The sequence below is a fragment of the Halobacteriovorax sp. genome, assembly GCF_048381875.1.
In the GTDB taxonomy this organism is placed as follows: domain Bacteria; phylum Bdellovibrionota; class Bacteriovoracia; order Bacteriovoracales; family Bacteriovoracaceae; genus Halobacteriovorax_A; species Halobacteriovorax_A vibrionivorans.
In genome coordinates this window covers 401,732-517,074 of record NZ_JBLXBP010000003.1, presented here as the reverse complement: position 1 = coordinate 517,074, position 115,343 = coordinate 401,732, and the positions used below count along the sequence as shown (strand labels likewise).

The 115,343-nt window shown below is 36.2% G+C and carries 110 protein-coding genes (2 of these 110 running past the window's edge); 39 read left to right on the top strand and 71 right to left on the bottom strand.

Annotated features, from left to right (window positions below; genetic code table 11):
* Positions 1-266, bottom strand: the beginning of a protein-coding gene (locus ACN5L8_RS10920; RefSeq protein WP_419173034.1) for a UvrD-helicase domain-containing protein. Its footprint begins 1,894 nt before the window's first position; 266 of the gene's 2,160 nt are visible here — the first part of the coding sequence; the start codon lies at positions 264-266; its stop codon lies beyond the left edge, outside the window.
* Positions 267-354: 88 nt separating this feature from the next.
* On the opposite strand from ACN5L8_RS10920, the gene ACN5L8_RS10915 reads away from it, so the two are divergent.
* Both ACN5L8_RS10915 and ACN5L8_RS10910 read left to right on the top strand, forming a co-directional pair.
* Positions 355-825 carry an FKBP-type peptidyl-prolyl cis-trans isomerase gene (locus ACN5L8_RS10915; RefSeq protein WP_419173033.1) on the top strand — a complete coding sequence of 157 codons (471 nt, stop codon included), beginning with the start codon at positions 355-357 and terminating at the stop codon, positions 823-825.
* Between the two features lie 77 nt (positions 826-902).
* Complete coding sequence (locus ACN5L8_RS10910; protein WP_419173032.1) at positions 903-1,985, top strand: porin; 1,083 nt, start codon at positions 903-905, stop codon at positions 1,983-1,985.
* Here the strand turns inward: ACN5L8_RS10910 and ACN5L8_RS10905 are convergent.
* On the bottom strand, positions 1,982-3,124 hold the full coding sequence (locus ACN5L8_RS10905) for a cation:proton antiporter (protein WP_334678095.1): 1,143 nt from the start codon (positions 3,122-3,124) through the stop codon (positions 1,982-1,984). The genes ACN5L8_RS10910 and ACN5L8_RS10905 overlap by 4 nt on opposite strands.
* A gap of 2 nt (positions 3,125-3,126) precedes the next feature.
* A complete protein-coding gene (locus ACN5L8_RS10900) occupies positions 3,127-4,743 on the bottom strand; it encodes an ABC-F family ATP-binding cassette domain-containing protein (RefSeq protein ID WP_412473712.1) in 1,617 nt (538 codons plus the stop codon).
* Positions 4,744-4,892: 149 nt separating this feature from the next.
* Here ACN5L8_RS10900 and ACN5L8_RS10895 point away from each other — a divergent pair, with 149 nt between their 5' ends.
* Positions 4,893-5,720 carry a mechanosensitive ion channel family protein gene (locus ACN5L8_RS10895; RefSeq protein WP_114705437.1) on the top strand — a complete coding sequence of 276 codons (828 nt, stop codon included), beginning with the start codon at positions 4,893-4,895 and terminating at the stop codon, positions 5,718-5,720.
* A 79-nt stretch (positions 5,721-5,799) separates the two neighbouring features.
* A complete protein-coding gene (locus ACN5L8_RS10890; protein ID WP_419173031.1) occupies positions 5,800-6,357 on the top strand; it encodes a hypothetical protein in 558 nt (185 codons plus the stop codon).
* 27 nt (positions 6,358-6,384) lie between these two features.
* Here the strand turns inward: ACN5L8_RS10890 and ACN5L8_RS10885 are convergent, their stop codons facing one another.
* The 5 genes from ACN5L8_RS10885 to ACN5L8_RS10865 form a co-directional block, all read right to left on the bottom strand.
* Entirely contained in the window at positions 6,385-7,173 is a 789-nt protein-coding gene (locus ACN5L8_RS10885) for a DUF2608 domain-containing protein (protein WP_419173030.1), read from the bottom strand.
* Between the two features lie 112 nt (positions 7,174-7,285).
* Positions 7,286-7,663 carry a ribosome hibernation-promoting factor, HPF/YfiA family gene (gene hpf / locus ACN5L8_RS10880; RefSeq protein ID WP_334678091.1) on the bottom strand — a complete coding sequence of 126 codons (378 nt, stop codon included), beginning with the start codon at positions 7,661-7,663 and terminating at the stop codon, positions 7,286-7,288.
* A gap of 71 nt (positions 7,664-7,734) precedes the next feature.
* Entirely contained in the window at positions 7,735-9,186 is a 1,452-nt protein-coding gene (gene rpoN, locus ACN5L8_RS10875; RefSeq protein ID WP_114705441.1) for an RNA polymerase factor sigma-54, read from the bottom strand.
* A 54-nt stretch (positions 9,187-9,240) separates the two neighbouring features.
* Positions 9,241-9,975, bottom strand: a complete 735-nt coding sequence (lptB, locus tag ACN5L8_RS10870) for an LPS export ABC transporter ATP-binding protein (RefSeq protein ID WP_114705442.1) — start codon at positions 9,973-9,975, stop codon at positions 9,241-9,243.
* A gap of 4 nt (positions 9,976-9,979) precedes the next feature.
* Complete coding sequence (locus ACN5L8_RS10865; protein WP_114705443.1) at positions 9,980-10,945, bottom strand: LptA/OstA family protein; 966 nt, start codon at positions 10,943-10,945, stop codon at positions 9,980-9,982.
* A gap of 124 nt (positions 10,946-11,069) precedes the next feature.
* Between ACN5L8_RS10865 and mutS the strand changes: the two genes are divergently transcribed.
* Positions 11,070-13,784, top strand: a complete 2,715-nt coding sequence (gene mutS, locus ACN5L8_RS10860) for a DNA mismatch repair protein MutS (RefSeq protein WP_419173029.1) — start codon at positions 11,070-11,072, stop codon at positions 13,782-13,784.
* An 87-nt stretch (positions 13,785-13,871) separates the two neighbouring features.
* Positions 13,872-14,468 (top strand): RDD family protein, encoded by a 597-nt coding sequence (locus ACN5L8_RS10855; protein WP_114705445.1) that lies wholly within the window; start codon positions 13,872-13,874, stop codon positions 14,466-14,468.
* A gap of 189 nt (positions 14,469-14,657) precedes the next feature.
* Here ACN5L8_RS10855 and ACN5L8_RS10850 read toward each other — a convergent pair whose 3' ends face one another.
* The 4 genes from ACN5L8_RS10850 to aspS form a co-directional block, all read right to left on the bottom strand.
* Positions 14,658-15,011, bottom strand: coding sequence for a hypothetical protein (locus tag ACN5L8_RS10850; RefSeq protein WP_419173028.1), 354 nt, complete (start codon positions 15,009-15,011; stop codon positions 14,658-14,660).
* Between the two features lie 48 nt (positions 15,012-15,059).
* The gene (locus tag ACN5L8_RS10845; protein ID WP_419173027.1) at positions 15,060-16,595 is read right to left on the bottom strand and encodes a hypothetical protein; all 1,536 of its coding nucleotides are present in this window, start codon (positions 16,593-16,595) and stop codon (positions 15,060-15,062) included.
* A gap of 74 nt (positions 16,596-16,669) precedes the next feature.
* A complete protein-coding gene (locus ACN5L8_RS10840; protein WP_114705447.1) occupies positions 16,670-18,130 on the bottom strand; it encodes an SLC13 family permease in 1,461 nt (486 codons plus the stop codon).
* Positions 18,131-18,182: 52 nt separating this feature from the next.
* On the bottom strand, positions 18,183-19,982 hold the full coding sequence (gene aspS / locus ACN5L8_RS10835) for an aspartate--tRNA ligase (RefSeq protein WP_419173026.1): 1,800 nt from the start codon (positions 19,980-19,982) through the stop codon (positions 18,183-18,185).
* 30 nt (positions 19,983-20,012) lie between these two features.
* On the opposite strand from aspS, the gene ACN5L8_RS10830 reads away from it, so the two are divergent.
* Positions 20,013-20,537 (top strand): DUF192 domain-containing protein, encoded by a 525-nt coding sequence (locus ACN5L8_RS10830; RefSeq protein ID WP_114705448.1) that lies wholly within the window; start codon positions 20,013-20,015, stop codon positions 20,535-20,537.
* Here ACN5L8_RS10830 and ACN5L8_RS10825 read toward each other — a convergent pair.
* The 5 genes from ACN5L8_RS10825 to ACN5L8_RS10805 form a co-directional block, all read right to left on the bottom strand.
* A complete protein-coding gene (locus ACN5L8_RS10825) occupies positions 20,482-21,345 on the bottom strand; it encodes an FtsB family cell division protein (RefSeq protein ID WP_419173025.1) in 864 nt (287 codons plus the stop codon). The genes ACN5L8_RS10830 and ACN5L8_RS10825 overlap by 56 nt on opposite strands.
* Positions 21,346-21,486: 141 nt before the next feature.
* Positions 21,487-22,314: a hypothetical protein gene (locus tag ACN5L8_RS10820; protein ID WP_419173024.1), complete on the bottom strand. Its 828-nt coding sequence runs from the start codon at positions 22,312-22,314 to the stop codon at positions 21,487-21,489.
* A gap of 75 nt (positions 22,315-22,389) precedes the next feature.
* Positions 22,390-22,614 carry a YggT family protein gene (locus tag ACN5L8_RS10815; protein WP_158536736.1) on the bottom strand — a complete coding sequence of 75 codons (225 nt, stop codon included), beginning with the start codon at positions 22,612-22,614 and terminating at the stop codon, positions 22,390-22,392.
* Between the two features lie 79 nt (positions 22,615-22,693).
* Positions 22,694-22,975, bottom strand: coding sequence for a hypothetical protein (locus ACN5L8_RS10810; protein ID WP_114705452.1), 282 nt, complete (start codon positions 22,973-22,975; stop codon positions 22,694-22,696).
* Positions 22,972-25,299: a DNA polymerase II gene (locus tag ACN5L8_RS10805; RefSeq protein WP_419173023.1), complete on the bottom strand. Its 2,328-nt coding sequence runs from the start codon at positions 25,297-25,299 to the stop codon at positions 22,972-22,974. Before ACN5L8_RS10805 ends, ACN5L8_RS10810 begins: the two co-directional genes overlap by 4 nt.
* Between ACN5L8_RS10805 and ACN5L8_RS10800 the strand changes: the two genes are divergently transcribed.
* The 6 genes from ACN5L8_RS10800 (at position 25,298) to pheA (ending at position 30,451) form a co-directional block, all read left to right on the top strand.
* On the top strand, positions 25,298-25,876 hold the full coding sequence (locus tag ACN5L8_RS10800; protein ID WP_334678086.1) for a hypothetical protein: 579 nt from the start codon (positions 25,298-25,300) through the stop codon (positions 25,874-25,876). The genes ACN5L8_RS10805 and ACN5L8_RS10800 overlap by 2 nt on opposite strands.
* 76 nt (positions 25,877-25,952) lie before the next feature.
* Entirely contained in the window at positions 25,953-26,390 is a 438-nt protein-coding gene (locus ACN5L8_RS10795) for a 6-carboxytetrahydropterin synthase (protein ID WP_120405293.1), read from the top strand.
* Positions 26,391-26,623: 233 nt separating this feature from the next.
* A complete protein-coding gene (locus ACN5L8_RS10790) occupies positions 26,624-27,715 on the top strand; it encodes a chorismate mutase (protein WP_199506600.1) in 1,092 nt (363 codons plus the stop codon).
* Between the two features lie 29 nt (positions 27,716-27,744).
* On the top strand, positions 27,745-28,902 hold the full coding sequence (locus ACN5L8_RS10785; protein ID WP_419173022.1) for a pyridoxal phosphate-dependent aminotransferase: 1,158 nt from the start codon (positions 27,745-27,747) through the stop codon (positions 28,900-28,902).
* Entirely contained in the window at positions 28,902-29,633 is a 732-nt protein-coding gene (locus ACN5L8_RS10780; RefSeq protein ID WP_114705458.1) for a prephenate dehydrogenase/arogenate dehydrogenase family protein, read from the top strand. Before ACN5L8_RS10785 ends, ACN5L8_RS10780 begins: the two co-directional genes overlap by 1 nt.
* Positions 29,630-30,451 carry a prephenate dehydratase gene (gene pheA / locus ACN5L8_RS10775; RefSeq protein WP_419173021.1) on the top strand — a complete coding sequence of 274 codons (822 nt, stop codon included), beginning with the start codon at positions 29,630-29,632 and terminating at the stop codon, positions 30,449-30,451. Before ACN5L8_RS10780 ends, pheA begins: the two co-directional genes overlap by 4 nt.
* Here the strand turns inward: pheA and ACN5L8_RS10770 are convergent.
* Genes ACN5L8_RS10770 through ACN5L8_RS10755 form a run of 4 tightly spaced genes read right to left on the bottom strand, consistent with a single transcriptional unit; the run spans position 30,448 to position 33,332 of the window.
* Positions 30,448-31,221 carry a PP2C family protein-serine/threonine phosphatase gene (locus ACN5L8_RS10770; RefSeq protein WP_419173020.1) on the bottom strand — a complete coding sequence of 258 codons (774 nt, stop codon included), beginning with the start codon at positions 31,219-31,221 and terminating at the stop codon, positions 30,448-30,450. The genes pheA and ACN5L8_RS10770 overlap by 4 nt on opposite strands.
* Complete coding sequence (locus tag ACN5L8_RS10765; protein ID WP_114705461.1) at positions 31,211-31,957, bottom strand: protein kinase domain-containing protein; 747 nt, start codon at positions 31,955-31,957, stop codon at positions 31,211-31,213. Before ACN5L8_RS10765 ends, ACN5L8_RS10770 begins: the two co-directional genes overlap by 11 nt.
* The gene (locus ACN5L8_RS10760) at positions 31,944-32,534 is read right to left on the bottom strand and encodes a septation protein IspZ (protein WP_114705462.1); all 591 of its coding nucleotides are present in this window, start codon (positions 32,532-32,534) and stop codon (positions 31,944-31,946) included. The genes ACN5L8_RS10765 and ACN5L8_RS10760 overlap by 14 nt, the downstream gene beginning before the upstream one ends.
* Positions 32,535-32,546: 12 nt before the next feature.
* Complete coding sequence (locus ACN5L8_RS10755; RefSeq protein WP_114705463.1) at positions 32,547-33,332, bottom strand: WYL domain-containing protein; 786 nt, start codon at positions 33,330-33,332, stop codon at positions 32,547-32,549.
* A gap of 90 nt (positions 33,333-33,422) precedes the next feature.
* Between ACN5L8_RS10755 and ACN5L8_RS10750 the strand changes: the two genes are divergently transcribed.
* A complete protein-coding gene (locus ACN5L8_RS10750) occupies positions 33,423-33,923 on the top strand; it encodes a hypothetical protein (protein WP_120405299.1) in 501 nt (166 codons plus the stop codon).
* Here ACN5L8_RS10750 and ACN5L8_RS10745 read toward each other — a convergent pair.
* The 13 genes from ACN5L8_RS10745 to ACN5L8_RS10685 all read right to left on the bottom strand — a co-directional run bounded on the left by ACN5L8_RS10745 (position 33,873) and on the right by ACN5L8_RS10685 (position 46,126).
* The gene (locus ACN5L8_RS10745) at positions 33,873-34,784 is read right to left on the bottom strand and encodes a pseudouridine synthase family protein (RefSeq protein ID WP_419173019.1); all 912 of its coding nucleotides are present in this window, start codon (positions 34,782-34,784) and stop codon (positions 33,873-33,875) included. The two genes, ACN5L8_RS10750 and ACN5L8_RS10745, sit on opposite strands and share 51 nt — an antisense overlap.
* Complete coding sequence (locus ACN5L8_RS10740) at positions 34,759-35,601, bottom strand: OmpA/MotB family protein (protein ID WP_419173018.1); 843 nt, start codon at positions 35,599-35,601, stop codon at positions 34,759-34,761. The genes ACN5L8_RS10745 and ACN5L8_RS10740 overlap by 26 nt, the downstream gene beginning before the upstream one ends.
* 50 nt (positions 35,602-35,651) lie before the next feature.
* Positions 35,652-36,425 carry a motility protein A gene (locus ACN5L8_RS10735; RefSeq protein ID WP_419173017.1) on the bottom strand — a complete coding sequence of 258 codons (774 nt, stop codon included), beginning with the start codon at positions 36,423-36,425 and terminating at the stop codon, positions 35,652-35,654.
* 230 nt (positions 36,426-36,655) lie between these two features.
* Positions 36,656-36,886 carry a hypothetical protein gene (locus tag ACN5L8_RS10730; protein ID WP_114705468.1) on the bottom strand — a complete coding sequence of 77 codons (231 nt, stop codon included), beginning with the start codon at positions 36,884-36,886 and terminating at the stop codon, positions 36,656-36,658.
* Positions 36,887-37,020: 134 nt separating this feature from the next.
* Positions 37,021-38,178 (bottom strand): chorismate-binding protein, encoded by a 1,158-nt coding sequence (locus tag ACN5L8_RS10725; RefSeq protein WP_419173016.1) that lies wholly within the window; start codon positions 38,176-38,178, stop codon positions 37,021-37,023.
* Positions 38,150-39,496 (bottom strand): replicative DNA helicase, encoded by a 1,347-nt coding sequence (dnaB, locus tag ACN5L8_RS10720; protein ID WP_419173015.1) that lies wholly within the window; start codon positions 39,494-39,496, stop codon positions 38,150-38,152. Before dnaB ends, ACN5L8_RS10725 begins: the two co-directional genes overlap by 29 nt.
* A gap of 108 nt (positions 39,497-39,604) precedes the next feature.
* Positions 39,605-40,219: a 50S ribosomal protein L9 gene (rplI, locus tag ACN5L8_RS10715; protein ID WP_158536739.1), complete on the bottom strand. Its 615-nt coding sequence runs from the start codon at positions 40,217-40,219 to the stop codon at positions 39,605-39,607.
* A 1-nt stretch (position 40,220) separates the two neighbouring features.
* Positions 40,221-41,231, bottom strand: a complete 1,011-nt coding sequence (locus ACN5L8_RS10710; RefSeq protein WP_114705472.1) for a DUF2232 domain-containing protein — start codon at positions 41,229-41,231, stop codon at positions 40,221-40,223.
* Positions 41,232-41,284: 53 nt separating this feature from the next.
* Positions 41,285-41,896, bottom strand: coding sequence for a 30S ribosomal protein S18 (gene rpsR / locus ACN5L8_RS10705; RefSeq protein WP_158536740.1), 612 nt, complete (start codon positions 41,894-41,896; stop codon positions 41,285-41,287).
* 167 nt (positions 41,897-42,063) lie between these two features.
* Positions 42,064-42,678, bottom strand: a complete 615-nt coding sequence (locus tag ACN5L8_RS10700) for an LON peptidase substrate-binding domain-containing protein (protein ID WP_114705473.1) — start codon at positions 42,676-42,678, stop codon at positions 42,064-42,066.
* 48 nt (positions 42,679-42,726) lie between these two features.
* Positions 42,727-44,298, bottom strand: a complete 1,572-nt coding sequence (locus ACN5L8_RS10695; RefSeq protein ID WP_114705474.1) for an Rne/Rng family ribonuclease — start codon at positions 44,296-44,298, stop codon at positions 42,727-42,729.
* Between the two features lie 182 nt (positions 44,299-44,480).
* Entirely contained in the window at positions 44,481-45,695 is a 1,215-nt protein-coding gene (locus tag ACN5L8_RS10690; RefSeq protein ID WP_419173014.1) for a NupC/NupG family nucleoside CNT transporter, read from the bottom strand.
* Positions 45,696-45,733: 38 nt separating this feature from the next.
* Entirely contained in the window at positions 45,734-46,126 is a 393-nt protein-coding gene (locus tag ACN5L8_RS10685; protein WP_162929679.1) for a hypothetical protein, read from the bottom strand.
* A gap of 167 nt (positions 46,127-46,293) precedes the next feature.
* On the opposite strand from ACN5L8_RS10685, the gene ACN5L8_RS10680 reads away from it, so the two are divergent.
* The 3 genes from ACN5L8_RS10680 (at position 46,294) to ACN5L8_RS10670 (ending at position 49,861) form a co-directional block, all read left to right on the top strand.
* On the top strand, positions 46,294-47,613 hold the full coding sequence (locus ACN5L8_RS10680; protein WP_419173013.1) for a thymidine phosphorylase: 1,320 nt from the start codon (positions 46,294-46,296) through the stop codon (positions 47,611-47,613).
* Entirely contained in the window at positions 47,613-48,434 is an 822-nt protein-coding gene (locus ACN5L8_RS10675; protein ID WP_419173012.1) for a purine-nucleoside phosphorylase, read from the top strand. The genes ACN5L8_RS10680 and ACN5L8_RS10675 overlap by 1 nt, the downstream gene beginning before the upstream one ends.
* Before the next feature lie 89 nt (positions 48,435-48,523).
* Positions 48,524-49,861, top strand: coding sequence for a PolC-type DNA polymerase III (locus ACN5L8_RS10670; RefSeq protein ID WP_419173011.1), 1,338 nt, complete (start codon positions 48,524-48,526; stop codon positions 49,859-49,861).
* Here the strand turns inward: ACN5L8_RS10670 and ACN5L8_RS10665 are convergent.
* From ACN5L8_RS10665 to ACN5L8_RS10640, 6 genes are all read right to left on the bottom strand, one after another.
* On the bottom strand, positions 49,858-51,306 hold the full coding sequence (locus tag ACN5L8_RS10665; protein ID WP_419173010.1) for a histidine kinase dimerization/phospho-acceptor domain-containing protein: 1,449 nt from the start codon (positions 51,304-51,306) through the stop codon (positions 49,858-49,860). The two genes, ACN5L8_RS10670 and ACN5L8_RS10665, sit on opposite strands and share 4 nt — an antisense overlap.
* Complete coding sequence (gene xseA / locus ACN5L8_RS10660; RefSeq protein WP_114705481.1) at positions 51,303-52,604, bottom strand: exodeoxyribonuclease VII large subunit; 1,302 nt, start codon at positions 52,602-52,604, stop codon at positions 51,303-51,305. Before xseA ends, ACN5L8_RS10665 begins: the two co-directional genes overlap by 4 nt.
* 66 nt (positions 52,605-52,670) lie before the next feature.
* Entirely contained in the window at positions 52,671-54,023 is a 1,353-nt protein-coding gene (locus ACN5L8_RS10655) for a S41 family peptidase (protein WP_412473728.1), read from the bottom strand.
* Positions 54,024-54,038: 15 nt separating this feature from the next.
* Positions 54,039-55,103, bottom strand: a complete 1,065-nt coding sequence (locus ACN5L8_RS10650) for a murein hydrolase activator EnvC family protein (RefSeq protein WP_419173009.1) — start codon at positions 55,101-55,103, stop codon at positions 54,039-54,041.
* Entirely contained in the window at positions 55,088-55,885 is a 798-nt protein-coding gene (locus tag ACN5L8_RS10645; protein ID WP_114705484.1) for a hypothetical protein, read from the bottom strand. The genes ACN5L8_RS10650 and ACN5L8_RS10645 overlap by 16 nt, the downstream gene beginning before the upstream one ends.
* Entirely contained in the window at positions 55,873-56,577 is a 705-nt protein-coding gene (locus tag ACN5L8_RS10640) for a cell division ATP-binding protein FtsE (protein WP_120405308.1), read from the bottom strand. Before ACN5L8_RS10640 ends, ACN5L8_RS10645 begins: the two co-directional genes overlap by 13 nt.
* 223 nt (positions 56,578-56,800) lie before the next feature.
* On the opposite strand from ACN5L8_RS10640, the gene ACN5L8_RS10635 reads away from it, so the two are divergent.
* Positions 56,801-57,628, top strand: coding sequence for a hypothetical protein (locus tag ACN5L8_RS10635; RefSeq protein ID WP_114705486.1), 828 nt, complete (start codon positions 56,801-56,803; stop codon positions 57,626-57,628).
* Here ACN5L8_RS10635 and ACN5L8_RS10630 read toward each other — a convergent pair whose 3' ends face one another.
* From ACN5L8_RS10630 to sppA, 12 genes are all read right to left on the bottom strand, one after another.
* The gene (locus ACN5L8_RS10630; RefSeq protein WP_158536742.1) at positions 57,629-59,059 is read right to left on the bottom strand and encodes an HD domain-containing protein; all 1,431 of its coding nucleotides are present in this window, start codon (positions 59,057-59,059) and stop codon (positions 57,629-57,631) included.
* An 82-nt stretch (positions 59,060-59,141) separates the two neighbouring features.
* The gene (locus tag ACN5L8_RS10625; protein WP_158536743.1) at positions 59,142-59,315 is read right to left on the bottom strand and encodes a hypothetical protein; all 174 of its coding nucleotides are present in this window, start codon (positions 59,313-59,315) and stop codon (positions 59,142-59,144) included.
* A 68-nt stretch (positions 59,316-59,383) separates the two neighbouring features.
* A complete protein-coding gene (locus ACN5L8_RS10620; RefSeq protein ID WP_419173008.1) occupies positions 59,384-60,931 on the bottom strand; it encodes a sigma-54-dependent Fis family transcriptional regulator in 1,548 nt (515 codons plus the stop codon).
* A 130-nt stretch (positions 60,932-61,061) separates the two neighbouring features.
* Positions 61,062-62,396 (bottom strand): hypothetical protein, encoded by a 1,335-nt coding sequence (locus tag ACN5L8_RS10615; RefSeq protein WP_334678070.1) that lies wholly within the window; start codon positions 62,394-62,396, stop codon positions 61,062-61,064.
* Between the two features lie 8 nt (positions 62,397-62,404).
* Positions 62,405-63,094 (bottom strand): TonB family protein, encoded by a 690-nt coding sequence (locus ACN5L8_RS10610; protein WP_419173007.1) that lies wholly within the window; start codon positions 63,092-63,094, stop codon positions 62,405-62,407.
* 88 nt (positions 63,095-63,182) lie between these two features.
* Positions 63,183-63,596, bottom strand: coding sequence for a biopolymer transporter ExbD (locus ACN5L8_RS10605; RefSeq protein ID WP_419173006.1), 414 nt, complete (start codon positions 63,594-63,596; stop codon positions 63,183-63,185).
* 9 nt (positions 63,597-63,605) lie between these two features.
* Complete coding sequence (locus tag ACN5L8_RS10600; RefSeq protein WP_158536744.1) at positions 63,606-64,304, bottom strand: MotA/TolQ/ExbB proton channel family protein; 699 nt, start codon at positions 64,302-64,304, stop codon at positions 63,606-63,608.
* The gene (locus tag ACN5L8_RS10595; protein ID WP_114705493.1) at positions 64,304-65,107 is read right to left on the bottom strand and encodes a hypothetical protein; all 804 of its coding nucleotides are present in this window, start codon (positions 65,105-65,107) and stop codon (positions 64,304-64,306) included. The genes ACN5L8_RS10600 and ACN5L8_RS10595 overlap by 1 nt, the downstream gene beginning before the upstream one ends.
* Position 65,108: 1 nt before the next feature.
* A complete protein-coding gene (locus tag ACN5L8_RS10590) occupies positions 65,109-65,984 on the bottom strand; it encodes a hypothetical protein (RefSeq protein WP_419173005.1) in 876 nt (291 codons plus the stop codon).
* Positions 65,984-66,406 carry a hypothetical protein gene (locus ACN5L8_RS10585; RefSeq protein ID WP_120405311.1) on the bottom strand — a complete coding sequence of 141 codons (423 nt, stop codon included), beginning with the start codon at positions 66,404-66,406 and terminating at the stop codon, positions 65,984-65,986. Before ACN5L8_RS10585 ends, ACN5L8_RS10590 begins: the two co-directional genes overlap by 1 nt.
* A complete protein-coding gene (locus ACN5L8_RS10580) occupies positions 66,373-67,602 on the bottom strand; it encodes a hypothetical protein (protein ID WP_114705496.1) in 1,230 nt (409 codons plus the stop codon). Before ACN5L8_RS10580 ends, ACN5L8_RS10585 begins: the two co-directional genes overlap by 34 nt.
* 10 nt (positions 67,603-67,612) lie before the next feature.
* Positions 67,613-68,572, bottom strand: a complete 960-nt coding sequence (gene sppA / locus ACN5L8_RS10575; RefSeq protein ID WP_334678067.1) for a signal peptide peptidase SppA — start codon at positions 68,570-68,572, stop codon at positions 67,613-67,615.
* Positions 68,573-68,731: 159 nt separating this feature from the next.
* On the opposite strand from sppA, the gene ACN5L8_RS10570 reads away from it, so the two are divergent.
* Positions 68,732-69,004, top strand: coding sequence for a hypothetical protein (locus ACN5L8_RS10570; RefSeq protein ID WP_419173004.1), 273 nt, complete (start codon positions 68,732-68,734; stop codon positions 69,002-69,004).
* A 10-nt stretch (positions 69,005-69,014) separates the two neighbouring features.
* Here ACN5L8_RS10570 and rlmN read toward each other — a convergent pair whose 3' ends face one another.
* Positions 69,015-70,079 (bottom strand): 23S rRNA (adenine(2503)-C(2))-methyltransferase RlmN, encoded by a 1,065-nt coding sequence (rlmN, locus tag ACN5L8_RS10565; RefSeq protein ID WP_114705499.1) that lies wholly within the window; start codon positions 70,077-70,079, stop codon positions 69,015-69,017.
* Positions 70,080-70,224: 145 nt separating this feature from the next.
* Between rlmN and ACN5L8_RS10560 the strand changes: the two genes are divergently transcribed.
* Together ACN5L8_RS10560 and ACN5L8_RS10555 are read left to right on the top strand one after the other, a co-directional pair.
* The gene (locus ACN5L8_RS10560) at positions 70,225-71,064 is read left to right on the top strand and encodes an endonuclease/exonuclease/phosphatase family protein (RefSeq protein ID WP_419173003.1); all 840 of its coding nucleotides are present in this window, start codon (positions 70,225-70,227) and stop codon (positions 71,062-71,064) included.
* A gap of 103 nt (positions 71,065-71,167) precedes the next feature.
* Positions 71,168-72,010: an endonuclease/exonuclease/phosphatase family protein gene (locus tag ACN5L8_RS10555; RefSeq protein ID WP_419173002.1), complete on the top strand. Its 843-nt coding sequence runs from the start codon at positions 71,168-71,170 to the stop codon at positions 72,008-72,010.
* Here the strand turns inward: ACN5L8_RS10555 and ACN5L8_RS10550 are convergent.
* Both ACN5L8_RS10550 and ACN5L8_RS10545 read right to left on the bottom strand, forming a co-directional pair.
* Positions 72,000-72,380, bottom strand: a complete 381-nt coding sequence (locus tag ACN5L8_RS10550) for a hypothetical protein (RefSeq protein ID WP_114705502.1) — start codon at positions 72,378-72,380, stop codon at positions 72,000-72,002. The genes ACN5L8_RS10555 and ACN5L8_RS10550 overlap by 11 nt on opposite strands.
* Positions 72,381-72,382: 2 nt before the next feature.
* Positions 72,383-74,110 (bottom strand): hypothetical protein, encoded by a 1,728-nt coding sequence (locus ACN5L8_RS10545; RefSeq protein ID WP_114705503.1) that lies wholly within the window; start codon positions 74,108-74,110, stop codon positions 72,383-72,385.
* 183 nt (positions 74,111-74,293) lie between these two features.
* Between ACN5L8_RS10545 and ACN5L8_RS10540 the strand changes: the two genes are divergently transcribed.
* Together ACN5L8_RS10540 and ACN5L8_RS10535 are read left to right on the top strand one after the other, a co-directional pair.
* Positions 74,294-75,436 (top strand): acyl-CoA dehydrogenase family protein, encoded by a 1,143-nt coding sequence (locus ACN5L8_RS10540; RefSeq protein ID WP_162929680.1) that lies wholly within the window; start codon positions 74,294-74,296, stop codon positions 75,434-75,436.
* Positions 75,437-75,567: 131 nt separating this feature from the next.
* Positions 75,568-76,410, top strand: coding sequence for a hypothetical protein (locus ACN5L8_RS10535; protein ID WP_334678064.1), 843 nt, complete (start codon positions 75,568-75,570; stop codon positions 76,408-76,410).
* Positions 76,411-76,448: 38 nt separating this feature from the next.
* Here the strand turns inward: ACN5L8_RS10535 and ACN5L8_RS10530 are convergent, their stop codons facing one another.
* The 9 genes from ACN5L8_RS10530 to ACN5L8_RS10490 form a co-directional block, all read right to left on the bottom strand.
* The gene (locus ACN5L8_RS10530; RefSeq protein ID WP_419173001.1) at positions 76,449-78,575 is read right to left on the bottom strand and encodes a hypothetical protein; all 2,127 of its coding nucleotides are present in this window, start codon (positions 78,573-78,575) and stop codon (positions 76,449-76,451) included.
* The gene (locus ACN5L8_RS10525; RefSeq protein WP_120405315.1) at positions 78,575-79,171 is read right to left on the bottom strand and encodes a hypothetical protein; all 597 of its coding nucleotides are present in this window, start codon (positions 79,169-79,171) and stop codon (positions 78,575-78,577) included. Before ACN5L8_RS10525 ends, ACN5L8_RS10530 begins: the two co-directional genes overlap by 1 nt.
* Positions 79,172-79,184: 13 nt before the next feature.
* Positions 79,185-79,808, bottom strand: a complete 624-nt coding sequence (locus tag ACN5L8_RS10520) for a hypothetical protein (protein WP_120405316.1) — start codon at positions 79,806-79,808, stop codon at positions 79,185-79,187.
* Positions 79,801-80,688, bottom strand: a complete 888-nt coding sequence (locus ACN5L8_RS10515) for a hypothetical protein (protein ID WP_419173000.1) — start codon at positions 80,686-80,688, stop codon at positions 79,801-79,803. Before ACN5L8_RS10515 ends, ACN5L8_RS10520 begins: the two co-directional genes overlap by 8 nt.
* A complete protein-coding gene (locus ACN5L8_RS10510; RefSeq protein ID WP_120405318.1) occupies positions 80,675-81,223 on the bottom strand; it encodes a hypothetical protein in 549 nt (182 codons plus the stop codon). Before ACN5L8_RS10510 ends, ACN5L8_RS10515 begins: the two co-directional genes overlap by 14 nt.
* A 9-nt stretch (positions 81,224-81,232) precedes the next feature.
* Positions 81,233-82,579: a hypothetical protein gene (locus ACN5L8_RS10505; protein ID WP_419172999.1), complete on the bottom strand. Its 1,347-nt coding sequence runs from the start codon at positions 82,577-82,579 to the stop codon at positions 81,233-81,235.
* A gap of 118 nt (positions 82,580-82,697) precedes the next feature.
* Positions 82,698-87,686, bottom strand: coding sequence for a choice-of-anchor D domain-containing protein (locus tag ACN5L8_RS10500; RefSeq protein WP_419172998.1), 4,989 nt, complete (start codon positions 87,684-87,686; stop codon positions 82,698-82,700).
* A gap of 14 nt (positions 87,687-87,700) precedes the next feature.
* Positions 87,701-92,854, bottom strand: a complete 5,154-nt coding sequence (locus ACN5L8_RS10495; protein ID WP_419172997.1) for a fibronectin type III domain-containing protein — start codon at positions 92,852-92,854, stop codon at positions 87,701-87,703.
* A 53-nt stretch (positions 92,855-92,907) separates the two neighbouring features.
* Positions 92,908-94,800 (bottom strand): hypothetical protein, encoded by a 1,893-nt coding sequence (locus ACN5L8_RS10490; protein ID WP_419172996.1) that lies wholly within the window; start codon positions 94,798-94,800, stop codon positions 92,908-92,910.
* A gap of 300 nt (positions 94,801-95,100) precedes the next feature.
* On the opposite strand from ACN5L8_RS10490, the gene ACN5L8_RS10485 reads away from it, so the two are divergent.
* From ACN5L8_RS10485 to ACN5L8_RS10475, 3 genes are read left to right on the top strand one after another with little or no spacing between them, the layout of a single operon-like run.
* Positions 95,101-95,883 carry a motility protein A gene (locus tag ACN5L8_RS10485; RefSeq protein WP_120405323.1) on the top strand — a complete coding sequence of 261 codons (783 nt, stop codon included), beginning with the start codon at positions 95,101-95,103 and terminating at the stop codon, positions 95,881-95,883.
* A 2-nt stretch (positions 95,884-95,885) separates the two neighbouring features.
* Complete coding sequence (locus ACN5L8_RS10480) at positions 95,886-96,617, top strand: OmpA/MotB family protein (RefSeq protein WP_120405324.1); 732 nt, start codon at positions 95,886-95,888, stop codon at positions 96,615-96,617.
* Positions 96,604-97,155, top strand: a complete 552-nt coding sequence (locus ACN5L8_RS10475; RefSeq protein WP_419172995.1) for a hypothetical protein — start codon at positions 96,604-96,606, stop codon at positions 97,153-97,155. Before ACN5L8_RS10480 ends, ACN5L8_RS10475 begins: the two co-directional genes overlap by 14 nt.
* Here ACN5L8_RS10475 and ACN5L8_RS10470 read toward each other — a convergent pair.
* The gene (locus ACN5L8_RS10470; RefSeq protein WP_114705506.1) at positions 97,152-97,844 is read right to left on the bottom strand and encodes a hypothetical protein; all 693 of its coding nucleotides are present in this window, start codon (positions 97,842-97,844) and stop codon (positions 97,152-97,154) included. The genes ACN5L8_RS10475 and ACN5L8_RS10470 overlap by 4 nt on opposite strands.
* A 131-nt stretch (positions 97,845-97,975) precedes the next feature.
* Positions 97,976-98,155, bottom strand: coding sequence for a hypothetical protein (locus ACN5L8_RS10465; protein ID WP_114705507.1), 180 nt, complete (start codon positions 98,153-98,155; stop codon positions 97,976-97,978).
* Positions 98,156-98,359: 204 nt separating this feature from the next.
* Between ACN5L8_RS10465 and ACN5L8_RS10460 the strand changes: the two genes are divergently transcribed.
* The 8 genes from ACN5L8_RS10460 to ACN5L8_RS10425 all read left to right on the top strand — a co-directional run bounded on the left by ACN5L8_RS10460 (position 98,360) and on the right by ACN5L8_RS10425 (position 106,833).
* Positions 98,360-99,517: an acyl-CoA dehydrogenase family protein gene (locus tag ACN5L8_RS10460; RefSeq protein ID WP_419172994.1), complete on the top strand. Its 1,158-nt coding sequence runs from the start codon at positions 98,360-98,362 to the stop codon at positions 99,515-99,517.
* On the top strand, positions 99,517-100,743 hold the full coding sequence (locus ACN5L8_RS10455; RefSeq protein ID WP_419172993.1) for a glucose-6-phosphate isomerase: 1,227 nt from the start codon (positions 99,517-99,519) through the stop codon (positions 100,741-100,743). Before ACN5L8_RS10460 ends, ACN5L8_RS10455 begins: the two co-directional genes overlap by 1 nt.
* 114 nt (positions 100,744-100,857) lie before the next feature.
* On the top strand, positions 100,858-101,763 hold the full coding sequence (locus tag ACN5L8_RS10450) for a GGDEF domain-containing protein (protein ID WP_114705509.1): 906 nt from the start codon (positions 100,858-100,860) through the stop codon (positions 101,761-101,763).
* A gap of 9 nt (positions 101,764-101,772) precedes the next feature.
* The gene (gene mutL / locus ACN5L8_RS10445; protein WP_419172992.1) at positions 101,773-103,443 is read left to right on the top strand and encodes a DNA mismatch repair endonuclease MutL; all 1,671 of its coding nucleotides are present in this window, start codon (positions 101,773-101,775) and stop codon (positions 103,441-103,443) included.
* Complete coding sequence (gene miaA / locus ACN5L8_RS10440) at positions 103,440-104,399, top strand: tRNA (adenosine(37)-N6)-dimethylallyltransferase MiaA (protein WP_114705511.1); 960 nt, start codon at positions 103,440-103,442, stop codon at positions 104,397-104,399. The genes mutL and miaA overlap by 4 nt, the downstream gene beginning before the upstream one ends.
* Positions 104,400-104,441: 42 nt before the next feature.
* Positions 104,442-105,284, top strand: coding sequence for a pyruvate, water dikinase regulatory protein (locus tag ACN5L8_RS10435; RefSeq protein ID WP_233500239.1), 843 nt, complete (start codon positions 104,442-104,444; stop codon positions 105,282-105,284).
* A gap of 142 nt (positions 105,285-105,426) precedes the next feature.
* On the top strand, positions 105,427-105,975 hold the full coding sequence (locus tag ACN5L8_RS10430; protein ID WP_419172991.1) for a hypothetical protein: 549 nt from the start codon (positions 105,427-105,429) through the stop codon (positions 105,973-105,975).
* Between the two features lie 39 nt (positions 105,976-106,014).
* Positions 106,015-106,833 carry a hypothetical protein gene (locus ACN5L8_RS10425; RefSeq protein WP_419172990.1) on the top strand — a complete coding sequence of 273 codons (819 nt, stop codon included), beginning with the start codon at positions 106,015-106,017 and terminating at the stop codon, positions 106,831-106,833.
* Positions 106,834-106,887: 54 nt separating this feature from the next.
* On the opposite strand, the gene rpsU is transcribed toward ACN5L8_RS10425, so the two are convergent.
* Positions 106,888-107,112, bottom strand: a complete 225-nt coding sequence (gene rpsU, locus ACN5L8_RS10420) for a 30S ribosomal protein S21 (protein WP_114705515.1) — start codon at positions 107,110-107,112, stop codon at positions 106,888-106,890.
* A 163-nt stretch (positions 107,113-107,275) separates the two neighbouring features.
* On the opposite strand from rpsU, the gene ACN5L8_RS10415 reads away from it, so the two are divergent.
* Positions 107,276-108,514, top strand: coding sequence for a replication-associated recombination protein A (locus ACN5L8_RS10415; protein WP_419172989.1), 1,239 nt, complete (start codon positions 107,276-107,278; stop codon positions 108,512-108,514).
* Here ACN5L8_RS10415 and ACN5L8_RS10410 read toward each other — a convergent pair.
* A complete protein-coding gene (locus tag ACN5L8_RS10410) occupies positions 108,511-108,909 on the bottom strand; it encodes a hypothetical protein (protein ID WP_114705517.1) in 399 nt (132 codons plus the stop codon). The two genes, ACN5L8_RS10415 and ACN5L8_RS10410, sit on opposite strands and share 4 nt — an antisense overlap.
* A gap of 245 nt (positions 108,910-109,154) precedes the next feature.
* On the opposite strand from ACN5L8_RS10410, the gene ACN5L8_RS10405 reads away from it, so the two are divergent.
* Positions 109,155-109,982 (top strand): endonuclease I family protein, encoded by an 828-nt coding sequence (locus ACN5L8_RS10405; RefSeq protein WP_162929683.1) that lies wholly within the window; start codon positions 109,155-109,157, stop codon positions 109,980-109,982.
* A gap of 55 nt (positions 109,983-110,037) precedes the next feature.
* On the opposite strand, the gene ACN5L8_RS10400 is transcribed toward ACN5L8_RS10405, so the two are convergent.
* Positions 110,038-110,169: a hypothetical protein gene (locus tag ACN5L8_RS10400; RefSeq protein WP_255509250.1), complete on the bottom strand. Its 132-nt coding sequence runs from the start codon at positions 110,167-110,169 to the stop codon at positions 110,038-110,040.
* 121 nt (positions 110,170-110,290) lie between these two features.
* Between ACN5L8_RS10400 and ACN5L8_RS10395 the strand changes: the two genes are divergently transcribed.
* Both ACN5L8_RS10395 and ACN5L8_RS10390 read left to right on the top strand, forming a co-directional pair.
* Positions 110,291-111,013 carry an SAM-dependent methyltransferase gene (locus ACN5L8_RS10395; protein WP_419172988.1) on the top strand — a complete coding sequence of 241 codons (723 nt, stop codon included), beginning with the start codon at positions 110,291-110,293 and terminating at the stop codon, positions 111,011-111,013.
* Between the two features lie 92 nt (positions 111,014-111,105).
* On the top strand, positions 111,106-111,714 hold the full coding sequence (locus ACN5L8_RS10390; RefSeq protein WP_419172987.1) for a hypothetical protein: 609 nt from the start codon (positions 111,106-111,108) through the stop codon (positions 111,712-111,714).
* A gap of 34 nt (positions 111,715-111,748) precedes the next feature.
* Here ACN5L8_RS10390 and sucB read toward each other — a convergent pair whose 3' ends face one another.
* Positions 111,749-113,401: a 2-oxoglutarate dehydrogenase, E2 component, dihydrolipoamide succinyltransferase gene (gene sucB, locus ACN5L8_RS10385; protein WP_419172986.1), complete on the bottom strand. Its 1,653-nt coding sequence runs from the start codon at positions 113,399-113,401 to the stop codon at positions 111,749-111,751.
* Between the two features lie 24 nt (positions 113,402-113,425).
* Positions 113,426-114,814: a dihydrolipoyl dehydrogenase gene (gene lpdA, locus ACN5L8_RS10380; protein WP_114705524.1), complete on the bottom strand. Its 1,389-nt coding sequence runs from the start codon at positions 114,812-114,814 to the stop codon at positions 113,426-113,428.
* A 135-nt stretch (positions 114,815-114,949) separates the two neighbouring features.
* Here lpdA and ACN5L8_RS10375 point away from each other — a divergent pair, with 135 nt between their 5' ends.
* Positions 114,950-115,343, top strand: the 5' end (the start) of a protein-coding gene (locus tag ACN5L8_RS10375) for an exonuclease domain-containing protein (protein WP_419172985.1). 497 nt of this gene lie beyond the right edge of the window; 394 of the gene's 891 nt are visible here — the first part of the coding sequence; the start codon lies at positions 114,950-114,952; its stop codon lies beyond the right edge, outside the window.

Sequence of the window (115,343 nt, the reverse complement as noted above, 5' to 3'; positions counted from 1 at the left end):
CCAAAGAATGGAGATTCCAGGCTTGGCATACTTTGGTGCTGTTCGTAACGCTCGGCCAATTGATTCAATAAATTCATCTGCTGGATAATTCCAGGTAAATCATCTTCCTTACAATTTAGCGACTCGTCGCGCAAAGCCTTGATATTATCTGCAATATCGGCCAGTGCTGCGGCGTTCAAATCAGGTAAACGTTTTACCAATTGGATTGTTTCCTCAAGGAATCCATTGATTTTTTCGATGTATTTTACATTATCTAATTCACTCATTCTTTATTTGCCTTCTATCAAATACATTGTTAGGCTGAGACTTTATACTCTTTTTTATTAATAAACACTAACAACATGAGGGCTTATTATGCCAAAAGTTATCGGATTTAACTACACATTAACGAACTCAAACAATGAAGTTTTAGATACTTCTTCTGAACATGGTCCACTTCTTTTTCTTGAAGGTGTTGGACAAATTATTCCAGGACTAGAAGAAAAGGTTATTGGAATGGCAGTTGGAGAAAAAGCAAAAATTGACGTAGCTGCAGCAGATGCTTACGGAAATAAGAATGACGAACTAGTTATTAAAGTTCAAAAGTCACAATTTCCAGCTGACGCTCAATTAAATATTGGAGACGTATTCCAAGTAAACCAAGATCAAGGTCTACCTCCATTTACAATCGTCGAACTACAAGGTGAAGAGGTTACTCTTGACGGTAATCACCCTCTTGCAGGACAAGATCTAACTTTTGATATTGAAATCACTGAAGTTAGAGAGGCAACTGATGAAGAAGTTGCTCACGGTCACGCTCACGGTGTAGGTGGCGTACAGCACTAAGAATTTACTTTTCTTAAGTTAAAAAACCACACAAAACCCTTTTACTATTAAATTAGACTAATTTTAGTGAGGGTTTTGTGGGGTATATTCAAAAATATCTTTCTATAATATCCATTCTATTTACTCCTAAAATAATTCAGGCCAAAGACCTTGGTGAAAATTTTAGTCTATACGGAAAGCTTTCAATGGCCGCTATTGGCCAAGCGGGAGTTCAGTCGCTAAATAATAACTCCTCTCGTTTTGGGTTCAAATATGAGAGAGATGACCTACTCGAGGGGTTCACCACTGGTCTTCGTGCTGAGTTTGGAATCAATACCAGCAATACGAGCCAAAGCGTTCAGGAAATTCCTAATACGACCGGTCGTTTTCAAGTAGATAATACTAGCGACCGGCCATTTTCAACAAGACTAACTTACCTCTCCCTATCCAAGGGAGACTTTGAGGCAACGATTGGAAAGAACTGGTCTGTCTGGTACGACATATCTGGCCTAACAGATATCTTTATGGTGACAGGTGCATTTGCCTCTTCAACTTATACTTCAAATGGTGAAGTTATTGGAACGTCTCGTGGAGTCGATCTAGTCCAACTACGTTATAAGCTAGGAAATATTCACTTAGGGGCCCAAGCAAAACTAACAGGAGATGAGTCAACAGATATAACCGACTCTGCTGGCAATGTTATTGGCCAGCTCGTCTTAGAACATAGTATTGCAGCTTCTATTCGCTATATCACAAAGAATATCATTCTTGGTGCAGCTGCAATTAATCTCATTACAGATAGCACAGGAAAAGATATTAGCGAGACATCGGTTTCAGTTGGAGCAAGATACATCTATAAAGAATTTTTTACGGCATTTAATTATGCTGATGCAAAGGATCTTGAGCTAGTGGATGGAAACTTTATTAGAACTGATGACTTTGAGGGATTAATTGGTTGGAATATCACAAAGAGACATCAATTAATGATCGGCTATAATTGGCAAAACTCTGATGAAGTTAATTATGAAGACTACGAAATGTCCTATTATCTTGCCTCTTATATTTACCGATATGATCAAGTTGAACTAGGTCTTGAGCTTGTCTTTGATGATAGCACTGAGCCAAGTGGTGAGCGCCCGGAAAACCATCAAGTTATCCTAGGCGCAACATTGTATTTTTAGAAGTTCTCAGGTGGAACTTTCTTAAACATAAACGCAGGGATTACACTTGCAACTAGTGTATAAATAACAAGCCCCGAAACGATCTCTAGTGGTATATCAAATCTTTCTCTTGAAATTTGGGCCATAACAAGACCAAAGATAAGAGTTGGAAGAAGTGACATAGTAATTTCCTTACGATCAGGCCAAAAGTCCTTCATAAAGAAATTCATATTTGAATATGTATTGATAATTCTCAATGGAATAAAGACTCCTAAGAAAACTAAACCAATGATTAATCCTTCAGTACTAAATAGGTCTTTTGTAAAACTAACCCCTGCTTTGAAGAAGTAGAATGGGATAAAGAATGAGAAGAACATTTGTAAGTTCTTAATAATTTCTTCTGACTTATCCGATTTTCCAAAGTGCTTAAACTCTGAAGCAATAAATCCAACGATAAATGCACCAACAAGATAATAAGTTCCAATTTTCTTTGTAATTACACCACAGATAAGAGCTGTAAGAATAAGAAAACCAACTTCTGAGTCTTTTGCATAAGGCGCTATATACTTGAAGAATAATTTATATGCTAATGGTAAGAAAACACTTAGTGCAATAAGAACCATTGTTGAACTTCCAAGGTTCACAAGGCTTTCAGACTGCAACGTAACAAAGAGTAATAAGATCGCTGCAATTTCTTTAGAGATGGCCTTTGAACGAATCCAATACTCTTGACCTTCTGAGAATCCATAATTTTTTAGAGAGTTTAAAATAAAACCTGTCGATGGCGTCATAATACCAAGAGCAATTAAAGTCGCAGGCCTAAAGGCAATTTCAAAGTAAAGAGAAATTCCAAAAGCAACTAAAAGCGTAATTGCTAACATTTGAGTTACTCCTAAAAATAACTCCTTCCAATTTTGCTTTAGCTCTTCTATTTCAACTTCAAAACCAGCAAAGAGAAACAAAGAAGTAATACCAAGACGAGAAAGCATAAGAAGAAGCTCATCTCCTCTAAACCACCCCAGTCCTAATCCAGCTCCGACACCCAAAGCAATCGAAGAAATCCCTATTGGGATCTGAAACCTCAGTAAAAGCTTTGGCAATATTAAGAGCACTGTAAATAGTATTAAATACTGTGCTTCAGAATTAACTAAGTGAATCATATTTAAATCCTTTCCAAATATTCTTTATAGTTCCCAGGAAAAATTCTTACTTCACCTTTATCGACTTCGTAAACCTGCTCGGCCAACTCACTCAAAAAGTGTCTATCATGGGAGACAAACATTATCGTCCCTTCATATCTCTTAAGAGCATCTAAGAGGACTTCTCTCGATTTAATATCTAAATGGTTTGTTGGCTCATCGAGAACCAGAAAATTATTATTTTGTGAAAGAAGAGTTGCAAGAACAAGTCGCGACTTCTCTCCTCCAGAGAGATACTTAACTTTCTTATCAACGTCTTGCCCGCGAAATAAGAATGCCGCAAGAAGGTTTCTAATATATCCATCACTAGCTGTTGGTAGATCCTTTCTTACTTCATCAAAAACTGATGATTCAGGATTTAATACCTCTAGTGAATATTGTGAAAAGTAGCCAAGTTTAATACTTGGGCCAATACTAACACTTCCTTTTGTTGCGTCTGTATGGCCAGTGATACATTTTAATAACGTTGACTTACCTGCACCATTAACACCCACAACTGCAATTTTATTTGTTCTTTTAACAGTTACTGAAAGGCCATCAAAGACATCGTGTTGCGCTCCTTCACTTAAAGGCCAAGACTTTGCAAGGTCCTTAATAATAACAACATCATCTCCACCTCGCGGAGGTGTTGGAAATTGAAAACTTATGCTTTCTTCTTCAGCAGGAACTTCAATGCGATCAATTTTATCTAATTTTTTCACACGAGATTGTACTTGTGCCGCATGAGAAGCGCGGGCCTTAAACTTTGCAATAAATTCTTCTTCTTTGGCCAACATATCAGCTTGCCTTGAAGCTTGAGCGATTAATTGCTCTCTTCTAATATCTCTTTCTTTTTCGTAGAAATCATAATTTCCCGAGTATGTGGTAATTCTCTTATGAGCGATCTCAATAATCTTATTACAAACATTATTCATGAAGTCGCGATCGTGGGTCGTCATAAAGATCCCCCCTTCAAAAGTCTTAAGCCAATCTTCAAGCCATAGAATCGACTCCATATCAAGATAGTTTGTCGGCTCATCCATGATAATAAGATCAGGACTTATCACAAGAACTCGCGCAAGGGCGATTCTCATTTTCCAACCACCAGAGAAGTCTTCAATCATCTTCCCGTGATCTTCTGGCATAATCCCCAGTCCAGTCAGAACTTCTTCAGCGCGAGTTTCGAGGTCATAGCCACCTCTTTTTTCAAACTCTGATTGAACATCACCCATTTTCATGAGGACATCATTCATTTCGTCATCACTCATATTGGCGCAATCGGCCAGCTTTTCTTCAAAAACCTTAAGTTTTTCACCTAATTTTGAAATTTTATCATCTCCAGACATAACAACTTCAAGAGCTGTTTGGCCCGCAAGCTCACCTACTTTTTGTGAAAAATAGGCCCAACGTAATTTATCGGGAAATGATACTTGTCCTTCATCTGGCTTTTCTTCTCCAATAATCATTCGAAATAGTGTTGTTTTACCAGCTCCATTTGGACCGACGAGACCAACTTTTTCACCTGGATTTATTTGAAAACTTCCTCCTGAATAGAGAGTTTCACTACTTTGAATTTTTGAAATATTGGAAACGTTAAGCATATGAACAAAAGTCCTTTATTTTTGATTACTTATAAATGATTTTCAGGTTGATTAATTTTATCACTATGTTATTAACTATGTCTTTAACATTTGCAATTTTGTGCAAATAGTTATTCTGGATTTATGGATTTGAGACTATAATTAAGCTTATGAAATTAGAGAATATTTTTATTAATGCAAATGGTGAAATTAAAAAGTCAGTATATTTAGTATTACTGATTATTCTTTTCTATTTTATTAATCACTTTGTCTCTTTTGTACTAAAGAAGACAAAGTCCGTTTCTACAGAGCAGAAAAGACGTTATGTTGTTAATACAAATATCTCTCTTACTATTTTATTTGCTTTTATTGCACTGTATATATATTCGGCAGAGATTAAAAACTTGGCCTTTTCACTCGCTGCTGTTCTTGTTGCAATCGTCCTTATTACAAAGGAATTCTCCCTTAATTTAATTGGTGGAATCTATAAAACTTTCTCTGGTGGCTTCATAATTGGTGATGCTATCGAAGTCGATGGAAGAAGAGGAAGCGTTATCGATCGCGATCTTTTTACAACGACTCTCTTAGAATTTGGGCCAAATAAGAACTCTCATAACTTTACGGGACGCTCCATCATTATCCCAAATTCAGTATTTCTAAGCTGTAAGGTAACAAATGAAACATTCTTAAAAAGCTATGTTCTCCATAGCTTTAATATAATATTAGACCCTCATGATGATTGGGAAAAAGCAGAGCAAATACTTCTTGAAAGAGCTGACTTCTATTGTTCAGAGTATTTTGAAGTGGCCCAAAGAGCTCTTAATAAGCTATTTACAAAGTCTCATCTTGAAACCCCTCTTTTAAAGCCAAGAGTTCAAATTACTTTTAATTCAAAGGAAGAAATTGAATTAAATGTAAGAATCACGGCCCCTTTTCGCACAAAAGGAACAGTTGAACAAAAGATTATTAAAGACTTCATGCGCGAGTTCTACAATTAACTAGCAGTGTCATTTTGTCTCTAGACAGCATCACTCCCCCGACGATATAGATTGTTCATATTTCGATAGGGGGAAATAAATGAAATCAATCTTTGGAATATTTCTTATCATGCTAATTTCTATTTCAAGCGCACAGGCAGGTATCTTTCCAACAAAACTTGCTCCTTTTGACCAAGCTGGGTCTTACTTTGATGAAGACCAAGGTCTTATTATTGGAAGCGATGGATTAAAGTATTGGCATGTGGATAACTATGAAATGCGAAATGAAAAAGGTGTAATCTTTAAGTTTGGACTATTCGCAATCAAGTCATCAGATGGAAAGCGATATAAGAAAGCAAATAAAAGACATATAAAAGAGAATTGGGATGAGAGAAGATATCCCGTTAAATTAAGTATGCGAATGCTCACAATTAGAGAAGATGCCGATGTCGACTTCAAAGAGTTATCAAGAGCAGTTGAAAATGGAGAAAGCATTTATCTCTCTGAACAAGAAAGAACATCACTATCTGCTTATCTTACAATGAGACAACATGATCAAGACAAATGGGATGGTAGTTTTCGCACAAGCAGAAGTTCAGGAAAAACTGAATGTACAACAATTGGAATGAATACTTTTTGTACGACAAGATCATATTAAAAAAAGCCTTCTAAGAAGGCTTTTTTTTTAATTTAAGTCTTTCATCAATGCTTTAAATTCTTCACCAACTCTTATTACTTCTTTCTTATCAGACTCTTCGAAAGCCTTAACGATTTTATCTGTCGTTGTTAATCGATATGAATTAACATCAAGCTTTCCTTTAAACCACTTATCCATATGTTTCACATGCTTTAATCGATCATCTAAGAAGAAAATCGCTTTATACTTCTTTTTTAAATTAGGTCGATTAATAAGGTAAGTAAGCATCTCACCTTTGTTTAACCCTGACGTTAAGAAGACACCATCTGCATAACGAACCTTTCGCCCATTCAGCTTAGTAGAAAATGGCAATTTCGGTGCATTTCTCTTATCAAAATCAACGCCATTTCGATTCAGTTCACGAATTGTTGCTGGATGATTAACAGGTCCGCGTGATGTTAGAGCAACAACCCCATAATTAGCTTCCTGAAGGCTTCTTATAAGCGATGGGATTTCTTTTTCGACAAGTAACATACGTGACAAGAAAGTCGCATTATACGAGTACTGAAGCACTCCCCCAACAGATTTTGCGATACAGTGTTTTGGGCATCCTTTTTTTATCTGATCTTTTTGCCAGTTAAACCACTGATCACTAGCAAAACTCGTTTTAAAACGCAGTAAAGTATTATCGATATCGTAGATGACAAGAATGTCACTTGGAGCGACTTTATTCTTTAAAGCATAGTGAGTTACTTTCTTATAAAAGTTAGTGTGTGAAGAGATTTCTTCATAAGCAAAAGTATTAAAAATTAATAAAAATGAAATTAAGAATTTCATAAGGTCTCCTTTCTAAGGCGAGAATCTTAGCAAGAAGAGCAACAAAAGACAAAGGCCTTCTTTTTTATTAGAAGGCCTTATTTTAGATATTAATTTTACTTAAGAAATAAGTTTAAGATGCCATATCATCAATATCAGACTCGTGCTCAAGCCAAGCACTTTCTGGATCAAGGATCTCGATATCTTTATGAGGCATCTTTTTGCGATTACGCATTTTCTCTTTTTTCTTTTGCACTTGCTTTTCAATTTTAGCAACTGCTAGGTCAATTGTTTTGTAGAGGTTTTCCGAATGAGCTTCAGCATGGAAGTCAAACCCTGGCCCTAGAACCTCAATTTCAGCATAGTGCTCGCGACCATCTCTTACTTCACAGCTCCACTTCAAATGGAGATTACCATCCAGATATTTTGCAATCTTCTCTGACTTTTCGTGGATTCTCTCATCAAGTGCTGGCGTATGCTCAAGGTGTCTAAAACTTACTGTAACTTTCATAAAATACATTCTCCTCTATGATATAAAGTATCTTGGAACTGACCTATCGGCTGTTTTTCCAAAATATCGAGCTATTTTACTTTTCTTTTTGACGACGACAAAATGCCAAGACTTTCTCGGTACTTAGCGACTGTACGTCTTGCTACTTTCATCTCCTCTTGACTCAAAAGGTCGGCAATCTTCTGATCTGATAGAGGCTTCTTTGGATTCTCATTGTCTACAAGCTCTTTAATTTTAAGCTTAACAACTTCACCTACGGCATCCACTCCACCTTTATCTCCACCAATTCCAGCGTTGAAAAAATACTTTAATTCAAACATTCCAATTGGTGTGTGCATATACTTATTTGAAGTAGCACGTGAAACTGTCGACTCATGAACTCCTAATTCATTGGCAACATCTTTTAGAACCATTGGCTTTAAATGCTTAGGTCCTTTTTTAAAGAACTGCTGCTGTTTTTTCACAATTGATTTTGCCACTTGGTCAATTGTTCTCTGTCTCTTATTTATAGACTTAATTAGCCATAAAGCCGACTTAAGTTTTTCTTCCACAAATTCTTTAGCTTCTTTATTCTGTAGGGATTCTGCTTGATTAAGCATATCCTGATACATTTTAGAAATTCTTAATCTTGGTACACCGTCGTCATTAACCTGAACAACGAATTCTCCACCGATTTCAACTACGTAAACATCAGGTGTGACATAATGAGTTTCACCCCCACCAACAAGTCTTCCTGGCTTTGGATGAAAATTATGAAGTAGTTTTGCTGTTTCAATAATCTGCTCTTCAGCAACACCAGTATCAGCTGTAATTTTCTTATAATCTCTATTTTTAAGATTCGTTAAATGAAAACGAATAAGTTTTTCTAGTAAAGGTGAACGCTCTTCTGCGATACGCGCCTGAGCAAGAAGACAATCAACAAGGTCTTGAGCACCACATCCTACAGGATCAAGTCTTTGCACAAGCTCCAGCATTCCCAAACACTCTTCACGCTCAAGGTTTGAAGTCTCAATTAGTTCATCAAACTTACATGAGAGATAACCATCATCATTAATATTTCCGATGATCTCAATTGCAAAATCAATTTCCACATCGTTAAGGTCTTCCATACGTAGCTGCCACTCTAAGTGCTCAGCTAGTGAAGCACCTTTGGAAACCATATTTTCATAATTAGGCATATCATCTGGACTAAGAGATGGTGTTGCCATATTTGGTTCATATGTAGTTGAGTTGTAACTATCGACATACTTTTGCCAGTCGATATCGTCACCACTACTCATCATGGCCTCTTCTTTAAAATCGTCGGCCTTTGCTTCTTTAGATTGATTCTCTAACTTATCTAGTTTGTAATCTCCCTCACCATGAGAAACTTCTTCTAGCATCGGATTTTCAACCATCTCCTTAGCAATAACATCTGTCATTTCTAAGTGACTTAATGTGAGTAGTTTAATCGCCTGCTGAAGTTGCGGCGTCATCACGAGTTGTTGAGACTGATTTAGACTTTGTGAAAGTTTAGTGGCCATAGTGGTTCCTTATTCATTTCGTAACCAGACCTCTACTTTAGTTTATTGGTCTAGCTACATTTTAAATTCTTCACCAAGATAGAACTTCCGTGCTCTTTCATCGTTTACAATATCTTCCGGTGTCCCACTTACAAGTAATTCTCCACTACTCATAATAAACGCGCGATCAACTACTCCAAGTGTTTCTCTAACGTTGTGGTCGGTAATGAGGACTCCAATATTCCTCGTTTTTAAGCTGTTAATAACAGTTTGAATGTCATTAACGGCTAACGGGTCAACTCCAGCGAAAGGTTCATCGAGAAGGACAAACTTTGGCTCTAATGCCAGTGTTCGTGCGATCTCAACTCTTCTTCTTTCCCCACCGGAAAGAGCTGAACCGAGAGACTTTCGGATATGTCCAAGACCAAAGTCGCTTATCAAGTTATCAAGAAGTGTCTTCTTCTTGGCCCTTGGTAAGTCTCGGTTTTCAAGTACCGAGTAAATATTGGCCTCAACCGATAAATCTCTAAAGATGCTAGCTTCCTGAGGAAGATATCCAACACCTTTTAGTGCCCTAATATGAATTGGCTGCTCCGTTAAGTCTTCACCTGAGAGATCAATACTACCCTCATCTGCTTTAACGAGCCCAACCATCATGTAAAACGATGTTGTCTTTCCAGCACCGTTTGGGCCGAGTAAACCGACAACTTCTCCTTGCTTAACATCGATGCTTACGCCTTTAACGACTTCTCGTCCGCCGTAAACTTTCTTTAAACCATGAGCTGATAACTGTGCTATTTCTTCTGACATGCTATTACCTTATTTTAAAATTCGTATTAGCATCATCAACTTCAATGGTTTCGATGTCTCGCCTAAGAACAATTGTGTTACCTCTCAATAAGTCTTTCTTTTGATAAACCCTTGGAAGACCTAGCAGAACGATTTTTTCTTCTGCCATAAATCCCTCGAGTCTCTCACTGAAAGCCTTCCTTTTGAAAGGTGGCTGTCCTTTAGGAGAAACAGTTTCCTCAATAACCACATCGTCATAAAGTGCATAATACTTGAGCTTTTTGTTATAATTATCTAGGTAGATTTCGCCATTTCGAGCACTTGCAACTAGTTGAGATTTAAGAAATTTTACATTTCCACTCAAATTGGCATTGCGCTTGCTCTTATCGACGACAATCGAGTTGGCCTCAAATTTGATATCATCTTCATAGGCCCTCGTTCGACTTACCTTTCCTTTTACATTTCCATCATATCTAACTAACTCATTTGAGAGATTGTATGAAAGATTATCTGCGCCAACTTCAATTTCATAAGCAGCATCGAAATTCTTAGATGATGATTTTGCATTTCCTTGAAAATTTACCATTTGGGAATTATCAGAATATGTCATTGAGTCAGACTCGATACGAATATTTGGATCTCTTAAGATGACATTTCCTCTTAACGAAAGATACTTCTTATTAACATTGATTACACCTGTGTAGGCATCATAATACATCGGCTGCGACTGATAGTCGTTTATTAGAACCCCACTCGGCTCTGTTAGAATCAAAACATTGGTTGTTAAGTTTTGTGAAACCTCAGCAGCATCTAAATGATAACGTCCTTGCTTATCAGACATTTTAAAGTACTTCACATTTTTAAAATATGAGTAGACGTCTTGATCAAGAAGCTCATTCATACTCTCATCAATACCTGTTGTATTGTAAGTAACAAAGAGTCCCATATATGTAGAAGCGAAGATGCCAAAGAGAAATAACCAAATTGACAACCTCTGTCCAACGCTTAGCAAAATAAATTCCTTAAAAATTGAGTAAATAATCAGCTATTTACGTCCTTCTATTTTACGACAAATATCCGCGTCATGCCAATTGTAAGTATTGGAGTCTTTTCCAATGGTTGCGTATTTGGTAGAGTTAATCGCTCAGGAATACACAACACATATGGGAAACAATAATATGACTTTAGAGATTGAGAAAATCGTGGCCGAAGGAGTAAAGCTAACTCCAATGATGGCCCAGTATCACGAGATCAAAACCCAATATCGCGACCACATGCTAATGTTTCGCATGGGTGACTTCTATGAAGTTTTCTTTGAAGATGCAATTAACGCTTCTAAGATTTTAAATATTGCACTTACTCACCGAGGAAAACTTGGAGAGCACAAAATTCCAATGGCCGGTATCCCACATCATGCGGCCGCAACTTATATTGATCGCTTTTCAAAAGAAGGATTAAAAGTTGCAATATGTGAACAGGTCCAAGATCCAAAAGAAGCAAAGGGAATTGTTGAGCGTGCAGTAACTCAAGTTGTTTCTCCAGGGATGCCTTTTGATCTCGATAAGACCGACTCAAAAGAAGATCAATTCATTGTCGCTTGTAATGAAACAAATGGACGCTTTGAAATTATCACAATCGACTTCACAACAGGATTCTTCAAAGGTTTTATTCTTGAAACTTTTGAGGACTTTATTGAAAAGCTTCGTGTTCTTGCACCAAAAGAATTTCTTACATACTTAGGTCAATGGGATAAGTATGAAAACGTTGCGACTTTAAATGAACACAACGGGACTCTAGTTACTCACCTTTCAAAAGAATACTTTAAAGAAAAGTACTCGAGTGTCTATATTGAAAAATTAATTCCGACTTATAAACGTGACCAAGTTATCAAAGAAAATGAAACGGTATTAGAACCAATTGGTGCCCTTTCATATTATATTTGTTCAACTCAAAACCACGAAGGATTCTCTCACCTTCATACTTTTAGCCTAAGTGATGAAACAGGCTCAATGAAAGTGACGATACCAACTCTAACTGGACTTGAGATTCTGCCAAAGTCTCGTGAAACCTATAAAGAGTCTCTCCTTGGTTTTATGGATAAGACAAAGACTTCAATGGGTTCAAGAAAACTTAAAACGATTTTCACATCTCCACTTACGAGTAAGGCAGAAATTAAAAATCGTCTTGATACAATTGAGTACTTCTTAAAAAATGATGAACTTCTACAAGATACGCGTGAGTCATTAAACAACGTACGCGACTTAGAAAGAATTCTAGCAAAGGCCGCGACAAATCGTGCAAATGCCGGAGATCTTCTTAATATTGCAAGTGCTGTTGATGTCTATGAAGATCTATTAAACTCTCTTAAGAAGCTTCCTACTAATGTCTTTGGAACATTAAATAAAGAAGCAAAAGAAAGTCTTTTTGAACTTCGCAATGAAATTAAGTTAACGATCAATGATGAAATTGGTGCAAGCCTCGATAAAGGAAACTTAATTAAGGAAGGTGCAAATAAGACACGTGATCGCCTTGCTAAAGTTTCACAAAATACGGCCCAGGCCCTTGTTGAGCTTGAAAATCGATACCGTGAAGAGACAGGAATTCAAAAGCTAAGAATTAAATCAAATAATGTTGCTGGATACTTCATTGAAGTTTCAAAAACTCATACAGATAAAGTTCCTGCAAACTTTGTTCGTAGACAAACTCTTGTTAATTCTGAACGATATGCAACAGAAGAACTAACTCAATTTGAGAAAGAAGTTGTGGTAGCTCGTGAGAAACTTGAAAAGTTAGAAAGAGAAATCTTTAAAAACCTAATTAAGCAAATCACAATGCTAAGTAATGCTATTCAAAACCTAGCAAATATTCTGTCCACAACAGATACTCTCCAATCACTTGCTTGGATTGCTCGTAATGAAGAATTTTCGAGACCGACAATTTCGGACAAGTCCCGTGACATGGATATTCACGGTGCATGGCATCCGTTAATTAAAGCTGCTATAAAAGATCAGTTTATTCCTCACGATCTCAAACTTAATGAAAAAACATACTTTGGTCTTATCACTGGTCCTAACATGGCCGGTAAGACAACAGTTATGCGTGAAATCGCAATCATTCAATTACTAACGCAAATTGGATCATACGTTCCTGCTGAAAATGCAAAAGTTAGTATCTGTGATTTCTTATTTAGTCGTCTTGGTGCAAGTGATGATATTTTAAAAGGTCAATCAACTTTCATGGTTGAAATGGCCGAAACAGCTGAGATTCTAAGGCATGCAACAGAGAACTCTCTTATCATTCTTGATGAAGTTGGACGAGGAACATCGACTTATGATGGCCTTTCTATTGCGTGGGCACTAGTTGAACATTTCATTGAAGAAACAAAAGCTCTATGTCTTTTTGCTACTCACTACCATGAATTAATTGATCTTGCTGATAGTTATCCACAAGCAAAGAACTTAACAGTAGAAACTTTAAATCATAAAGGAAATGTAAAATTCCTATATCGCCTAATAGAAAAAGCAGCTTCGCAGTCATTTGGTATCTACGTTGCTAAACTTGCTGGCCTTCCTCCTTCTGTTTTAAAACGTTCTCAAAATGTTTTAAAGAGCATGGAGAAAGAAACAAATATTTCAAAGGCCCTTTTAGGACAAGATGAGACTGCATGTGGTGAGCAACTTGATTTCTTTAATATTGAAGTAACTCAAGAAGTACCTGACTATTTAAAACAAGTTGAAGATGACCTAACAAAAATGGATATTAACAACTTAACGCCAATTCAAGCACTTAATAAGCTTCATCAATTAGTCGACCAAATTACTTTTAGCTAGATAATTATAGAATAAGCAATATTTTCCAAGGACGTGTTCAACACGTCCTTTTTTTTATTCCCATGCCTAGATGCCGATACGTAGGGCATGAGCGCAAACCAGAAACTGACAGAAATTTACGATCATTATAAACAATCAAAAGCGGCCAAGAAGCTTCGAAATGATAGGCTTAGAAAAAGAGCATATGCATTTATTTGTGACCTCTACATTATTGTCTTTGCCAATAAGGCCCTTTCATTTGTTTGGCTATCTTTTATAAATAATTATGTTTCAAATATTTCAACGTCACCGAGAGTTTCGACGTTTACGTTTCAAGCCCACACAACAAACCTATCCCTGGCGATCATGTTCTTTAGTTATTTCTTTTTTTCTTATTACTTAGGAAATGGACAAACGCTTGGAAAAGCTTTCTTTAAGCTAAAGGTTGTTAGCTCACGAGATATGACAGAAGAATTAAGTGCCCTCGACTGCTTTGGCCGCTCTATTGGATATGTCTTTGCTAGCCTACTAGCGTATCTACCACTTGCCTTAAACTTTGTTAGGAAAGATCAAAAAGGTGTTCAAGACTTTATCTCTCACACTCATGTAGTATGTATGGATGATTTTGAATATGCCTTAGCACAAGCGGAAGTATCAACTCCTGAAGAAGCACAACAAATCGCTCTCTTTGAAGAAGTTTCTTAGGGGCGCGGGTACCAATGGAACTTTCAATAGTTTAGCTCCTCATTTCCAATTGAAATCATCATAATTTTCTTTAAACTTACGTTTTAAATCGTTTTCACAAGATAAAATGATCAAAAGAGACTTATATAGGGCTGCTTAAGCACTTATAAGTAAGCTAAGTACCTGAAACCTCCATTGGTACCCGCGCCCCTAAAAGTCTAAGTCAGAAAAGATTTCACTGGCGCGCCCAACAACGCGAGACTTTAATTTCTCATCAGAAGTAGGTGTTTTTGATTCTTTATAAGGCTGCATCACAGACTTAGATGCGACTTTTGATTTATTATAGCCTTCACTATCGCTCTTAAAGAGATCTCTCTGATCACTATCTTTAGAATCCCATGGCCTTTTTACATTGGCCTTTAACTCACCTTTTTGCTTACGACGTGAGCGCTCTTCTTTATGATCGAGAATAATCTCCAAAAGAGATTCATCTGAACTCTCAATACGTTTTTTAATTTTGGATTTTGAAGATTTTTCAAAAGTTTTATTTAAACTTAGGGCCATAATATTCTATTTTATCTGCCCCTATGATTTCGTGCAACAAAGATCTTACTATTTGTCGTAAAGCTCTTTAATACTGGCCTTAAGCTGATCCATACTTTTTGTTTTAAGAATAACTTCATCACTATTTAAGAGAACCTGAACTTCTCGGTCTACAGTTCGTCCATTTTGCCTAACAATATTATCAAGTACTGTAATACTGCAATTATCTCTTCCTTCTATATAGTGATGTTTAACATTAGAGTCCTTTGTTTTCTCTGACATTCGTAGGTTTCGACTTGTTTGCCTCTCTAGAATCCATGCAATAGAAGCAGCATCGCAAAGTTTTGCAAGATCAAGTCTTGAAACATTCTCATAACAATCCTCTTCCAAAACACCTAATGCTTGTAGCTCTTCTTTTTCCATGAAGCTTAGAAGACCTTCATCCATAGCAATCTTTAAATAGTCTTTTGGATACTTCCCGTCTCCACATGGAACTTCTAAATTACCACCGAGTGCCTGATAATGAGACATCATATTTACATTATTAACAACTGCTCTTTCTTTGAGCTTTTTAATCATTTCTTCTTGTTCATAATTCATTTGAAGATATGAGCTTGCACCATTTGGTAGCATGGCACTACTTTCTTCCTTCCACTTATTAGTGTTTAGATAAACACCTTTTGCATACTCACAAGCGAGGTTATCGCCGAAGTTATTACGAAAAGACTCAGTAACATCAATATGTTTCTCAATTAGACCTGAAAGTGGTGTTGGTTTTCCACCTAAGGCCCTGGTCGTAATTTCATGTCTGATTAAATTCATCACTTTATCATTAGATAACTCCCCTTCTTCTAACGAGAGTTTCATTAATTTATAGTAACCATCAGTCAAATTGCCGCTACTATCCACACCAGTATACATAGCATATTGATTGGCCGCTTCGGCCAATTTCTCTCCGGAGAAATTATCTTTTAAGTATTTAACTAGACCGTCTACATCACCTTGATAATTAATATAAGCTTGAGCAAGTTCACGATCTTTATAGGACTCATCAGAAACAATATATCCCGTTGCCTGACTTGATCTGATTAGACGATCGATATTTGGGCTAACGGTATAACTTCCAACTCCTGTTTTAGAATCATATTCGTAGAAAGGAGTTGTCGAGCGACTAATTAAATCAGCAACAATTTCTTCGCGATCTTGTCGTTTTAACTCATTTTCAGGATCAACACTATTGAAGTATTCATCCAGATTAATAGTGTCTTTATCAGAATTGCCAATATGATATTGAAGTTGGTTCATTGCAAATTGCTTTGCAATCTCCTTCTTTTTCTTTGGAGTTAGCTCGTTAGTGATTCCAACGCCGTAACCACCCATACCGCTTCCAAAAACTCCCCCACCCATACCGCCACCAGAAGTAGTTGGGAATCCTCCGCCAGAAAAGCCTCCACTCGGATAGCCTCCTCCTTGGCCCTCATTTGCACCTTCCATAATGACACATTCTACACAGTCGGCCATCTCTGAAAGGTCTTCAAATAAACCATCAAAGGCAAGAGAATTTAATGAAAAATGAATAAGAATCGATAGATTAAGTGCTTTCATACTGCGCTTTTCGACAAAATTCTTTGGTCATTTTAATAATCAGAGAAAAACTAAATTAAAAGGAAATATTAACCTTAGAAGAATGCAACGATGGCACAAAGGACGACAAAAGCGATCAGGTTTAAGATTGCACCAAATCCTATCATTTTCTTCATTGAAACGAGGCCTGTTCCATAAACGATAGCATTTGGCGGAGTCGCTACAGGAAGCATAAAGGCCATATTGCAACTGAAAGCAATGACAAAAGCTGCGGTTGTTGTTGAAAAACCAACTTTTGCTGCAGCCGCAATTAAAATCGGAACAAGAATATTTGCAGCGGCCGTATTACTTACTAACTCAGTTAAAAGAATTGTAATGGCCACAATAAAAATTAGAATAACTGAAAAACTAAAGTTACTAAATATTGTAATGATATTATTTCCAACATACTCTGCAATTCCAGTTTTAAAAAGAGTTGTCCCAAGGGAAAGACCTGAAGCAAAAAGTAATAAAGTTCCCCAATCTATTTTTTTAATGTCTTCTTGTTCCAATAGCTTTGTCTTACTATAGATTGGAAACATAAAGAGTGAACACGATGCGATGATAGCAACCATGGCCGGTGTCACATACTTATGCAAATAGATGGTTAAAGCATTGGCCTTACCAAGAACAAAAGTTGCAATAGTTGGAGCAAACCAAAAGAAAACCGTTAATGAGAAAATGGCCATTAAACGAAATTCATTATTTGAAATCTTATGGTCCTTTCCTAAGCTTAGAATGAGATCCTTCTTATCAACCTTAGGTATGGACTCTGTAATTTTACTCTTGGCATAAAGAAATAAAATCAACATGAAACCACAACTTAAAGGCAAACCGTATTTAAACCAATCCCAAAATGTTAAGCTCTGCCCTGTATGCTGCTCTAATAAACCCATCGTAATGAGATTTGGGGGTGAACCTATTGGCGTTGCCATTCCCCCAACAGTGGCTGCATAGCCAATAATTAAAAGAAAATACTGTTTTGTAATATCCTCTTTCACTTTAAATGACTTTAAGATACCAAAAGCTATCGAGATCATCATAGCTGCTGTTGCGGAGTTTGAAACCCACATTGAAAAAGTAGCAGTTACAACGATAATTACCGCAAGTGTTCGATTAAAACTTCCATTGATAAACTTTGAACTTAATATTGCAATCGAAATTTTTCGATCTAATCCTAATTTCTCCATCGCGCGAGCTAAGAGAAAACCTCCCATAAAGAGAAAGATTATTGGAGAGCTAAAACTACTAAAGGCTTCCTCAAAAGATATAACTCCAAGTAAAACTGTTAGAGCAACTCCCATAAGACCTGATATAAATAAAGTAGTACTTGAAAGTAGCCACTGAACGACAACATAAGAAAAGATTGCTAAGAATTTTTTAGCATTTTCTTCTAAAGGTAAATTTGAAGTATAGACAAGAAAGAAAGCAATGATGCCTAAGAACTGAAAGATGACTGACTTAGCAGTGTTATTCTTCCACTCAGTTCTAAATTCATCATATAAGCTTTTAATCATAGAGTCTTCTTAAGTATCCTCCTGCCGCATTAGCAACAGGAGGAATATTGGATTATTTTAAGAAACTAAAGTGTAATTCATCAGTCTGCTCTTTTGAAGGAACAGAAGGAGCATTCGACATCATATCACTTGCTGTCGTTGTTTTTGGAAATGCAATTACGTCACGGATATTGTCAGTTCCTGCCTTTACCATTGTGATACGATCAAGCCCTAGAGCAATCCCACCGTGCGGAGGAGTTCCATATTTAAGTGCATTAACAAAGAAGCTAAATTGCTTTTCAACTTCTTCTTCACTCATTCCAAGAACTTCAAACATTCTCTCTTGAACAGCACCATTGTGAATTCTAATCGATCCACCACCTAGCTCGTAACCATTACAAACGAGGTCATATGCTTGAGCAGGAAGATTCTTTAGAACTTCGTTTTTCACGCTGATTTCTTCATTCATAAACTTATCCATTTCACTTAACTTTGGAGAAGTAAATGGATGGTGTTTTGCGTATAATCTTTCTTCATCAGCTTCAAAGCATGGGAAGTCATTTACCCATAAGAAAGCATATTTCTTATCACTATTTTCAATAAGCTTAAGCTCTTGTCCAAGGTGGCGACGTAGAGCATCCGCACTGTCGTGAACAATCTCTTCCTTATCAGCAAAGAATAACCATGTACCAGACTTTGCATCACCATCAAGGTCTGAAAGACTTGATAGAGAAGCTAGTACATCATCAGTGATAAACTTAGAGATACCACCAGATGCTTTCCCCTCTTCAACTTTAAAGAAGGCAACACCTTTTCCACCAAATGGCTTAACAATATTTACAAAACCATCAAGGATCTTACGTGAGAAAGTTCCCATCGTTGCAGGAACGAACATGGCCTTAACCATTCCACCAGATTCAATAGCATTTTTAAAAACACCAAATTCAGTTTCTTTAAAAAGATCAGAAACAACATGTTGCTTAAGACCGAAACGAACATCTGGCTTATCAGAACCATAATCTCTCATGGCATCGTTATAATTCATTACAGGAATCTCATAATCTGATTCTAATTCAAAAATATTTTTCATTAGATCTGTTGCAAGATTCTTCATGTACTCTTCTGTCGCAAAAGAAACTTCAATATCCACTTGAGTAAATTCTGGCTGACGGTCAGCTCGAAGATCCTCATCACGGAAACACTTACAGATTTGGAAGTACTTATCAGTTCCACCAATCATAAGAAGTTGCTTTAGTGTTTGTGGTGACTGTGGAAGTGCATAAACATGACCTGGATGAACACGAGATGGAACAACATAGTCACGAGCACCTTCAGGAGTCGACTTATATAGAATTGGAGTTTCAACTTCAATAAAGTCGTTTTCGTGCATTGTATTTCTAACGTCTAAAGTAATCTTAGAACGTAGTTTTAAAATATCTTGAAGCTTCTTTGTTCTTAGATCAAGGTAGCGATACTTAAGCTTATTATCTTCTGTTGCTTCAGTCGCTCCATATGGAAGAAATGGAATATTGTTAATATCACACTCTGATAGAACTTCTAATTCTTCAACATGGACTTCAACTTCACCTGTTGGCATATTCTTATTTAAAGCTTCTTCTGGACGCTTTGCCACTTCACCTTTAATCATAATAACTGATTCGAGGTGACACTTTTTAAGAAGATCAACGTCGCCTTTGAAATTTGTAAAGTTAAGCTGAGTTAAACCAAACTTATCTCTTAAATCGATAAAAGTAAGTCCACCTAGGTCGCGGTTCTTATTTACCCAACCGCATAGTGTTACAATCTTTCCGATGTCTTCGGCCCTTAATTCTCCTAAATTGTGAGTTCTCATCAAACCCTTAATCTGTGACATGCTAATCCTCTTGATATATAGTTTTTGTGTATGAAATTTATAGCAAATTCTACACATATTCTCAGTATTTTTTTCTACTCAGTCGTTTTGTTTTACGCCACACCTAGTCATGCTCAATTTATCAATAAAAAATGGGGTGTAAACACGATGATCACGCCTAGTAAGAAAGAAATTAAGGTATCCTGGGCCGTAAGCGAAAAAGAGAAACGCCAAGGACTAAGTGGACTCAAATCAGAGGCCATGAAAGAAGACGAAGGTTTACTCTTTGTTTATCGTCGAATGATGCCACTAAAGTTTTGGATGCCAAATACATTCTTTGACTTAGATATTATTTTTCTCGATAAGAATTTTAAAGTTGTGGCCATTGAAACTCTTCCTCATTACCCGGGCCGAGAAAACCCTAAGAAGATTCCAATAACAAAGCCTTATCAAAGCCAATTTGTCTTAGAATTACATGCTGGAATGGCAAAGAAATTGAAGATAACGAAGGGCTCCCAACTTAAATGGAAGAAAGCCCTCTCACAGAAGTTTCTGAATTCTCTGGGAATAGAATAAGATACTCATCACGTGCGATATAACCTAAGTGATCGCGAACAAGCTTCTTCTTATACTTATTATTTGTGCGAATTAATTCTAGCTCCTTCATAAGTCCCGCATTCTCTTCTTTTAAGAGATGGGCCTCATGATAGGCTTGATCAAGAGTAGATTTCTTATCAAAGTATTCAATAACGCCACCTTGAGAAAAAATTAAGCGACCTAATAGGAATAGACAAAATCCCCAACAAAGCTTAACACCCCAGCTCGTTACCTCGCCTTTCTTTCTCGACTTTGACTTAACTTTTCTCTTTGCTGAAACTTTAGCTTTTGGTTTCGTTAAAGATTTAGCTTCTGATTGTTGTGCATAAGTCGGCGCGGCCGGTGCTGTGGTCTTCTTTCTAAGTGGTGAAGACATTTCGATATTATTTGAATCAGTAATTGGTTTTCTTGTTGCTGCTGATGCAGTTGTTGATGGCCTTGCAGATGAAGACGGAGCAGACATTGATACTCTTCTTGCTCCGGCCGCTGAAGCTTGAGCTTCTTTTGCCATTCTCTGCTCTCTAAGCTTTGCTAAAACTGATGAACCAGAAGATTTAGGTGCTTCACTCGCAGCACTGGCTTGCATACGTGATTGAGGAGATGGTCGACTTCCTGGTGTTGGAGGTGGAGAACCTGCATCACTTTGACGTCTTTGCATCTTTGCACGATTGCGCTCGATTGCTTTTTGCATCGCCGCACTTCTCGAATTAGACTGATTTGAACTAGTTGAATTTGTAGAGGCACCAGACGACGCTGGACCACGGTTCCTTCCTAGTGAAAATTGCAAACTTACATCCTGTTTTTTGCTAAGCATTCCTCATGAACACTTTTTTTCCCAATATCAATATTTTAATGCGTTTCAAAAAATGACACAAGTCTTTTTCCGTAGGAAATCTTCTCGTGACGCACCGTCAAAAGCTTTCGGCCATTATGACAGTAAATTAAATCCTTGATCCGTATTAAGTGATTCTACACGAAGCCAAAACTTACGAATTGTAGCTAATTCTTTTAAGTAGAGGTTCAAAGTGCCATCAAGCCCTTTTAAGATGTGAGCATCACGATCTAACTCACCTTCTTCAAATAGTGCTGATAATTCGTCAAATACTCGGTGAAAGCGATCTTTTGGCTTAATAATAAAATGCTTTTCTGAAACATTGTATTCAAGAAAGGACATTTTACTCTCAAGATATTTCTCTAAACGAGAAAATAAGATGCTAGCAATGCATACATCACCAATTGGCCCAAGCTTTAAGCGCTGGCCATTTCCTTCAAGTTTATGACTTTTGAAATTGATGCGAATCGCATCGTCACTTCTTTGATACCACCAGCTAAAACCAGGGTCAGAGATATTACAAATGAGATCTTCTTCTAATGGGAATCTCTTATTGAATACCTGATCAAAAATAACCTGAGCAAGGTCAAGGTTATCAACTTCATAATAAAGAGACTTAGTAACTTCATCTTGGTCGATACGTAGAGCTTTTAAGGTCGCAGTATCACCAATTAAAGCCGCCTCAAAAGTATCACTGATATTATCTGTGATCACTCCACGTAGACTAAAAGTTGAGCTACTTTTAACGATATTAAAAACGAGTCCACAAGTTTGCGGATAATCTTGTTTTTGAACTTCTTTATTTATTTGTTCAGACGAGTGGCCGAATAAAAACTCATTTCTAAAATCGTCGTCTGCTAAAATTTCGTCTTGTGTATTAAGGTTAAATGTCTCTTGTGTGAGAAAATCAAACTCGTTGTGCACCAACCCCTCCGTAGGTAATACATATACTTTATAGTCTAAAGGGTTTTGCTACGTGTTGGCAAGAATTTGGACGCGTTAAAAAATTGCGACAAAAATCTTTAAAACGAGAATAACAATCATTGGAGAGATATCGAATGGAATATCCATCTCTGGCAACATTCTTCTCACAGGGCCACAAGTATAATCTGAGATCTGTTTAATTCTAATGGCAACAGGATGAGATTTATATTGTGGAATATAAGAAATGATGACATCGATGATAAGAATAAAAATGTAAATATCGATTAGTGTGCGAATCAAAATTAATCCCCTTGATTGGCAATTAGAATATAGAACTTCCTAAAAAAGTTCAAGCACAAGCAAAAGATAAAACCTAAAACTATTTAACAATTGGAGAGCTTAAAGCTTCTTTAGGTGCTTTATTAAGCTTAGTACAAGCAATTTCGTACTTATTCTGACAAGAAAGCTCAAGATATTTTTGTGACTTGGCCGCGAGTCCATCTTGATGATAAAGATCAGATAATAAGAAGCATGCTGGAGCATTATTTTCATTCTCACAAACATAGAGAAAGATATCTCTTTTAAAAAGAACATAACTTCCACCCAAGAGGAGAAAGAAGACGCCAAAAAATGTCCAATTCTTCTTATATCGTTTCATCATTCAAATAAACTCATTTGTGATCCCATGACAATATCGTCAAAGGAGATACCCATAAATCTTAGCACATCCGTTGCGACTGGAGATAGTTGTTTATCGATATAGTGCTGATAATCAATATCACGAGGTGATAAATCAATTGGTACTGGCCCGTGTAACGTCATCAAGTAACTGATTTGACGGATATCTTTATCTGGCTCCTTCTCTTTTAAAAGTTTTGCAGCTTTTACATGAGGAGGGTTCGACTTTGTGTATTCACTGATATCTTTTGATAGTCTCTTGGAATAAACAAGATCCTGATCATAAATTCCATTCTTTAAGTCATTCACATAACTCTTAATATATTCATTAAGTGATTCGTCTTTAAAGAACATTTTATAAATTTCAAATTGAAAATTCTTTGCGGCCTTTGTCCAATCCGAGCGAACAAACTCCATTCCAGAAAAGTGTAATTCATCATTACCAAGCAATCCAGCATAGCGTTTTTTAGCTCCTTGCTCAGATCCCCTCATCCCCGGAATAAAAAGCTTTTTAAAATACTTCTCGTATTCCATCTCTAGGAATGATTCCACATTGAATTCTCTTTTAATCAATTCTGCAAGATGATTAGTAATTTTCCTCGCAAGAGAGTTAGCTGCTTTATCTTTTTGAGAAACATCTAAGAATTTTAATTTAACAAAGATAGAATCAGTATCACCATAGACAACCTCATAGCCCAAACTTCTAGCATGATTCATGGATTCATTAAGTAACCACTGGCCAGTTGAAGTAATTGAAGTGGCAAGATCAGCATGATAAAAACGACATCCACCAGAGCCCATAACACCGTAGAATGAATTCATAAGAATCTTAACGGCTTGAGAAAGGTTCTTATCTTGGCGATGCTTTGCAATCTCTCTTTGACCTAAGAGGTAATCGATCTGTTCAGGTAGAATATGTTCTGTTTTTGAAAATGAAACACCATTCTTTAAACGTGTTCCATTAACATCTCCTCTTAAACGAGAAAGAGGATCGATTTTAAATGTTTTAATTATTGTTGGATAAAGAGATTTAAAATCTAAGACGACAACGTGCTCGTGTAATCCCTTTGTTCCTTCAATCACAAGTCCACCAAGAGATGCACTTTCTTTATCAATATCTAAAGTATTACCGGCGATAAATCCTTTACGATGTAAGCGTGGTAAGTATAAGTGATCAAAAGATCGAGTTGAACTGGCAAGTCGATCAATTAGCATCCCGCTATATTGAACACGACGAAAGAGATGATCATAGATTTGTAATTTTTCATAGATATCTAAAACGAGTGTACAATCGAGAATATTATACTTTGCTAAGGCATGCTTATCTTCATTAAAACGTCTTGTGATCTCTTCGACTTTCTCCATTCCCGTCGCAGAGATATCTTTATTCGTTCCCAGAACTTCACTTGCAACTGTATCGAGTTTAAAATTTTCAAATGAGTAAAAGGCCGATCTTAATGTTGGAGGGCCATCAATAACTTGGCGTCCAGCTATTGTAGAAAACCAGCCGGCCCCTTTTCTTTCACGTAAACGAACTTGAGAGCCATCACGGCCGAGGTTTAATCTTAAGCCTAGTTTTTGGCATTTTCGATCAAGAAAGTTTAAGTCAAATCCAACAACATGCCACCCCACAATAAAGTCTGGATCGTATGTTGGAAATTCATTAATAAATGCATTCAATAATTCTTTCTCACTCCCATAGAAATGAGTTAGCTCATCATTTGTATATGTTCGAGACTCATCAAGCATATAGACTTTCTTATACTCAGCCTCACCGATTTGATGGATAGCAATTGAATAGAGATCATCTCCCATACTCGTTTCAATATCAATGGACATGATATTAAACTTTGGTATCTGATGCTGATCAGTTAATGCTTTAATTTGTGGATTGGTAAAGACACGAGTTTTACCGATCTTTTGACATGGACCTTGAAGCATAACTTCACCATTTATGAATCTCTCCATAAGAAAGCGCTCATTTGGTCTAACATCACTTTCATAAGTACGAATACCGTTTTTATGAAAATGCTCACGTGTATCGAGAAGGTCTTTGTGTTTATTGAAATAAATTCCATCAACCGTTCGGCCATTGAAGGCCTTAAGGCCAAGTTTTCTTCTCTCTCCTTGAAAACTCATATTCAGTTTCACATCAGACTCGATAAAGAACAGAGGTTTTTCAGTTGTGATAATAACTTTAACAACATCCTCTGGAGTCTTAACCCAATAGACTAACTCCATATGATCGTTGCGATCAATAATTTGGTCTTGAAGAATAAAGCCTTGGCAATGAATGATTTCCGTCATGAAAATACACTATCCTATTAAATCTGATTTGTCTTTTTTTATACATTTCTTAAGTTTAGTGATTCGTCATCTCCCCGATATGCAGGGCATGACAATAACAATCGTATTTACACTATTTAATTTAGTTTTTCTCGTGGACTACTTTTCGGAAAAGGGTCAAAAAGGCAAGAAGTATCGCTTACTTAGCTATATGTTTCTTGGCGTTTTGTCCCTGCTTTCGATCCAAGTATTCCAAAACGCTGCAATGCCTGTGGTATTCGGCTTATTGGCCCTCTGTTCCTTGGCCCTAACCCTTGTTAATGAATTTATTAATCCCCCTAAAAACGCTAAGGAACGTGTTTACAATGGATGTGTCAATATGCTCTTGCCGACAGCGTTGCTTTTCATCGCACTACGTTGGTTCCCGTCGGCTTCTGACACTAGTGCATTACAAGGAGGACCCGACACAAATCGAAACATCTTCATTATCCAAACTCTCTTAGTCCTTGGTTTGGCCTTTAAGTATGCCCCTACTCTCATCTTCACAAAGAAGGCCTCTAAGGAAATTAATGAAGACTTAAAAACTATCAAGTTATAGCCTCTCCCTCAGGCTATTAAAGTGGCCATGATTATCTCAAATATGCTAATGTTGTTGCACTTAAACGGAGATAATTATGGCCACTTTTAAATCAACAAAACACTTTTACGGATTCCCATGTACTCACCGTCAGTGGAAAGCAGAATCTCACTGCCGCTTTGTTCACGGATACTCAAGATCATTTCACTTTGAATTTGAATGTTCCGAGCTAACAAAAGAAATGTGGGTAATGGACTTTGGTGATCTTAAAGATGTGAAGGCATGGCTTGATGATATGTTTGACCACACTTTCCTGGCATCACAAGATGATCCATTTATGGAAGAATTTAAGAAGCTCGATGAAGCTGGAGTTGTTCAACTTCGCGTTCTTCCAAATGCAGGAATGGAAGGAACAGCTCAGTACGTTTATGAAAAAATGAGCGAGCTAATCAAGAAGAAAACAGACGGTCGCGTTTGGATCTCTCGCCTTGAAGTTAAAGAGAACGAAAAAAATTCCGCAGTCTATCTTCCATAATTCAAATATTAATTTTAAGTACGCGGTTCCTAAAGTGATTTCTGGGACCGTGTACCTAAAGTAATACCTAAAGTAAACATGAGCACGATCAGCAAATAATTCCATTGATTTTCTTTAAAAAATGAAAAATTAAGAAATATTAAGGTGTTTTCGATGAGATAAAGTATCGAAGACACTTGAATTATATTGCTACGAGTAATATATAGTTGACTAAAAAAGAAAGGATCAAAGTTATGAAAATTGCGCCACTAAACTCTTGGATGGATATAAAAGAAAGACCACTCGTTATTGCAGGACCATGTTCGGCTGAAAGTGAGGAGCAGGTTTATCAGATCGCCAAAGAGCTAGTTGCCAACGGAAAAGTTGATGCCTTTCGTGCAGGAATTTGGAAACCAAGAACTCGCCCAAATACATTTGAAGGTGTAGGCCTTGTTGGGCTTCCTTGGATGGAGCGAGTAAAGAAAGACTTTGGGATTCCTATTACAACAGAAGTTGCAAACGCTTCACACGTTGAACTTGCCTTAAAACATAACGTTGATATTCTTTGGATTGGTGCTCGTACAACAGTTTCACCATTTGCCGTACAAGAAATTGCTGATGCCCTAAGAGGTGTTGATATTCCAGTTATGGTAAAGAACCCAATCAACTTAGACCTTGCACTTTGGATGGGTGCTATTGAAAGATTTTCAGCAGTAGGCCTTGATAAACTAGCTGCCATTCACAGAGGTTTTTCAAGTGCTGAAAAAACGAAGTATAGAAATAAGCCTTACTGGGCAATTCCTATTGAACTTAAAAGACTAATGCCAGAGCTTCCAATTATTTGTGACCCTTCTCACATTGCTGGGAATCGCAATCTGATTGGAGAAGTTTGTCAGAAGGCCATGGATATGAATATGGATGGTGTGATGGTTGAAACACATATTACACCGGAAAAAGCACTAAGTGATGCCGCTCAACAGGTAACTCCAAAAATGCTTCACGATATTATCACTCACCTACAAGTAAGAGATGCTATTGGCCTGAATGATGGTTTTGAAGATGAGCTAAATAAACTTAGAAATAAGATCGATCAAGTTGATAATGATATTCTAGAGATGATGCATATGCGTATGAATATTGTTAAGCAAATTGGAAAGCTTAAGAGTGAAAATAATGTAACTCCACTTCAAGTAGGAAGAATGGATGCTCTTATGAAAGACCGCCTTGAAAAGGGTAAGAAATTTTCTCTCGACCCAAGATTTGTTGAAGAACTCTACCATGCAATTCACACTGAATCAGTTAGAGAACAAACACGCATGATGAATGATTTTAAAAAAGAATCTTAGTTCATATAGATAGGTGTTATAATCAAATTATGAAAGTATCTGATCGAGTAAACGGAATTGCTCCGTCTGGAAGTATCCAGGTTGCAGCACAAATAACAAACCTTAGAAATCAAGGTAGAGATATTATTGGCCTCAATGTTGGCGAGCCCGACTTCTCTCCTCGCGAGAGTATTCTTGAAGCAATTTATGAGGCCCTAAAAGCCGGAAAGACAAGGTACTCCTACGTTCGTGGTGAGCCAGAACTTCGTTCGGCCATTGCAGGATACTTCAACATGCGTTGTAAAACTGATATTCATCAAGAAAATATTCTCGTGGGTAACGGATCAAAGCAGATTATTTTCAACACCTTTCAATCAATTCTTAATGACGGAGATGAAGTCATTGTTCCTATTCCATATTGGGTAACAATTCCAGAAAGTATTAAGCTTGCCGGTGGTGAATCAGTCTTTGTTAATTCAAAAGAGAATTTTCACTTAGATATTAACGCTATTAAAAAAGCAATTTCTAAAAAGACAAAAGCAATCTATATCAACACACCTAATAATCCTTCAGGAGTCGTTTATACAAGACAAGAACTAACTGAGTTAGGGAAATTATGTGTCGAGCACGATCTCATGTTAGTAAGTGATGAGGCCTATGAAAGTCTCACTTACGACACAGAATTCATCTCACCTCTTATGCTTGGTGAAGAAATCGCCAAGAGATCCGTATCAATCCAAAGCTTTTCAAAGACATTTTGTATGACTGGATTTCGCGTAGGCTATATGGTTGCTCATGAAGACTTCATAAAGAAAGTTGATAGTTTCCAGGGCCATCTTTGTGGAAATATCCCTTCCTTCACTCAACTTGGAGCGGTTAATGCAATTAAGCACCAAGAGGAAATCATTGGAGAGATGTTATCAACGATGAAAGAAAGAAGAGATGTAGCCTTTAAGCTCTTTTCACAATTATTTAAAACAAATGAACCTCAAGGGGCGTTTTATCTATTTCTAGACATAACTCCTTATATTGAAAAAGGCCTTGTTAAGGACTCGATGGAGATGGTGCAAAAGCTCATTGAAGAAGCAGGTGTTGCTCTTGTTCCAGGAAAATTCTTTGGTATGGATAATTATATTCGTCTTGCCTTTACTGATACAGTAGAGCGAATCGAATTAGCTTATGAAAAAATTCAAAAGGTTTTAGCATAATGAAAGTTGGTATAATTGGTTTTGGACGACTAGGTAAATTAATATCAAAATACCTCGAAGAAGATTTTACAGTTGAGGTTTACGATATTAACCAAGACGTAAAAGAGGAAGTTGAAGCACTGGGATGCCGCTTCAAGTCTCTAGATGAAGTCTGTAAGAATCCAATCGTTATACCATTTGTTCCAATGAATAAATTTGAATCAGTAATAAAAGAAATAGCTCCAAAACTTTCAAAAGATGCTCTCCTTGTGGACGTATGTTCTGTTAAGGAGATGCCCGTTGAAGTTATGAAAAAGCATCTTCCTGAATCAGTGAGTATCCTTGCAACTCACCCAATGTTTGGGCCAGACTCAGCAGGAGAAACCCTATTTGGAACAAAGATTGCTGTTTGTCCGGTACGAATTGAGGACAAACTCTATCAAAAGATTTGTGCGTTCATGCGCTTTCATGGAATTAAAGTTATAGAAACAACAGCAAGTGAGCACGATAAACAAATCTCCCACTCTCTTCTACTCACTCACATGATAGGAAGAACATTGATGGATATGGATGCTAAGAAGCTTGCCATCGATACAAAAGGATATCGTAGACTTCTTAAAATTCTAAAAACCGTTGAAAATGACTCTTGGGAGTTATTTGCAGATATGAATGAACATAATAAATACGCCAAGGAAACGAGAGAAGAATTCCTCGCTTCTTTTAATAAAGTGATTAAAAGGTTAGAAGATTGAAAGTAGCTTTTCAAGGAACGAAAGGATCTTATTCAGAAGAGGCCCTTTATAAATATTTTGGAAAAGATGTTGAAGCTATTGGTATTGCCCTAAGTGAAGATGTCTGCCAAGCACTAGAAGACGAAGACGTCGCCTGTGCCATCTTGCCTATAGAAAATAGTATTGTCGGCAATGTCGATATCAATATGGATTTAATTTTTAAACATGACTTCTTTGCCATTGGCGAACTCTATCTAGAAATTAATCATTGCCTCATGGCAAATCCGGGTGTGGAGACAGAAAAAATCAAAGCTGTCTATTCGCACCCGATTGCCTTGGCACAATGCCACGGCTTCTTCAAAGAAAAGAAGCTAAAGCCTGTTGCCGAATTTGATACAGCAGGTTCTGCAAAAATTATCTCTGATTCAAAATCGGAAACAGAAGCCTGTGTTGGCTCTCGTCTTTGCGCCGACTATTACGGACTAAATATCATTCAAGAAAAGATCCAAGATGAAGCGGATAATTACACTCGTTTTCTAATTTTTGTAAAAGAGAAAAATATTCCAACAGGAATTGGAAAAGAAAAGACATCGATCGCTTTTACAACAAAGCACCATCCTGGAGCACTTCTTGGATGCCTTCAAGTCTTTGCAAGTTATAATATCAACCTGACAAAACTTGAGTCTCGCCCTATTCCCCATCAACCTTTTAAGTATATCTTCTATGTTGATTTCATGGGTGCCCTTCATGATAAGAAGGTGCAAGAATGCCTTAAGGAATTAAAGCGTGATGCAAATGATATTAAGATTCTTGGAAGCTACCCTGCTGGTTCTTTTTAGGCCTTAACTTTTCTTATAACGACAAATGATGTGTCATCAAACTTAAGCCACTTATCTTCAGTTTGAGTTTTACAGAAGTTAACGAGATCCTCAAAAGATTTGTCAAAGCCACCTTGACCAATAAGCTCAGTAAGTGTGTCGTGGGGAATATTATCAAAGAGTCCATCACTACCGATAAGTACAGTGTGCCCTTTTTTCATAATAGACGATGAAGTTGACTCAATTTTAATAAGATCATCACCCATAAGATTATTAACGTAATTTCTTTCAGGATGGCTTAAGGACTCCTCTTGCCCAAGGACTCCGGCCTTAACCATATGCCCTACTCCTGAATGTGGAGTCGAAGTATAGAGTTCATTTCCATGAGCATTCCAATAAAGAATCTCAGAATCGCCCACGTGATAGAATCTGATATTATCATCTTTGATTTCAGCAAATGCCAATGTAGCACGTGCACCGGCCTTTAGATCATTAACTTTTTGATTAGCGGCCTCTATTAAATCAAGGCTACTAGTGTTTGCGCTATACTTTGATATCTCTTCACTGATGGCGACGGAAGCATCTCGTCCTCGAGGATGGCCACCAGCACCGTCAGCAACACCAAATACGAAAGACTTCTCATCCCCACTTATAAAAAGAGAGTCTTCATTTTGCTCTGTTCCCTCTTTGTATTTATGACGAGAAATAAAATAACCAATTCGGTAATCTCCAAAATCAAAGAGATCACTTTCAAATTCGTTAATATCACAGATAATCTTCTTAAATGGCATCCGACCAATCCATTGTTTCTAAGTGAGAACGAAGCATTCGTATATTTTTAAATCGTTTTAAGATCATCCCTCTTTTAAGTCCACAAATAATGTACTTGATGGAAGGTGATAACTTTTTGTAATGCTTTTGCCCTCCTAGAATATCATAGAAGATGCGAATGATTTTAATAATATCTTCATCCCGATTCTCTTTTTTTGAATCACCCCAATGGTGAAGGTCAATGATCTTAAGATCAAACTCTAAACCGAAGCGGCGAATGATGATATTTTCAGTGTGGAGGTCTCCGTGATACTCACCTTCAAGGTGAATGGACTCGACACCACAAACAATGGAATAAAGTAAGTGAATTGCAGAGAAAACGTCTAAGCGCTTTCCTCTTTGTTTCTTAATAAAGTCATCTAGCATCTCCCCTTCAATAAATTCTGAAACAAGACAAGCGACCTTCTGACTCTTAAGTGTAATGATTTCGTGAGATAAGCAGTCCATGACAATTGGACTATACATAAGTTTTTCAAGTTTTAAGGCACTACGAGTGCTAACTTTAAATTTTTCATTTCTTTGTGGAAAATATATTTTAACAGCTCGGATGATATTAGTGTGCTTTTCTCTAACTTTATAGACTTCACCTTCATATCCAGCACCAAGTCTTTCAACAACAATATAGCGGCTAGCGATTCTTCGCCCAGGAGCAAGATCAAATGACTCGATCATATCTTTTTTCTTAATGCTCGCCATACTGCTCTCCAAAATTCATTTTCTCTAACATATATTTCTTAAATAATTTTCTAATAACAAAGATCTCAGCAACTAAGAAAACAAGAAACACCAAATAGAAGCCGATAGACTTGAAGAATGCCCAAGTCGAAGTTGTTTCATAGATTGCTAAGTATCCCATAAAAATACCATTAATTAGCAAAAAGAATGCTAGATGATATTCTATTTTTTCCATAATAAATTCAGGCATGGGGACTTTTTTCTCCATGTCCTTCATCATCGTAAGCATCAAACTCTTTCCTCTTTTTAAATTAAATATCAAGAATGAAGAAAGAAATATTCCAGTAAAGAATGGTTGAAGTTTAAACCACACTCCATCTTTTCCAATTAAAGAAATTGGCCCCAAAATCAAGATAATCACAAAGTTTAGTTTTGAAATTGAGTGGATATGTTTAAAGAATATCTTTTCAAAAGCGATTTCTAAAATAGCAAGGGATAGCCCACCAATAATGGCGATCTCTACTGTTTGCGTCTCCTCCAGATACCAATAAAGCAGTGCAGGCAAAAACGAGATTAGAAATAAGTTATTCTTTTTCATAATTAATTTGAATTATGCGACGTTTTTTCTTTTCTGGCAAAACTCCTCAAATTCATCGCGAAGATCACTTGGTTCAAGGATCTCAATATTATCACGCATAGAATAAAGCCAATCAAAAAGGTAGAGAGACTTCTCAACTGACGCTGCCCAAATTAACTCTCCATATTGATTGGTCGTGGAATAAGGATGACCAAGAAAAATCAGATTACTTATCGGTGGAATTTCAAATCCATATTCAACCTTAAGAACGAGACGTTGGTCACTACCATCAATATGCCTTAAGGCATTAATATACTCCTCTATCTCAAAGCGAGAATAGAGAGAGCGATAATCGAATTCCTGGAATTCAATATCCTCCACCTCATTCATATCAATTGTGATCAATTGCTTAGTCTGAACATCCTCACTAATTACCTTATAAAGATTTTGGGAAAGAACAACTCGCCATGGACGAACTTTCTTCTTTGACTGGTCCAGGAATTTGAATTCACAAACCCTCCCATCTTTTGATGCAGCTTGAATATCTTTAATCAATTCACGGTGACCATTATTTTGTAGAAGAATATCTCCATAATCACGACGCCAAGAAAGTGGCATAAGAAGAAATTCTTCATTCTTTGGACGAAGGTCAATTGCCAGTCCGTAGAAGTGAGATTTCTCATAGAAAAGATAAAACTCATCACGATTTATTTCGTTTTTTCTCAAGAAAGACACAAGGTCCACTGGCTTTCTGATTTCTTCTAAATGGAATAGGATATTCCAAAAATTTTGATCTTCAATAGACGAAAATGACGTCATTACAGCTCCTTAAATAACCTACTATATTTATCGGATATGGCCATGATTTCCTTTAGTGATTTTTATAGAAATTAATGAGATAATAAGGCCATGGTACTGAAATCATTACTAAAAAATCCAGTGCTAGGCTTTGGAATCTTAATTTTTATTTTATTTTTATTTCAGCTTAGAGACAACAACATGTTTGAGCAAAGGGCCCAAAGCATGAAGGCGACGTCTTGTCGCTCAGTAAAGGTGCGCCTAGACAAGTACCTTCACCCTTCTTGGACTCTAAGATGTAATGATAATAATTTAGAAGTAACGATTCCAGCAGACGTAAAAGTTATTCCAGAAAATATCGAAGATAAAGAGATTCTACGTAAGGAAATGTACAAGGCGTTGGCAAATTCTTATATCTCTATTGCAAAGTACGCTCTACCAGAAAGCCTTGAGAGAACAATGATGGTTGTCGTCAAATTAGTTCACCCAAAGATGGTCCTCTCTTCGATTTCTGAAGGAAAATATGTTGTAAAACTTGCTACACTTAAGAATAAGAATAACTTAGCTCGCCACATCCACCAGACTATTCAAGTCCAAGAGATCACAGAATAAATCAGCTGTTTTTGCTTTAAAACAAGACAAGTGGCCATTTACCTCTAAGCAATATTGATAGGCATGAAGATAAAGACGCTTATCTCCACTTTGATAATTATCGTTATAAATAGGGTCCCCTACAATTGGAAAGCCTGCATTTGAAAGTTGAACACGTATTTGATGACGATGACCTTCATATAAACTGACTTCCACAAGACTAAGATCCTTGCTTTCATGATAATAAAGAGGACGAAGCTTTAGACTTGCTTCACTACCAGCTTCACTAATAATCATCTTCTCACCTTTTACTCCTGAGGAGATGAGTCGATCTTCTAATTTTAATTCTTCTTCAACTTTACCATTAACAATTGCAAGGTAGGTCTTCTCCTTTGCAATCTGTCCAAAAGAGTCCCTAAGGTTTTGGTGAATAAGCTCATCTTTTATGTAAATTAGCACACCACTTGTTAATTGATCTAAGCGATAAAGTAGGCCCTTTTCATAATCTCCCCCCTTCTTACCAAGGCTTGAAAGATTGAATCTCTTTCTCATAAAGTTTAAAACTGTATTGGTTTCGCTATAATCCATTGGATGTCCATGGATTCCATGAGGCTTATTAACAACAATGAAAATATCATTTTCTTCAATCACTTCAATTTCTGGCCCATGATAAATTGGGTTTACAAGAGAGCGATTTAGAAGATCATGTGGAAGGTAGAGCTCACCTTTTTCCTTAAGTGAGGATTGAAGAGCATTCTTAGAAATATATGAGGTCTTAATGGCCTTATTAGATAAAAGGAGCTCCTCTTTGAGAAACTCCTTTAAAGTATTTTTTGCATTTAGATTACAGAAATTCTTATTGTGCATCGACTTTATGGCCATTGTCTTCAAGGTCACGTTTTCTAATTAAGAAGACAACCTTGCGATTTTCACGATCAACTTCCATTTGAGAACGACCTGGAAGATCAGTTAAACGTGTATCACCATAGAATACTGTTGAGATTCTCTCTGGTGCGACACCACGCCTAATGAGTGATTTTGTTACGGCCGTTGCTCTTGCTGAAGACAGCTCTAAAGCATCACTTTTTCCATCTCGAGAGACTTCACCGCGAGCGGCATGCCCAATAACAAAGACCTTCCAATTCCTCTTTTTAAGAAGATTTATCATTCTCTGATAACTTGAAACCGCTATTTTATTTGAATCAATTTCAACTGAGCCTCGCTTAAAATAAATCTTATCTTTAAGTCGAACGGCAATGCCCTCAGCTTGCTCATACACAGTGACGTTTTCATTGAGGTTAAACTCTTTAAGGTCATAGCGCATATTCTTAAGGCTCTCATCTGAGCCGCGATTGATTTCATGCTTATCAAGGATCCCTTCCATCGTTAGAAACTCAATTGGAAAAGGACGGATAGGAGTTTGAGATTCCATCATTGTTGGAAAATTATCTGGAGACTTACCTTTTTGGATAACTTCACCTTGTTGAAGAACGTTACCTCCAAAGGCATTACGAATCGAACCTAGAGCGGCTTCATACTTTGCTGTTTCTGTCTTTGCAAACGATAATAGAAGTACGAAGAATGTCAGTAGAAGTGTAACCAGATCGGAGAACGTGGCCATCCACCCCGGTAAACCCTCTTCACACGGTGGACATTTTACATTTCCTTCATCTACTGCTGCAGCACTTTCATCTGCCATGGTCTTACTCCTTGATCACCAAATTCGTATTTAATCCTCAAATACTTATTTTATTCTTCACCACCGCCGTCATCGTCAGATGATCTCTCACTTGGAGGTAGGAATGAATTTAATTTTTCAATAATCATACGTGGGTTCTCACCCGCTACAATCCCTAGTGTTCCCGCAATAACAATACTCATGGACATAAGCTCCATCTGAGAACGATATTCAATCTTATTCTTAACCGGGTTAGCAAAAATGTTGGCAATGATAGCACCATAGAACGTTGTCAAAAGGGCAACGGCCATGGCCGGACCAATGGCCGACGGATCTGAAAGGTTCTGAAGCATTTGTACCAGACCGATTAGGGTCCCGATCATTCCCATGGCCGGACCGTCAGCAGCAACCCCACCAAAAACATCTGAACCTGTTTTGTGACGAGACTCCATTGAGTCGATATCCATTTGTAGAATTGATGCGATAACCTCAGGTGGTCTATTATCTGCCGCTAGTGTCATGGCCTTCTTCATAAAAGGATCATCGATCTCTGCTTTTTCAAGAGCGAAAACCGACTCACGACGAGCTAGCTCAGCTAGTTCTTTAATCTTATTAATTTTCTCTTTAGGATCAACTGCAGTAAAGAAGATCGACTTCATGGCAATTGAGACAAGGCTTTTTATAACTTCCATTGGCCAGCGATAGAGTGTAACCCCAACAAGACCGAGGAAAACAACTAAGATAGAAGGTACGTCAATGAAGATCGAAATCGCTCCCCCTGACATGATGGATCCCATGATCCCACCAACCGCTAAAACTAAACCAATAACTGATGCTATATCCATACAACATTCCTGTGAAAATATTCCTTTATCAATCTAAGTATCGGAAATAAGAACGCTGACCTTAACAAAAAATTAGTAAGTTCTTTAAATTGCTATGTTTGGAAAAAAATACCGCTGAACGCTTTATTGAATTTTGGGGGTTAAATAAACAAAATGCCCTTTAAGCAATACTTAAAGGGCAAAAGGAGATTATTGAGAAACAAGTCCTATGTTTCCAAAATTTTAACTGACTAGTTTAATCGAGTAGTATCGACGCCATTTTCTTCAAAAGTCGCGTCTAAAAACTTTAGCATCTTTGCTCTCAATTCATCCATTGAAACGGTGTCATCAACCATCAACTCTTTCTTAATGAAATCTGTTGGTACGCCTGATGCTTCAACTAAATCTTTTAATTGCACCATAACTTCCTTGTTGTGAGTATTATCGATATTTGTTGTGTTGTCTTTGTTTGCCATTTCCATTGACTCCCTCTCCAGTGACAAGTTTTTTAACCTATTCCTTGGCAAAGCAATCCTTTGCTTCACTTTGTCACAAAAAAATCATATCTAGCGTCAAAGATGAATGTCAAAACTATCAATTTGATTGTAAGATTTTATTAGAAATTTACATCTTTAAAGAAAACCTTAAGAAAACTATTAGTTTTTTCCAGTAACTCATCGAATTCACTGACTTCTTCACTAAGTAGTGTAATACCACCCCCACTTCCGTAACGGGCCGCACAAGTGGACTTAATCACATCTAAAGAGCGTATATTAATCGATGCCTTAGCTATCTTATCAACGGCCAAAACGGTAGAGCCCGTATATAGTCCACGCTTTTGCGCTTCGATTTCTTTGATTAACTTTAAGACTCTCTTCTTTGGAGCACCGGTGATGCTACCACCAGGAAAGATGGCCTTGAGTACTTTTGGAATATTTAAATGATCTTCTTTCACACTTATTCGTGAGTATTGATGAATTAAGCCCGGTACTTCAAAGAATTCACGCAATGATTCGACAACTGAGAAATTCTCACCAATGCCAGAAAGGTCGTGGCGTAAAAGATCCGTAATAATATTGAGCTCACTTTCATTCTTTACATCACCAATTAAAGAATCACGTCCCAACTCTTTTTTTATTGTTCCCTTAATAGGCCTTGTTACGATTTTCTTTTCAATAAAATCATACTCAAAAAGGCACTCTGGTGAATTACTTAGAATAAGTCGATCTTGTAGCGGCAGGTTTATTAAATGTGCAAACTCTCCCAGACTTGAAAAGATTGATTCATATCGAAATGACTTCTCTAATAAAGAAATATCATTAACTTCTAATGGAATTATACGAGTAAGGTTTAACTGATAGCAATTGCCATCTAAGAGGTTTTCATAAGTTGCCTTGAACTTATTACGATATTCATCACGAAAGCTTTCACAAGTAATTCTTGCACCACTGAGTGCATCATCTTCAATCGTGGTGAGCTCACTAGTTGATTCAAAGTTTATGAATGTAGCAAGATTAACCTCTTCTTGTGTTAATAAATCATCCCACTGAAAGAGATGTCCTAATTCATATTCTAGAATTTGAACTTGCCACTTTTTATTAAACAATTCATCAAATGCTTGGGTATCAAACTTTTGAACTTCATTTGTTAATACATTCGTAATGGATTTATTTGTAACTTGAAAATATTGGACAGGCTTCTCAAGTTTTAAGAAGCCTGATTCTGTTTTAAAGAGAGCGTAGCTCTTATCCACCTGGTTGGTCTTCAGCACCATATGCAATGTTCTCAAAACTAGTATGAGCACCAACGAAAGTTAGCTTCGCTGTTCCGACTTCACCACCACGGTTTTTACCAACAATTACTTCTGCAATCCCTTGATCTTTAGTATCAGGATTGTAGTACTCATCACGGTAAACGAACATAACGATATCGGCATCCTGCTCAATTGAACCAGATTCACGAAGATCGGATGTCATAGGACGCTTATTTGGTCTTGCCTCAACACCACGGTTAAGCTGTGATAATGCGATTACAGGACACTCAAGTTCTTTGGCCATATTCTTTAGGCCCCTTGAGATTTCTGAAATCTGCTGCTCACGAGGTAGGGCCTTATTATGTGAACTCATTAGCTGAAGGTAGTCGATAACAACTAGACCTAGACCTTCAGATGCCTTAATCTTACGACAGGCAGACTGAATATCAAGTAGGTTTGTACCAGCATTATCGTTGATATAAATTGGAAGTTCAGCAAGTTGCTTAATCCCCTGCCCAATTCTTCTTAGATCTGTTTCTAAGAAATCTTTTGTACGAATTCTCTTAGAGTCAACTTTAGCTCTTTGAGTTAGAAGTCTCATTGAAAGTTCTTTTGCCATCATCTCCAGTGAGAATAGAGCAACAGGAAGCTTTGAGATTTCACATGTATTTTGAGCAACGTTAAGAGCAAGGGCCGTCTTCCCCATGGCAGGACGGGCAGCAAGGATAATTAGCTGACCAGCTTGCATACCAAGTAAAAGCTTATCAAGTGCAGGATAACCAGTAGGTACACCTTGAATCTCACCGGCTTTACGTGAAGTATCCTCAATCTCTTTAATATTCTCTTTTAGACATTCATTAAGCTTAACCATACTTCCTTGCTTGGCCTCATTTGTAAGACCAAAGAAAGTTGCTTCAACTTCTTGAATGAAATCCTGCGCATTTCCAGAAAAGGTTGCACCCTTATCTGCAACTTTACGGGCCTGACGAACTAGATCTCTTAGAGATGCCTTATCGCGAACCGTCTTTGCATAGTGACGTAGGTTTACACTTGAAACCTGATCTTCTGTAATATCGAGGATAAATCCTTGTCCCCCAATCTCCTCAAGACGATTATGCCCTGAAAGATGTGAACAAATTGTTACGTAATCAACTGGACTATTTGAATAGACCATATCTTTAATAGCATCAAATACAATTCCATACTTTGGATCGTAGAAATCTTTTCCTTCCAGTTTTAAGTCTGAGATTTCATCAAAAGACTGACTGTCTAAAATTAGACAAGAAAGTAGCGACTTTTCAGATAAAGTATCATTAGGAAGTGTGATTCCCTTTTTCATATTTGTATTGTTGCCGTTGGATAAGTCAACCATATCTGCCCCGTAATATGATTAAGTAATAGAAAGAAAAAGGGAGGCTTTAAGCCCCCCTCTTAATATTTAGCAAAATTAGCTTCTAAGAATTTTGTTAGCTTCCATTTTAAGCTTTTCATCTTCAGTCATTTCAGCTTTTTCTTCACCGTCAGTACCGTTTTCAGCTTGTTCTTTTGCAAGAGCTTCTTTAGCAGCTTTAGCAGCAGCTAGTTCTTCAGCTTTTTTCTTGTTCTCTTCTTCTTGCTTTGGATCCATTTTTACAGTTACTGTAAAAGCAGCTTCAATTCCAGAGAAGATAGTAGCTTTAACATCAAATTTACCAACTGAACGAATTGGCTTCTCTAGAAGAAGGTGTCTTCTTTCTACAGTGTGACCAAGCTTTTCAAGTTCTTGTGCAAGATCGTTAGTTGTAACAGAACCAAATAGTTTACCGTTAGTTCCAACTCTTTTTACAAGATCAATATTTAGACCGTCGATAGCTGAAGCAACTTTCTTTGCTTCACCTTTGTTTTCTTCTACTTTTTTAGCAAGTAGTTTTTCGTAGTGCTTAACCTGTGCTGTGTTTGACTCATCAGCAAGAACTGCAGCACCATTTGGGATTAGGAAGTTTCTTGCATAACCAGCAGATACGTTAACGATCTCACCAACGTTACCAAGAGACTTTACAGTTTCTTTAAGAATAACTTTCATTTTATAGCTCCTTATTTTTTTTAAAAAATCTTCTAAAGTTGGCCCATCCATCGATGAGTCCAACAATCGCAATAAAGCGATGGGCAAAGAAAATAGTCATGATAGCAAGAATTGAGCGAACAAAACCTGTTACCTTGATGTATTTTAGGAAATCGAGATAAACCCCCATTCCTTGAAAGAAGTAAAATACGCCTAAGCACATTAAAATGTTAAGGCCTACAACCTCAACAACTTCTCCTCCTAAGTATTCCCCGCCTAGAAATAATGCTAAACCAGCAATCAAAATATATGAAAAGAACTCTGGTACTTGGAATTTCACAAAGTCTTTTAAGCTATACTCATGCCCATGTAGCATTTTCCACATTTTTGCATTTCTTAGTAACATGAAACTTGTTAACCAAAGGATAAAGAATGTACCAACAAAAACCACTGAAAAGAACCATTGATAAATCATCTTGATGATTTTCTCTGGATGCTCCATAAGGTCTTGGTAAGCTATTGCCATCTCCCCACCACGAGCAATGAAGTCTTCATAGTCAGGAGCACTCTTTAATTGATCAATATTTTCTGTAACAGTTGTTGTAATCGCTTGAGAAAATGTCGATGGAAAAATTAATTCAACCATCCCAATTAAACTAAAGATTACAATTAATAGTAAAAATCCTCTTCTTAATAACCCTGTAACAGGATTTTCATTGCGAAGAATTGTTGAAGCACTTAGGAATCCAATAATCACAGCATAGAAAACAACATAAGCTGAATTCGCCAGAATTATGAGCCCTTCTCCAAATTGCGCCGCAATTAATGAGAGAATAATTACTGAACCAAAAGTTACAAAAGTCTTTAAGTTCCCGTATAGCAAGAATGCAAATGCAGCAGGAAGTGGAGCGAAGATTGCAAGCGGACCTGCTGTGCTCAATATCAAACAAACCACGCACAAGAAGATAAGCTTCCCAATAGTGAAGTTCTCTTTTGAGATTGGTGTGAATGTATTTGGCTTTTCTTCTTTCATTTAATACTTAATTTCCACTATTTCCTTAATTACATTAAATCTTCAATCACATCTTAGTGAGCGAAGTCACCTCTAACGTGAGATACTAGACCAATGTTTCTTGCTCTTTTAATAGCACTTTGGGCCCATCTGTGGTGCTTAGTAGAAACACCAGTTACTCTTGCTGGTTGAATCTTACCAAACTCGTTAACAAGCCAGTTATAAGTCTTTGGATCTTTCCAATCTGCAGTGATGCTATTTGCTTTGAACCAGCAGTGCTTTCTCTTAGCAAATCTTCTCTTATCTTTTTCTGCACCTTTATCTAGTTCATCAGTTTGTGAACCTGGGTGAGCTTTTGAGAATGGAGTCTTGTAGTTTTTAACAGCTGTTTCAGCATCTGCTTCGTCAAGTTTAACGATTAGGTACTTGTGTACGTGCTCGTTAATTCTGAAACGTCTTTGAAGTTCAGTGTTAAGGTCTTTGTTTCCTGAAACGATGAAATAGATGTAGTTACCTTGTTTCGCACCGTTCTTGGCAGTTTGAGCAAAAGTTCTCATTCCCCAATCATCAGTAAGGTGAACATCACCATCATAAGATTTTGCAACTTCAGCAACTAAATTTTTAAGTTTAGTTTGTTGCTCTTCAGTAGCGCTTGCGTGAGCTACTAATGCTAACTCATAAATCATACTTTATCTCCTGGACAATAGTTGTTATTGGCTTCCCTACCACAGGGAAGCGAGTAAAATTAACGGTCAAATGTGGTGCTAATCTACCAGCAGCAGTGGATTAAGTAAAGAAATAGTCAGTGAAAAGAAGAATTTATCACGTTGACAAGTGTTTGAAATTACGAGGTTTAATTCATCCATTCGAGAAGGACGTCGATTTTGGCATTGATGTCATCGATTTCGAGGATGCCCTGCTTCAAATCAGGGGAAGTTATAACAAATTCAGTGATGGCACCAACAAGAACAATCGGATCTTCCGCCGCGTGCATAAGAGCATCATACTCGGCCTGATTTTTAAAAAACGACTTGGCCCATTCACGAAATACGAGCTGCAGTTTTTGCAATGAAATCATATGCTCTGGCATCACTGTTAAAAACTCAGGAATATTTTCCACTTCGATTGTATTATATGGAGCATCTTCGTTGTAGACACTAATGATTTCACCTTTTGCAAATGGCTCAAGAACAACGAGCATACTGCCATCTTTCGACTTTTGAAGAATCTGCACACGGCCAAGGCCAGTAATTCTTCGCACACTTCCATACTTTTCATGCTCTATAGGAATACTTCCGTGATCAGCTGAAGCATGCTGGCCGAGATTAGCATATGTTAGAGCAACCGGAACCCCTTCCATTTCAGCATCATGAATCATGCGAATATAGCGGGGTTCAAATATATTGAGGGGTTTTCTCAGAATTGCCTGATACGAAACTTTATGTAATGGGAATAGAAATGCTCTCATATAAAGTTCCCTATCGTACGGCCAGGATGCGAAGCAACCCGGCCATTTTTAGAAAATCTCGTATTGTTCAACGTGATACGAGTTCTCTGAGCGAATCTGTAGCGTTACGCTAAACACTTCTTCAATCGTCTCTATGATATCCAGCTCTTCACTACAAAGAGAAGCTGTAACCTCAGGATGAGCGTAGATTGAAATCTTCTTCTGCTGTGGATTGTTACGAATTTTCTTTTTTAGTTCGCGAACAATCTCGTAACAAACAGTATGTACTGTCTTAACAATTCCATTTCCTTCACAATACGGACATGGCTCACACATAATACGAGTCAGGGTATCGCGAGTTCTCTTTCTCGTCATTTCAACGAGTCCAAGTTCAGAAATAGGTAAGACCTTTGTCTTTGATCGATCTTTCTTTAATGCCTCAACAAGGGTGTTATAAACGGTTTCACGATTTTCAATTTTTTCCATATCGATAAAATCGATAATGATAATCCCACCGCAATTTCTAAGCCTTAGCTGATAAGCAATTTCTTTTACGGCCTCAAGATTTGTTCTTAGAATCGTCTCCTCTAAGTTCTTGCGCCCAACAAACTTACCAGTGTTAACATCAATTGAAACAAGTGCTTCAGTTTGATCAATATTAAGTGATCCACCAGAGCGAAGGTAAACTTTATTACTTAGTCCCCTTTCTATCTCAATTCCTACACCAAACTTTTCAAAGATTGGATTAGTCTCATCAAAGAATTTTGCCTTACCTTTAATCTGTGGCAGATACTTAGTAGCAAATTTCTCAACTTCCTTAACGCCATCTTTGTCATCGATAATAATATTATCAACATCTTCATCAGTTATATCTCGTAAAACTCTCTGAATAAAAGTTAAGTCTTCATAACAAAGAGCTGGAGCTTTTTCTTTTTCTGACTTCTTTTGAACTTCTTTCCAGATTTTAGTGAGCATATCGTAGTCAGTTTTAAGAGTTTTATATGAACTCCCCTCTGCTACTGTTCGTGCAATGACACCTTTTCCTTCTGGACGGATTGTCTCAAGCATCTCTTTTAAACGATCACGCTCTTCTTCATTTTCAATACGACGAGAAACACCAGTGTGCTCAATAAATGGCATGTAAACCACATAGCGTCCTGGAATTGTGACATGACGAGTAACTCGTGGCCCCTTTGTCGAAATTGGCTCCTTTGCAACCTGAACAATAATCTCATCCCCTTCTTTTAAGAATGATTCAATCGTTGCTGTCTCTGGACGCATACGCATATCAACTTCTTCCGAAAGTGTTGCTAGCTCATCAGGAATAACAAGGCTTCTCTCTTTCTTTTCCTTACGAATCTCTTCCGCTTTCTTGGCCATCTCTCTTTGTTCATCAAGAGTTGGTAAGTATGCGTCATCAACGTAGAGGAATGCTGCTTTTTCGTAACCAATATCAACGAATGCAGACTGCATTCCAGGAAGAACTCTTAAAACTTTTCCTCGGTAGATATTCCCTAGCCTTGGATGAGGATTAGAGTCTGCTTTGACTCTCTCCATTAGAAAATCGAGAATCTCTCCATTTTCCATCAAAACAGCACGCCATTCGTTAACTGTTTTGTTAATAATCAAATCTTTAGACATATATATTCCTTTTAAACTTTATATCGTTCTTTCGATAACGCGCGAGGCAAATCGGCGAGCGCAGCTCAAGCCAAGACTTTAACCTACTAATAATTGTACGTGTGAGCAAGGTTTTACGCTAGAAGATATAATATTCCGCGTTAACCTACTCAACTAATCAGTTTTTTGTAAAATTAGAATTTTTAGATAAAGATACCTGCCACACAAGCAGTCATGAAACATGCTAGTGTTCCAGCAATTAGAGACTTAACCCCTAGTTTTGCTAGGTCTTGCTTACGATTTTCAGCAATGCCACCAATACCACCGATTTGAATTCCGATTGAAGAGAAATTAGCAAAACCGCAAAGAGCATAAGTTGCAATAGTAATTGAGCGCTCTGATAAGTTACCCATATTGTCCTTTAGATCAAGATAGGCCACAAACTCGTTTAGTACGACTTTTTTACCAAGAAGCATTCCAACAATTTCTGCATCCTTCCACTCAACTCCTAGTAACCAAGCAAATGGAGCAAATAATTTCCCCATAATGAGCTCAAGAGTAATTCCTTCTGCTCCAAATAAACCGGTTACATAACCAATGGCACCATTAAGCATTGCTACAAGAGCAATAATGGCAATCAACATTGCACCAACATTAATAGCAAGTTTTACACCTTCACTTGCACCGTTGGCAGCAGCATCGATTAAATTAACACTATTATCTTTTAATTCTAATTTTAAATCACCTTGTGTGAGAGACTCTTCAGTCTCTGGAATCATGAGCTTGGCACAAACAAGTGCTGCTGGAGCTGACATTACAGATGCAGACAGTAAGTGAGCAGCATCAATTCCAAATCCAACATATGAGGCCAAAACCCCACCTGCAACCGTGGCCATCCCACCAGTCATCAGGGCCATTAATTCAGATTGCGTCATTTTCGAAACAAGTGGCTTAACCACTAGCGGTGCTTCAGTTTGGCCAGCAAAGATATTTGCAGCTGCTGCTAGAGACTCTGCACCAGAAGTCCCCATAACCACTGACATTACTTTTGCAAAAGCTTTGATAATGATTTGCATTATTCCTAAATGGTAGAAAACACTCATTAATGATGACATGAAAATAATGGTTGGAAGAACCATAACAAAGAAAATGAAACCTAGTTTTGGTACATTTGTTAATGGCCCAAAAATAAAGTTAGAGCCTTCATTAGTATAATTTAAAATGGCCGTAAAAAATCCACGCGCACCTTCAAAGAAGTTTTGCCCAACAGATGTTTTTAAAATGATTAGTCCAAAGAAAACCTGGAGAAGCACACCTGATATAACAAGTCGCCAATTAACTTTTTTGCGATTAGTCGATAAGGCAAAAGCGATTGCTAGCATAACCACTAGCCCAAGTACTGAGATAAGTCTTTCCATTGTGTCCCCGATGTCAATTCAGGGCCATTATAGATTGATTAAAAATTGAATGTCCATCCCACTTTCGGATTTACACTATTAAATTTCTTGATATCTTTAGCTGTATTAGTAGCATGCCAATTTAAACGACTCTTTGTGTCGAAATTCTTAATACTTGTTTGCTGAATTGTTGCTTGAGATTTCTGAGCTTGATTATAAGCAACAACACCAACTCCAATGACAATCCCAACTGAAGCACCAACAAGAATATTCTTTAAATGGTCACTAGGCTCTTCAACAAATGAAAGTGTTGATAGACCTAGAATTGCTCCACCAAGACCGAGACCAGCAACTGTTGTTAGATCTCTAATCCCCTCTTCTTTGAAATCAGTTTGAGCAATTGAAGAAAATGAAAAACAAAGCGTTAAACATATTATAATTAATTTTTTCATGAACATGTAAATCCTAAAACGTTGGCGCAAAGCGCATTAAGTTTCATCATTGCCACCTCTAAAGGCCGCCATTATAATGACTCTTTTACTATTCTATACGCAGAAGTAATTTGATGCAATAAATGCGCGCCAAATTATGGAAATTGAAAATAAATTAAAGGAATACTATGTCACAAAACTTCAACGCATATCAGATCATTTCGAAAAAAAGAGATGGGAAGAGATTAACAGACGAAGAAATAAAATGGTTCATTAATGGAATCACTAATGGCGACGTCGCTGACTATCAAATGTCTGCACTTCTTATGGCCATCTACCTAAACGGGATGAATGTAAAAGAAACAGCGGCACTAACAGATGCCATGCTCTACTCTGGAAAAACACTCAAGTTTAAAGATGTGAACGTGATCGACAAGCACTCAACAGGTGGTGTTGGTGATAAGGCCTCTTTTATTCTTGGGCCAATCGCTGCAGCATGTGGTGTAAAAGTTCCAATGATGGCCGGGCGAGGACTAGGTCACACTGGTGGGACAGTTGATAAAGTAGAATCAATTAAAGGATTTAAAACATCACTGACTCTAGAGCAATTTAAGAAACAACTTAATAAAGAAAAGATTGTTCTTATTGGACAAACAAAAGATATCGCTCCAGCTGACAAGATTATCTACGGACTAAGAGATGTAACGGGAACTGTTGAATCAATTCCTTTAATTACAGCTTCTATTATGAGTAAGAAACTTGCTGAAGGTGCCAACGGTATTGTTATGGATATCAAAACTGGTGATGGTGCATTCATGAGCGATCTTAAAGATGCAAAAGCTCTAGCAAAGAGTTTAAGAGATACAGCAAAGCGTTTTGATAAGCGTATGGTTACAATGATTAGTGATATGAACCAACCACTTGGTCAATATATTGGTAACTCACTTGAGATTATTGAATCAATTGAAACTCTAAAAGGAAATGGGCCAAAAGATTTAACGGACCTAAGTGTTAAGCTTGCTGGTGCCATGGTTTATATTGCAGGAAAAGCAGAGTCAATTAAAGAAGGTGAAAAGAAAGCACGTGCAGTTATTGATAACGGAAAAGCACTTAAAGTTTTCAAGAATCTTATAAAAGTTCAAGGTGGTGATGAAAAAGTTTGTGATGACTACTCTCGCCTACCTGTTGCAAAACATAAGACAGTTTTTAAAGCACCTAAGAAAGGTTATATCTCAGCTATCGCATGTAAGCAGATGGGACTTCACTGTGTAAGTCTTGGTGGTGGACGTTCTAAAGCAAGTGATAAAGTCGATTTTGGTGTTGGTTTTGTATTAAATAAGAAAGTTGGTGAGCAAGTTGCTAAGGGTGATGAGCTTGTTGTGATTTATCATAATAAGAATCAGAAAAAACAAGTAGATGGTATTTTAGCTGATCTTAAAAAAGATATTAAAATCACTACTGCTAAGCCAAAGCCAACTAAGTTAATTTTTGAGACGAAGGAAATCTAATGAGTGATTTACTTAAAAGACTTGAAGAATCAAAAGACTATATTGCGAGCAAATTTGATAAGACACCAGTGATTGGAGTTGTTCTAGGTTCTGGTCTTGGAGGATTTGCGGATCTTTTAGAAAATAAAGTCGAGCTTCCTTACGAGGAAATTCCAGGTTTTAAAAAGACAAAAGTAAAAGGACACAAAGGACAATTAGTACTTGGTGAGCTTTCAGGAAAAGTTGTTGCAGTTATGCAAGGACGAATTCACCGCTATGAAGGACACTCTCTTGATGAAGTTGTTTTTCCAGTACGTGTTTTAAAAACACTCGGTGTAAAGAATCTTATTATTACAAATGCAGCAGGTGGAATTAATCTTGATTATGGATCAGGATCTCTTGTTCTTATCACTGATCATTTAAATATGACTGGCGAGAATTGTCTTGTCGGTGAAAATATAGAAGAGCTTGGAACTCGTTTTCCAGATATGACTTATGCATGGTCACCTGCTCTTCGAGAAGTGGCCTTAGCTTCAGCAAAGGCAATTTCATATGACCTGAAAGAAGGTGTTTATGTTGGTGTACTTGGACCAACTTATGAAACACCTGCCGAAATTCGCATGTATCGTGGACTTGGTGGAGATCTCGTTGGAATGTCCACAGTTCAAGAATGTATCGCTGCAAATCATATGGGATTAAATGTCCTAGGTATCTCTTGTGTGACAAATATGGCGGCAGGGATTGAGAATACTGTACTTAATCACGATGATATTAAGCATGAAGCAGCACGTGTGATGGAAAAGTTCCTAGAATTACTAAAAGAAACAATAGCCCAAATTTAATAATTTCTCTCTACCTCGGTAGAGAGAACTTTGTTATAATAAATACAATATCTAACCACGAGTGAATACTCGGCTTTCATGGATTGTAAATGGAATCAAATTCGAATCAATCATCTAGAGAAATGCTCGAGGACATGAATTTTTGTGTCTTTGATCTTGAAACGACAGGTGGAAATCAGAAAAAAGATAAGATTATCGAAATCGGGCTCGTCCAAATTGATAACTTAAAAGTTGGTGCTACAAAAAGTTTTCTCATCAACCCTGAAAGAAAGATTCCAGACTTTATTCAAAAACTAACTTCAATTTCCCAAGAAGAAGTAGAAGATGCACCAAAGATTGATGAAGTCATCGAAGAGGTTTTAGAATTTATTGGAGATCGCGTTCTCATCGCACACAACTCTTCATTTGATATCCCATTTTTAAATTCTGTTTTAAAAAGACTTGGGAGAAAAGAGCTAGAGAATAAGGGCCTTTGTACAAACCTTATGACAAAATACCTTATTCCAACCCTCATGAACTCAAATCTAAATTATATGTCGAGAATCTTTGAAATCTCACATAACAAGGCCCACCGCGCTCTTGATGATTCAATTGCAACAGCGGAGCTATTTCTAAACTACTTAAATATATTTATTGCTAAGGGTATCAAAAAGATCAACCATCTCTACTACCCTAAAAACCGCTATGAATTGGACCTTTGTAATTTCAAAAAAGCATCGAGTAACTTAGAGGAAATTCGAGATAAAATGAAGTCGATTTTTGCTCCTTTTGTTATTACAGTAAAAGGAAAGAATGGAATTATTCTCTTCTCTTATCCTTGTACAAATAAAGAAAATGAAATTACATATATTTGTGATCGTATTGCTGAACTTGACTGGCAGACAATCTCAATGAAGCTTTCAGGACCAATCCTTGAATCTCTTATTCGATTCAATCATTCATATGCAAAAATGGATGAGACGGACAAAGAGAAATCAATTGATCTATTAAAAGAGAACCTCATTGGTAAAGAAAGCCTTGAAGAGCTAAAAGGCCAATACAAAGAAGAGTTACAAAAAATAAAACAATGTGACTTTGTTCTCATGAATCACCTGGTACCAGAGCAGTATACAATCTATCCTCTAGGTGCACTTGGTATTCGCCAAGGACTAATCTTTCGCTATCCGGGACACGATAAGAAATTAATTCAATACATTAATTCAAAAACCAACCGCAAGAAGTCAGGGAAGCTAAAAGAAGTTAACTTTCCAAAAGCACTAGCTGATATTACAAATCTCTATATGGCAAAGTGCATGAGAGAAGAGCGTGAACTTATCATCTTTAAAGACTCTTTTGCTTTAAAGAATAAAGAGTTTTTCTTTGTGGAGTTTGAGAAATTCACACAGGCAAACCCTAATAAGTATAACTACCCAAAGGCCTTCATTTAGAGAAGATTATAGATAATTATATCTTGGCCAATGATATCCACTCGGGAATTTTCAAGTCCTAATAAGTGACCAATCAGTCGCCCTAGAATCTTACTCTTTTGACCTTCTAGATTTAAATTTTTCACATTTAATTTGATGTCACTTCCATTTAAAGTAAAAAAACACTTTATAGTACTATCCCCTTTTTCAATGAGAAGTTCATGATTTTTTAAAGTCATCATCTCACTTAAAATTAAATAAAGAATAATTGGTAGTGAAGCACCACATATTTTTGCATTTTCTAATTGTGCTGAAACATTAGTTTCGATTGAAATCCCTGATTCAATTTTTCGATTACTAAGAAGTGTTGTTGCTTGCTCTAGAATTGTTCCAAAACTTTGGTCGAAACCTTGTTTTTCTTTAAGACGTGAAAAACCTAAGAATGTACTCACTAGGTTTTGACAACGTTTCGCTGAAGCTTTCATCTCTTCTAAAGTTGCAGCATCTTCTTCGGCCCAGTCTTCGAGCTCTAACATATTAATTGCCGCTAGAATTCCGGCCAATGGATTATTTAATTCATGAGCAATAGAGCTAGTAATAATACCAAGCTCTGAATGTGATTTTGAATAATTAAACTCCTGCCTTACAAGACAGATGATTTGTAGATGATTAGATGTTGACGATAGGATCTTATACTTATTTTCATCAATATCAATCCAGCCACTATCAACAGACTTCAGAAGTTGTCCTGGAGTTATTCCTAATTTTGAAAAATGATCGTTGTGAAAGTTTACAATATCATCATTTAAAATTACCACCGGAAAGCTAAGCTGATTGATCAGCTCACTGATACCGATTGCTTCATTTGCCAAGTCTTTATCATTAGCACTGATAAGGGTGATGGCATTTGCGATTCCAATGGCAAACTCTTGAGTATTTTCACCTTTATTTTTTAAAAGATAATAATTCTCCTCATCTTCAAAACAATAGTCTTCAACGACTAAGTAATTTTGAGAAGTATTCTTTTTTATTTTTGTAATAGCGAATTCATTCTTAACATCATTGAGTTTAAAAATTGTACCGATAAAGTTACTATCACTTTCTTGATAGACCTTTTCAAGTATTACCCCACCTTCTCCAAGTTCATCTAAATTTGTTAAGTGCATGCTTTCATTTAACTTATAAAGTCGCTGTAGAGCGCGGTTAAAGTGCACTAAGTTCTTTAGGTGATCAATACTTTCAACTTCTATAAGACAAGATTGAAGCTTTATAATAAGAGGTGATCCTGATTCTATTTCAAACTCAATTGGATATTCTAGGTCTTCATGAACTGGAGTAAAGCCAGCATAAACGAGCTCTCTTAAAACTTCTTCCTCAAGTGAGATATTAGTATGATAGTAGAACTTATCAACACCACTTGAAGTCGCATTGGCTTTTTCAGCACCTAGCTCCAGTGAATTAATCATGCCTTTGTCCCCTTATGAAGAGTAACCTTGCCATCGGCATAATGAATATCAACATCCACATTTGATAATTTATTCATCTCTTTTGCACTTCCAATAACCTTATCTCCAATTTGAGTATAAGCATAACCACGAGTTAAAACGTTACGAGGATTCAATGCTGAAAGAATCTTTTCAAATTCTAGGTTGCGATTTTTAAATACTTGTACCTTTTCTTTAATAGCACGAGATAGCTTTTGAGCGATACGATCAAGCTCATAGCTATATTCATATAGTGAAAGAATTTGTTCCTTTCTTTTTATTAAATTAAGTTTTTCAAGATCGTGTTTATATTCTGAAATCTTTGATCTAAGTGCTTGTAAGAAACTTAGTGGTGACGTTTCGGCCAGAACTTCATATCGAGTTCGAAGTTGGCCATCCATTGCGTTTTTAAGATCTTTTCTAACTCTATTTAAATCAGTTTCAATTGATAAAAACTTCTGCGTTAAAACTTCTGCGGCCGCTGATGGGGTCTCTGTTCGTAGATCTGCTACATAATCAGAAATTGTAAAATCAACTTGATGTCCGACAGCACTAATGGTTGGTATTGGACAATTATAAATATCCCAGGCTAGAGCCTCATCGTTAAATGCCCAAAGATCTTCCATGGAACCACCACCACGAGTTAGAACAATAACGTCCAACATATCCTTAGTGCGCCCCTCTTCTTTTGCCTTGAGATGATATGCAATTAATTTCTCTAATGCTTTTCTGATTGAAGCTGGTGCGTTATCCCCTTGAACAAGTGCCGGTGATAATAAGACTTGGTGATAATCAGACCTTCTTGCTGCAACATTTAAAAAGTCTTGTAGTGCTGCTGCGCCACGAGCAGTAATAACACCTATTTTCTTAGGCATTGAAGGAATTGGTATTTTTGAACTCATATCAAAAAGACCTTCTGCCTGAAGCTTCTTTTTTAGTCTTTCAAATTGCTCCTGTAGATCACCTTTTCCAGCTGGAACGATACGCTTAACAATTAACTGGAACGATCCTCTTTTTGGGTAGACCGATACTGAACCAGAAACGATAACCTTGTCTCCGGCCTTGATATTTTTAATTATCGGATTTCTCATGGCGTCCCCTCTAAAGAGGGCCATATTCATCAAAGCATTTGCATCACCTAGTGAAAAATACCAATGCCCAGCACCAGAAGAACTCAAATTTGAGACCTCACCTGTGACACTAATATTTTGGTAATTAGACTCGAGATTATTTTTTATATGGGTAATTAATTGGGATACAGAAGGTACTTTATTGGTCATTCAATAATGATGTCTTGAAAGGTGCGAAGTGAGAAGACGGACAGCGTCATCCCACTTCGAATATTTCTACATCTTCTTGAATTTATTAACAGTATTTAAGAATTTAATCGCCTGAATAACCTGATAGTCCTCTGAGGCCGAATACTTTCTATCTTTGTCTTTATTCTTGATATGTTTATTAATTTCACGTGCTCTTTCAATTCTCTTTTTACGAGCAATTTTCTCACGCTTAAGTCGCGCTTTTTTCTCTTCTTCAGTCTCAACAGTAGCAGTTAGGTGGTTTCTTAAATCAACTTCACGAATTCCACCATCGTCATACATATTCTCTTCAACAAACTCACCTTCGACCTGAGAAACCATAACATCTGGTTTGATCCCAAGGGCCTGAATCTTTCTTCCCTTTGGTGTCATATATTGAGCAATAGTAAGCTTAATTCCTGCATCTTCCGTAATTTGAGAAACAGTTTGCACACTTCCTTTACCAAAAGAATTTGTCCCAACGACAATTGCACGTTTATGATCTTGAAGAGCACCTGCTACAATTTCAGAAGCTGAAGCACTTTTTCCATCAATAAGAACAGCAAGAGGACAATCCAATTCTTTATGTCCACTCTTTTTCACATAACGTATCTCTTTATTCTTAGGGTCACGTCCTTCTGTTGAAACAACGACTCCATCATTTAAGAAAATTGAAGATAGATTTACTGCTTCATTTAAAAGTCCACCAGGGTTTGATCTAAGATCAAGAACAACACCTTTAAACTTCTTACCTAATTGCTTCTTATGCTTTTTTAATGCACGAACAACATGTCTTGCAGCATCTTTTTGGAATTGGCTTAATCGAATGACTACATAATCTTTAACAGCATACGACTTAACAGGTTTCGTTTTAATTTTTTGTCTTTTAACATCAAAGTAACGGATATCTCTTTCACCAGCTCTAAGGATACCTAAATTAATAACAGTTCCAAGATCACCTTTCATGCGATCAACGGCTTCATCAAGAGTTATACCTATTGTCGACTCATTATTAATCTCAACAATCTTATCTCCTGGCTTTAGTCCTGCTTTTTCCGCAGGAGAATCTTCAATTGGTGTCGTAATAACAAGTACACCATCTTTTTGTGTTACTTCAATTCCAAGACCACCGTATTCACCACTTGTATCTTCTTGCATCTTTTTGAATACTTCTTTATCTAAGAAAGCGGAATGCGGATCAAGTGTTTGAAACATACCCTTAAGTGCTCCATCAATGAGCTTATCGATATTAACTTTTCGATAATAATTTGTTTCAATAATATGGATAACTTTATTAAAGAGCTCTAGTTTTTCAAAACGTGAAGCTTGTGAATCCTTTTCCTTGGCAAAGGTAGGAGTAACTAAGGCACTTAGAGCAAGGGCCAAAACTATCTTCTTCATATATAAATCCTAATCTTATAATTTTATTTTATCGTTAATTAACTGTGCTGTATTTTGTGCAGTATTCTTCTTTCTAACTTCAAAGTAAACCTTACTAAGATTTCCTTTCTTGATAGAAAAACGAGTTTTAGCAAGCGTAGAGCCAAGTTTAACCTTTTGTCCTTTTTTCACACTCGCAGCAAAGTCGCCAAGATAAATACTTCTAACATTTCCACCATGAGCAACCATAATGACATTACCAACATTTGCAAGAGAACCTACATACTCAATTGTTCCCTCTTTAGTAGCATAAACACCTTCGCCACTTTTTACTGTATAAGTAATACCTTTTGATCCATTTTCAGCTGAGATATATTTCTTTAAAGGAATTGCAAAATTTGCTGCTAGAGTTGCGGCAGAAGACTTACTCCCCTTTTTCGCTTTTGCAGCTTTTCTACGAGCTCTTTCTTTCTTTGCTCTTTGTTTAGCAAGATAAGACTTTTTTAACTCACCATATTCGTTTTTAAGTTTTTCATGATTCTCTTTTTCAGTAAGAAAGACCTTAACTGTTGAATTCTTTTCATTTTCAAGATTTCTAAGAACTGAATAAAGTTCTCTTTCAACTTTGGCAGTCTCTGTTAAGCGTGTTCTTAAGTCAAAAACTTTTTTCTTTAGTTTTGTACAATATTCTATTTTAGACTGAATCTCTTTCTTTTCTTTCTTTAAAGATTTTAAGAGTAGTTGATTTTTTAATAAGTCTTCATGAGTTGAATTTTCAAGATAACTTAGGGCCACATGACGAATTGCTTTTTTAACTTTCGTCTTATCATCTTCTAACTCATATAATGATTGATTAAGATTTTTTTCTATTTCAAATATTTTATAATCAAGATCTTGTCTTGACTTCATTGCTTGCAAGTAATCTTCATTCTTTATTTGTAGCTTTTCTTCAATTGAACGAATCTTCTTTTTATAAGAATTAATCTTTTCTCGACTACTATTAACCTCTTTCTTTACAGCGTTATAATTTGTCGCTGCATTAGAGTTTAAAGCAATTGAAGATGCAATTAAAAATGAAAGGAGTACTAAGCTTTTTGCCATTCAAGTTTCCCAAGCGTATACAAAGCTGATGTTGAAATTAATAAAGCGCATATAGTTGCGACCAAGATTTCATTTGGAGCAAAGAAAGCAAATGAGATAACAATTCCAAAAAGAGTCCATATAAGAATATTTGTTAAATACATCTTTAGAGCTACGTTCTTTTTTCTTTGAAATTTCTCAATTAAATATGACACTTGCTTAAGGTCTTTTCTAATTGCAACAAATGCAACGATCCAAAAGATTGAAAGAACAACGATAGCAACCTGTAATGGTCTTCGCTTAACTTCCGTCATAACTTCCTTCCATGACTGGTGATTCGAGATTTTCTTTCTAATACCACCTAAAACGACGTTATCTTTACCTGTAAGTCTCACTAAATACTCACGTATGAGATTAGTTGAACTCTCCGATACTTTCTCATCAAGAATAATTTTTAATCCTTTCATTGAGATAACTTCTGTAATTTCATTCTTATCTAGATCAAGAACATCTTTTAACTGTTTAGTAACATTTAAGTTTTTAGAAGCACTAATACTTTCGATTGCCTTAACACCTGGAAGACCTTTAATTTTTCTTGTAATACTATTTGTATTTAGGTCGCCATCAACTAGAGCATTAAAGTAGTACTCATTTTGCATTGATGGAAGAGCACGAGAGATCTTCGCCTCAAAGTGATTATAATTTGATACGGCAACAACAAGAGTCATTGTTAAAATAGAAAATAGGATTTGACCAAAGAGATTGTTCTTTGAAAATCTTGCTAATTCCTTTAAATAAAACATGCATGCCCCGAATGAATAAGTCTAGAGTTGTCTAAGTGAATAATACGACCAGTGAATCTTTGCACTAGCTCGCGGTTATGAGAGGCCCAAATAATCGTTGTTCCTCTTTTAGAATTATAAATATTTAATAAATCAAATAAGCGCTTCGTATTATCAAAGTCTAAAGAGCTTGATGGCTCATCAGCAATGAATACATCTGGCTTAGAAAGAAGTGCACGAATGATGGCAACCTTTTGCCTAAGTCCCCCATTGGCATCTTTTGCTTTTAATTTTATACGATTTTTTATTCCAAGAATTTTTACTAACTCATTTAAATCACTTTCAAATTCTTTTTTTGAACGATAAACACTTGGATCAAATGAATACTGAAGGTTTTCTAGTAAGCTCATGTGCTCAACTAATCTTAAGTCCTGAAAAACCTGAGTTGTGAAAACGCGATCATCAATCTTAATATTTCCACTTGTTGGTGCAATATTACCTGCGAGTACGTTTAACAACGTTGTCTTACCAGCTCCTGAAGCTCCCGTCACAAAGACGATTTCACCTTTTCGAATCTGTAAATTAATTGAAGAGATGGCCTTGATGCCACCAAAATCAACCGTTACATTTTCTAGGTTAAAGCACATATTGGTGCTGAGGTTTTGATTACCAAAGAGTTGATGAGTTTGATTTGCGTAACTGCTTGAGATCATTGATATGAGTCCTTCATTATAATATTCAAATCTTCCTAACTTGAATGTGGGCAAAAATCCTCTTTGCCACAGTACAATTTTATAACAAAATCAAATATTAAGCAAAGGTGGATGAAAAAACCAACCCACCGCGTCAGTTATAGAAAAACTTAACATAACTCACCTTGAACATGGCCAATTTCGAACGTAGAATCATATAAATTTGATGCTCAAGGAGTCAGAAGTGCTTGAAAAAATTAACAATAGACAAGTGGATCCGAAACACCTTTCATCTTTTCTTAGATCACGAAATTGTATCGATGATTCAAGTGTCGATAATTGTCTATCATTTTATGACATCATCTATGTAATCCAAAATGACACCAATTCTGAAAGTAATCGCTTTAAAACCGAGTATATTGATCAACTAGAAATCAATTTAACTCTTGCTTATACTGATCGCCAATTGTGTGAAGAACAAATTCAAGAAGGTCAAAGGATTCGTCCCATTACAGTGGGAATGCTTTGTCGAGAAACAAAATCAAAATCTATCGAAGTCGTTGGGCTAAATATGGATAAAGATCTTGGTATGACAAATTTTGAAAACTTTATCTTTGTTCCACCATTTGATGAAATTACTGGCCAATATATTTTATCACCAAGAGATGAGGCCATATCATTATTATCAATTGATAATGAATCTCACCGCTTTATGGGTGTTGAAGCAACATTCTTTTCAATCACAAATAAAGGCCTTGTCACTTTTGGAAGTGAAGAAAGACAAGATTATCTCAATAACCTTATTGATAATTTAAGCTTTGTTATTCCAAGAATACCTCAGCCAAAAGGTAGTGCTAATATTATTTGCCTGCTATTAAATCTTGAAAACTCAATTGAAGAGAGAGCTTTTGTTCGCGATTATCCTACTTTTGATAATTATACAGAAGTCCTATTTGTAAATTCAGAGCTAGACTTGCTTACGGGAAATCTCAGTACTATTGATTACGATGGTGCAAGCCTTGAAGGTATTTATCTACCACTTATAAAGAGAGCGAAGGGACGTCTAAATTAATTAGATAATCCCTTCATCCTGAAGAATTTGATAAGCTCCATCTGAGCAGAAACAATTTGGCGTGTAGCTCATGGTATTTGATAGCTTAGAGATTATTGAGTTCTCCACATCTGCTAAGAGCTGTACCTGGCCATCATCAAAACAAATTTTTACAGGATCTCTTTCAAGTAAAAGATTCGTTTTATTTGTTTCCTTTGCTAACTCTCGAGGACTTTTAACAAAGATAATTTTCTTCTTAGGAAGATCAGGGATAACCCAATCAGCAGCTCCACCTTTCATCTTTACAATATTGACAATATCTTGGGCCTTATTTTCTGTTTTCTTATAGAGCTTGTCATTAAAGCCAGTATTATCTTGTTCCAATAGGCTTTGTGAGAATTCGCTAATATCAATATTCTTAGCTCCATGACGAAGAAGAAGGATTTTTGCCATATCTTTAATATGTGGATAACCATCAAACTTTCCATCAACTAATAATTTATGAATCGTATTCATAAAGTATGAATCATTGAAACCGTAGAATCTCATTGGATCGTTACTGATAATATCTAAGAGTTCACTGTAGCGATAAATATGGCCTTTCTCTAGCATATGATAACAAAGCGTATCAGCGATAGAGTCATATTTTGATCCACGAGGAGAGCGAATAACTTGTGAGTACCAAGCAAACCTTGCATTTAGAAAGTCCTCAACACAGTGAAGAGCATTTTCTTTGATTGCTAAGATATCATGTCCCGCAACTTTCTTCGTTGTGAAATGATGAAGAAGATACTCACGATCATAAGTTCCATATTTCAATCCCGTATAATGAGCATCTCTTAAAAGATAATCCATACGATCACAATCAATTTCAGAGTGTAGAATTTGATTGGCAAGAATTGAAGAGTGAGTTCCTTTTACAAGATCTGAAATTTCTTGTGGATCAATTCCATGATCTTTAAGAATACGTGTTAGACCACCTTCATAATCAGTATTTTTAATAATAAATGAACCAAGATTTTCGTGGTCATCTTTAAGACCTTTTCCACCTTTCTTATTAGTAGTCTCCCCTATTTTGATATAGGCCATCTCAGTTGTATGAGAAAAGAGAAAAGTACCAATATCGTGGAGTAAGGCAGATATACGAATGGCCTGATGATATTTGGCCTCTTTGGTTACTTGAATTTTTTGAAATAACTCGTGATCTTCAACACCTCGTCCAACAGATCTTAGAATATGATGAGCATTATTTAAAACACCAATTGAATGGCCATAGCGAGAGTGCTCAGCACCATGAAATACATAGAATGAAAATCCTAATTGTTTGATCCATCTAAGACGTTGAAAGAATGGGCTGTGAATGATTTCCATCTCTAGAGGAGTTAAATCAATAAAACCATAGAGAGGGTCATAGACCTTTAAACCTTTTTTGGTTTGTTCAGCAACTTCCATGTTGATCCTTTGAAAACTAAGATGCCCGTAAAATACGGGCATCTTATATTGTATGATATTTTTGCGACTTTTTGAGAAGATTTTAAGATTTTTTCTTTCTTCCTCTTTTCTTTACAGGAGTTGTAGCAACTTTTAGAGCTTCGAACATCTTCTTAGCTTCAGCTCTTAAGTTATTTTCATAGATAAAGCGGTAGAAATTCTCTAAATCTGGTGAATTTCTGAAGTTCTTCGGTAGTCTATTGTCTTCTGTTGACATGGTTTCTCCTTATTAGACTGACATATTAACTTCAAAAACACGCTTTATCAATTCTGTTTAATCTACTTTTAAGCTTCCTTAGCTTCAATCATTCCGTAGCTATGCAGCTTGTTATAAAGAGTCTTTACAGTAATACCAAGAACTTTTGCTGTTTTAGTCTTGTTACCACCTAAGTGCTCAAGTGTATGACAGATATGCTCTCTCTCAATTTCACCAAGCGTCATTTCTCTAAATACTCTAATTTCTTCTTTTTCTTCATTGATCTCTTGTTGCTCAACTTTAATGCTGTCAGCAAGATGGTCTCTTTCAACAATTAGTCCTGGAGATAGTACATAAGCTCTTTCCATGATTGATTGAAGCTCTCTTACGTTTCCTGGCCAGTTGTAATCTTCAAGAAGTTTAACAACACCTGGAGACATCGACTTTTGTGTTTCAGCTGACTTTCCTAGGTTTAGAAAGTGGTTAGCTAGAACTTCGATATCTGACTTTCTTTCTCTAAGAGATGGTACTCTTAGACCAATAGTTGATAGATTGTAGAATAGGTCTTCTCTAAAAGTTCCTTCCTCTACTCTTTCTTTCATATTATGTGCTGATGCAGCAATAATTCTTACGTTTGATCTTAGTTTCTCATGAGTTCCAACTCTAGAGTATGCTAGGTCGTTGATGAAGCTCATAAGTCTTGCCTGAATTTTAACAGGCATTTTTTCAATATTATTAATGAAGATTGTTCCACCGTTAGCTGCTTCTAGGGCACCTTTCTTTACTCTAAATCCTCTAACAGCATCAACTTCTTCTTTTCCAAAGATTTCTGCTTCAAGGTAGTCATCGTTCCCCATTGAACAGTCTACAACGATGAATGCGTGGTTCTTTCTTTCTGATCGACAGTGAATTCTTCTTGCGATCATCTCTTTACCAACACCAGTTTCACCGGCCATATAAGAGTTAACATCTGATGCTGCTACACGATCAACAGCAATTAGAAGCTCTTGCATGATTTCTGATTTACCAATGATTTCTTTCTCTTGAGTAGTTGAACGAGAAAGGTTTACACCTGGTACAGAGTTCTTTAACTCATGGTCTTTTTCTTCAATTTTTTGCTTAAGTGACTCATTTAAGAATTTAGCTGAAAGATACATCTTCATATTCTTAAGTGGCTTTTGGATAGCATTTAGTCCTTCAAGCACAGTATTGATATCTTCTTTCTTAAAATTAACTTCTTCGTTATTACCTTTAAAAGAGATTGTTCCGATGATTACACCGTCAATGATCATTGGTACACATAATTCAGAGTGTGAATTTTCTTCTTTAGTAGAAGCAAAAAGTGGATCTCTTTGTACATTATTTGAAAAGTAAGCTCTCTTAGACTTAATTACATGTCCAACAGCTCCTAGTCCTTTTGAAACTCTCTTAGCGTTTTTAACTGCCTTAGCATTCTTAGAAACGATTCGACAACTTCCATCTTCGTGAGCAAGGTTGATGATGATTTCATCGCATGCAATCTCTGATTTGAAGAATTTTGATAACTCACTAAAGAAAATCTGCTCATCTAAAGTTGTAAGAAGAGTAGACAGTAGGTTTTCAATTTTTGTTGATTCTTTTTTCATTTCGATTGTCATGTAAAAACTCCCGTGTATTTTTTATTGTGTGTGTCGCATAGTGTTAAACTATATTCATGATACAGTGCGTCTGAATTTTTTACAAGACTAAAATGCTCGGGTGTTCAAAAAAAATATAGATATACAGTAATTACAGTGACTTAAGCCATCTACCACTTGTACACTTTCCGAAGTTTGAGGTCAGTGGACCCAGGATTTTACCCCAAGTGTCCATAATATAGACATTCTGAGTGGCCTTAGATTGTGAAATTACCCTCAAACTTGTAAAAATAATGAACTGTCCATCTTTTGAGTACTCAGGATCCTCATTTGAGCCGAAATCCTTCGTTAATCTCACTAGGTTTTGGCCATCGGCCCCTACCTTAAACAGGTCAAAACGGTTATCAAGCCAGCTAGAGAAGACAATCTCAGAGGCATTTGGGTGAAATCGTGGAGTCGCATTATACTTTCCAACGTAGCTGATACGCTTTACATCCTTCTCTAATCCGGAAGGATCCATCGTATAAATCATTGGTTTACCAGGTCTTCCAGAAAGGAATGTAAGGATTGTCCCCTCTGCATTAAGAGATGGGTCCACATCTGGTGCAAATTTCTTTGTTAATCGCGTAAGCTTTCTTGTCTTTAAATGCATACGATAAAGTTCTGCATTTCCTTGGTGAGAAAGAGTTAAAATGATCTCTTCCCCATCGTTAGTAAAGATTGCACCAGAGTTAAGACCTTTACGTTTAGAAAGGATCTTTGTTTTTCTAGTCGCAACATCGTAGATCATAAGGTTAACGTTCTTCTTTGCACCTTTTACTGATTCATCTATTAAGCTGTAAACAATCTTACTTCCATCATGAGAAACAGCAGGAGAGATAACAACTCCATTGTGCCAAGTGAGTCTCTTTGGGTTTGCACCGTCAAAGTCCATGATGAAAAGTTCTTTCTTTCCTTCTGGTAATTTGTGATCTGAAACAAATACAATCTTATCTTTAAAGATTGATGGCTTTCCTACAATAGCGCGATAAAACTTGTCTGCAATTTCATGGATTGCATTACGGTTATTTTGATCATATGCAATACTTCCTGTTACTAATTCTTTTTCGTTTGAAGTATTCCATAAACGATACTCAAGATTTGTTGTCCCGTTATCACGGTTAACACGAAAGCGAGCAAGAAAGTTTGTCTCCTTTGCTTTATAAGTAGAGAATCGTACATTATCAAAAGATGTTTGAGAGATTCGTCGCGGTAGAACCTGAAAATAATTTGAATAGAACTTAAAATCGTTTCTTACGATATTTATGTAATTTTCAGCAGCTTCTAATTCATTAGGCGTAAATGCACCCTCAGAGAAGACTTTTTCAACTAATAGGGTTTCTTTTACAACTTCTGCTTCACCAACGGAAACAACAGTTAGCCCATTTTCAGCAAAAACATTTGTAAATAATAGTAATGATATAAAAACTCTTAAAATATACTTCATTGTACCTCCTATATAGGGAAGGCCAGAACAATTTCTCCAGCAACTAACCTATTGGTGATTTCCTTATCTGGTCTAGGGAACTTCTTAACGGAACGAATTGAGCTAATTGCTTTATTATCGTATTCTTTATTACCGCTAGACTTTATAATTTTATAATCTAATAACTTTCCTTGGGCATTAATAAAAATTTGCACATGACAAGATAGCTCTAAATTTGCAAGATAAGCTGGAAGCTTCCAATATCTTCTAACCTCTTCCATTACACTTAAAACATACTCATCAAATGCACCTTGAGCCTGGACACTACTTGTTCCAGTATATGAGCTACCTTCACTTAATTTATTACCAGCAGCGATAACACCGCTATAATCAGTATTATCTTCGACTTCTTCTATTTTTTTAACTTTCTTTCTAGGCTTATTGTCTTCTTTAACATCTCTTGTGGCATATTTAGAAAGCATATCGGCCAATGACTTTGTTTTCTTTTCTTTCTTTAAAACTGCCTTATCACTTCCACCTGTGTCTTTCGTTTCAACCTTAGGTTTTGCCACTTTATTCTTTGGTGGTGGGCTTAGTTTCTTTAATTCCTGATAAGTCATCTTAGGCATGGCCACAACATCAACCTTAATGGCCTTTCCAATGACTCTCATTTTATTAAGGTTTGCTTTCTCTGGATCAAAAGGAGTTCCTAATTTCATGATCGAAAATAGATACAAAGCCGTCACTAAGAGAATGTGTCCCCCTAATGATATTGAAATGTATTTATTAAAATTATTTTCGATAATTCTATTCCTCTAATTCTGTTACCAATGCAATATTGTTAATATTATTTGATTTCAGATATGACATGAGTTTTGCAACTTTTCCATATTCTAACTGATAATCAGCTCTTAAAAATAAAGTCTGAGACTTTGTTTCCTGAAGCTTCATATTTAAAACCTTAATCAGTTCGGCCATTAAGATCTTATCTTTACCAACATAGAACTCTTCAGAGTTCGTAAAACTTAAAACAACTTGAGACGAACTTAAGTTCATGACATTCACTTCCTTAGTTTTTGGAAGAGTTAGTTCAATACCATTAAGCATAAGAGGTGCCGTTATCATAAAGATAACAAGGAGAACCAGCATAACATCCACGAGGGGTGTTACGTTGATTTCTGACATTGGCCCATCGCCATTTCCACCTGTATTCATTCCCATGAAATACTCCTAAGACTTTGAAGAAATATAGCGTTCTACTTCATTAATAAATTGATTACTAAAAATATGAAGTTGTTCTCTAAGTTTATTTCTTCTTTGACCAAATTTATTAAAGTACCAAGTTGCAGGAATCGCTGCGACTAAACCAACTGCTGTAGCAACTAGGGCCTCAGCAATACCAGGTGCAACAGTCTCTAGTGTCGCTCCACCACTAGCAAGCCCTGAAAAGGAATCAATAATCCCCCAAACGGTACCAAATAAACCAACAAATGGAGTAATTGATCCAATTGAAGCTAATGTTGTTAGATTTGAACTCATCGTCTGATCGACTTCAACAACTTCATTGCTAAGAGTACGCTCCATTGATTGGTTTGCTATCGAAGCATAGTGTTCTTTAATAGCAGCATAATTTTCACCCAGAGCAATTTCTGTTTTCTTTAGTTCACGATAACCAGAAAGAAAAACTCTCTTTAGTGGACTTTCTTCAATGGTCTGTGCATCGTGATATGCTTCTTCTAATGAAGTTACTCCACTAAAAAAGTTTTTAAAGTCATTATTGGCCCTTTCCGCTTTTTTGAATGCAGATAGCTTTTGAAAGATAATTGTCCAAGACAGCACTGAGGCTGCAACAAGTAATAGTAAGTCGATTTTTACGACAATACTAGAATCAAGTAAGATTTGAAAAATATCTAAGTTGTGACCTTGCACTATACTTCTCCTTGCTTACGTAAAAAATATGAGTAAGCGATTGTTACAATTAATAAACTTATGGCCGGCATTAGCAGGCTCGTTAAGCGTGAGAAAAACATCGAGTAATATGTCCCCCACAATGGATCATGACCTAAGAATGCAAAAAGCGGAACAAAGACTATTGATACAAAGATCATTCCCTTTAAGACTGAATAGTTAAATAAATACAGATGAATATAGGCCATATAAAATAATAAGAGGTGACCAATTTCTAAACTTGTATTTCTTGGAAAAAGAACAAATAAAGAAAGATAAACAAAAGATCCTTCAACAAATATATGAAATAACCTTCCAACTCCCCTTTTCTTCTTTAGAAATAATTTTGAATTTAAAAAATCAAAGAAGAAAAAGGCAAAAATTAAGATATTGTGGATAATTAACTGAAAAACAGAAAATTGAACATTCTCTAAATGACTTGGACGAATAAAGAATAAGAACACCAAAATTGAAGCAAACGATACTAAGTAAGTAGGTGTCGTAATATTATTATACCAATCAAAAGAGAGCTGACTTCGAATATCCTTAATTCGAATATCTGAAAATAGATATGCTGATGCAAAAAATCCCAGAATTCTGGCCATCACGAGTAGTTGCCATGAAAAGTCATATAGCCAATTTTCTACAATTATCAATTTATGGCCAAGACGAAAGTGAAAGAATGACGCTATAGAAACTAATATAAAGTAAATCACCCAATACATAAAAATTGAGATTGCATACTTTGAGGTATAAATAGCTTTTTCTTTGGCGAATAACTTCATATTAATTAGTCGTTGGGTCTATCCATTTTAGCTGTAATTCAGGCGATGGATAAATCTTTGAATAATGCTTATAAAGTAAGTTCCCCTTTGTTAAAGAGTCGATCTTCTCTAATAGACTATAGTAATTCTTCCAATATTTAGGATTATTTTTCAAAATAACATCCATTTTCTTCGTTACTGTAAACTGATCTTTAAAAGAAAAGCCAGAGTTAAAAGCAATATCAGAATACTTAGCTAGAACCTTTTCAAATGCTTCCTTTGGGAATTCTTTCTTATAAAAGTTACTATTCATTAACTTCAATAATGTCGCATCATCGAATTTACTAATAAATTGTTCATTTTCTAATCTTAATAAGTCCTCAAACATTAACAGAGATATTTGAAGTTTTGATAAGTCCATAGCACGGATAAATGGAACACTTACAACAAAGAGATAGTCTTTTCTTGAAAGTGGAAAACCAAAATGCGTGATATTAGCAGAGTTCACATACAGAACTTTAAACTTTAGGCCAAAGTAGCCAACTTCTTTTAGGAAGTTTTCAAAGTATTCAGTAACTCCAAATTCAGGTTTATGAAAATCCCACTTTAGTAGGTTTACATTTTTGACAAGCCAATACTGAGTCATAATTTCCCAGAAATGTCTTCCTCCTGGTGTATTATAGAAAGACTTCTTCTTATCTTCGATCGAGTTTTTCTTTTCCTGAGCTTTAATCTTTTTCTTCTTGGCAACTTTTTCAAGGCCATCTTTTTTTAATACTTTTTGAATTTTATTAAAATTAACAAATTCATTTTCGACAGGTAGTTCACTTTGATCTGACTGAGCAAATGGAGATGAAAAAGATGTAAGAATAAATCCTAAAATTAATAACCTTTTCATTATCGACTCTCCCCTCTTCTTAATAGATCCTGGAGACGTCCCCAATAGTGAATTTCAGTTACACCGATTTCAATATTATCAAAGAAGCGGCGATATAAATCCTGCCAGCATTCTTGTGGTTTTGTTTTCGATAAAACATCCACACTCATAAAGCCTTGGTAATTAGAATATTCAACATTGTAGAAATTCGACAGTGGAGCACTTTTTACATAAAAAGGTTGTCCACACTCAAAAGTTGAAAGAACCCTTGAGAACTTCGAAGGATTTTGATGTAGCTGAGAGTATACAGTATTCACGTAATAAATCGTCTTCTTAACATTGGAAGATTTATCACTCTTTGCTTGCCCAAAAGCTTGGGTTGCAAATAATAGGATTAGAATAGTTTTCTTTATACTTTCCATCTGAATTGTATCGTTTCCCATTCATGACATTGTGGACAACGCCAAAAAATATCATCTGAATTATAACCACATTCTCGACAATAGTGCTTTGTAACTGTTTGGCGCATATTATCGAGTAGTCCTTTCATTTGTGTAACAGCTTCTTCTTTTTTACCGAGCTCAATTAAGATCTTAATATATTCAGACTTAAGAGCATCAGAAGTAGTATTCTCACCTTTTTCCCAAGCACTTAATAATTCATAAGCTTTATGGAGTTGGTGTTGTTGTTTAAAAAGTCTAATCTTAGTTAAAATGATCGATTCATTTGAAAGAAGATCAGCATCATTTAATTCTAAGAAATATTCAACGACTAAATTAAGTCTCTTAAAATACTTTTCCTTCTCATCTTCACTTCCCTTAAATCCTTCCTCTAAAGACTCAAAAGCAAATGAAGCATACATTGGTTGCTCTTTTAAAAGCTCTAATAAGTTAAGCTTAGCCTCATCAACATTACCTTCATGAAGAAGAATTCTGAGCTTTAATATTTTAGCCGATACAGAAGGAGCAAAACGAAAGCCATCTTCTAAGTCTTCAGCCGCTTTTGAAAGCTGTCCATTCTCAAATTGTTTCTTGGCCTTTTGAACAAGAATATGAGAAATCGTTTCTGATTGATTTTCGTGTCCTACTTTCGATAGCATAATGCGATAATTATATGCCTGATCCCAGTCACCAATATCTTCATAAATTCGACAAAGAGATTGAATAACATCAAATTCATCGCGATTGATTTTTAAAACATCTTTATATGTTTCAATGGCCTTATCAACGAAGCCACCTTTATCAAAATCAATTGCTAACTCTTTGAGAGCTCTTATTCGATCAGACTCAGAGATATTATCCCTTGCGATAAGAGAGCGGTGAATACTAATGGCCTTTTCAATTTCACCATTGCTTCGAAATAGTCCACCAAGCGCGAAATATGTATCGATTGTTTCACGGTTAATATCAACAGCACTAAGGAATTCTTTAATAGCAAGATCACGATTACCTGAGATTAGATATTGTGTAGCATTTAAGAATACTTTTGACTGAGCTTCGAAAATAGAATTTCGATATCTTTTTGAAAGTTTTACACCTGTATCCTTCTCACTAAAGTAGTGATAAATCAGGATAAGAGTAAAAACAAAGGCCACAACAGCTAATATATGATCTTGTAGCCAATTTAAGTAGATATGCATTATACCTCAACTATTTGTACATGATATTCGTCGAATTGCTCATTTTCACATATTCAACAAAGCTAGAAACAGCACCCTTCACATCCTCTAGATCTTGAATAAGAGAGAAGAAGTTGCTTTTCTTTTTAATTTTAATTTCACTTAGGTTTAAGTCACCTTCAAGCTCAAGTGTTTTATGCAGACCACGTGCACATGGCCAAAGTCCAACAAGATCATCTACTAGACCAAGCTTTTTAGCTTGTGCTCCAGAAAAAACCTGACCTTGTGCAACTTCATTAATTGGTGAAGTTAAGCGCTCTTTTCTTTGCGCTGATACGTCATCTATAAATTGCTTGTGAACGTCTCTAGTCATTCTCTCCATAAGATCTCTTTCTTCTGGTGTCATGGAACGATTTGGCTGACCAATATCTTTATAGCGACCAGCTTTAATTGTTTGTGGGTTTACCATGGCGAATTTATATAATTCTGATAAATCAACAAATTGCATGATTACACCAATTGAGCCCGTAAGAGTTCCCGGTGAAGAGCAAATCTTCTCTGTAGCTGCGCCAATATAATAACCACCGCTTGCAGCAATTGATGAGAAAGAAGCATAAATAGGCTTAGGCTTTTTTGTTATTTCTTTATACTGACCAACTCCTCGAATACGAAGAATTTCTTGATAAATTTCTTGAGTTGGAGCAACAGCTCCACCAGGTGAATTTACTCTTAAGATAATTCCTTTTACTGCTTCATCAGCTTCTGCCTTATGGAGAAGTTCAATGACTTTCTTAGACTCCATAATGACACCCTCTACTTCAATGAGAGCAATCTTATCTTTTGACTTCGTTGATGATGATGCAATGTAGTCGTTGCTACCCTTAAAAATATTTACCGTATATACTGAAAATAAAATAAGCACGACAAAGAAAACCGCCACTAAGGCCATAAGGCCCACAACTGCACGATCTTTAGATTTATTATTCGACAAAGCATCCTCCCTGAGCTTATAAAACCATACCTCTATCTTCCCAGAAATATTGGATTTCGTAAACTTTTTAACATGTTACAAACTTGCCTATTAAAGTAAATCTGCTGCATTCCGAAAAGTATATTGGATATTAACCTAATGGGAATATGTGAGGATTTTATGAAATCAGTAAACTTTAAACTTTTGGTATTTACTACCTTAGTAATACAGTCGGGTTTATGTTCTGCTGAGAAATATGAAGCACCTGCATTTTTTCACTCAGAATCAAAGAAGCCCATCTCATTTAAGCAGAGAGTAGTTAACAAAAAAGCTACAGTAAAATGGCAAGATGGTTATACTGTTGATCAAGATGAGCAAGTGGAAAAGTCAAAACGTCTTCCATCATCAAAGAATTCAAAAGTTAAATACTGGGATTACGAGAATAAGAAATAATCGTCTTTAATTAGTCCCAAAGATTCGCATCTTTTTCAAGCTCACTCTTTAGCTGTCCACATGCTGCAAGGATATCACTTCCCTTTGTCGTTCTAATAGTCGTCGTTATTCCACCATCTTCTAGCTGGTTTTTAAACCAATTGATTCGACTTACACTTGGACGCTTGAAGTTTGATTCTGGATATTCATTAAATGGGATTAAGTTTATTTTTGAAACCTTTTTTGGAAGTAGATTCAAGAGAGCTGTCACATCCTCAGCTCGATCATTATACTGATCAATTAATAAGTATTCATATGTGATATAACGGTGTGCTTTTAGCGGAATTTCCTTAATGGCACCAAGAAGACGATCTAAATCAAATGCCTTATTAATTGGCATTAATTCAGTACGAATATCATTATGGGCAGCATGTAGAGAAATAGCGATATTCACAGGCGGAAAATCATCTAATTTCTTAATCTGAGGAACAAGTCCGGAAGTTGAAATCGTAACTCTTCTTTGAGAAAGACCTAATGCCTTTTCATTAACCATTAGCTCAGTTGCTACTTTTACATTTTCAAAGTTATGAAGAGGCTCACCCTGTCCCATAAAGACGACATTTGATAGACGCTCTTCTGGCCCAACCTTATCACGTAGAAACTTTGTTACGGCCAGGAATTGACCAATGATCTCACCTGCTTCCAAATGTCTCATTAGGCCCATTGTCCCTGTATGACAAAAGGTACAGCCAATAGCACAACCAACTTGAGAGGAAACACATAGAGTCTTGCGGTTTGAACGAGCAGGAATCATAACAGTTTCAACAGTCTTATCATCTCGCATGGCCACAAGAAATTTTCTCGTTCCATCCTTTGATAGGCCATTCCATACAATTCTAGGAAGGTTAAAATCAAAGTTTTCAAGCAGAAGATCTTTTAGATTTTTGGAAATATTTGTCCAATTTTCAGGGTTAAACTCATATTTTTCATAAACCCATTTAAGAATCTGAGTGGCCACAAAAGCCTTTTGACCATTACTTTCAAGAAATGATTTTAATGACTTAGGTGAAAGTGAATAGAAAAGTGGCCTTTCCATTAAATACTCCAAAAAATGCTAAGTGCTATATATATGGTCAGTCCATAATATTTACAAGCTTGTCTGTAGTTTTTTTGCGATTTCAGCTAGATTTATAGTTAGATTTGGAAGAAATACAATAAAAAACGGTGAAAAAGGATTCGATTTGAAAAAGTTAAGCATTTTCATGATTTTAACAACATTCATTAATATCAATGTTCATGCAGGAAATAACCTAGCAAATCTCATCTTTAAGGTTCCAGCTAAGTCTCAAATATTAGAATCAAATAGTTCTATTAAGTGCCAAGACTGCACAATTCCAGAGCGCTTTACTGTATCTGTTTGGAATATGTACAAAGGTAGTGAACCAAGTTGGCCAAGAGAATATCAATCAATGGATGCGCAGAGTGATCTTATATTAGGTCAAGAATTCCTTCTTTCCGGGGATATGAAAACAGAACTTGAAAACCCAGTTAATTCAGAAGTTGTTATGGCCACATCTTTTATCAATACTAAAAAAGAAGCAACAGGTGTCTTCACATCTTCAAAAGTTAGTTCAATTTCAAAAAAAGCATACCGAAGTCAGTCACGTGAGCCTCTAGCAAATACACCAAAGATGGGACTTGTAACAAGCTACCCTCTTTCAAATGGCGAAGTCCTTACTGTCGTAAATATTCATGCTTTAAACTTTGTTGGAATAATTCCTTTCTATAATCAAGTCTCTGAATTAATTGATGAGGTGAAAGATCTAGAAGGTCCAATTATTTTTGCAGGCGACTTTAATACTAATACTCCATCTAAAACGATTTCAATGAATCTACTTTTTAAAGCTCAAGGCTTTAAGAAAACTGAATTCTCTGGAAAAGATGATCGCCTTACTTTTCTAGGGCAAAAACTCGATCATTTCTGGTATAGAGGACTCCAACAACTAGAGGCCCGCGTCTTAAATGAAAATGAAGGATCGGATCATAAACCAATGCAGGCTACCTTTGAAGTCAGTTATTGACACTATATCTAAGAAAAAGAAAATTTCACCTCTCTATTTTTGCTTAAATACTAAAACTTAGAGATAATCTTAGAAATTAATATTTCAAACAAAAGGATTTGTTATGAAAATGCTTATGATAAGCATACTAATTTCTATGGTATCACTACCTGCTTTTGCATCAGTAAATAATAAACACTCTTTCATTCACAAGATTCCAGCTAAGAATAAGATTATTGACTTTCACCAAGGACTTTCTTGTCGTGATTGCTATTTTCCAAATGAGTTCAAATTAACTGTATGGAATATGTATAAAGGAAAGAATGAAAGCTGGGCCAATGACTTTGATGATCTCATGTATGAAAGTGATATCTTGCTAGGACAAGAGTTTAAGCTTAAGGGTGAAATGAAAGATAAACTCATAAACCCTTTTGAACAAGAGGTGATTTTAGCAACTTCATTTATTAGCTGGCGTAAGTATAAAACAGGTGTAACAAATATTTCTAAATACCCTACAGTACAAATAACACCCCTAAGAAGTAAGGTGAAAGAACCTTTTATTCGCACACCAAAGCTCTCTTTAGCAAGCAGTTATCGTCTTGAAGATGGTAGAGATATTACTTTTATCAATATTCATGCAATCAATTTTGTAAGAAAGAGAAAGCTTGAAAAGCAACTTAAACAAGTTATTGAATATATCAAAACAACTTCCGGACCAATTGTATTTGCTGGAGACTTTAATACAAATTCTAAAAAGAAAATTAAGATGATGAGGAAGCTATTATCAGAACAAGGTTTTACTGAAGCTAGTTTTACTGGCAAAGATAAAAGAATGAAATGGCTTGGTAATAAATTAGACTATATTTGGTATCGTGACTTGGAGCTTATTGAAGCCAATGTCCTTGGACATATTCAGGGTGCAGATCACAAGCCTCTGCAAGCAAGCTTTAGAATTCCTATCGAATAATATTCGATAGGAATCCCCTTTTTACTCGATCAGGGTTTTCTAAAATATTTCCGTGTTCAATAAACTTATCAATTAAATCTCCAATCTTATTTGAAGCCTCTAAAGAATTATTAAATGCCTCTGGAGATATAAGGCAAACCTTATCTTGTTTAAATTGTTCGCTTAAATCGTAACTAAACTTCGTTAGCTCTTCTTCATCAAAGAAACCACTGATATACCCATCAGATGTAACTTCAATTCTTTGATCTAAGTCGAGATCATGAAAATTGATCGATGTTTTAAGAGTAAATAATGCACGAATCAAAAAGAGATTAACCTTTTCACTATACACGTAACTTACATAGAGAATTTTATCTTCACGTGATGCCATAATTACTCCGATATAATCCCAAAGTCTAAAGAGATTGTCCCCTTAGGCATAAAACTTAATTCAATCTCATGAGGAGTATTCGTGATTTCAACATGATTTTGATCGATCATTTTTTGAAACACATATTCCGAAGGATACTTTAAGCTTAATTTCTGTTTATAACTAGAAGGATTAAAGAAACTAACTCTTTTAACCTTGTCATACTTTAAGTCTGAAGAGGCCACTCCTCTTTCCTGCCACTTGTATCTGATTTCACCACTATGAGAAATTTGGCAAGAGCTATGGCCAATACTTGTTGTCACTTTCTTCCAGAAATTATCGAGTTCATCATCTGAGCTTTCTGAGAAGTCATCACTATTAAATATTAATAATCTTCCCTCACCCATTGTGATGGTATTTATCTCTGTTAGATAACGAATCTTTTCTACACTTAATTCATTTTCAAGATAGAAGGATTCAAGTCTTCTTTTTAGGGCCACATCGAGCTTTGCAATATCAATAATAACCTTTCCACCACTCATAAAGAGCTTAAGCACCTTCCCCAATCTCTCAGTCGATATCTCACTTCCATTAAAGTAGAAGAATTGAAACGAACTTTCGACATAGTCTTCCCAATCAAAATTTTCAATATTAGAAAATCGATAATCCCAACTAAAGTGCTTCTTACAGAAGTCTAAAAAACCAGATGTTGCAATTTGATCCTTACTTCTTTGATCCTTTACATTGTGAAAGATATTGACGGCGCTTGAGGCCTTAAAAATAAAATCATTATCCGCAATTATCGTTTTTTCATTAAAAAACTCGTCTAGGCGAGATGAATTAATAACCTGCTTTTTCAAGTCAGAATAAATACCAACTTTATTACGGTTAGGAAGTAAAATAGAAGAAGGCATAATGCCATTATCGAGACTCTTTAGTGCATCATCGATAATTTTAGTATCACTAATCTGATCTAGCATACGAGCTTCAATTGAATTCATCTCCCCTTCTAAGAAAGAGAAGTTCTTCACTCCCTGCCAATTTTCTTTTAGTGAGTTTTTAGAAATATCTTCATAGATACTTGAGATCGTATCATTGTATTCAATAATAAAATCCTGCTCTTGATCGGCCGTAATCTTGTCTAGTTTTAACTCAGCTTTTTTCATTTCAATAAATTTGGAAAAACCACTATTAAAAGCAACTGATCGATCATAGAGATAAGAGCGAAAATAGCCATGAGTATAATGACCACAATTAGCACCCCAAAGAGGAGCTTTTATTTCGTTCTTTTCAAAGTATTCAGAAAGCTGAGAACAAAATCTTGAAAAGCCTTTATAGACACGAGGATCATAAAAACTATAGAACTTATGTATTGTTCCTTCACTATCTGCGCTTGCTCGATTAATTCCATACTCATCACAACTTGCCGTGCGGGCCAAGAGATATGGAATACCACCGTTTGGTAAATAAGGAACAGGAGTAATCGGAAGTAAAAAGATAATCTCTTTTTCTAGCTCACGACAGATATCATAGAGTCTTTTGAAGTCCGTTTCGGGCTTTTGATCCGCAAAGTCGATCTTATCCCCAGTATCCGTATGGAAACTCCAATTAATTGGTACGATTATCTTATCAGTTAATGACGTTTTCTCGATTTTGGACTTCCACAGGGAAGCGGAAGTTTTCCAATAGAAGAACCAATTCTCCCCTGGAAATACCGTGTCCTCATCCTTGACTACAGGTGTTGTAAGCATCTATCTACTCCTTAAAAAAATTGTAGGGCATGTGAATCGCTTTGACAATTTCAAGTACTTACAAATTTCACCTACTTAATCAATATATTGTATTGTCAAAAAAACATTTACCCTGCCGTTTGCCATCGGATGTAAGACACGGTAAGTTATTTCGACTAAAATATGACAGAGGGGAACAGATTTATGTGGTATTTCACAGAGGAAGAGAAACAAATCCAAAAAATGTGTCGCGACTTTGCTAGACAGGAGCTTGCTCCAGTTGCAGAAAAGCATGATACAGAAGAAAGCTTCAACATGGATGCTTTCAAGAAGATGGGTGAAATCGGAGTCCTTGGTATTACTGCTGATCCTGAATATGGTGGTGCAGGAATGGGTGCTCTATCAGCAACGATTGTTATGGAAGAATTTGGAAAGGCCTGTGCTTCATCTACTCTTTCATATCTAGCTCATTCAATTCTTTGTGTTAACAACATCGAAAACAATGCTTCTAAAGAACAAAAAGAGAAATATCTGCCAAAACTAATCACTGGTGAGCACATCGGTTGTATGGGAATGTCTGAACCAGAATACGGATCAGATGCAGTTGGTATCCAAACAAAAGCTGAAAAGAAAGACGACCACTATCTTCTTAACGGTACTAAGATGTGGATCACAAATGCTCAATACGCAGATATCGCTTACGTTTACACAAGAACAGGAAAAGAGAGAAAGAACCTTTCGACTTTCATCCTAGAAAAAGATAAAGGTCACTTTGACTTTGGTAGCCCTATCCACAAAATGGGAATGCGTGCATCACCTACTGGAGAGCTAATCTTTGACAACGCTAAAGTTGGACTTGAACAACTAGTTGGTAACGAAGGTGATTCAATTTATCACATGATGAAAAATCTTGAGATTGAAAGAATCACAATTGCAGGTATCTCACTTGGTATCGCACAAGCTTGTGTTGATCAGTGTATTAAATATGCTAACGAAAGATCACAATTTGGAAAAAATATTGGTGAATATCAAATGATCCAAAAAATGATCGCAGAGATGGCAACAGAAACTGAAATGATGAGAAACTTCCTCTACAACGTAGCTTACCGTTACGATCAAGGAGAGAAAGGTCCAGTAGTTGCAGCTCAGGTTAAACTTGCGATTCCAAAGATGGCAACTAAGATTGCTCTTGATGCTATCCAACTTCACGGTGGATACGGTTACTCAAGAGAGTTCCCAGTTGAGCGTATGATGAGAGATAATAAGCTTAATGAGATTGGTGCTGGGACAAATGAGGTGATGATCATGATTATCGCCAAGAACCTACTCAAGGCCGCTCAAGCGTAATTCAGAATTAAATTTTCATATAATAGGCCAAGTAGTTTCAAGTACTTGGCCATCTATTTCGATAAATATTACAACTCCATTGCGACGCGCAAAAACGTTAGGTAGTATCCCTCAATTCGATGGGAGGGATAATGAACAACAAAATCAAAAAATTAATACTTCTTGCTGCTGTTTCAACACAGGCACTTGCACTTGTAAAAGTTGATGGAAAAGTCGATGTCTATAATTGTAATGAGTTAAAGCGTGGCCAAGAAATGAGAGTAAACTTCTCACCAAGCTTCAGTCGTACACGAGTTGAGATGAAGTACACGCTTAAGCGTGCAAACGTTGCAGGCGAACACTACCTCGCTTATATCAATTTAAATATAAAATCTGATAATTCCAAATTACGCACTCGTTTACTTAGACATATTAAAAGCTGCTATGAAACCAAAGGATCAAACCTTGTTGATGGTGCAGGAAGAAAACTAAGTTTAAGACTATGGGATAAGAGCACTAGAGTTGATAAACCACCAAAGGTAAATATCGGTCTCCAAGGTAGAGGTGCTCGTTCAAATTCGAGAAATTACGCTGTTGATTTATCTTGTGGAACTGTTGTTCATGAAGCACTTCACTTAATGGGCCTAGTAGATGAATACGAAGAGAAGTGGAATGCTTGGAATCCAAATATTCTTGCACGTGTAACATCGAAACCAATTGTGAGTACAAGTACAGGTGCACCTGTTGCAATGAATTGTCGTGTTTTAGGAGCTAAGCACTCCGTTATGAGAAACCACGGGTATTTGAATTATAGAAAAGACGTTATATTCACAAAGCATATGGACACAATTATTTATGCAAATTGTAAGCCTAAGAATAAAGATGTTTATTCATGTATGAAGAATGCTTATCGAACAACAGAGGACCATGGTGGATTCTATGGCTGTCGAGAGATGGATAGTTCATGCTTTGATGAAAATTGGCAAGGTTATTAAAAATATAAAAAAAGCAGCTCTTAGAGCTGCTTTTTTATTTATGCTACTTTTAGATGTGAATCACTATTTGTTTCACCATATTTTTGACTAACCCAATTATGAACAACAGAGTCAATCTCGCTTTTAAACTCTTTATCTTTACTAATAAGAGTTCGAACATATGAAACAAAATCTTTCCAATTATCTTCTTTCTCATTCATCACTTTATTTAAAAGTGTTTCATCTCGCTCAATAGTTTCAAATTCGATTGATATTAGATCTCTTGCCTTAGTACCATCTGGCGCACATATATCGAGATAGTAATTTCTCATCTCTGCATCTAGACCCATTAACATTGCAACTCTTTTCTTTAAGTCATATTGAGTTAAAGCTTCCTTTAGGAACTTCTCAGGTAAAGAATCAATTAACTCTGCCGGATAATAGTCCCTACTAAGACTTAAGAATTGCTCAAATGTAACATTATCTTTTAAAGTCTCAAATATTGATTTCTCAACTTTTGAAGTTACCTTAGGAAGTATTTCAAATAACTTCTCAACAAATGGTAAGTTAGACTTTGTTTCAATATACTTACTTAAAGTATCTTTAATCTTAGCCTGTCCATCTCTTACTTCCTCTTCCTTTATAACTACTGAACTTTGCAAAATCTCTGAAACGATTTCATCATCACAAGTCGATAAAACCTCTGCGACAAAACTATCATTTAATGCATTAAGAACAAGTGCAACAATATAAGGTTCTTCTTGATAAACTTTTTTAACTACATCTGAATTAAGTTTTAAAAGTAAATCATAAGTATTTGGATCTTCAATAAGAGAAGGAACAATAACACTTTGAACAATTTGATTACTAATGAAGTCATTGGCCCCTGTTAGCTCATTTGCTGTCAAAGGAGAATTCAATAGATCACGCCATGCTGCCCTTTCAGGTTCACTAAGCATCTTAAAGATCTCCTTAAGTGCATTATTATCAATTTGTTGAACCAATGCTCTTAACGCTGCTTTAGAATTCTTATCTCCTTGTGCTAGCCATTTCTTAACAAGTAGAATTGCTTCTTGAGGAGTATTTTCTACAAAGACCTTAAATCTCTCCACCCCATTTAAAGAATGTACACCAATACCATCACTTCCACCGCCTCCCCCAGCTGCGATGGCATCTCCTGAGCTCCCTTCATCTTCATCATCGGCACTATCATTTTGCATAGTAAAATTACCACCCGATTGAGAGCCACTGCTTAACTCAAAGAATTTTGATATTAATCGATTTCCCACTAAACCAATAAGTAAAACACCTAGAACGATTGCAATAATATTCGAGACACCACTCAATGCACTAATGAAGTCTTTTGGTGTGAGTGTTTCTTTCTCTTGTATAGGCATTTTCACCGTATATTCAAAAGTGAATTTTGGTTTAACACCAGATACCCCCAGCTTAATTGATTGAATAAGTTTTTCAATTCGTATTCTTTCTTCTTTAACGATAGACTCTGGAAGACGAACGAGAATATTAACAGCTGAAATATTTTTAAAAATATCGATTGAAGTATTATATTTCCACATTTGTTCTACAAAGCTTGGCTTTTCTCTTGTTGCTTCTTTAAGCTTTGAGATTTCTTTATTTAATGCTTCTTTTTCCTTTTTGAAGCCTTCTTTAATTCTTTCAATTTTGGCCTTTGAATCATCCCCCATTGTTAGTAGGATTTTCCCGCTTGGTGAAAAGTCATTGAAATCATCAATTAGAGGAGCTTCCATACCAAACTTTGAAAATACAACAGTTTCACCATAATCTGCTTCAGGTAAGTCATTGGTGAACTTAATTTTCTTACCATTTTTATCTAATTCTTCTTGCTCTTTTTTTGCTTTAGCCTCTTTTTCAGCTTCGACAGTTTTACTTTCAACACTATCATCGCCTGAGACGCCTTTATTATTAGATTTATTTAAAGGAATATTAAACTTTGGAACCTCAGGAGCTGTTGTAGCAATTTCGACATCAACAAAGTAGTAATCATGATTAAGAATAACTCTAACACCACGATTCATCTTGTCGTAAACTTTTGCTTCTAACTCACTTCTTTGCCATTCTAAGCTAGGAAGAACACTCATTCCTGAATTTGCAAATACCGTTAAACAAGAAACTGATATAAGTACTACTAAAGCACGTAATCTCATTAATTTTCACCTTTATTTGAAGCAATATTAAATTTCTTCTCCAAATATTTTTTCATTCTATAAGCTTCCATATTTTTTGGATTAATCCCAAAAGCTTTTCGATAGAAAGATAAAGAGTTTTTAAAGTCTTTTTTCATATATGATATTGAACCTTTCATTTCATGAATAATTGAAAAATGAGGAAACTTCGCCTCTAGCTTCTCTAACTTTTTAAAAGCTAACTCTAGATTCTTTCCTCGCATTAACCTTAGTACATCAAATAAATCTGCTACTAAGAAGTCAAAGTCTTGAGCTAAACGAATATTCTTCTCTACTTTTAGGTTTGCATTTATATCAACATCCCCTTTTTTTAGAAAAGGAACAGAAATACTATATGCTTCAAACCCAGGTTTAAATACTTCAACCTGAATTGGTCCATCACTTCCATAATTTGATTGAAGTGTTTCCATCTCAGCTTTGTATGGTGTCTGACCAATCGAAACTTTCTTACCATTCTTATCAACAACATAAACATCACATTCACTTGGATTTGAATTGATCGATATTGTTGCGGCAAATGTATTTAGTGTAGTAATAAAAATAATAAATAACTTCATAAAAAATAATCCTTTATAGATATTGGCTTATACCTACAAAGACCCCCATTTTAATTCCCGTTGTGTTGATTCCTGTTGCTCGACCAACAGTTGCTTCGGCCCTTATTCCTCGATCCTTTCCCCAGCGCCAAAATCCACCAAGATTTACACCTAGATCAAAAAATATGTCTGTAAACTTAGCTGACTCAGTGTTGTAGACAACATAACCAGGACCAACAAATGCTCCCCAGTAATATTTACTTGAAGGAGTAATCGTTAGTGTTTGACCACCATTAGTATAAGAATACTTTGTACCGATCTCGCCAAAATACCAATTAATCCCTACCACAGCTGAGTAAACACCAGTTCCTTCGGCCGACATCATAGGAAGAACACCACTTACATAATAACTTTTTGTAAGTTCTGACTTAAATTCCCAGTTAACTTGAAGAGAAATTGCCGATACAGCAGCTGCAGCTGCTTCAGCTGATTCATCAGAGGAGCCACTTCCATCCGTACTCACAAGAGCACTTTCATTTGGTGTTACAGAATGATTCATCATCCCTAAAGACACACTTGCGCTGTTATAAAATTTCTGAGTAGCTAAAACACAAAATGATAGTGAGAATAAGAAAGTGATTTTTAAAATGCTATACATCACTTACCTTGTTATCAGCTTTATGCCATTGAACTCCATCAACATCGGCAACATTTAATTCGATAAACAATGATGACTTATCATTCTCTTTTCTATTCTTAAGTGTAACTGAAACATATAATTCTTCTAATCGATGCTCGATTTCATGACAAATTTCAGAAAGCTTAAGACTTGCGCCATTCCACTTTAGTCTTGTCTGAAAATCTGAAAGCTGGAAATTAAAATCCTCAATCCTTGCACTGATTAATAGAGACTGACCTTCTCTTTTTAAGACTAGATTTGCATGACTTTTAATATCTTTTAAATTAATAACTGAATAAACTAATTCAACATAGTCATCAATTAAGCGACGTGCATCCTTGTTACTAGAATAAAGATATGCTTCATCTGCATAAGTTGTTTCAAGTAACTTTAAACTAGAATTTTCCCAACGAATGCTCTTCTTATAGATAGAATCCTCTAGATAATTGAATACATCAAACTTCTTTGATTCCATTAACATCGTTCTATTCTGTGCAATATTATTTAATAATTGAGAATTGATTTTGTATACCCAACAATAACGATACCCGGTCTCTCTATCCATGCTAGTTTGCATAATAAAATCACTATGAATATCGTTCTTATATTTGAAAATTTGTGGCATTGATTTGTTAGCTCGTTCCTTCTTAAAGTTACACTGTAAGAATTTTTCCCAGGCCAAGCCTATAGCATCGACTTCACTAAACATTTTTGTGAAAACTTTATTAGCTTTTAAAATGATGTCGTTATCATCAATTACTACGATTCCAAGTCCAGATAGGTTTTTAAAAAGATCTATCCCTTTTTCACTCGCCTCATTATCACTCTTCACTGTTCGACTTGACTTAAATAATTCCATCACAAACGACCTCTTTCTTGTTGAAAATTTTATTTACTCTTTCAAGGTTCTTATAATTTAGTTTAATTATTAATTTATTTGATCCTGTTTCACCTTCGTATTTAGCAATTGCTACACCATTTACATTGAAGTTTCTCACAAGATTATTAATTTTTTCATCGACAATTTCATTTGAAACGCCACAGTCAAACAATCGTAAAGATAAAGCCGTTGGCGTAACATATAGGTTTACCTTTTCTAAATATTTAAACCCAGAGCTAAGTTTTACAATTTCTGCAGCAAAGAATTGATATGACTTAATTGCGTTTAAAATTTCATTCTCACGACAGCTCTTTAAGATATTTGTAGTAAGTTCCACACCACTTTGCTGAAATAGATACAAACTAATTTTTAGTAAGCGTTTAGAATACTCATTAAGATCGAGTTCTGTTTTATTGTAATTATCACCAAAGTAAATCAAAGTTTCGTCAACAACGTTCTTGGAACGATGCTCACTCTCATTTAAAATACCTTCAACCTTTTCTAATAAATCCACAAAAGTTCCCTAATTATAAACAAGTCGAACACCAGCAACTTGGTGTTCTGTATTAAACACTTTACTTGATGTTGAGCTAAAGCTAGCCATCTCAAGAAATAGTCCAGCTCCAAACTTCTTATAAAAATTAACACTCATATCTAATGTCAATTTTGTTCCTTCAATCACAACACTATTTCCATCGCTACTTAAATCAGATGAACCTACAAGCGCTTTCTTATAAAAGCCTTGAGTTACCACTTTTTTTCCCCACATCTCATCAATATACTTAAGCCCAACACCGGCCCACAATGTTGAATTTGCAAAGCCCTTTAAGCCTGCTCCACGATCAGAAATACTAGCGAAGCTGATCTTTTCATATTCAATATCAACAGATCCAAAGAATGTGTTTGTGAATAAAGTTTTATTATATGAGCCATATAGAGAGAAGCGAGGGGCAATGCCGTAAGGGTTTTCACTTAGAATAGAAGAGAATGCTCCTCCAACACTGAAGTACTCATCCCATTCCTCAATCTTAATATTACTCAAATAAGTGATATTAATACTAGATAGATTTGTTAATGACTTCACCTCTTCGCCTTCACTAACAAGGTTATTTGCATTTGTTGTTTCTTTTAAGTAACCGATTGCGTAGAAGCTATCTGGAATTAATGTTAACTTACTGGCCTTCTTCTCTTCACGCTTAATATTTCTACGTAAATCAAGATTTGGTGACTTAAACTCACTAATTTTGGCAGTCTCTTTTTTTGACTTTCTCTTTTTCTTCTTTTTAGATGCAACTTTTAATTCGTCTTCCTCTTTAACAACTTTTGAACTTTCTGTTTTAACTGCTGCTTCATTTTCCTTATTATCAGTTGTATCAACGCTTTCAGATGGCGGTGTATCGATCTCAGGGCCTAGCGAGTCATTCTGAGACTTTTCAATATCTGCAATAAGCTCTTTTCTAAGTTTATTTACCTTTAGCTCATTAGTTGAGAGATCAAAGTTCTCTCCATAGAAGAGCTCATATAGCATTCGTCGAGATTCCAGTTGGAGACGCTTGCGATCAATTGAAGTTCTCTTAACAGATGCAATTGTCTTCTTTGCAGAAATATTTCTTAAAGAATAATTAAGCCGATATCCCCTATCTTTGTTACGATCAGCTTTAGCGATGAGTACATAGTTATTTATTTCAAATACTGAATGTGTACTATTTTCGTTTAGAAGGACCTCAAACTCATTTGAGGCCAGAATAATTTCCAAGGCAGACTTACGTAGGAAACGCTTATCCACCTGTTCTAAATCATTGAGTCCATCAAGCTTTAAGGACATGTACGGACGTACGTCTGCAAACCCCTTAACGCAGAATATAAACAAAATGGTGAATGTGAGAAAATTGAACACTCTCATCAATCACCATTATATTTTAAAACTAAATTTATTTTAATCAGGAAAATTTATCTCTTAAATAAAAACGATTACTTAGAGATGATTTTTAGAAATCTGACTGCTTAATCTTACATCGAGCGGCCCCGTTGAAGTCATCATACGTATAGACGACTGAATCCATCGGGAACATATCTCCACCAACAATCATTGATAGGATATTACACGCACAAGTATCACAATCTTTAACATACATAATATTATCAACACTATTGTATTTACTAGTTTCACTACAATTAAAGTCTGGAGAAAATAGAGGTTCTACATCTGTTGCTTCATCATCTAACCAATGAGGAAATGCGTAGAACATATAGTCACTATTGTTGCTATCTGAATTAATTAATAAGTAATCATTATAATCAATTAAAGACTTGTACTTTGTTCGATTTACACCCTGCTTTTTAATTGTGCGACTTGATGCTGCACACGACTGCCTTGCACTTTCTTTATTAGCAAAATCAGGTACGCCAGATCCGTATGGTAGAGCATATCGGTCAATAATCATTTTACTCTCATAGTCGTAAATTGCAGTTTCATCTGGTACCACAATTTCTTTCGTCGTCATTGTTGGCGCTACAGATAAGTATTCCGTTCCACCAGGAGTTTGTCTCACAGCTGCAATATAAATATAGTGGAAACGACTAGGAGCAAGCCCGGTAAGTGTTATATACGTTTCATTTCCAACAGTATCAAAATAATCAACACCTGAAGCATCAAAGATATTATCAAAGCTATTTGAAAGTTGTGAATAGAATACTCGATAACGAAGTATACTTCCCCAGTTTATATTAGAAGGAGTAAACGCTTCCCATTCTAAGTAGACCTCACCTTCAGAAGTTACACTTACATTAGTAATTGAGTCATCACCAACAGAGCTTCTATTTGGTTCAACAAATCCTGTTATATAAATTGGCATCGTTGTACTCGATGCACGCTTACTATCGTAATATTCTAAAACAGCATAATTCTCAGACTCTGGTATCTTTTGACCAACATATGATTCATCAAAATTATATGTAATTCTGAATATACAATTTGCTCCTGTCGATTGATTAAATCCCCATTCATCAACAGAAAGTGGGCCACCTTCATCATCCCCGTAAAAGCATGCTCGATTGGCCTCGATCTGAATTGAGCCTGTGTTATAAATAGTATGATAAACTCCAGCTGGAATCACTGCATTTTGATCACCAACATAGTTACGATACTGCTTTAAGAAACTTGCTTTTTCAGCTTTTGGATTTTGAAGGTTTACATTTTTTACTACTGTTCCCCCCGGATATGTAGTGAGAAGAGGGTGGTTAGTATCATCATAAAAACCAATATCAATTGGGAAAGCATCTTGAATGAAGCCACCATTTTCATCAACGATATTATTTGTCGAAATACTTCCTATTTCTACTTTCGCTGGATCAACAGCAAGAAATTCTATCTGAAACATTTCACTATAATACTGATCTGAACCTAGATCATAAGATAGAACCCCTACTCTGGTAGTTTGGTTAGGCTCACTCAAGGAAGCATTATGCTTAATATCAAAGTAACAAGTAGCTCCTGGTGCCAGTGGGCCAGTACATGTTGAACTTTCTAGAATATAACCTAATCCACCTGAAATATTTGCATGTACAGAGGCTCCTGCTCCCGTTTTAATATTGAAATTCAAATCTGTAATTGTTGTTGATCCAGTGTTTTCAGCAAAGAATCGAGTTTTTGCATAAACTCTTGAGCCACGTACTGCTTCAATTACAGCATAAGTACTTGTATCAAGTTCGTTCATTTTTAAAATATGACTAGATGAATCTGGAAGAAGATTTTCAGTATGTGAGTCAGTTGCCTCATCATATAAAACTTCAAAAGGCTGAGAAGTTACACTCAGTCTTCCATTAGTTGCCGCAACCGCTTCTAAGACGACTGATATCGTTAATGTTTTGATATTGTCATTATAAGAATACGTATCTCGATCAATCAAAGTTTGAGAGCTATCGAGATAATCAACGTCAACTGTAGCTAGATATAGTCCCGGTGCAGTTGGTGCAAAGTTTAATTTTAATATACCTTGTGAATTTCCAGAGATATAACCAGTTGTCTGATTGAGTGTTATTTCACTATCTCCAGTGATTGAATATGAAAGTGATCTTGCAGGAAGAACACCACTATTTGAAAGCCTCATTGAAACAACATTTGTTTCATTAGCATAGTAAGTTCCACCATAGAATACATAATCAAAACTTGTATCAAGCTCAGGTGCAATTCTATTTATAGAGTTAGATAATGCATAAGAGATTGGAGGAGCGGCTTGATTCTTTGAAAGATCTCGATACATTGCAGGCATAGTTGAGGCAGCTAAAGTATTTCCCCATTCTCCAGCAAGAGGTGCTTGACTCGGAAGACTAATCGCCTGTCTCCATAAAAGAGCACTAATCATAGGCTCAGGCGCATCAGGAACTAATCGAGCAGGAGAACGAGAACCACTACGCATTGGATATTGAGAAGTTGCTGATAATCCACCATGTCCACTTAAAGATGGAGTATAACCTGTTGCTGCATCAGCTATTCCATCACCATCATAGAATTCAAATGAAAAGTTTGTTTCACCTGTTATATTACTATTAAATGTTCTAGCATCATTTGTACCGTTCGTATCAGTATCAAACTCTCTTAACCATCTTCGATCAGCATTATTATAGTAAGACTCACCTATCTTATCGACTGAGTTTCTCTTTATTTCAAAAGTTAGAGTACAGATCTCTCCTGGAGATAGAAGAGAAGGTGCATTATTACCTGGTGTTACAGAGACAGGTCCATTCATTCCACCAAAATCTAAAATATCATAGCAGTCTTTATCTGCACCACTTATAAGAGCACTTGTTGGGTTATCAATAATACGATAAGGCCTTTGATTTGTTGAAGCTGAAGGACTCCAACTTGGATGACCAGGAAAATTAATCGGATCACGCATATTAATATAAGTAATCCCACCCGTACCAACATTTTCCAATTTCATATGGAAATACTTTGTATCCGTTGTGGCAGGGATAGACATTGTTGTTCCAGCAGTCATTGAATAATCACTAAATGCAAGAAAGCCTTTTCTAACAAGTAAGGCCTTTAGCCTCATTTCAATTTCTTGTTCTGAACGTAGTGACATATCATCGTTATAAGTGGTTCCGTCTGTGTACTTAATACGGAAAATTTTATAACGGTCTGGGAATACTCCCATATGGTCATACATTGCACCATTCTCTTCTAATTCTGCTGCTACACTATCTGGATTAGAAGAAGCAAGTGGATTTAAATCAAATAAAATATCACATTGACCATTACCACCAGCTAAGTATTCACAGTTTGAATGCTTAACATTTTGATAATAAGTATTGAAATGATAACTTGATTCAGTAATTGTATTTGGAGTTGGAGATGCTCCGTCCGATACAGATGTAATTTCTCCTAAAGTTGTCCCTGTATTTAAAACTCTGATCTTCATTCGACTTTTGTAATTTGAATCCGCAATCAAAGAGACTCGACCTAAATTAAACTCAAATAGATCATTATCAGTTGGATCCTGATTAGTGTAAGTGAGGTCTCGATATTCAATATTATCAAAAGATAGTTTTGCCGCAGAATAATATTCAGCAACATCAAACCAGAAATTGTTCTCATCAGAACTCTGATCATTAAATATATGGATTCCATCTTTCCAAGTACTATCAAATCTTACATTGAGTTTATAATTATTAAAATTACCATCAGTTTCAAAAGTTACACTTGGATGAAATACAATATTAAAAAAGCATGACTCACCAGGTGCTTCAATTGTTCGCCCACCAACCTCACGAACACCAGCAGTATCAAGAGTTCCATCAGGATTTCTACTATATCCAATAGTTGAAACATCAGTTACACAATTTGCAGTATCGGTAATTTTAAAAGGGTTATCAGGAAGAGATAACTCGTTAGCCGGATCAGTCAAATCACTAAGAGGACTACGACAAGATAGAAGTGCACTACCATCTCTTATACATCGAGCAACAAGATTATTTGAAGGATCACGAATATCAATACTAGATATAATCGCTTCTTTATAACCTTTATTTGTGATTTTAATTGTTAGATCATCAAGGTTTCCAACGACTATATCTTCAAATTCAAGATTTGGTAGACCGCCAATAGCAATTCGGCCTTCAATTGTAGTTGAGACAGCATCGAAGTAAACATTAAGAGCACTAATCCCACCTTCTGGATCACGATTATAATCAAATCTAATATTAGAAGTATAATCTAAGTCAACGTTACCGTCAGGAGCACCAACACCATAGTTCTTTGGAATGAATTCGACATCAAACTGACAAGTTTCTTCACTCTTTAGTTCCATGCCACAAGTATTATTTAACATTGTAAATGCACCTGAGGCCGTATTGTCATTCTTTGTAATAGCAATACCTCTGGCCGTTAACTCACCTGCATTTCTTACAACGAGAGTTTTTCTAAGTACTTCGGGCTCAGTTCTTTCTACAACGCCAAAAGAGTAATTAATTTCATCTTCAGCAAATACGAGTGAAGCTGAAGTCCCTGTAAAAAATGATAAGCTTTTTGTTACCGAATATTCATCAACAAGTGTCTTATAAACAAAGTCAAGAGGTTGAGTATGTGAACCGGATACTGTTGCCCCATAAAAGAGACGAAAAGTACATTCTTGCCCAGGAGTAACGATAACTCCACAAGTTCCTCCAAATCCAGGACTTGCAACGTTTCCATCATCTTCAGGAAAGAACTTAACGGCTGCAGATGAGTTTTCATCAATATTTAAAGCGACATCAGTCAAATTATAAGTTGTATTATTCTTAATGCGTATGTAAATGTCGTCGCCACTTCCACCTAATAGGAACTCACCTCGCTCTAATCCACCGATGATTTCAAATTCAACAGGCTTATAAACACCATCATTCAAAATAGATGCTGTTTCAGAAGCTTTCTCTACCGGTGTACAAGATGACACCAAAAGAGTTATGAATGTTAAGATATAGAGCATACGTACCATAATTTTTCTTTTATTTATTCATTACTTTCTTCAATTCTTACTGCACAACGTATACCGACAGTTGTATAAGCTGATTCATTTGATTCACTCACACCTCTAATAAAGGCATTGTAGCGACCTGTTCTTTCATCCTTTGAACTACCAAAGTTTTGAATATTCATACGACCTCGATTAACTCTCCACCAGACACGATTTGCAGAGATTCCGTCATTATCAAGAGAGGACTTTAATGCTCCTCCATTATTATCTGCATAAGTTGTCGATGTTCCTGTACCAGCATCAACTGATTGAATAAAGTTGTATGAATATGCATATGTATCAGGTGATTTGTATTCATCAATATTCACATTAATTTCAGACATACCATCTGAAAAAATTTGACTATTACCTACTGGAAAATCAGAGATTGTGAATTCAGAAGGAAGAAGAGAAAATGAGGTAACGAATTCATCAAGTGTAATTGATTTATTGTCATCACTTGTATTACAAACAGATCCTTGACACTCAAGAGGCATTCCAAAAATAGGACTAAAGTAACGGCCACGTCTTGGATCAGCTCCAATATCTCTAGCACGAGATTTAACATTATCAGTCCAGAATAATGACATCGTATCATTATCTGACAATGGAGGAGCAAAGTTTGTTTGTCCAAAATCAAAAAAGAATCCATCTCCGCCGTTTCTTAAAAAGCCAATTGAGCTATTGTCGAGTATATTTTCTTGTCCAACAACACCTGTATTAACATTTCCAAAAATATCAAATATCGGAATTTGTGTTCCACTAACACTATGTGTATTTGATCTCAGAGACCCAAGTTCAGAAACTGAACATCTCCCAGTATCTGGAGAAGATTGAACCCATGCTGTCAAAGAGCTATCATAGGTTGCACCACTACCAACAGAGATTGAATTTGAAGGTGCACCACCTCCAACCATTAGTTGTTCTCCGCTGAAGTCACAATAGAATTGCTCAGAAGAAAACTCTGCAAGATTTCCAATCACATCCTGTAAACCAAAGCGAGATATACATGATTGCGTACTATGAAATTGTCCATCAGCATCGTAAAAACTAGACCCTGTCATAAATGGAGGATTACTAGGATTTGCAGCATCTCCATTAAGATTAGAAGTATATCGAGTCTGTATTGCTTCACCAGAATAGGTTTCCCAGTAATGAACTCCGTCCTCAATATCTCTTCCTTCAACATTACAAGAAGAGTTTAAACTTACACCAGATGTTTCTGCAGCTTGTACAAAAGTACCTTTTTCAAGACTATCAATTAAGAGATCATCGAAATCCTTAGGGTATCGATTTGCAACGATTCCTTCTGTTCTTCTCATTAATCGTTTTTGTCTATCACTACCGACCTGAGTAAAAGTATTTGAATCATCATTATAAGTACCAATTTTAACGGTATAAGCTTCACAGACGGCATTTGACTGCTCTTGAGATAGACCAGTTAAAGCAGGTAGTTTAGAATCATTCGAAGAAAAGATTCTCGCAACTTTTGTATTCCCTCGGTATCGAGAAGATCCTGCAAGATCTAAATAAGTCGAGTTAGGCACAGAGTTAGCGCCTGAATCATATAGCGAGTTATTTGAAATAACTTCATTTAGAGTTGAATTCATTATATCGACGTCAGCTCCATTATGCCTTAAGCGATTAAGCTTATTTACAGGTAACCAACGTGACTTTAAGCGCCCACTTCCCATTGCACCAATAGAGTTATCTTGGACAGGAATATTTATTAAACATCTTGATGGTGCATTCTTGTAAGATAGACTTATATTATTGCTGTCCATATTTGCGGCACCACCAGCACCACGATAGTAGCCGTACGTGCTTTGATCATAGATAGAATTAGTTCCATTTCGATTATAGAAAACGGCCGCAAATTCACTTTGCGTTGCCGTTCCATTATAAGAACTTGAATCACCATATGGATTAAAGAAATTCATAGCAATTTGATCGGCATCACTACAATCTTGAAAATTAGTACTATCAGGCGTTCCTGGTGCAGAAAATCTTCTAAAAAGTGAAGTTGCAGGATTACTACACGTACTATCTCCAGGAAACATCATCGTGCTATCATCGCCTATACAGTCACCAACTCGGTACTGACGTCGATCGGCATAAGATGCACCAGGGGCAGGATGATCTGCTCCACTCGTTTGATTTGTACCACTACTTCCAAAAGGATTGAAACAACCTTTAAACTTTGTTCCATTATCATTTAATCCAAAGAAGTCAAAAGGAGCGCCAGAAAGATTACTGGATTCATTTCCATAATCACCTCTTGTGAAGTTACAACCTAATTCAAAGCGATCAATTAACATTGAAGGTCCAAAATCGTATACAGTAGTACCATTAATCCATGGAGTACTTAAGCCTCTGGCCCCAACACCATTCCAGCTACATGTGTAGTATTGGCTAACATCTGTTGTATGATCCTTACCTACTTCCATACATGTTTGACGATTGGCCATTAAACGATGAACTAAGGCCATATTCTCAGGAGGTAGAACAACTTTTATAATATGCTGTGGATTTTCGTTTTCTCGATCATATTCAAGCTCACTCCCCTTAAATACAGGAACAACTTTATAATAATAAATTCGAGCTCTATTAAATTCATTCTCATCACGTAAGCTTTTTACTGAATAATCTGTAAACATTACTGCCTTGAATGTATCAACAGCTGCATTTGATCTCTTTCTTTCTGAATAATCCTCAGGATGTAGTAAACCTTTATTAGCAACAGTTTGAAATTCAAATTCATCAGAAGTGATATCCTTCCAAGTTAATTGATTATCATCTGAACGATAAACACGATATCCAACCTCTCGATCTCTTTTAATTGCTCCTGTTTCATATGTCGTAATCATATCTGACATTGTTGAAGAGCCAGAATTAAAAGTAATATCCTTCCATGCAATGCGGATCATCCCAGAGTTTGAATACTGATGAACACCGTTACTAACATCACCGTCTTTAGAACCATAAGCCCCATTAAAGATATTTGAGCCGTTAATTTGACCAAACTGATCTTCAAATGCAGAAGTCGGCCCATATGTTCCATCAACAATTTCTACCTCAAGAGGCTGACCGTATTTATTAAGAGTTTCGAATAAATATTCTTTTTGTCTATCTGGGCCAGTAGGCGTAATTAATCCATCAGCCTTAGGTCCAACAGCAAAAACATCAACCCATTCTTCAAAACGAGGATTAGGGATTGGTATTGTACAATTACCAACTCCAACATTGAACTCTCCATAAATAGGAGTTCCCATTGTAACGTAAGGAAGCACACCAAATTGATAAGTTTTACCAGGAATTAAAGATGGTATTGTATAATTAGTTGCTGTAATACTATCCACACGAGTATAGCTAGCATCACCAGCAAGAGCATCTGAAAACTTAAAATCTGTACCGTCATTTTCTCGATAAAAAAGTACATAGCTATCGTAAATACCATTTGTAGGAGCATTCCATGATACATCTAAAGTATCAGTTCCCATTGTACATGTATTTGTATTTACTCCTGGAAAATCATCAATAGTTGGAACTTTAATAACTGGAGTTACACATCTAATAATGGCATTTTCTAAATCGCTATTTGTATAATTGGTCCCAACGATTCGTGGAACAGCAGAAAAACAATACTCTCTATCAGCGACAGTATCACCTGGAGCAAAGAAGTTTGACTGTATCGTAATCTCATTGAAAGTAGAAAAACCATTATAGCTAGGTGTTGGCTCTAATCGTGTCAGACCATTACAACCGGGTTTTCCACTTGTATTTGCAACATTGTAATTAAGAACAGTTGGTGAATTATCCGTAGAGCTTTCGTAACAATAAATATCAAATTCATTAATATAACCAGTCTCAATAACAGGGGCATCAAATTGGATTTTAATTTGGTTTAAGTTTGCAATGTCTTGAGGACTATTAATTTTTAAAATACCTGAAAATGAAGCCATTTTAGGAACCACTCTATACAAGACAGGATTACCAATAATTCTTTCTCCATCTCCACATGTAATAGTTCGACAAGCGACTAAGAAAGCACGGTAATAAGCATAACTATCAAGATTGATAATATCTGTAGATAAGTCATCAGCAGCTAAAGTTTCATAATCAGAAGAGGCATTTAAGTTATCAACATAAACTGTATCAACAGCTGCTGCTGCACTATTAGACTCAGCTATTGCCTGAGAGTCTGTAGCATCGGCCATTTTAACATTATAAAAGCGATAACCAGCAAATGGGCCAACAGCGCTAACCCAAGAAAATCCCATTTTTGAAAGTCCAGCATCTCCATCAGGTGTTATTGCTTGAAGTGAATTTGTATTCCAATCAAATAAACCTCCGGCCGATAATGTATCCACGGCCATTACTTTATTATTCTTTTCAGTTTTATAGCCTTCAAGAGTTCCATATGAAGCATATGCTTTATGTATTGCTCTTACTCTGAAATAATACTTCTTTCCTGGCATTAAACCTGTAATAACTCTTTCTCTTTCTGTACTTCCACTTGGAGTAGATGATAAACTACTAGGGTTTTGCTCTCTTTGAATTGCTGGATGGTTATCTTGAATTAAATCTGAAACACCACCATCTTCTGCTGCTATATAAGAAATTGTATAAGCTACTGGATCATTTGGTTTAGCATTAAATGTTGATCCCAAAGTCACAGCTGGTACCCACTTAACAGTAACAGAATTTTGACCGGCAGAACCGACGACAGGCTCAACTGATGAAATTCCAGCAAAGTCTGCTGTATAGTTTGAGAAAGTTCGAGTTGCTAATGTACGATCATTTGCACTTTGACTACCATCTCGTCCATCACGTACTCCAACAGAGAACGTATAATCTGTATTTACGTCTAATCCTGTTGCAGTAAAGATATATAAGCCTTCATCTGTTAGCATTAGGGAGTCGGCCTTAACCTCAATTGGTACGATTGAATTATTAATTTTAATTAAATAAGTTAATTCTGAAGTTGGCCCAATTGCTGGGTAAAAATATAATTCCACCTTATCATGTGAGATTGGTATTACTTTAGTGAGACCACTAAATGAAATGGCCGTCTTTCCACTTTCAGCATTCCTTGCTTCTTCTAAATTTGCATCTTCAACTTTACCAATACAACTTGTAATTGCAGTCATTAGTAAAATCGAAATAAAAATCCTTTTCAACATTATAATAAACACCTTTCTCATTAAGGAATCGACACTGTCTGAGTGCCAGAATTATATTCAGAATATAAATCTTCTTGTGATAAATAAGTTAAAATACCAAACGTATAGTTACCGCTAGGCATAAATGAAAGCGTAAAGCTAATATCTGTATAATCGATTTCATAACGTAAATAGTCTGCATGGCCATTAACTGCATCGCTAAAGCTAAATGGCCCAGCTGTTACTTTTACAAAAATAACATAACGATCAAATACACCCTCTTCTGGTGGTAACCATGAGACAGTGCTCGAGCCTGTTCCGGCATCAAATTGTAAATTACCAACAAATCCTCCAAAGTCTTCAACAGTTGGTGCAACGATTCGAGGAAGAATACAACTTGTAACTTCACTTGAACGATTTGGTGTAACGATATTGTCGATGTAGACATAAGGAATAAGTGAAAAACAATATTCTTCAGATGCATTCATATCAACACCTCGAATAGAGACTTCATCATCATTAAATAAATCAATTTCAGAACTATAAATTGATGTTGGATTACTCGTATCTGGATGGTTGATAAATGTATCAATAGAAGGCTCACCTGTTGAACGAGCTTTAACCTCAACTAATAATCCGTCTAAAACACCTGTTGATAAATCAACCGGATCATATTGAAGATATACTTCATTTAATGCCCAAAAGTTCTTTGGACCTTTAATTTCAGTAATTCCAGAGAATGATGCATTAGGAGGACTTGTACGATGTACACCTGACGACGTGTACTCGATATAGTTACCTGGAGTACATGTGCTATTTAAGCATAGTAAAAGATATACTTCGTAATCAGTATATGATTCAAGTTCTACTATCTTTGTCTGGTTAACATCAAAAGATACTTTCTTACAGAAGTAGGCAGGATCACTTGTTTCCTGTCCATTACAAATGTCGTCACGTCCATTTTTATAAATAGACCAACCTGAACCAGTTGAGTTCTCTTTATAATAAACTCGGTAATGATCAATGGCACCTACACCTTGAGACCAAGACAAATTTAATGAAGTTCGACCTGTTTGGTCTGCAGGAACCTCAACCTCTAAACTTTCAAGATCAACATTAATTTCAGATGCATCATCACTTAAAGTCTCCGCAATAAGGTAGCGATTATTTGATTCTTTTAGATAGTCTGGATCACTTCCATATGTGCTATAGCCGTGATGTATAGCTCGTACCCTTACATAATAAATCGTTCCAGGTAATAGTCCATTTATCTGTTGTGAAACTTTTGAACTACTTACATAATTTACAATTCGAGCTGGTGGTGAAAATGAGTCATCATCAAAAGCAATAGGCGTTGCTAAGTCAGAATTAATTAAAATTACCTCGTATTTTGAAGGGTCGACATCATCTGGAATAAACCCACCAACAATTTCAGCAGCTGGCCACTCTACTAATAATGAGTTTTTAGAATCCCCTCCAGATAGGTTCCTAACATTTCCGACACCAAAGAAGTTTGCTGTCTCATTTGAAAATGTTTTAGCACTTTGAAGGGCATCATTAACAGACTGAACACCGTCACTGTCTTGGGCCTGTACATTAAATAGATAAGAGGTGTTAATATTTAAATCATTTACTGTATAGCGAAGTAATCCTCGATAGTCTGGTATGAGAGTTTCACCTGGCACTGTTATAGGGTTTGCTGCTCCATCGTAATTAATGACATAAGTAACTTCAGCTGCATCTACAGTTGACGGAGCAAAGTAAACCTCAACTTTATCAGGAGCAATTGGTACTGCTTCAACAATCCCTTCGAAGTTCAGTACTGTATCACCAGAGTTGATTCCCTTAGTCTCTTTCGAGTTCGCATCCTCAACCTTCCCTATACAAGAAGAAAGTAGCGTCAGGATCGTTAATATAAATAAAAACTGTTTCATAATTTTCGTAAATCCAGTAAATTTCATTTAAAAATTCATTAAACCTATCGTAATCTTATTTAGAAAATTCAGTTAATCAGGCACATGACTATTACAAAGGAATTATTTGCCTACCAATAATTTCAATTGCTTAGAGATAAAATCTTATCTCTCGGCTTATGGTCGATGTCTTGGCCATTTTTTGAATATTTTCATAAAGCGCAAAGAATCTGGGGCGTGAATTTCTTAAATTGTGTTTAAGTAATATTAAGAGGTTCCGATATCTAACTTGAAATATTAATTATTTACAAGGAATTCTTAATGAATATTTTCTCAATCATTGGGTTAATCATTTCTGCCGCGATCCTCTTTGCGGGCCTAAAGCTATCTTCTGATAACTTAAATTTATTTTTTGATGGTCCATCACTATTTATTGTTCTTGGTGGGACATTTGCAGCAACATCTGTTGCATTTCAACTTAATAAAATTGGTGGTTTATTAAAGATATTTATCAAGCAATTTCTTGGTGGAAAAATGGTGGACTCGCCTGCTGTAATTAAAGAAATCATGCAGATTTGTGAAGCATATCGATCGGGTGAATCAGCAGAAAACTTACCAGGTAAAGCAACTGATGAATTTTTAAAAGAAGGACTCGAGTTAATTGCTGATGGTTTTTTATCAAAAGAGAAAGTTATCGAGATTCTTGAGCAACGTGCATACAATATGAATCAACTAAGAAGTGAAGATACAAGAAAGATTAAGACTCTTGGAAAGTTTCCTCCAGCATTTGGAATGATGGGAACAACTATTGGGATGATTGTCCTTCTAGCAAACCTTGGTGGTGAAGATGCCATGAAGATGATTGGTCCGGCCATGGGAGTTTGTCTAATTACAACTCTTTATGGAGTTATCATTGCAAACCTAGGCTTTATCCCTATTTCAGAAAATCTTGAAGAAATTCAAAGAAAAATGGAAGCTAAAGACAATATTGTACTTGAGGGTGTTAAGCATATTTTAGAAAAATCAAATCCAGTTTTAGTGGCCGAGGAACTAAATTCTTTCCTTTCACCTAATGAAAGACTTGATTGGAAATCTGCGAGCTAATTATGGCAATAAAGAAGAAAGCACCACAGCAAGGCGGAGGAGATGATGAAGGCGGTTGGCTAGTCTCATATGCAGATATGATGACACTAATTGCTTGTTTCTTCATTCTTATGATGGCCTTTGCTAATTATGATCCGGTTGGCTTTAATAAGAAAGCAAATGAACTTTCTAAATCATTCCAAAAAGGAAAGTACAAAAGCTCCGAAGTAAAACTCAATGAGATCTGGGAAGAAATTTCAAAACATCCTGAGCTTGATAAGAATTCAAAAATCTCCATTGTAGACAATCAATTAGTGATCTCATTTTCAAGTAGTATTCTGTTTGAAGAAGGAAGTGTTGAGCTTAGCTCTAGTAGTATTGAATCACTTGATACGATGATTGATATTATTAGAACAAAGAATCCAAATTATCGAATCATTATAGAAGGACACACTGACTCAAAGGAAGAAAGTAGAACTCAGGGAATAAATGGTCCTTGGCAAATAGGTGCAATTAGAGCAGCAAAAGTCTTATCTCGCTTTGAGTACTATGGTTTTGGACCAAAGACTCTACTTGCAATTACTAAAGGTGACTCTGAACCACTATTAAGTGAAGAAGATTTTGAAGCTAAGAAGAAAAAGAATCCAAATGCTTGGAATCCTAATCGTCGCGTAATGATTAAGGTCGTTGAACCAAAAGACCCTAAGAGTAAAATCAAATTTGGTTTTGGGATATATTTTAATGACAAAAAATAAATTATCAGATGTTATTAAATTTATTACTGTATTCGTATTATTCTTAGCAATAACTCTTCCAACATATTACTATCTTAATCCGTCTAAAGCGCAAGAAACAATAAGTGAGCTAAAAGAAGAAGATAGATTAAAACGATGTGAAGAATATATACAAGAATGTTATCGACGAGATCTCATTCAGCTAATTGGCTCCGCACGACTTATTGATATTGTTAATGTTAAGGACTTTATCTCATATCTACATAAAATGGATCTAAAGAAAGTTGCCACAAATGAAAAACAAGCAATTGTTAATCTACTCTATTTAGAAAACCTTGTGATTTACCTAAATCATTCACGTGAAGTAAAAGTTGATCGAAACTCGATTGATTTCTTTGATATATTCTTTATCAGTAAAACTAAGAAGGATCTGAAAAAGCTTGTCGATTCAATAAAGAAAGAAGCACGAGAAGTTGATCTCAGAGGACTTCCAAATGAGATTATCTATCGTCGAGATATGGCCTTAAAGTCTATTGCTAGCTTTGAATATGGAAATTAAAACTCCATACTACTATCGTGCCACTCTCCTACCTCTAGATCACCATGACTTGATTTAGCAGGAACAGCTTTAAGACTCTTATTTACTTTTTTAAATGACTTATAATTTACCACATGAGTACTTGCTGAAGCAGGTGCTCTTGTTTTGATTTTATCAACTTCGGCCATCATCTGACGTCCCATCTTTTTAATCGTTCTAGTACTATCTAGATTGTGAGCATCAAGTCTTTGCTGGTAATCCTTTTCTATTTGAGCAAGCTTAGTCTTATATTGAAGCTCGGTCATTTTTAGCTTTTTAAGTTCCGATAATTCGTTTGATACTTTAGTAAGATCACTCTTACTCTTAGCGACGATGGCCTTTAAAGACTCAATATGACTTTTCTTACTATCAAGTGTCTGACTAGCAATGGCCTGAATTTTCTTATCGGCCATATATTTCATCTTTTCCATTTTAAGCTTATCAAGCTCTTGAGACATACTTGAGATGATTTGATTTTTCTTTTTAAGTTTTACACTACTTTGATACTTACCATAACCTAATAGTAGAACACCCACTAAAAGAGCTATATTTGACGTCGAAAAAATAGATGCACTACTCTTCTTCGACTTTGTTCTAGATTTGCGAAGCTTCTTCGTTGTCGTTGAATACTTCTTAATACTGTCTGGTCTAAATTCTTTTAAAGTTTCCATGTACCTATTTTAAGTAAGATCTGGAAATTAACTAAGGATATTAAGGGTGAAAAAATAAAATTAGATACTTAGAGTAGTTTTTGGGAGTAGATCCTAGGCCAAAAAAGTTGGCGGCCTAGGACAATATTGGTCTAACGACCAAGAAACTGGTTAGCAAATTGCTTTGCCATAGGATTAATAAGTAAATGCATGATTGTGATAACTGCAAAAGACGTGACAATTATCATGTAAGGAAACGAATTCGTTAATTCAAATTCTTCGGCGCTTGTGGCTTTAGCTCCATGGCCTAAATTAACATCATGTTGTCTCATAGTATTCTCCTTGCTAGCGCGTGGAAGGGAGTTTCACCCTTTTCTATATTGTAACGTAGTTTTCCACTAAATAAAACCTAGTGAAATGGTTATTATGATAACCTATTGTAATCACGTACTAAAAAAAACAGACTTAGATCATTAAATTCATAAAATTTAACCATTTAAGATTTATTTGGTAGTGTATGTGGATTTTAAAATTAAATGAACAATTCTAAAGGTTTAGCTATGAATGATATGCAAAAAGAAATCGTTGAAGGCCTAAAGCGCTTTCGCCTAGAAAAAATAGAACCTCTAATGGAGCACGATGACCTTGAAGGTAAATTCCGTATGGAGATCTTCAACGAACTTGGGGAACTTGGCTTTACAGGAATGACAGCTTCAGAAGAATACGGTGGATTAGATTTACCATGTCAGGATTATAGTTACGCACTTGAAGAGATTGCAAAATCATCAGTTGCCTATGCTGTAACAATCTCAGTTTCATCAATGGTACAAACGATTATCAATACTTTTGGAAACAAAGAACAAAAAGAAAAATACCTACCTCCTCTAACGAGTGGTCAGGCCATTGGTGCCTTTGCCCTATCAGAGTCAGGAGCAGGCTCAGATGCAGCAAGTTTGAAAACTACAGCTAAGAAAGTTGAAGGTGGATATATCCTTAACGGTTCAAAGCTTTGGATCACTTCAGGTGGAATTGCTAAAACTTATGTTGTCATGGCAAGAACTGGAGGAGAAGGAGCAAAAGGCGTTTCTGCATTCATCGTTGAAGATGGAACAGAAGGTTTTACTTACGGTAAGAAAGAAAAAAAGATGGGTTGGAATATCTCTCCAACTCGTGAACTACTTTTCGAAAATTGTTTTATCCCTGAAGAAAACTTGCTTCAAAAAGAAGGTGAAGGTTTTAAAGTTGCCATGAGTGGGCTTGATAAAGGTCGTGTTGCGATTGGCTCAATCTCAGTTGGTTGTGCTGGGCGTGCTCTTGATGAAGCAATTAAATATTCATTAGAAAGACAGCAATTTAAACAGGCTATTTTTGACTTCCAGGGACTACAATTCATGATGGCCGATATGGCCTGTGATGTAGAAGCTGCAAGACTACTAGTTCAAGCAGCAGCTAAATCAATTGATGATGGAAAGTCTAATCAAAAACTTGCTTCAATGGCAAAAATGCGCGCAAGTGATACGGCCATGAAAGTAACAACTGATGCCGTCCAGATCCTTGGTGGTGTTGGTTATACGAAAGAATATCCAGTTGAGCGTTTCATGAGAGATGCTAAGGTTCTTCAGATCGTTGAAGGGACTAATCAGATTCAAAAAGTTGTTATTTCAAGACAACTTAAAAAGGAATATGGGCAATAATGCAAATCGAATTTAATTCATATATCCAAGAATCTGATAAGACAGATTTAATCCAAAAGGAAGTTGATAACTTTCTTGCATCGGAACGTTTCGATTTTGTTAAAACGCTATCTGATAAAAAATATCAAAATCAATGTCATACTATCTTTGAGCGCTTTAAAGATCGCTCACACTTTGTTCAAATTGGTATTGGTGGAAGTTCACTTGGGCCAGAAATGTTAATCTCGGCACTATCAAAGAATACAGAGCGCACATTTCATTTCATAAATAATATCGACCCAGATAAAACTGCTCAGCAAATCAATCAGATTAATTTTAAAGATGCCCTTTTCTATGTTGTATCAAAGTCTGGTGGAACTGCTGAAACACTCGCATCATTTGCCATTATGGTTAATGAGCTAAAAAGTCATGGTGTAAAAGAAAGTGAGCTTGCTAATTACTTTGTCTTTGCCAGTGACCCATCAACATCTCAATTAAGAGAGCTTGGTGATGACCTTGGAATTACAACTTTAGATATCCCAACAAATGTTGGTGGCCGCTTCAGTGTTCTTACTCCTGTAGGATTACTACCTGCTCTATTTGCCGAAATTGATATCGAAGAATTATGTCGTAGTGCTTTTTCATTTGGAAGTGAATTATCAAATCTTGATAGCTTCAAAAAAGCGGTATCCATGATTTTAAATCATCATGAAAATGGTTATGACCAAACTGTCTTTATGCCTTATTCAAGCCGCTTAAGAGACCTTTCGTTTTGGTTTATTCAGCTGTGGGCAGAGAGTCTTGGGAAAAAAGACAAAGATGGAAAAAGAGTTGGACTAACACCAATTCCAAGCTACGGTGCAACAGACCAACACTCACAGATGCAATTATTCATGGAAGGCCCACTTAATAAAGTGATGCTTCTAATAAATATCAAAGAAAGTGAGCAAGATTTAAAATTAGAAAATCAATTTGATCACCCAAAACTTCAAAAGCTCAGTGGATTCACTTTGAAGAATTTAATGGATTCAGAGTTTTTTGGAACAAAGAAAGCACTTGAAGAACAAAACGTTCCACATATTGTTTTTAATATAAATAAACTTAATGAAGAAAACTTGGCCAAACTAGTTATATTTTTTGAATTTTTAACGGCCGTCACAGGTTTTTGCCTAAAGATTGACCCTTTTAATCAACCGGGAGTTGAAGCTGGGAAAATATATAGTTTTGAATGGCTTGATAACCTATGAGAATTACTCGGTTTATCCACATAGAAATGTTTTCCAATCTTGATTAAAATTGGGCCAGTGGTTAAAATTTACGGGTATATAACGAACTTCATAAAGTATTGAAAGGACAATTTAATGAGTGATGACGCTACTCTAGTTTTAACTGATATTAAAGCAGCCTTAGCTTCGGCAAATAAAGAAGCTGAAGATAAGCCAGCGGCCCTTCTTGTAGTAGGAGGCGAACTCAACGGAACTCTTTTTGATCTTACAGAACAAGAACTTACTGTTGGCCGTAGTGCAAAGTGTGAAATCCCACTAGAGTTCAATGGTATCTCTAGAGAGCACTTTAAGCTTAACGCTACTGAAGAAGGTTATAATGTAGAAGACCTTGGTTCACGTAATGGAACTTTTTTAAATAATAGTAAAATTGAAGCTCCTACTGAACTTCAAAAGGGTGACATTATTAAAATGGGTGCTATTGCACTTAAGTATCTCCCAAAAGGAGACCCAGAGAGGCTTACTTACGACAAGCTTCAACTAGAAGCTAATACAGATGGATTAACTTCTTGTTATAATAAGTCATACTTTAATAAGAAACTTGATTTAGAAGTAAAGAAATCAAAAGTAACGGGAACTCCCCTATCTTTAATTGTTTTCGATCTAGACCATTTCAAAAAACTTAATGATAATTACGGACACGATGCTGGTGATTATGTTTTAAAAGAGCTAGCTGAAGTTATTCGTACAAATGGAATTAGAGAAACAGATATTTTTGCTCGTTATGGTGGTGAAGAATTTGTTGTCTTACTTCCAAAAACTAATATTAAACAATCATACGAAATTGCTGAGCGCCTAAGAAAGGCAGTTGAAACTCACGATTTTATTTACGACGATAATAAGTTGCCTGTAACTGCATCTATTGGCGTTTCCGACTACAGACAAGGAGTTAGTAGCGGAACAGATCTTTTTAAAAGAGCCGATGCTGCTGTCTACAAATCCAAGGAGGGAGGAAGAAACCAGGTTAATTTCTATCGCGACTAGTTCGTACTAATGGAAATAATAGAAAATACTAAAAATAGAATTAACCTTCTTCCTGAACACTTAATTGATCAAATCAAGGCCGGTGAGGTTGTCGAGCGCCCGGCCAATGTTCTAAAAGAATTACTAGAAAACTCAATCGATGCAAATTCGAGTAAGGTTCGAGTTACCATTTTAAATAATGGCCTTGATCTTATTGCTATTGAAGATAATGGTGATGGTATGTTCTTTGATGAACTACCCTACGCTTTTTGTCGTCACGCAACTTCTAAAATTAATAACTTTGAAGATATATATCGCCTAAATACCTTTGGCTTCCGTGGCGAGGCACTTGCTTCAATTTCATCTGTTGCAAGAATCTCATGTCACTCCGCTCCTCGCGCGAACCCTGAACAGGGAGCTAAATTTGTCATTCATGGCGCGCAAACTGTCGAGCATTCAAAATATGCAAGTCACAAATGTGGAACTTCTACATATGTAAAAGATTTATTCTTCAACACTCCTGTACGATTGAAGTTTGTAAAATCAGGTCAGAGTGAAAAGAATGCACTTAAACGTGTAATCAATTCATTTCTTATCAACTACCCTCACGTTGAATTTGCGATTACATGGGAAGATAATGACCCTGAAATATATAGAGCGCAAGATGATATAAAAACTCGAATAGGCGAGATTTTTAAAAAGAAAAGTCGAAAACATCGCCCTGAGATATTTGATACTGATGGAGAATATCTTGGATCTCACTGTAAAATGTATATCTCTAAAGACTCGTCTAAAGGATATAGCGGAAAACAACAGTATCTCTTCGTCAATAATCGACTCTTCACAGATAAGAAGCTTCATCAAATTATCATTCGAAATATGGAAAAGATTTGGCAACCAGGTCAAACTGGTGACTATATCATGCAATTACATGTTCCAGAAAATGAGATCGATGTAAATGTACACCCAAATAAAACGATTATTAAATTCTTAAAAGCAAACGAGATTTTTTCTTTAACCAGCGCTACTGCAAAGAAGTTAATCTCAGAAAATGAAGATAAAGTAGAACTCAATACACTTGCTATTGATGAAGAAGAAACAAATTTAAACTCACTTTCAAATAGTTTATTTAATACAGGATTTTCTGGGCATATCGAATCAAACTCTAATCAATCGAGTTTAGATCTCTCTCGCTTTCAACAAGAAATCGATGGCCATGGTCAAAGCTCTTTATTTGACTCTGGTGTTCAGCACGAATTAACAATTTGTGCTCTTGGAGATAATTTATTTCTCTTAAGTCACATTGATCGAGGAGCATACTTTCTAGATGCACAGAATTTAATAGAGAAACTAATGGAAGTAGTGGATCTCGATAAGATGACTCCTCTTCTTATTTCTGAACCAATTTCATATGATCAAAAAGAGATGGAAAACCTTCCGCAATACTTTAAATTTGGCTTTGAAGTTGACCGTCTAGATGAACATACATGTGTTCTTCGCTCTGTCTCTCACCTCTTTGAGGACCTACCTTATGCAAAGATGTGTGAAAATTTATTAAACGGTGAAGAGATTATAAATGATGTCTTCATTCAAGGAAGTGATATTAGAAAGCTTTTATCCATCATTCCTTTCTACGATCTTGTGGAATTAAAACTCGCTAAAACGATTAGTGCAAAAAAACTGAAGAAGTTACTCAAATGACAAATAAATTAATTCTCATATTAGGTCCAACAGCTTCTGGAAAAACCGGATTAAGTATCGATCTCGCCAAGAAAATAGGTACTGAAAAATGCCATGTTATTAATTTTGACAGCGTCCTCTTCTATAATGAACTAAATATCGGTAGCGCCAAGCCAGACGAAAAAGAAATGGATGGTGTCACTCATCATCTGGTAAGCATCTCTCCTATCACACAGGAGCTCAATGCTTCTGATTTTGTCGAACTTGCAAAGAATAAAATTAATGAACTCCATAAGAAAGGAATCGTTCCAATTTTAGTTGGAGGGAGTGCATTTTATCTACGAAGCCTTATTAGAGGAATGTATGACTCACCCACAACTGATGAGTCCATCCAAGAAGAAGCAAAGAAACTCTATGAAGAAAGTGGAATGGAGGCGATCGTTAACTACCTTTTAAAGAACGATCCTGAGTCTCTTGAAAACCTCCATGAGAATGACCACTATCGTAGAATTAGAGCTTATGAATATCATCGCATGACAGGTAAGAAGATTTCTGATCAAAAGAAAAGTGCTGATGAAGCAGGCGCATATGACTTCTCAAAGAATATTCATGGTTGGGATACCTTGAATATTTGTCTCGATCTTCCCAAGGAGGAGCATTGGGAAATTATTCTAAAACGTACTAAAGATATGCTTAACCAAGGCCTTATTGATGAAGTCTTTCAAATTATGAAAGACCCTGCCCATCACAAAGAACTAAAAGCATTAAAAACGATTGGATATAAAGAAACAATTCAATTTCTTGATGGTGAAATTAAGGATCATCTGGAATTATGCGAGAAAATTTATTTTGCAACGAGACGCTTAGCAAAGTCTCAAAAAACTTTCTTAAAGAAAGTTTCACCTCTTAATCGATTTCATCCTATTAGTGAGCGAAATGATGCCATTAAACTTGCCTGTAACTTCATAAATGAATAAAGTAAGACAATAAAGAAATTAAAGAGGTCAATTTTGAAGAAGATGAAAATTATTATTATTTCTGATGGAACGGGATCAACTGCAAAGGCCATTAGCCGTGCGGCAATGACACAATTCCCAGAAAGTGAAGTCTTCTACACTGGTTTTAAAAATGTACGAACAAAAGAACAAATCAAATCAATCTTTGATGAAGCAGCGATTCATCATGATCTCGTCATCTATACAATTGTCTCAGCTGAATTAAGAGAATATACAAAAGATATTTCAATGAAAAAGCATGTTAGATCCCTGGACCTTATGGGACCTGTCTTAACAACTTTTTCAAACTACTTTCACCAAGAGCCAAAAAGTGAACCAGGTCTACTTCATGCGGTAAACTCTGAATACTTTGATCGAGTTGCGGCCATGGAGTTTACTCTAAATCATGACGATGGAAGAAATGTTGAAACTCTTCATCTGGCAGATGTAATCTTAGTTGGTATTTCTCGTACTTCGAAAACACCACTTTCAGTGTACCTCTCTCAACACGGTATTAAAGTTGTAAATATCCCAATCATTAATGGACAAGAACTTCCTAAAGAACTTTATGAAATCGATCAAAGAAAAATCTTTGCACTAACAATTGATCCTGAAGCTCTTTATTCAATTCGTAAAAATCGCTTAAATAAACTTGGGGCAACAGAGCACACTGGTGACTATGCCGATACAAATAAAGTTATCGAAGAAATCGAATGGGCCAATCAAATCTTTAATAAGAATAAACGCTGGCCGGTTTTTGATGTTACTGACCGCGCTCTCGAAGAGACGGCCACTGATATTATGAAGTTGTTACAAATGCGAAAAAATAACATATTTAAACAACTTATGAGTGAGTCAGACGAATAAGTCACTAGAATTACGAAACTCTCAATAAGAATTAATCTAGCTTTTCTTATTATTTTACTAAATTAAATAACCCTTTAAGCCGAAAAAGAGTATACACAGATATATAGGCTGTGAATGTTACGTATTTAACAAAGGGTTCATCGTGTCTTTAAAGCGTTTATTTTCTGGTAAGATCAAGGTCAAGGGAGCTGGGGCAGATGTTCTCTATAAATTTGTAACAAAAGAGCCCACTCTTGATGAGATAATGATGACAAATTTTAGGGACCTGCAATTTAGCGAAGAAGAAAAAAGGGTCCTAACCGCAAAAAATCGTCGTGACATCTACCGCTTTCAACATCTCAATCAAAAAGAAATCTCTAAATACGCAACTAACCTTTTAACACTCATTAAAAAATCAAAGAAAGATAGAGTTCAAGTAGAAACAGATCATGCAGGTACACTTATTTGTCTTGCACTAATCTACTCGGGAAAGATTCCATCACATATTGATGTCCATTTTAAGTTGAAATCTGCTCCGCTGAGTTTATTTCCAAAGCAATTAGCTAAGAATAGATTTCCAGGACATAATGTTTCAATTTCAATATGCAATTCAGAAAGTTGGTTAACAGACTTTCGTTCTCTACAGAAAGTTCCTGATCATATTGAACTTAGTCATATTTCACCACAAGAAGACCTCGATCTCGTTGGCTAAACATTGACAATTGGCGACATTCCTTCAATCATTTAATGAGTGAGAAAATTAATCTTTCTTCTATTTATTTGTGCTAGTACGCTGGCAAATTATCCGTATCTAGACTTTGATACATCTAGCTTAAATTTAAGCCCTTACACTTATCGGCGCTACGTAAGACCTCAGCTAAGATCAATGAAAAAAGACTTCTACTATGTTGTTAAGAGAATCACTTATACTTCTCAAGACTTCATAAACCTTAGAGAGAATAGTCTTAATTTAAATCTTGCATTTGAAAGAGCATATGAGAAATGCCGAAAAAATCAAAAGCTATGCTACGAGGAACTAAAAGATGTGGTTGGCCGAATTCAAGCAATTGAAAGAAATATAAAAAGTCTCAGAGAAGACTTTACTAAATTACCTCAAAAACAATTCGAAAAAGTTGATGACTATATTGCCCTTTTAGCAAATCTTGATCAAATTGATAGCTACAGTCTTCAAGTTCAAACTTATATACAACTTCTTCATTTAACTGATAAAACAAACTTTGCCATCTATACTCCACGTATTGATATCTATCGTAGTTATGTGAAGCAAATTTTTAATCTTGCTAATGATTCATTCCTCTATATCCTTCCAACAGATCTCAAGCCATCTTTTGAGCAATTTATCGATAAATTTCTCTCCCCAGTAGAAGAACATATGATTCCGCAAATGAAGAAGGATTGGTTCTTTAATCGCTTAGGTGATTTAAATATGCAATGGAATGTTTTCCACATGGATCTTGAAAAAGGACAGACGGGATTTCCAAAAGAATACGTTAGAAACGTAAAGATCATGCACCGTCGTTGGAATAGTATTTTAAAATTGATGTTTTAAATAAAGAAGGCACCCGTTGGGTGCCTTCAAGTATATAAGAATTTTAAATCTTAATTAGATTTTAGAACCTCTACCATACTTCGTCTGAGTTTTCTTTCTTCTCTTCTCAGCCGCTTGTAGCTTTTCTTTATTTCTAATAGAAGGCTTCTTATACTCTTGTCTCTTTCTGTATTCTCTAATAACACCGAAAGCTTCGCAGTATCTCTTGAATTTCTTAAGAGCTCTTTCCGCACTTAATCTTTCATCGATCTCGATTTTGATTGAGTAATCTTTAGACATAACATTCACCTCCTTCTATTTTTTTTTCTCAACGCCTTTAACGACGAAATTGCGAGATTTATTAGCGCCTAACTCGGCACAAATTTTGTCTAGCTTTAATTGATATGCTAAATTACACGACGGCCCCACAGTGTGTCAATGGCCAATAAACATCAGGTAATATATGCAACAAGGCTTATTTAACGCAAAAGACAACAAAGTTACTCCACTTGCCCATCAAGTAAGGCCTAAAAGTAGGCAGGATTACGAAGGCTTTGACGCACTTGCGAAGCGTTTTCCATTCCTACGTGGAGAAAATATCCCCTCTCTCATTATCTGGGGACCTCCGGGAAGTGGGAAAACAACTTTGGCAAAAGTACTTGGCAGTGAAATAAACGCTAATTTCTACGAATTCAGTGCTGTGTTATCCGGTGTCGCCGACTTAAAGAAGCTCATTCAAAAGGCCCAAGAAGAGGCCCGTGACTTTCAACGAAAGTCCATTATCTTTATCGACGAAATTCACCGTTTCAATAAGGCCCAACAAGATGCTCTTCTTCCTCACGTTGAGCAAGGTAGCTTTATACTAATAGGAGCAACCACTGAGAACCCACGACGTTCAGTCAATCGCGCACTTCTATCTCGAATGAAGATCATCGAACTCAAATCATTTTCTACAGATAAAATTCGCTCTCTAATAACGAAAACTATTGAAAAATTAGATCGTAAACTCTCACAAGAATATATCGATCTAATTTGTGACTATGCAAATGGTGATGCACGCATTGCTCTAGGAAGTCTTGAAATTATCTACTCCCTCGATCAAGACGTCGACTTTGAAACAGTTAAAAATATTATAAAAGAAAACTCTCGTAACTTTGATGCTGGAGGAGACCGCCACTACGATGTCATTTCTGCTTTTATCAAGAGTATGCGCGGAAGTGATCCTAACTCGGCCATTTTATGGCTTGCTGTTATGCTTGATGGTGGAGAAGATCCAGTCTTCATTGCAAGAAGGCTTGTGATTTTTGCGAGCGAAGATGTCGGAAACGCCGATCTAAATGCACTAACAGTGGCGACAAATGCTCTTCATGTTGTTCAAAATATCGGTATGCCTGAAGCACGTATTACACTGGCCCAAGCAACAACTTATTTAGCAAGCACAGTAAAGAGCAATGCTGCCTACATGGCCATAAACGAGGCCCTCGCTTACGTAGAAGACTCTCAAACAATTGAAGTTCCAGAGCACTTAAAGAACTTTCCCGATAAGTACCATAAAGTGAAATATCAATATCCACATAGCTTTGAAGGATCATTTGTCAGACAACAATACTCTCCAGAAGGTACGCCAAAATTTTATCACCCAAAAGAAATTGGTGTGGAAAATAATATTAAGAAACGTTTAACTGAGCTGTGGGGAGATTAATCCCAACGCGAATAAATAATGAAAGCATCAGTTTGTAGATCTTTTGTAATAAAGAAGAAACCAATATTTGATTCAATATAGCAGCTCATTGAATAGTCTTGACCAGGAACTAGCTCTAGGCATCGACTCTTTGCCCTTCCTGATGGCGTCTTTGAGAAGTTAATCGCATTCCTACTATTACAGCCATAAAGCTCTAGGGTTGCGCGAATAAGGGCAATTGATTCCTCAAGAGGCTTATCTTCAAGATCAATATCAACTTCATCCATATTTACTTTGAAGGCACGACTATCCACATTTAGGTCATATGTTAATTTCTTAATACAATTTAAAGATGCTTTTGTGTAAGCAGTAGCATTAAAAGATATTAGTAAACACGCTAGTAAAATGTATTTCATAATAAGTTCGCCCTAATAAACTATATTCTTTGTTAGAGAGTCTTATACAAAAGAGCTCCTCAGAAATCTACATTTTTCGTATATATTTAAAAAAATGACATCTTAGCAACGCGTCTAACTACTGTTATTAGGTAGATATGGATATTTTATTAGAGATACTTAATTTTAGTATTAGCCATTTTAATAGTTTTGTCCTATAAATGCTCCACACACAAAACATCATAGGGAAAACCGAGGGGTAAATGATGAAATTCACTATCGCACTAGCAACACTACTTTTCGCACTTACGACTAACGCAACAGAATTAAACAACTACTATCCAAAAGAAACTGAACTTCACCTATCAATGAAATCAAATAATAGTGAAGCTCTAAAAGAGCATCTTTTTGATGTACTAAATTCAATGCACCAAGAAACAAATGGTCGTGACCTATTAGGATGTGACTCAAATAAAAGAGGAAAGTGCTATAGACAAAGAAGCCTTGGTTATAAAGGTGCTAGAAAAGTTCTTTTCGGAAAGCTACACCTACAAGAAGATAACAATGGATATTTCATTGAAGATGTTTACTGCCAAAAGAAACTTAGAAGACGTCAAACACGTTCAATGGGACCAGGACAAATCCCTAATTCAAATGTTTTAAACTGTGAGCACACTTGGCCACAATCAAAATTCTCAAGAAGATTTTCAAAAGGTCTTCAAAAATCAGACCTTCACCACCTATACCCAACAGATTCAAGAGCGAACTCAGTAAGAGGAAATTATGAATTTGATAATGTTGATGGTTTCCCTGTAGATTATGAGAACTGTACAGCTTCTCAAACTCAAGGTAATGGTGCTTTCGAGCCACCTGCAAAACACAAAGGAAATGTTGCAAGAGCACTTTTCTACTTCTCTGTAAGATATGATATCCAAATCTCAAGTCACCAAGAACAAGTACTTAGAGAGTGGGATAAGCAAGATCCAATCGATGCTGAAGAACTAAAAAGAAATGAAACAATCTTTAGAGTTCAAAACAACAGAAACCCATTCATCGATATTCCAAACCTTGCTGACAGAATCAGTGATTTCTAGAAATCAACACTTTTAGATATAAAATTAAAAAGCCTTCTGAATAGAAGGCTTTTTTTTATTTAAATATACTTATTACTTTTTGAACTTCTTGCTGACCTCTCTCATTGAGTCCTTCAAGAAAGACTGTTGCAACAGCTGCATTGGCCAATGTTACTAAAACACTAAGAAAGAATAGAAATTTGAGCATGGGGAGACTCCTTTTCCCGTTAATAATATATTTGTAACATTCGTATAAAATTTTCTCAAATTGTAAATTATTAAGATTGTGTGAAGATAGAATTTTAAAGAAAATAGGAGTATAAGAAAGTATGTTTCAATTTATACGCAATCTATTAAATCAAAAAGGTTTTAACGCCAAGGCCAAACGAGCATTCACAAATTACTATCGCTTTGCAAGAGAGTCTAAATCGTATCTCTCTTATTGCAATAAGATGCATGGTATTGAGTGCTTCATGCAAAATAACCTCTCAAAAAAGCAATTTGAGGCCCTCACGGCACACTTTAAGCCCAATATGAAAGTTCTAGATATCGGCTGTGGAACTGGTGATCTCACCGAGTACTTTGCTAAGAATTATAAGTTAAAGGCCAAAGGAATGGACCTTGTCGAAAGTAAATTCAAATATAAAGAGGCCAATTTTGAAATGACATGGCTTGGAGAGAATGAGTATGACCTAGTCATCTCATTAGATGGCTTCTACATGCTAAATGATCTATATCGAACTCTTAATAAAGTAATGGATAGTCTTAAGCCAAAGGGAAAGTTTGTTCTTACCTACACCTCTGAGAGACCATTTGATAAATCTCGTCTTGGTAAGGCATTAAAAAAACGAAAACATGATGTAAAAGACTTCACTCAAGATGATAAGGTCTTCAACAATAAGGCAAAAGATCTTCTCGAAGAAATGAAGTCTTCTTTTATTGAAGAAGGTAATTCTAGTCTATTTCATACTAAGTACAACGAAATCAAGAAGAATGTTGATTCACACCAAAATGGAAAGATGTATCGCAGTCTAGTAACAATTTATAAGTAGTTAGAAAGAAGAAATGTTGGCCAAGAGTCTTATTTGTCAGGCTTTTGTGAACTTGTTTTACTTTGATATCTTCAAACTTTATATTTTAAAATATGAAGACTATCGTACTCATCTCTTTTGCTCTCTTTCTAACATTTAAAACCTTTGCAAGTGAAATCAATAATATTGCGATCTCAAGCCATGTGAATGAGTTTTCAATCGTTGATTCAAAATATGCAAGGGAGATCTTTCTAGGACTCCCTGTGAAAAACACCTATGCGGACCTCGTACATGGATTAGTCTTTCGCTATCATAAATACTTCTTTTGCGTTAGAGAGCCTTCACATAAATTTCACTGTCACCTCTACTTAAATGGCCTAGGACAAGGGAAATTATCCGCCTATGATACCGATACTGATTTTGGAAAAGGGGCAATTAGTGAGTTTTTAGGAACAAAGCGTGAAAATGGTAAAGCAAAAATCAGCTACGATAACAACCATCTAAGAATAAAATTCTCTGGAAAATTGGCCGAAAGGTTCTGGCTTAAACTCGATCTCATTAAAGATAGTTTTCATAATATAAATGGTAAAAAGTTTGAGCTAAGAAGTGGAAAGCATCTAAATTGCTATATGCATTCCGGTGAGAAGAAATCCGAATATAAATGCCAATTCAATGTTCCTATAAAAGAGAACATAAAAGACATAAAAAAGGACCTCATTTGAGGTCCTTTTTCTATATTAAAATGTTTTTATTCGCCTAGAATAACCCTTCCCAATCTGTTGTTTGAAGAGTGTTGATTACGTGTCTTAGGAATTTTGACCCGACTTCACCATCAATTAGTCTGTGATCGTATGTGTGAGTTGCATACATCATCTGACGAATAGCAATTGCATCATCTTCAGTAACAATTGGACGCTTCTTCATTGTACCAACACAGAAGATACCAAGTTGTGGTTGAAGGATAACTGGAGTTGCCATAAGGATTCCAAAAGAACCATTATTAGTGAAAGTATAAGTTCCACCTGACATATCATCTAGCGTAAGCTTCTTAGCTCTTGCCTTTTGTACTAATTCATCTAGCTTTCTAGCAATTCCTCTAATATTTAAGTTATCAGCACCTTTGATAACAGGAACGACAAGTCCGTTACCTGGAACAGCTACAGCACAACCAAGGTTGATATCTTTCTTCATGTGGATTTCATCACCAACAATTGAAGAGTTAACCATTGGGAACTCTTTAAGAGCTTGCACTAGAGCATAAAGGATGAAGTGAGTGTAAGTAAGAGAGAAACCTTCTTCTTTCTTAAACTGATGCTTAAATCCTTCTCTGAACTTAAATAGTTTTGTCATATCAACTTCATCCATCGAGTTAACGTGTGGAGAAGTCATCTTAGAAGCGATCATATTCTTAGCAATCGCTTTTCTCATATTATCCATTGGGATTACTTCAACTCTACCACTTGTCGAAGATGGTACAGAAGAGGCTTGAGGAGCTGGAGCTGTTTTTGGAGCTGCTGGTGCTGACTTCGTAGCCGCTGGCGCAGGAGCTGCCTTAGGAGCTGAGCCTCTACTTTCTAAGAAGTTCATGAAGTCGGCCTTATTAACACGTCCGCCTGCTCCACTTCCTTCAATATGTGCTAATTCATTAAGATCAACACCATGTTTTTTAGCAAGGTTTCTAACTAAAGGAGTATAGAAACGACGTCCACCTTTTGTCGTTGGACTTGGTTGAGATGAGCTTGCTGCCGGAGCTGATTCTTGAGCTTGGTTAACAGCAGGTGCACTTGCTGCTGGAGCAGAACTCCCAGCGCTTCCCTGAGGTTTTGATGGATCTGTTTCAACAGATGCGATTTTTACACCAACATCAATTGTCTCACCTTCTTCAAAGAGAATTTCTTCAATACGCCCTTCAAATGGTGAAGGGATTTCAGACTCAACTTTATCAGTCGAGATCTCAAGAAGAATTTCATCAATTTCGATCATATCACCTACAGACTTGTGCCATTTCGTGATTGTTCCATTTGTAATAGACTCACCCATTTGTGGCATAACAACATCTTCAAGAGTATCTGAAGATCCTGTTGCTGCAGGAGCTACTTGTGCTGGCTCAGCTGCCGCTGGAGCAGGAGCTGCTTCTTCAGAAGAACCTGATGCTGAAACCTCTGCATTCATATCATCGTCAACTGCTGCGATTTTTACACCAACATCAATTGTTTCACCTTCTTCAAAAAGAATCTCAACGATCTTTCCAGAATATGGTGATGGAATTTCTGATTCAACTTTATCAGTTGAGATCTCAAGAAGAATCTCATCGATTTCAATTGTGTCACCAACTTGCTTGTGCCACTTTGTAATCGTTCCGTTTGTAATAGACTCACCCATTTGTGGCATTACGATATCGTTTTTCATAATCTTTATCCTTATATATTAAAATTAAAAATTGATCGATCTTCCCTTAGCATTAAGTACAGATTCAGCTAAGAACTCTCCAAGAGTTGGGTGTGGATGAATTGTTGCAAACATTTCTTCGTCAACACCTTCCATTTGTCTAAATAGAACATACTCATGAATTAATTCTGTCGCGTGAGTTCCTACAATGTGAGCACCAAGCATTTCACCATCTTCACCCATTAGAGTTTTTACAAACCCATCAGTTTCATTAGATGCCATGGCCTTACCATTTGCAGAGAATGGAACCTTACCAGCAGTGTATTTAATACCTTGCTCTTTAAGAGCTCTTTCAGTGTAACCAACAGATGCAACTTGTGGCTGACAATAAGTACAACCAGCAACATTCATCTTATCTAGTGGGTGTGGATGCTCACCTGCAATTTTTTCAGCAGCGATGATTCCCTCGTGAGAAGCAGCGTGTGCTAGTAAAGGAGGACCCGCAACGTCACCAATAGCAAAGATATTTGGAATATTTGTTTGGTAGTTATTATCAACTACAACAAAACCTCTATCAGTTTTTACACCAACAGTTTCAAGTCCAATACCTTCGATATTTCCTGTCATACCAACAGCAATTAGTCCCATATCAAATTTGTGTTCAACAGTCTTTCCACCTTTAACTTCCGTGATTGTAATGTCATTTCCGTTATTTTTAGCAGATACTTTTTCAACACCAAGAGACATCTTGATTCCGTATTTCTTATAAGCTTTTTCAACAGCTTTTGAAGACTCTTCATCTTCGATTGGAAGAAGGTGTTTTTGTAGTTCAAAGATATGAACGTCTACACCAAATGCATTCCAGAAGTAAGCAAACTCAACACCGATAGCACCAGCACCAATGATCCCAATTGACTTTGGAAGCTCTTCCATTTTAATCGCTTCCCAAGCACCAATAAGTCTCTTCCCATCATGCTCAAGTCCAGGAAATGAACGATAGTGAGCACCAGTTGCAAGGATGATATTTGTCCCTTCAATCGTCTCAGTATGTCCTCTTTTAGAAGTAACTTCGACTTGAGTATTAGTTCGAAGTTTACCGTAACCTTCGATAACTTCGATTTTATTTTTCTTCATTAGGTAAGCAACACCACCAGAGATCTTATTTGAGATCCCCTTAGCGCGTTTAACAGCTTGACCACCGTCTAGGCCCTTAAGCTCAACATCGATACCTAAATCTTTCATATCTGCTAGCTCGTGAACACTGTGAGCAGCTTTAAGAACCGCTTTCGTAGGAATACAGCCACGGTTAAGACAAACTCCGCCTAATTCTTTACTTTCAACGATAGCAGTCTTTTTTCCAAGTTGGGCAGCACGGATAGCGGCGACATATCCACCTGGCCCTGAACCAATAACAATAACATCAAATTTCTTCATAAAATATTTCCTCAAACTATTGACCGTAAGGCCCATAATCAGTATTAAAAGTTTAATTTTAAGGTTCTTCAACGTACTAAAATTAATTAAAATTGGCATGACACATTGCTACGACATGCCAATATTTACAAAACGTTGGAAACCCCTACTACTAGCTTCATTAAAGGAATTACTATCAATTTTACTCAGAGCGAAATTAAAAATATCAATAAGTATTTCCCAGATGGGCTTATAGCAATAGATTTGGAAACTTCAGGGCTTTCTCCTTTAGTTGACGAAATTATCGAGATTGCGGCTATTAAAGTCGTTGGAAACAAAATAGAAACTTTTGAGTCCCTCGTAAAACCTAGAAACCCAATTCCTGAATTTACAACGAAAATCCATGGAATCACTGATGACATGGTTAAGGATTCACCTTCAATTGAAGAGGTATTACCTAAATTTCTCGAATTTTCTGGAAATACGCCACTTGTTGCTCATAATGCAAAATTTGATATTGGCTTTATTGTCTTTGCCATGCACCAGCAAA

Excerpts from the sequence above, each read along its gene's own strand:
- ACN5L8_RS10850 (WP_419173028.1), bottom strand. The coding sequence starts at position 15,011 with ATGGCCCTAAGTTTAAATAAAACTTTTGAAAAATCTTCAAAATCCAAA.
- ACN5L8_RS10465 (WP_114705507.1), bottom strand. The coding sequence starts at position 98,155 with ATGAGACAACATGATGTTAATTTAGGCCATGGAGCTAAAGCCACAAGC.
- ACN5L8_RS10415 (WP_419172989.1), top strand. The coding sequence starts at position 107,276 with ATGCAACAAGGCTTATTTAACGCAAAAGACAACAAAGTTACTCCACTT.
- ACN5L8_RS10615 (WP_334678070.1), bottom strand. The coding sequence starts at position 62,396 with ATGAAGTATATTTTAAGAGTTTTTATATCATTACTATTATTTACAAAT.
- dnaB (WP_419173015.1), bottom strand. The coding sequence starts at position 39,496 with ATGAAAAAGGGAATCACACTTCCTAATGATACTTTATCTGAAAAGTCG.
- ACN5L8_RS10630 (WP_158536742.1), bottom strand. The coding sequence starts at position 59,059 with ATGGAAGTTGCTGAACAAACCAAAAAAGGTTTAAAGGTCTATGACCCT.
- ACN5L8_RS10405 (WP_162929683.1), top strand. The coding sequence starts at position 109,155 with ATGAAATTCACTATCGCACTAGCAACACTACTTTTCGCACTTACGACT.
- ACN5L8_RS10680 (WP_419173013.1), top strand. The coding sequence starts at position 46,294 with ATGTCACAAAACTTCAACGCATATCAGATCATTTCGAAAAAAAGAGAT.
- ACN5L8_RS10790 (WP_199506600.1), top strand. The coding sequence starts at position 26,624 with ATGAAAATTGCGCCACTAAACTCTTGGATGGATATAAAAGAAAGACCA.
- ACN5L8_RS10535 (WP_334678064.1), top strand. The coding sequence starts at position 75,568 with ATGAACAACAAAATCAAAAAATTAATACTTCTTGCTGCTGTTTCAACA.
- rpsR (WP_158536740.1), bottom strand. The coding sequence starts at position 41,896 with ATGATTTATGAGTTAGCATTAGTAGCTCACGCAAGCGCTACTGAAGAG.
- ACN5L8_RS10845 (WP_419173027.1), bottom strand. The coding sequence starts at position 16,595 with ATGAAAGCACTTAATCTATCGATTCTTATTCATTTTTCATTAAATTCT.
- ACN5L8_RS10590 (WP_419173005.1), bottom strand. The coding sequence starts at position 65,984 with ATGAAAAGGTTATTAATTTTAGGATTTATTCTTACATCTTTTTCATCT.
- ACN5L8_RS10895 (WP_114705437.1), top strand. The coding sequence starts at position 4,893 with ATGAAATTAGAGAATATTTTTATTAATGCAAATGGTGAAATTAAAAAG.
- rlmN (WP_114705499.1), bottom strand. The coding sequence starts at position 70,079 with ATGGAAAGGCCACTTTTCTATTCACTTTCACCTAAGTCATTAAAATCA.
- ACN5L8_RS10780 (WP_114705458.1), top strand. The coding sequence starts at position 28,902 with ATGAAAGTTGGTATAATTGGTTTTGGACGACTAGGTAAATTAATATCA.
- ACN5L8_RS10460 (WP_419172994.1), top strand. The coding sequence starts at position 98,360 with ATGAACAATTCTAAAGGTTTAGCTATGAATGATATGCAAAAAGAAATC.
- ACN5L8_RS10640 (WP_120405308.1), bottom strand. The coding sequence starts at position 56,577 with ATGATCTCAAGCAGTTACGCAAATCAAACTCATCAACTCTTTGGTAAT.
- rplI (WP_158536739.1), bottom strand. The coding sequence starts at position 40,219 with ATGAAAGTTATTCTTAAAGAAACTGTAAAGTCTCTTGGTAACGTTGGT.
- ACN5L8_RS10695 (WP_114705474.1), bottom strand. The coding sequence starts at position 44,298 with ATGTCTAAAGATTTGATTATTAACAAAACAGTTAACGAATGGCGTGCT.
- ACN5L8_RS10550 (WP_114705502.1), bottom strand. The coding sequence starts at position 72,380 with ATGGCATCACGTGAAGATAAAATTCTCTATGTAAGTTACGTGTATAGT.
- ACN5L8_RS10525 (WP_120405315.1), bottom strand. The coding sequence starts at position 79,171 with ATGAAGTTATTTATTATTTTTATTACTACACTAAATACATTTGCCGCA.
- ACN5L8_RS10450 (WP_114705509.1), top strand. The coding sequence starts at position 100,858 with ATGAGTGATGACGCTACTCTAGTTTTAACTGATATTAAAGCAGCCTTA.
- mutS (WP_419173029.1), top strand. The coding sequence starts at position 11,070 with ATGGTTGCGTATTTGGTAGAGTTAATCGCTCAGGAATACACAACACAT.
- ACN5L8_RS10650 (WP_419173009.1), bottom strand. The coding sequence starts at position 55,103 with ATGGCAAAAAGCTTAGTACTCCTTTCATTTTTAATTGCATCTTCAATT.
- rpsU (WP_114705515.1), bottom strand. The coding sequence starts at position 107,112 with ATGTCTAAAGATTACTCAATCAAAATCGAGATCGATGAAAGATTAAGT.
- aspS (WP_419173026.1), bottom strand. The coding sequence starts at position 19,982 with ATGTCACAGATTAAGGGTTTGATGAGAACTCACAATTTAGGAGAATTA.
- ACN5L8_RS10475 (WP_419172995.1), top strand. The coding sequence starts at position 96,604 with ATGACAAAAAATAAATTATCAGATGTTATTAAATTTATTACTGTATTC.
- ACN5L8_RS10620 (WP_419173008.1), bottom strand. The coding sequence starts at position 60,931 with ATGACAATCGAAATGAAAAAAGAATCAACAAAAATTGAAAACCTACTG.
- xseA (WP_114705481.1), bottom strand. The coding sequence starts at position 52,604 with ATGACCAATAAAGTACCTTCTGTATCCCAATTAATTACCCATATAAAA.
- ACN5L8_RS10840 (WP_114705447.1), bottom strand. The coding sequence starts at position 18,130 with ATGATTAAAAGCTTATATGATGAATTTAGAACTGAGTGGAAGAATAAC.
- ACN5L8_RS10480 (WP_120405324.1), top strand. The coding sequence starts at position 95,886 with ATGGCAATAAAGAAGAAAGCACCACAGCAAGGCGGAGGAGATGATGAA.
- ACN5L8_RS10800 (WP_334678086.1), top strand. The coding sequence starts at position 25,298 with ATGAAAATACACTATCCTATTAAATCTGATTTGTCTTTTTTTATACAT.
- ACN5L8_RS10605 (WP_419173006.1), bottom strand. The coding sequence starts at position 63,596 with ATGGGAATGAATACAGGTGGAAATGGCGATGGGCCAATGTCAGAAATC.
- ACN5L8_RS10690 (WP_419173014.1), bottom strand. The coding sequence starts at position 45,695 with ATGGAAAGACTTATCTCAGTACTTGGGCTAGTGGTTATGCTAGCAATC.
- ACN5L8_RS10645 (WP_114705484.1), bottom strand. The coding sequence starts at position 55,885 with ATGTTTTATTTAAAGGAATTAGCAAGATTTTCAAAGAACAATCTCTTT.
- ACN5L8_RS10725 (WP_419173016.1), bottom strand. The coding sequence starts at position 38,178 with ATGGTGCTGAAGACCAACCAGGTGGATAAGAGCTACGCTCTCTTTAAA.
- lpdA (WP_114705524.1), bottom strand. The coding sequence starts at position 114,814 with ATGAAGAAATTTGATGTTATTGTTATTGGTTCAGGGCCAGGTGGATAT.
- ACN5L8_RS10665 (WP_419173010.1), bottom strand. The coding sequence starts at position 51,306 with ATGATTAATTCACTGGAGCTAGGTGCTGAAAAAGCCAATGCGACTTCA.
- ACN5L8_RS10490 (WP_419172996.1), bottom strand. The coding sequence starts at position 94,800 with ATGAAACAGTTTTTATTTATATTAACGATCCTGACGCTACTTTCTTCT.
- ACN5L8_RS10670 (WP_419173011.1), top strand. The coding sequence starts at position 48,524 with ATGGAATCAAATTCGAATCAATCATCTAGAGAAATGCTCGAGGACATG.
- ACN5L8_RS10785 (WP_419173022.1), top strand. The coding sequence starts at position 27,745 with ATGAAAGTATCTGATCGAGTAAACGGAATTGCTCCGTCTGGAAGTATC.
- ACN5L8_RS10470 (WP_114705506.1), bottom strand. The coding sequence starts at position 97,844 with ATGGAAACTTTAAAAGAATTTAGACCAGACAGTATTAAGAAGTATTCA.
- ACN5L8_RS10805 (WP_419173023.1), bottom strand. The coding sequence starts at position 25,299 with ATGACGGAAATCATTCATTGCCAAGGCTTTATTCTTCAAGACCAAATT.
- ACN5L8_RS10905 (WP_334678095.1), bottom strand. The coding sequence starts at position 3,124 with ATGATTCACTTAGTTAATTCTGAAGCACAGTATTTAATACTATTTACA.
- ACN5L8_RS10580 (WP_114705496.1), bottom strand. The coding sequence starts at position 67,602 with ATGCATATCTACTTAAATTGGCTACAAGATCATATATTAGCTGTTGTG.
- ACN5L8_RS10770 (WP_419173020.1), bottom strand. The coding sequence starts at position 31,221 with ATGCCATTTAAGAAGATTATCTGTGATATTAACGAATTTGAAAGTGAT.
- ACN5L8_RS10595 (WP_114705493.1), bottom strand. The coding sequence starts at position 65,107 with ATGAAGTTATTCGCCAAAGAAAAAGCTATTTATACCTCAAAGTATGCA.
- ACN5L8_RS10545 (WP_114705503.1), bottom strand. The coding sequence starts at position 74,110 with ATGCTTACAACACCTGTAGTCAAGGATGAGGACACGGTATTTCCAGGG.
- ACN5L8_RS10700 (WP_114705473.1), bottom strand. The coding sequence starts at position 42,678 with ATGAGAGCATTTCTATTCCCATTACATAAAGTTTCGTATCAGGCAATT.
- ACN5L8_RS10500 (WP_419172998.1), bottom strand. The coding sequence starts at position 87,686 with ATGGTACGTATGCTCTATATCTTAACATTCATAACTCTTTTGGTGTCA.
- ACN5L8_RS10855 (WP_114705445.1), top strand. The coding sequence starts at position 13,872 with ATGAGCGCAAACCAGAAACTGACAGAAATTTACGATCATTATAAACAA.
- mutL (WP_419172992.1), top strand. The coding sequence starts at position 101,773 with ATGGAAATAATAGAAAATACTAAAAATAGAATTAACCTTCTTCCTGAA.
- ACN5L8_RS10520 (WP_120405316.1), bottom strand. The coding sequence starts at position 79,808 with ATGTATAGCATTTTAAAAATCACTTTCTTATTCTCACTATCATTTTGT.
- ACN5L8_RS10555 (WP_419173002.1), top strand. The coding sequence starts at position 71,168 with ATGAAAATGCTTATGATAAGCATACTAATTTCTATGGTATCACTACCT.
- ACN5L8_RS10885 (WP_419173030.1), bottom strand. The coding sequence starts at position 7,173 with ATGAAATTCTTAATTTCATTTTTATTAATTTTTAATACTTTTGCTTAT.
- ACN5L8_RS10570 (WP_419173004.1), top strand. The coding sequence starts at position 68,732 with ATGAAATCAGTAAACTTTAAACTTTTGGTATTTACTACCTTAGTAATA.
- ACN5L8_RS10730 (WP_114705468.1), bottom strand. The coding sequence starts at position 36,886 with ATGGAAATGGCAAACAAAGACAACACAACAAATATCGATAATACTCAC.
- ACN5L8_RS10395 (WP_419172988.1), top strand. The coding sequence starts at position 110,291 with ATGTTTCAATTTATACGCAATCTATTAAATCAAAAAGGTTTTAACGCC.
- ACN5L8_RS10710 (WP_114705472.1), bottom strand. The coding sequence starts at position 41,231 with ATGAAAGAAGAAAAGCCAAATACATTCACACCAATCTCAAAAGAGAAC.
- ACN5L8_RS10760 (WP_114705462.1), bottom strand. The coding sequence starts at position 32,534 with ATGAAAAAGAATAACTTATTTCTAATCTCGTTTTTGCCTGCACTGCTT.
- ACN5L8_RS10810 (WP_114705452.1), bottom strand. The coding sequence starts at position 22,975 with ATGATGAAACGATATAAGAAGAATTGGACATTTTTTGGCGTCTTCTTT.
- ACN5L8_RS10740 (WP_419173018.1), bottom strand. The coding sequence starts at position 35,601 with ATGGCAGATGAAAGTGCTGCAGCAGTAGATGAAGGAAATGTAAAATGT.
- ACN5L8_RS10795 (WP_120405293.1), top strand. The coding sequence starts at position 25,953 with ATGGCCACTTTTAAATCAACAAAACACTTTTACGGATTCCCATGTACT.
- ACN5L8_RS10685 (WP_162929679.1), bottom strand. The coding sequence starts at position 46,126 with ATGAAAAAATTAATTATAATATGTTTAACGCTTTGTTTTTCATTTTCT.
- ACN5L8_RS10485 (WP_120405323.1), top strand. The coding sequence starts at position 95,101 with ATGAATATTTTCTCAATCATTGGGTTAATCATTTCTGCCGCGATCCTC.
- ACN5L8_RS10585 (WP_120405311.1), bottom strand. The coding sequence starts at position 66,406 with ATGGGAAACGATACAATTCAGATGGAAAGTATAAAGAAAACTATTCTA.
- ACN5L8_RS10530 (WP_419173001.1), bottom strand. The coding sequence starts at position 78,575 with ATGAGATTACGTGCTTTAGTAGTACTTATATCAGTTTCTTGTTTAACG.
- ACN5L8_RS10735 (WP_419173017.1), bottom strand. The coding sequence starts at position 36,425 with ATGGATATAGCATCAGTTATTGGTTTAGTTTTAGCGGTTGGTGGGATC.
- ACN5L8_RS10515 (WP_419173000.1), bottom strand. The coding sequence starts at position 80,688 with ATGGAATTATTTAAGTCAAGTCGAACAGTGAAGAGTGATAATGAGGCG.
- ACN5L8_RS10890 (WP_419173031.1), top strand. The coding sequence starts at position 5,800 with ATGAAATCAATCTTTGGAATATTTCTTATCATGCTAATTTCTATTTCA.
- lptB (WP_114705442.1), bottom strand. The coding sequence starts at position 9,975 with ATGTCAGAAGAAATAGCACAGTTATCAGCTCATGGTTTAAAGAAAGTT.
- ACN5L8_RS10830 (WP_114705448.1), top strand. The coding sequence starts at position 20,013 with ATGAAATTTATAGCAAATTCTACACATATTCTCAGTATTTTTTTCTAC.
- ACN5L8_RS10750 (WP_120405299.1), top strand. The coding sequence starts at position 33,423 with ATGGTACTGAAATCATTACTAAAAAATCCAGTGCTAGGCTTTGGAATC.
- ACN5L8_RS10400 (WP_255509250.1), bottom strand. The coding sequence starts at position 110,169 with ATGCTCAAATTTCTATTCTTTCTTAGTGTTTTAGTAACATTGGCCAAT.
- ACN5L8_RS10610 (WP_419173007.1), bottom strand. The coding sequence starts at position 63,094 with ATGAAATTAGGAACTCCTTTTGATCCAGAGAAAGCAAACCTTAATAAA.
- ACN5L8_RS10495 (WP_419172997.1), bottom strand. The coding sequence starts at position 92,854 with ATGACTGCAATTACAAGTTGTATTGGTAAAGTTGAAGATGCAAATTTA.
- ACN5L8_RS10900 (WP_412473712.1), bottom strand. The coding sequence starts at position 4,743 with ATGCTTAACGTTTCCAATATTTCAAAAATTCAAAGTAGTGAAACTCTC.
- ACN5L8_RS10410 (WP_114705517.1), bottom strand. The coding sequence starts at position 108,909 with ATGAAATACATTTTACTAGCGTGTTTACTAATATCTTTTAATGCTACT.
- ACN5L8_RS10655 (WP_412473728.1), bottom strand. The coding sequence starts at position 54,023 with ATGAAGAAGATAGTTTTGGCCCTTGCTCTAAGTGCCTTAGTTACTCCT.
- ACN5L8_RS10745 (WP_419173019.1), bottom strand. The coding sequence starts at position 34,784 with ATGGCCATAAAGTCGATGCACAATAAGAATTTCTGTAATCTAAATGCA.
- ACN5L8_RS10435 (WP_233500239.1), top strand. The coding sequence starts at position 104,442 with ATGAAAATTATTATTATTTCTGATGGAACGGGATCAACTGCAAAGGCC.
- rpoN (WP_114705441.1), bottom strand. The coding sequence starts at position 9,186 with ATGGCCACTAAACTTTCACAAAGTCTAAATCAGTCTCAACAACTCGTG.
- ACN5L8_RS10540 (WP_162929680.1), top strand. The coding sequence starts at position 74,294 with ATGTGGTATTTCACAGAGGAAGAGAAACAAATCCAAAAAATGTGTCGC.
- miaA (WP_114705511.1), top strand. The coding sequence starts at position 103,440 with ATGACAAATAAATTAATTCTCATATTAGGTCCAACAGCTTCTGGAAAA.
- ACN5L8_RS10625 (WP_158536743.1), bottom strand. The coding sequence starts at position 59,315 with ATGTCAACAGAAGACAATAGACTACCGAAGAACTTCAGAAATTCACCA.
- ACN5L8_RS10455 (WP_419172993.1), top strand. The coding sequence starts at position 99,517 with ATGCAAATCGAATTTAATTCATATATCCAAGAATCTGATAAGACAGAT.
- hpf (WP_334678091.1), bottom strand. The coding sequence starts at position 7,663 with ATGAAAGTTACAGTAAGTTTTAGACACCTTGAGCATACGCCAGCACTT.
- ACN5L8_RS10915 (WP_419173033.1), top strand. The coding sequence starts at position 355 with ATGCCAAAAGTTATCGGATTTAACTACACATTAACGAACTCAAACAAT.
- ACN5L8_RS10390 (WP_419172987.1), top strand. The coding sequence starts at position 111,106 with ATGAAGACTATCGTACTCATCTCTTTTGCTCTCTTTCTAACATTTAAA.
- ACN5L8_RS10755 (WP_114705463.1), bottom strand. The coding sequence starts at position 33,332 with ATGACGTCATTTTCGTCTATTGAAGATCAAAATTTTTGGAATATCCTA.
- sucB (WP_419172986.1), bottom strand. The coding sequence starts at position 113,401 with ATGAAAAACGATATCGTAATGCCACAAATGGGTGAGTCTATTACAAAC.
- ACN5L8_RS10765 (WP_114705461.1), bottom strand. The coding sequence starts at position 31,957 with ATGGCGAGCATTAAGAAAAAAGATATGATCGAGTCATTTGATCTTGCT.
- ACN5L8_RS10675 (WP_419173012.1), top strand. The coding sequence starts at position 47,613 with ATGAGTGATTTACTTAAAAGACTTGAAGAATCAAAAGACTATATTGCG.